General features: G+C 59.1%; 101 protein-coding genes and 1 pseudogene (1 of these 102 cut by a window edge). 59 read left to right on the top strand and 43 right to left on the bottom strand.

Annotated elements, in window-relative coordinates; genetic code table 11:
- Window positions 1-832, top strand: partial view of an NADPH:quinone reductase gene (locus tag E3W21_RS16980; RefSeq protein ID WP_134421108.1) — the 3' portion only. 146 nt of this gene lie to the left of the window's left edge; only the last 832 of its 978 coding nucleotides appear in the window; the start codon falls outside the window, past its left edge; its stop codon occupies window positions 830-832.
- A gap of 40 nt (window positions 833-872) precedes the next feature.
- On the opposite strand, the gene E3W21_RS16975 is transcribed toward E3W21_RS16980, so the two are convergent.
- From E3W21_RS16975 to E3W21_RS16965, 3 genes are all read right to left on the bottom strand, one after another.
- The gene (locus tag E3W21_RS16975) at window positions 873-1,430 is read right to left on the bottom strand and encodes an L-threonylcarbamoyladenylate synthase (protein ID WP_129439724.1); all 558 of its coding nucleotides are present in this window, start codon (window positions 1,428-1,430) and stop codon (window positions 873-875) included.
- Between the two features lie 54 nt (window positions 1,431-1,484).
- Window positions 1,485-2,585: a DNA-processing protein DprA gene (gene dprA / locus E3W21_RS16970; protein ID WP_134421106.1), complete on the bottom strand. Its 1,101-nt coding sequence runs from the start codon at window positions 2,583-2,585 to the stop codon at window positions 1,485-1,487.
- A gap of 79 nt (window positions 2,586-2,664) precedes the next feature.
- On the bottom strand, window positions 2,665-3,690 hold the full coding sequence (locus tag E3W21_RS16965) for a LysM peptidoglycan-binding domain-containing protein (protein ID WP_134421104.1): 1,026 nt from the start codon (window positions 3,688-3,690) through the stop codon (window positions 2,665-2,667).
- Window positions 3,691-3,862: 172 nt separating this feature from the next.
- On the opposite strand from E3W21_RS16965, the gene def reads away from it, so the two are divergent.
- From def to E3W21_RS16940, 5 genes are all read left to right on the top strand, one after another.
- Complete coding sequence (gene def, locus E3W21_RS16960) at window positions 3,863-4,369, top strand: peptide deformylase (protein ID WP_046056612.1); 507 nt, start codon at window positions 3,863-3,865, stop codon at window positions 4,367-4,369.
- Window positions 4,370-4,426: 57 nt separating this feature from the next.
- The gene (gene fmt / locus E3W21_RS16955) at window positions 4,427-5,386 is read left to right on the top strand and encodes a methionyl-tRNA formyltransferase (protein WP_134421102.1); all 960 of its coding nucleotides are present in this window, start codon (window positions 4,427-4,429) and stop codon (window positions 5,384-5,386) included.
- On the top strand, window positions 5,383-6,693 hold the full coding sequence (gene rsmB / locus E3W21_RS16950) for a 16S rRNA (cytosine(967)-C(5))-methyltransferase RsmB (protein ID WP_134421100.1): 1,311 nt from the start codon (window positions 5,383-5,385) through the stop codon (window positions 6,691-6,693). Before fmt ends, rsmB begins: the two co-directional genes overlap by 4 nt.
- A 22-nt stretch (window positions 6,694-6,715) precedes the next feature.
- Window positions 6,716-8,089, top strand: a complete 1,374-nt coding sequence (trkA, locus tag E3W21_RS16945; protein WP_134421098.1) for a Trk system potassium transporter TrkA — start codon at window positions 6,716-6,718, stop codon at window positions 8,087-8,089.
- Window positions 8,090-8,201: 112 nt separating this feature from the next.
- Window positions 8,202-8,516 (top strand): tetratricopeptide repeat protein, encoded by a 315-nt coding sequence (locus E3W21_RS16940; RefSeq protein WP_134421096.1) that lies wholly within the window; start codon window positions 8,202-8,204, stop codon window positions 8,514-8,516.
- On the opposite strand, the gene E3W21_RS16935 is transcribed toward E3W21_RS16940, so the two are convergent.
- The 3 genes from E3W21_RS16935 to E3W21_RS16925 all read right to left on the bottom strand — a co-directional run bounded on the left by E3W21_RS16935 (window position 8,517) and on the right by E3W21_RS16925 (window position 10,348).
- Complete coding sequence (locus E3W21_RS16935; protein ID WP_008155688.1) at window positions 8,517-8,756, bottom strand: PilZ domain-containing protein; 240 nt, start codon at window positions 8,754-8,756, stop codon at window positions 8,517-8,519. It lies immediately after the preceding gene.
- 106 nt (window positions 8,757-8,862) lie between these two features.
- Window positions 8,863-9,750, bottom strand: coding sequence for a lysophospholipid acyltransferase (locus E3W21_RS16930; protein WP_134421094.1), 888 nt, complete (start codon window positions 9,748-9,750; stop codon window positions 8,863-8,865).
- A gap of 40 nt (window positions 9,751-9,790) precedes the next feature.
- Window positions 9,791-10,348 carry a DNA-3-methyladenine glycosylase I gene (locus E3W21_RS16925; protein ID WP_134421092.1) on the bottom strand — a complete coding sequence of 186 codons (558 nt, stop codon included), beginning with the start codon at window positions 10,346-10,348 and terminating at the stop codon, window positions 9,791-9,793.
- 81 nt (window positions 10,349-10,429) lie between these two features.
- On the opposite strand from E3W21_RS16925, the gene glyQ reads away from it, so the two are divergent.
- The 4 genes from glyQ to E3W21_RS16905 all read left to right on the top strand — a co-directional run bounded on the left by glyQ (window position 10,430) and on the right by E3W21_RS16905 (window position 14,839).
- Complete coding sequence (glyQ, locus tag E3W21_RS16920) at window positions 10,430-11,383, top strand: glycine--tRNA ligase subunit alpha (RefSeq protein ID WP_003213601.1); 954 nt, start codon at window positions 10,430-10,432, stop codon at window positions 11,381-11,383.
- Window positions 11,380-13,434, top strand: a complete 2,055-nt coding sequence (glyS, locus tag E3W21_RS16915) for a glycine--tRNA ligase subunit beta (RefSeq protein WP_134421090.1) — start codon at window positions 11,380-11,382, stop codon at window positions 13,432-13,434. Before glyQ ends, glyS begins: the two co-directional genes overlap by 4 nt.
- Before the next feature lie 4 nt (window positions 13,435-13,438).
- A complete protein-coding gene (gene gmhB, locus E3W21_RS16910) occupies window positions 13,439-13,978 on the top strand; it encodes a D-glycero-beta-D-manno-heptose 1,7-bisphosphate 7-phosphatase (protein ID WP_165353315.1) in 540 nt (179 codons plus the stop codon).
- Window positions 13,979-14,059: 81 nt separating this feature from the next.
- Window positions 14,060-14,839: a 1-acyl-sn-glycerol-3-phosphate acyltransferase gene (locus E3W21_RS16905; RefSeq protein ID WP_134421088.1), complete on the top strand. Its 780-nt coding sequence runs from the start codon at window positions 14,060-14,062 to the stop codon at window positions 14,837-14,839.
- Window positions 14,840-15,124: 285 nt separating this feature from the next.
- Here E3W21_RS16905 and gyrB read toward each other — a convergent pair whose 3' ends face one another.
- Genes gyrB through dnaA form a run of 4 tightly spaced genes read right to left on the bottom strand, consistent with a single transcriptional unit; the run spans window position 15,125 to window position 21,341 of the window.
- Window positions 15,125-17,548, bottom strand: coding sequence for a DNA topoisomerase (ATP-hydrolyzing) subunit B (gene gyrB / locus E3W21_RS16900; RefSeq protein ID WP_129439746.1), 2,424 nt, complete (start codon window positions 17,546-17,548; stop codon window positions 15,125-15,127).
- A gap of 5 nt (window positions 17,549-17,553) precedes the next feature.
- Window positions 17,554-18,657, bottom strand: coding sequence for a DNA replication/repair protein RecF (gene recF / locus E3W21_RS16895; RefSeq protein WP_134421086.1), 1,104 nt, complete (start codon window positions 18,655-18,657; stop codon window positions 17,554-17,556).
- Between the two features lie 20 nt (window positions 18,658-18,677).
- Window positions 18,678-19,781 (bottom strand): DNA polymerase III subunit beta, encoded by a 1,104-nt coding sequence (gene dnaN, locus E3W21_RS16890; RefSeq protein ID WP_017341709.1) that lies wholly within the window; start codon window positions 19,779-19,781, stop codon window positions 18,678-18,680.
- A 39-nt stretch (window positions 19,782-19,820) separates the two neighbouring features.
- Window positions 19,821-21,341, bottom strand: a complete 1,521-nt coding sequence (gene dnaA / locus E3W21_RS16885; RefSeq protein WP_129439750.1) for a chromosomal replication initiator protein DnaA — start codon at window positions 21,339-21,341, stop codon at window positions 19,821-19,823.
- A gap of 567 nt (window positions 21,342-21,908) precedes the next feature.
- Here dnaA and rpmH point away from each other — a divergent pair.
- The 26 genes from rpmH to E3W21_RS16750 all read left to right on the top strand — a co-directional run bounded on the left by rpmH (window position 21,909) and on the right by E3W21_RS16750 (window position 49,370).
- Complete coding sequence (gene rpmH, locus E3W21_RS16880; protein ID WP_003213577.1) at window positions 21,909-22,043, top strand: 50S ribosomal protein L34; 135 nt, start codon at window positions 21,909-21,911, stop codon at window positions 22,041-22,043.
- Between the two features lie 16 nt (window positions 22,044-22,059).
- Complete coding sequence (gene rnpA, locus E3W21_RS16875; protein WP_031319201.1) at window positions 22,060-22,461, top strand: ribonuclease P protein component; 402 nt, start codon at window positions 22,060-22,062, stop codon at window positions 22,459-22,461.
- Complete coding sequence (yidD, locus tag E3W21_RS16870; RefSeq protein ID WP_074872215.1) at window positions 22,454-22,699, top strand: membrane protein insertion efficiency factor YidD; 246 nt, start codon at window positions 22,454-22,456, stop codon at window positions 22,697-22,699. The genes rnpA and yidD overlap by 8 nt, the downstream gene beginning before the upstream one ends.
- A 2-nt stretch (window positions 22,700-22,701) precedes the next feature.
- A complete protein-coding gene (gene yidC / locus E3W21_RS16865; RefSeq protein WP_129439752.1) occupies window positions 22,702-24,387 on the top strand; it encodes a membrane protein insertase YidC in 1,686 nt (561 codons plus the stop codon).
- Between the two features lie 79 nt (window positions 24,388-24,466).
- Window positions 24,467-25,837 (top strand): tRNA uridine-5-carboxymethylaminomethyl(34) synthesis GTPase MnmE, encoded by a 1,371-nt coding sequence (mnmE, locus tag E3W21_RS16860; RefSeq protein ID WP_134421084.1) that lies wholly within the window; start codon window positions 24,467-24,469, stop codon window positions 25,835-25,837.
- A 551-nt stretch (window positions 25,838-26,388) separates the two neighbouring features.
- Entirely contained in the window at window positions 26,389-28,287 is a 1,899-nt protein-coding gene (mnmG, locus tag E3W21_RS16850) for a tRNA uridine-5-carboxymethylaminomethyl(34) synthesis enzyme MnmG (RefSeq protein WP_134421082.1), read from the top strand.
- A complete protein-coding gene (rsmG, locus tag E3W21_RS16845; RefSeq protein ID WP_134421080.1) occupies window positions 28,284-28,928 on the top strand; it encodes a 16S rRNA (guanine(527)-N(7))-methyltransferase RsmG in 645 nt (214 codons plus the stop codon). Before mnmG ends, rsmG begins: the two co-directional genes overlap by 4 nt.
- Before the next feature lie 18 nt (window positions 28,929-28,946).
- A complete protein-coding gene (locus E3W21_RS16840; protein ID WP_008155709.1) occupies window positions 28,947-29,744 on the top strand; it encodes a ParA family protein in 798 nt (265 codons plus the stop codon).
- A 9-nt stretch (window positions 29,745-29,753) separates the two neighbouring features.
- Window positions 29,754-30,626: a ParB/RepB/Spo0J family partition protein gene (locus E3W21_RS16835; RefSeq protein ID WP_129439758.1), complete on the top strand. Its 873-nt coding sequence runs from the start codon at window positions 29,754-29,756 to the stop codon at window positions 30,624-30,626.
- Between the two features lie 148 nt (window positions 30,627-30,774).
- Window positions 30,775-31,182 carry a F0F1 ATP synthase subunit I gene (locus E3W21_RS16830; RefSeq protein ID WP_007948092.1) on the top strand — a complete coding sequence of 136 codons (408 nt, stop codon included), beginning with the start codon at window positions 30,775-30,777 and terminating at the stop codon, window positions 31,180-31,182.
- A gap of 16 nt (window positions 31,183-31,198) precedes the next feature.
- The gene (gene atpB, locus E3W21_RS16825) at window positions 31,199-32,068 is read left to right on the top strand and encodes a F0F1 ATP synthase subunit A (RefSeq protein ID WP_134421078.1); all 870 of its coding nucleotides are present in this window, start codon (window positions 31,199-31,201) and stop codon (window positions 32,066-32,068) included.
- Window positions 32,069-32,202: 134 nt separating this feature from the next.
- Window positions 32,203-32,460, top strand: coding sequence for a F0F1 ATP synthase subunit C (gene atpE, locus E3W21_RS16820; protein ID WP_002555987.1), 258 nt, complete (start codon window positions 32,203-32,205; stop codon window positions 32,458-32,460).
- Between the two features lie 56 nt (window positions 32,461-32,516).
- Window positions 32,517-32,987, top strand: coding sequence for a F0F1 ATP synthase subunit B (locus tag E3W21_RS16815; protein ID WP_046044927.1), 471 nt, complete (start codon window positions 32,517-32,519; stop codon window positions 32,985-32,987).
- 12 nt (window positions 32,988-32,999) lie between these two features.
- Entirely contained in the window at window positions 33,000-33,536 is a 537-nt protein-coding gene (locus E3W21_RS16810) for a F0F1 ATP synthase subunit delta (RefSeq protein ID WP_033059683.1), read from the top strand.
- A gap of 21 nt (window positions 33,537-33,557) precedes the next feature.
- On the top strand, window positions 33,558-35,102 hold the full coding sequence (gene atpA / locus E3W21_RS16805; RefSeq protein ID WP_033059681.1) for a F0F1 ATP synthase subunit alpha: 1,545 nt from the start codon (window positions 33,558-33,560) through the stop codon (window positions 35,100-35,102).
- 50 nt (window positions 35,103-35,152) lie between these two features.
- Window positions 35,153-36,013 carry a F0F1 ATP synthase subunit gamma gene (gene atpG / locus E3W21_RS16800; protein ID WP_123367463.1) on the top strand — a complete coding sequence of 287 codons (861 nt, stop codon included), beginning with the start codon at window positions 35,153-35,155 and terminating at the stop codon, window positions 36,011-36,013.
- A 27-nt stretch (window positions 36,014-36,040) separates the two neighbouring features.
- A complete protein-coding gene (gene atpD / locus E3W21_RS16795) occupies window positions 36,041-37,420 on the top strand; it encodes a F0F1 ATP synthase subunit beta (RefSeq protein ID WP_033059678.1) in 1,380 nt (459 codons plus the stop codon).
- Between the two features lie 45 nt (window positions 37,421-37,465).
- A complete protein-coding gene (locus E3W21_RS16790; RefSeq protein ID WP_033059677.1) occupies window positions 37,466-37,891 on the top strand; it encodes a F0F1 ATP synthase subunit epsilon in 426 nt (141 codons plus the stop codon).
- 116 nt (window positions 37,892-38,007) lie between these two features.
- On the top strand, window positions 38,008-39,375 hold the full coding sequence (gene glmU, locus E3W21_RS16785) for a bifunctional UDP-N-acetylglucosamine diphosphorylase/glucosamine-1-phosphate N-acetyltransferase GlmU (RefSeq protein ID WP_134421076.1): 1,368 nt from the start codon (window positions 38,008-38,010) through the stop codon (window positions 39,373-39,375).
- Between the two features lie 198 nt (window positions 39,376-39,573).
- On the top strand, window positions 39,574-40,353 hold the full coding sequence (locus E3W21_RS16780) for a DeoR/GlpR family DNA-binding transcription regulator (protein ID WP_178084143.1): 780 nt from the start codon (window positions 39,574-39,576) through the stop codon (window positions 40,351-40,353).
- Window position 40,354: 1 nt separating this feature from the next.
- Window positions 40,355-42,187, top strand: a complete 1,833-nt coding sequence (glmS, locus tag E3W21_RS16775) for a glutamine--fructose-6-phosphate transaminase (isomerizing) (protein ID WP_134421072.1) — start codon at window positions 40,355-40,357, stop codon at window positions 42,185-42,187.
- A gap of 78 nt (window positions 42,188-42,265) precedes the next feature.
- Complete coding sequence (locus tag E3W21_RS16770) at window positions 42,266-43,168, top strand: LysR family transcriptional regulator (RefSeq protein ID WP_134421070.1); 903 nt, start codon at window positions 42,266-42,268, stop codon at window positions 43,166-43,168.
- Window positions 43,169-43,298: 130 nt separating this feature from the next.
- The gene (locus E3W21_RS16765; RefSeq protein WP_134421068.1) at window positions 43,299-43,925 is read left to right on the top strand and encodes a glutathione S-transferase family protein; all 627 of its coding nucleotides are present in this window, start codon (window positions 43,299-43,301) and stop codon (window positions 43,923-43,925) included.
- 63 nt (window positions 43,926-43,988) lie between these two features.
- On the top strand, window positions 43,989-46,019 hold the full coding sequence (locus E3W21_RS16760; RefSeq protein WP_134421066.1) for a pyridoxamine 5'-phosphate oxidase family protein: 2,031 nt from the start codon (window positions 43,989-43,991) through the stop codon (window positions 46,017-46,019).
- Window positions 46,020-46,069: 50 nt separating this feature from the next.
- Window positions 46,070-47,263 (top strand): DUF3142 domain-containing protein, encoded by a 1,194-nt coding sequence (locus E3W21_RS16755; RefSeq protein ID WP_134421064.1) that lies wholly within the window; start codon window positions 46,070-46,072, stop codon window positions 47,261-47,263.
- Window positions 47,250-49,370, top strand: coding sequence for a hypothetical protein (locus E3W21_RS16750; protein ID WP_134421062.1), 2,121 nt, complete (start codon window positions 47,250-47,252; stop codon window positions 49,368-49,370). Before E3W21_RS16755 ends, E3W21_RS16750 begins: the two co-directional genes overlap by 14 nt.
- Here the strand turns inward: E3W21_RS16750 and E3W21_RS16745 are convergent, their stop codons facing one another.
- The gene (locus E3W21_RS16745; RefSeq protein ID WP_134421060.1) at window positions 49,371-50,000 is read right to left on the bottom strand and encodes a LysE family translocator; all 630 of its coding nucleotides are present in this window, start codon (window positions 49,998-50,000) and stop codon (window positions 49,371-49,373) included. It abuts the gene before it with no gap.
- Between the two features lie 145 nt (window positions 50,001-50,145).
- Here E3W21_RS16745 and E3W21_RS16740 point away from each other — a divergent pair, with 145 nt between their 5' ends.
- On the top strand, window positions 50,146-50,619 hold the full coding sequence (locus E3W21_RS16740) for an Lrp/AsnC family transcriptional regulator (RefSeq protein ID WP_046053936.1): 474 nt from the start codon (window positions 50,146-50,148) through the stop codon (window positions 50,617-50,619).
- A gap of 127 nt (window positions 50,620-50,746) precedes the next feature.
- Here E3W21_RS16740 and lpdA read toward each other — a convergent pair whose 3' ends face one another.
- Entirely contained in the window at window positions 50,747-52,147 is a 1,401-nt protein-coding gene (gene lpdA / locus E3W21_RS16735) for a dihydrolipoyl dehydrogenase (RefSeq protein ID WP_134421058.1), read from the bottom strand.
- 217 nt (window positions 52,148-52,364) lie between these two features.
- Here lpdA and hflK (E3W21_RS16730) point away from each other — a divergent pair, with 217 nt between their 5' ends.
- The 5 genes from hflK (E3W21_RS16730) (at window position 52,365) to cfaB (ending at window position 59,727) form a co-directional block, all read left to right on the top strand.
- Window positions 52,365-54,323 (top strand): protease modulator HflK, encoded by a 1,959-nt coding sequence (gene hflK / locus E3W21_RS16730; protein WP_134421251.1) that lies wholly within the window; start codon window positions 52,365-52,367, stop codon window positions 54,321-54,323.
- Window positions 54,320-55,354: a protease modulator HflC gene (hflC, locus tag E3W21_RS16725; protein WP_134421056.1), complete on the top strand. Its 1,035-nt coding sequence runs from the start codon at window positions 54,320-54,322 to the stop codon at window positions 55,352-55,354. The genes hflK (E3W21_RS16730) and hflC overlap by 4 nt, the downstream gene beginning before the upstream one ends.
- Window positions 55,351-56,409 (top strand): protease modulator HflK, encoded by a 1,059-nt coding sequence (gene hflK, locus E3W21_RS16720; protein WP_129439823.1) that lies wholly within the window; start codon window positions 55,351-55,353, stop codon window positions 56,407-56,409. Before hflC ends, hflK (E3W21_RS16720) begins: the two co-directional genes overlap by 4 nt.
- Window positions 56,406-58,316: a cation-translocating P-type ATPase gene (locus tag E3W21_RS16715; RefSeq protein ID WP_134421054.1), complete on the top strand. Its 1,911-nt coding sequence runs from the start codon at window positions 56,406-56,408 to the stop codon at window positions 58,314-58,316. The genes hflK (E3W21_RS16720) and E3W21_RS16715 overlap by 4 nt, the downstream gene beginning before the upstream one ends.
- A gap of 226 nt (window positions 58,317-58,542) precedes the next feature.
- Entirely contained in the window at window positions 58,543-59,727 is a 1,185-nt protein-coding gene (gene cfaB, locus E3W21_RS16710) for a C17 cyclopropane fatty acid synthase CfaB (RefSeq protein ID WP_129439826.1), read from the top strand.
- Here the strand turns inward: cfaB and cls are convergent.
- Window positions 59,724-61,163 carry a cardiolipin synthase gene (cls, locus tag E3W21_RS16705; RefSeq protein WP_134421052.1) on the bottom strand — a complete coding sequence of 480 codons (1,440 nt, stop codon included), beginning with the start codon at window positions 61,161-61,163 and terminating at the stop codon, window positions 59,724-59,726. The genes cfaB and cls overlap by 4 nt on opposite strands.
- A gap of 132 nt (window positions 61,164-61,295) precedes the next feature.
- On the opposite strand from cls, the gene E3W21_RS16700 reads away from it, so the two are divergent.
- Window positions 61,296-61,817, top strand: a complete 522-nt coding sequence (locus E3W21_RS16700) for a DUF3617 domain-containing protein (protein ID WP_129439830.1) — start codon at window positions 61,296-61,298, stop codon at window positions 61,815-61,817.
- A 23-nt stretch (window positions 61,818-61,840) separates the two neighbouring features.
- Here E3W21_RS16700 and E3W21_RS16695 read toward each other — a convergent pair whose 3' ends face one another.
- From E3W21_RS16695 to folE2, 7 genes are read right to left on the bottom strand one after another with little or no spacing between them, the layout of a single operon-like run.
- On the bottom strand, window positions 61,841-62,722 hold the full coding sequence (locus tag E3W21_RS16695; protein ID WP_134421050.1) for a His/Gly/Thr/Pro-type tRNA ligase C-terminal domain-containing protein: 882 nt from the start codon (window positions 62,720-62,722) through the stop codon (window positions 61,841-61,843).
- A gap of 17 nt (window positions 62,723-62,739) precedes the next feature.
- Window positions 62,740-64,077, bottom strand: a complete 1,338-nt coding sequence (locus tag E3W21_RS16690; protein ID WP_134421048.1) for a dihydroorotase — start codon at window positions 64,075-64,077, stop codon at window positions 62,740-62,742.
- Between the two features lie 2 nt (window positions 64,078-64,079).
- Window positions 64,080-64,640: a DapH/DapD/GlmU-related protein gene (locus tag E3W21_RS16685; protein ID WP_134421046.1), complete on the bottom strand. Its 561-nt coding sequence runs from the start codon at window positions 64,638-64,640 to the stop codon at window positions 64,080-64,082.
- Window positions 64,637-65,512, bottom strand: coding sequence for a metal ABC transporter substrate-binding protein (locus E3W21_RS16680; protein WP_134421044.1), 876 nt, complete (start codon window positions 65,510-65,512; stop codon window positions 64,637-64,639). The genes E3W21_RS16685 and E3W21_RS16680 overlap by 4 nt, the downstream gene beginning before the upstream one ends.
- Window positions 65,513-65,523: 11 nt before the next feature.
- A complete protein-coding gene (locus E3W21_RS16675) occupies window positions 65,524-66,390 on the bottom strand; it encodes a metal ABC transporter permease (RefSeq protein WP_134421042.1) in 867 nt (288 codons plus the stop codon).
- Window positions 66,390-67,058: a metal ABC transporter ATP-binding protein gene (locus tag E3W21_RS16670; protein ID WP_134421040.1), complete on the bottom strand. Its 669-nt coding sequence runs from the start codon at window positions 67,056-67,058 to the stop codon at window positions 66,390-66,392. Before E3W21_RS16670 ends, E3W21_RS16675 begins: the two co-directional genes overlap by 1 nt.
- Window positions 67,055-67,951, bottom strand: a complete 897-nt coding sequence (folE2, locus tag E3W21_RS16665) for a GTP cyclohydrolase FolE2 (protein WP_134421038.1) — start codon at window positions 67,949-67,951, stop codon at window positions 67,055-67,057. The genes E3W21_RS16670 and folE2 overlap by 4 nt, the downstream gene beginning before the upstream one ends.
- Before the next feature lie 86 nt (window positions 67,952-68,037).
- On the opposite strand from folE2, the gene E3W21_RS16660 reads away from it, so the two are divergent.
- The gene (locus E3W21_RS16660) at window positions 68,038-69,234 is read left to right on the top strand and encodes an N-acetylmuramoyl-L-alanine amidase (protein ID WP_134421036.1); all 1,197 of its coding nucleotides are present in this window, start codon (window positions 68,038-68,040) and stop codon (window positions 69,232-69,234) included.
- Here the strand turns inward: E3W21_RS16660 and E3W21_RS16655 are convergent.
- On the bottom strand, window positions 69,231-69,608 hold the full coding sequence (locus E3W21_RS16655; protein WP_134421034.1) for a glutamine synthetase: 378 nt from the start codon (window positions 69,606-69,608) through the stop codon (window positions 69,231-69,233). The genes E3W21_RS16660 and E3W21_RS16655 overlap by 4 nt on opposite strands.
- A 143-nt stretch (window positions 69,609-69,751) precedes the next feature.
- Here E3W21_RS16655 and zigA point away from each other — a divergent pair, with 143 nt between their 5' ends.
- On the top strand, window positions 69,752-70,960 hold the full coding sequence (gene zigA, locus E3W21_RS16650) for a zinc metallochaperone GTPase ZigA (protein ID WP_134421032.1): 1,209 nt from the start codon (window positions 69,752-69,754) through the stop codon (window positions 70,958-70,960).
- Entirely contained in the window at window positions 70,960-71,610 is a 651-nt protein-coding gene (locus E3W21_RS16645; RefSeq protein ID WP_134421030.1) for a DUF1826 domain-containing protein, read from the top strand. Before zigA ends, E3W21_RS16645 begins: the two co-directional genes overlap by 1 nt.
- A gap of 4 nt (window positions 71,611-71,614) precedes the next feature.
- On the opposite strand, the gene E3W21_RS16640 is transcribed toward E3W21_RS16645, so the two are convergent.
- Window positions 71,615-71,971, bottom strand: coding sequence for an NADH:ubiquinone oxidoreductase (locus tag E3W21_RS16640; RefSeq protein WP_129439851.1), 357 nt, complete (start codon window positions 71,969-71,971; stop codon window positions 71,615-71,617).
- Window positions 71,972-71,997: 26 nt separating this feature from the next.
- Between E3W21_RS16640 and E3W21_RS16635 the strand changes: the two genes are divergently transcribed.
- A complete protein-coding gene (locus E3W21_RS16635; RefSeq protein ID WP_129439853.1) occupies window positions 71,998-72,969 on the top strand; it encodes a GTP-binding protein in 972 nt (323 codons plus the stop codon).
- Window position 72,970: 1 nt separating this feature from the next.
- Here the strand turns inward: E3W21_RS16635 and E3W21_RS16630 are convergent, their stop codons facing one another.
- Window positions 72,971-73,384 carry a DUF3301 domain-containing protein gene (locus E3W21_RS16630; RefSeq protein WP_134421028.1) on the bottom strand — a complete coding sequence of 138 codons (414 nt, stop codon included), beginning with the start codon at window positions 73,382-73,384 and terminating at the stop codon, window positions 72,971-72,973.
- A gap of 120 nt (window positions 73,385-73,504) precedes the next feature.
- On the opposite strand from E3W21_RS16630, the gene pdxY reads away from it, so the two are divergent.
- Window positions 73,505-74,377, top strand: a complete 873-nt coding sequence (gene pdxY, locus E3W21_RS16625) for a pyridoxal kinase PdxY (protein WP_134421026.1) — start codon at window positions 73,505-73,507, stop codon at window positions 74,375-74,377.
- A gap of 143 nt (window positions 74,378-74,520) precedes the next feature.
- On the opposite strand, the gene E3W21_RS16620 is transcribed toward pdxY, so the two are convergent.
- Complete coding sequence (locus E3W21_RS16620) at window positions 74,521-75,003, bottom strand: acyl-CoA thioesterase (RefSeq protein WP_074872148.1); 483 nt, start codon at window positions 75,001-75,003, stop codon at window positions 74,521-74,523.
- A gap of 289 nt (window positions 75,004-75,292) precedes the next feature.
- Between E3W21_RS16620 and E3W21_RS16615 the strand changes: the two genes are divergently transcribed.
- On the top strand, window positions 75,293-77,056 hold the full coding sequence (locus E3W21_RS16615) for a cation:proton antiporter (protein WP_134421024.1): 1,764 nt from the start codon (window positions 75,293-75,295) through the stop codon (window positions 77,054-77,056).
- 166 nt (window positions 77,057-77,222) lie between these two features.
- Here the strand turns inward: E3W21_RS16615 and E3W21_RS16610 are convergent, their stop codons facing one another.
- The 4 genes from E3W21_RS16610 to uvrD form a co-directional block, all read right to left on the bottom strand.
- On the bottom strand, window positions 77,223-77,630 hold the full coding sequence (locus E3W21_RS16610) for an SMI1/KNR4 family protein (RefSeq protein WP_008156656.1): 408 nt from the start codon (window positions 77,628-77,630) through the stop codon (window positions 77,223-77,225).
- Window positions 77,631-77,900: 270 nt separating this feature from the next.
- A complete protein-coding gene (locus tag E3W21_RS16605) occupies window positions 77,901-78,773 on the bottom strand; it encodes a Tim44 domain-containing protein (protein WP_134421022.1) in 873 nt (290 codons plus the stop codon).
- A 178-nt stretch (window positions 78,774-78,951) separates the two neighbouring features.
- Entirely contained in the window at window positions 78,952-79,392 is a 441-nt protein-coding gene (locus E3W21_RS16600; protein WP_046053914.1) for an EamA family transporter, read from the bottom strand.
- 161 nt (window positions 79,393-79,553) lie between these two features.
- Entirely contained in the window at window positions 79,554-81,737 is a 2,184-nt protein-coding gene (gene uvrD / locus E3W21_RS16595; RefSeq protein WP_056738578.1) for a DNA helicase II, read from the bottom strand.
- 258 nt (window positions 81,738-81,995) lie between these two features.
- Here uvrD and E3W21_RS16590 point away from each other — a divergent pair, with 258 nt between their 5' ends.
- From E3W21_RS16590 to E3W21_RS16580, 3 genes are all read left to right on the top strand, one after another.
- A complete protein-coding gene (locus E3W21_RS16590) occupies window positions 81,996-84,869 on the top strand; it encodes an EAL domain-containing protein (RefSeq protein ID WP_134421020.1) in 2,874 nt (957 codons plus the stop codon).
- Window positions 84,870-85,004: 135 nt separating this feature from the next.
- Window positions 85,005-85,871 carry a transcriptional regulator HexR gene (gene hexR, locus E3W21_RS16585; RefSeq protein ID WP_008156648.1) on the top strand — a complete coding sequence of 289 codons (867 nt, stop codon included), beginning with the start codon at window positions 85,005-85,007 and terminating at the stop codon, window positions 85,869-85,871.
- Window positions 85,872-86,065: 194 nt separating this feature from the next.
- Window positions 86,066-86,275, top strand: a complete 210-nt coding sequence (locus tag E3W21_RS16580) for a PA3496 family putative envelope integrity protein (RefSeq protein WP_046044971.1) — start codon at window positions 86,066-86,068, stop codon at window positions 86,273-86,275.
- On the opposite strand, the gene E3W21_RS16575 is transcribed toward E3W21_RS16580, so the two are convergent.
- Window positions 86,217-87,179 carry a LysR family transcriptional regulator gene (locus tag E3W21_RS16575; protein ID WP_046053911.1) on the bottom strand — a complete coding sequence of 321 codons (963 nt, stop codon included), beginning with the start codon at window positions 87,177-87,179 and terminating at the stop codon, window positions 86,217-86,219. The genes E3W21_RS16580 and E3W21_RS16575 overlap by 59 nt on opposite strands.
- A gap of 190 nt (window positions 87,180-87,369) precedes the next feature.
- On the opposite strand from E3W21_RS16575, the gene E3W21_RS16570 reads away from it, so the two are divergent.
- Entirely contained in the window at window positions 87,370-88,785 is a 1,416-nt protein-coding gene (locus E3W21_RS16570; RefSeq protein WP_008156643.1) for an acetyl-CoA carboxylase biotin carboxylase subunit, read from the top strand.
- A gap of 11 nt (window positions 88,786-88,796) precedes the next feature.
- Window positions 88,797-90,605, top strand: coding sequence for a sodium-extruding oxaloacetate decarboxylase subunit alpha (gene oadA / locus E3W21_RS16565; protein WP_134421018.1), 1,809 nt, complete (start codon window positions 88,797-88,799; stop codon window positions 90,603-90,605).
- Between the two features lie 147 nt (window positions 90,606-90,752).
- Here oadA and E3W21_RS16560 read toward each other — a convergent pair.
- The 3 genes and pseudogenes from E3W21_RS16560 to E3W21_RS16550 form a co-directional block, all read right to left on the bottom strand.
- A pseudogene (locus E3W21_RS16560) lies at window positions 90,753-92,589 on the bottom strand (autotransporter domain-containing protein).
- A 640-nt stretch (window positions 92,590-93,229) separates the two neighbouring features.
- A complete protein-coding gene (locus E3W21_RS16555; protein ID WP_134421016.1) occupies window positions 93,230-94,066 on the bottom strand; it encodes an amino acid ABC transporter permease in 837 nt (278 codons plus the stop codon).
- Window positions 94,063-94,884 carry an ABC transporter substrate-binding protein gene (locus tag E3W21_RS16550; protein ID WP_134421014.1) on the bottom strand — a complete coding sequence of 274 codons (822 nt, stop codon included), beginning with the start codon at window positions 94,882-94,884 and terminating at the stop codon, window positions 94,063-94,065. The genes E3W21_RS16555 and E3W21_RS16550 overlap by 4 nt, the downstream gene beginning before the upstream one ends.
- Before the next feature lie 112 nt (window positions 94,885-94,996).
- On the opposite strand from E3W21_RS16550, the gene E3W21_RS16545 reads away from it, so the two are divergent.
- The gene (locus E3W21_RS16545) at window positions 94,997-95,896 is read left to right on the top strand and encodes a homocysteine S-methyltransferase family protein (RefSeq protein ID WP_129439866.1); all 900 of its coding nucleotides are present in this window, start codon (window positions 94,997-94,999) and stop codon (window positions 95,894-95,896) included.
- 95 nt (window positions 95,897-95,991) lie between these two features.
- On the opposite strand, the gene E3W21_RS16540 is transcribed toward E3W21_RS16545, so the two are convergent.
- Genes E3W21_RS16540 through E3W21_RS16530 form a run of 3 tightly spaced genes read right to left on the bottom strand, consistent with a single transcriptional unit; the run spans window position 95,992 to window position 97,760 of the window.
- Window positions 95,992-96,663, bottom strand: coding sequence for a GNAT family N-acetyltransferase (locus tag E3W21_RS16540; RefSeq protein ID WP_134421012.1), 672 nt, complete (start codon window positions 96,661-96,663; stop codon window positions 95,992-95,994).
- A 17-nt stretch (window positions 96,664-96,680) separates the two neighbouring features.
- Window positions 96,681-97,127, bottom strand: coding sequence for a GNAT family N-acetyltransferase (locus E3W21_RS16535; protein ID WP_134421010.1), 447 nt, complete (start codon window positions 97,125-97,127; stop codon window positions 96,681-96,683).
- A gap of 9 nt (window positions 97,128-97,136) precedes the next feature.
- Window positions 97,137-97,760 (bottom strand): FMN-binding negative transcriptional regulator, encoded by a 624-nt coding sequence (locus E3W21_RS16530; RefSeq protein ID WP_134421008.1) that lies wholly within the window; start codon window positions 97,758-97,760, stop codon window positions 97,137-97,139.
- Window positions 97,761-97,850: 90 nt separating this feature from the next.
- Here E3W21_RS16530 and E3W21_RS16525 point away from each other — a divergent pair, with 90 nt between their 5' ends.
- A complete protein-coding gene (locus E3W21_RS16525; RefSeq protein ID WP_134421006.1) occupies window positions 97,851-99,401 on the top strand; it encodes a PLP-dependent aminotransferase family protein in 1,551 nt (516 codons plus the stop codon).
- Window positions 99,402-99,496: 95 nt separating this feature from the next.
- On the opposite strand, the gene E3W21_RS16520 is transcribed toward E3W21_RS16525, so the two are convergent.
- The 8 genes from E3W21_RS16520 to aspA form a co-directional block, all read right to left on the bottom strand.
- Window positions 99,497-104,191, bottom strand: coding sequence for a dermonecrotic toxin domain-containing protein (locus E3W21_RS16520; protein WP_134421004.1), 4,695 nt, complete (start codon window positions 104,189-104,191; stop codon window positions 99,497-99,499).
- A 158-nt stretch (window positions 104,192-104,349) separates the two neighbouring features.
- Window positions 104,350-105,465: a polyamine ABC transporter substrate-binding protein gene (locus tag E3W21_RS16515; protein ID WP_134421002.1), complete on the bottom strand. Its 1,116-nt coding sequence runs from the start codon at window positions 105,463-105,465 to the stop codon at window positions 104,350-104,352.
- A 12-nt stretch (window positions 105,466-105,477) separates the two neighbouring features.
- A complete protein-coding gene (locus E3W21_RS16510; protein WP_129439877.1) occupies window positions 105,478-106,509 on the bottom strand; it encodes a histone deacetylase family protein in 1,032 nt (343 codons plus the stop codon).
- Window positions 106,503-106,724, bottom strand: coding sequence for a hypothetical protein (locus E3W21_RS16505; protein ID WP_134421000.1), 222 nt, complete (start codon window positions 106,722-106,724; stop codon window positions 106,503-106,505). The genes E3W21_RS16510 and E3W21_RS16505 overlap by 7 nt, the downstream gene beginning before the upstream one ends.
- Window positions 106,725-106,776: 52 nt before the next feature.
- A complete protein-coding gene (locus tag E3W21_RS16500) occupies window positions 106,777-107,769 on the bottom strand; it encodes an AraC family transcriptional regulator (protein ID WP_129439879.1) in 993 nt (330 codons plus the stop codon).
- A gap of 163 nt (window positions 107,770-107,932) precedes the next feature.
- Window positions 107,933-108,937, bottom strand: coding sequence for an asparaginase (locus E3W21_RS16495; protein ID WP_134420998.1), 1,005 nt, complete (start codon window positions 108,935-108,937; stop codon window positions 107,933-107,935).
- A gap of 141 nt (window positions 108,938-109,078) precedes the next feature.
- Window positions 109,079-110,530 (bottom strand): sodium:alanine symporter family protein, encoded by a 1,452-nt coding sequence (locus tag E3W21_RS16490; RefSeq protein ID WP_134420996.1) that lies wholly within the window; start codon window positions 110,528-110,530, stop codon window positions 109,079-109,081.
- A 503-nt stretch (window positions 110,531-111,033) separates the two neighbouring features.
- Window positions 111,034-112,458, bottom strand: a complete 1,425-nt coding sequence (aspA, locus tag E3W21_RS16485) for an aspartate ammonia-lyase (RefSeq protein ID WP_134420994.1) — start codon at window positions 112,456-112,458, stop codon at window positions 111,034-111,036.
- Window positions 112,459-112,638: 180 nt separating this feature from the next.
- Here aspA and E3W21_RS16480 point away from each other — a divergent pair, with 180 nt between their 5' ends.
- The 3 genes from E3W21_RS16480 to E3W21_RS16470 all read left to right on the top strand — a co-directional run.
- Window positions 112,639-113,547: a LysR substrate-binding domain-containing protein gene (locus E3W21_RS16480; protein WP_129439884.1), complete on the top strand. Its 909-nt coding sequence runs from the start codon at window positions 112,639-112,641 to the stop codon at window positions 113,545-113,547.
- A 329-nt stretch (window positions 113,548-113,876) separates the two neighbouring features.
- Window positions 113,877-114,368 (top strand): 5-(carboxyamino)imidazole ribonucleotide mutase, encoded by a 492-nt coding sequence (gene purE, locus E3W21_RS16475; RefSeq protein ID WP_008150032.1) that lies wholly within the window; start codon window positions 113,877-113,879, stop codon window positions 114,366-114,368.
- A gap of 11 nt (window positions 114,369-114,379) precedes the next feature.
- A partial coding sequence (locus tag E3W21_RS16470) for a 5-(carboxyamino)imidazole ribonucleotide synthase (protein WP_134421250.1) occupies window positions 114,380-115,343 on the top strand: 964 nt, incomplete at its 3' end.

Raw genomic sequence — 115,343 nt, 5'->3', positions numbered from 1 at the left:
CGGTCTCTATGCACCGCCAGCCCTGCCATCGGGCCTGGGCTCGGAAGGCGCGGGCGTGGTCGAGGCGGTGGGCAGTGAAGTCACCCGGTTCAAGGTCGGTGATCGCGTGGCGTATGGCAGCGGTCCATTGGGCGCCTACAGCGACGTTCACGTGTTGCCGGAGGCCAATCTGGTGCATCTGCCGGACGCGATCAGCTTCGAACAGGCCGCCGGCGTAATGCTCAAGGGCCTGACCGTGCAGTACCTGTTGCGTCAGACGTATGAACTCAAGGGTGGCGAAACCATCCTGTTCCACGCTGCCGCGGGTGGCGTCGGTTCCCTGGCCTGCCAGTGGGCCAAGGCCTTGGATGTGAAGTTGATCGGCACGGTCAGCTCACCGGAGAAAGCCGCGCTGGCAAAGGCCAACGGCGCTTGGGCGACCATCGATTACAGTCATGAAAACGTCGCACAGCGCGTACTGGAATTGACCGACGGCAAAAAAGTCCCGGTGGTGTACGACGGCGTGGGCAAGGACACTTGGCTGACTTCGCTTGATAGCGCGGCGCCTCGCGGTCTGGTGGTGAGCTTCGGCAATGCGTCGGGTGCGGTAGACGGGGTGAACCTGGGAATTCTGTCGGCGAAGGGTTCGTTGTACGTGACCCGGCCTACCCTCGCGACTTACGCCAACAATGCTGCAAACCTGCAGTGTATGGCGGATGAGCTGTTTGAGATGATCATCAGTGGCAAGTTGAAGGTGGACATCAGCCAGAAGTATCCATTGGCTGAAGCGGCGAAGGCGCAGACTGAGTTGTCAGCACGGCGTACGACTGGTTCGACTGTTTTATTGCCTTGAGGGCCTCTTCGCGAGCAAGTCGAATGCGGTCACCTCGGTCTCAATCCGGGCGCACGACATGCCCGGTTGCCAGGTCTCGGATCACGCTCGGGTTCTTGCGCCCACCCAGATTCCCGCCCAACACCAAATCCAACTGCCCACGGAAATACTGCTCCACGCGAATCCGTGTGCGCGCCGCCGGCCGGCCCTGTGGATTGGCCGAGGTCGACACCAGCGGCCCGACCAACGCACACAAATCCCGCACCAGCGGATGATCGCTGACCCGCAGCGCCACCGTTTCATGCACGCCGGTAATCCACTGGGGCAACATATTCTGATGCGGCACCAGCCAGGTGTTCGGTCCCGGCCAGGTGCTGGCCATGCGGTCCATCCACAGCTCCGGGAAGTCTTCGAAGAGGAAGTCGAACTGCCGGATGTTGTCGGCGACCAGAATCAGCCCCTTACCCACAGACCGGCCCTTGAGCATCAACAGACGCTCAACCGCCTCTTCGTCCCATGGGTCGCAACCCAGCCCCCAGACCGCTTCGGTTGGATAGGCAATCACCGCACCTGCGCGAATGGCTTGCGCGGCTTGTTGCACACGCCAACTGTTAACCATGAAAAACTCTCCGGAATAAGGCTCTGCGCAGTTTACCCATCTTCCTTATAAAACCTAGCTCACCCGCGCAAACCAACGCCCGCTTTCGCAGACAGCACGGCCGTCCATTTCCAGCTCCGTCAGCGCTGCCAGCACTTTTGGCAAGGCCCAACCGCTGGTGACGGACAACGCTTCACTGGTGTGGGGCGCCGCGTGAAGCAGCATAAGCAACGGATGTGTCACCGCTGGTGTCGCTGTGGATAACGGCAACTGCTGCCAGCCGCGCAACGCTTCGAGGATATGCTCGATGGTTTCCACCAGCACCGCACCGTCGCGGATCAGCTGATGACAACCCTTTGCGCCCGGGTGATGAATCGACCCGGGAATCGCATACACCTCGCGCCCTTGTTCCGCCGCCAGCCTCGCGGTGATCAGTGAACCGCTGGCGACACTCGCCTCGACCACCAGCACACCCAGGGATAAACCGCTGATGATCCGATTGCGCCGGGGGAAGTTGCTGGCGGTCGGTCCGGCGTCCAGCGGGAACTCCGAAAGCACTGCGCTGCCCGAGGCGATCATCGCGTCTGCCAGCCTTCGATTGCGCTGTGGATAAAACTTTTCAAGTCCCGTGCCAAGTACACCGACCGTTCGCCCGCCCACATCCAAAGCGGCTTGATGCGCGGCGGCATCAATACCCAGTGCCAGACCGCTGGTAATGACAAAACCGGCGCCGGCCAAACTTCGGGAAAAGGCGGCGGCGGTGTCCATGCCCGGCCGCGAAGCGCGACGGCTGCCGACCATCGCCAGCTGCGGTTTTTCCAGAATGCCAGGATTGCCCGCCACGAATAACAATGGCGGCGCATCACTGATTTCCGCCAGCAGTGCCGGGTAGTCAGATTGGTCCCACATCAGTAAATGCTGGCCCGGACGCTCTAACCAGGCCAATGCATGGCTCGCGCCATCACGGATTTCACTGGAGCGCCTGGCCTCCGCGCAAGCGAGTGGCAAACCCAGTGAACGCCAGGCACTGGCCGGCGCGCTGATAGCCTTGGACGCCGAGCCGAAGGCCTCAAGCAATTTCTTGAAACGCGCAGGACCGAGTTCCGGCAGGCGATGCAAACGTAAACGAGCTTCCAGTTCCGCAGGGGAAACCGGTGCAAAAGCAGACAGCGACATGGATCATCCTTGATCGTTATGAGCCCCGTTCAAACGGGAATAAGCTGTGGATAACTCTGTTGGTAACTTGTAGAGCCTGTTAAGGATTTCGCACCTTGTCCAGCACCGCCAGGGAGCGTGATGCGTTGAGCACCAGCCCGTAGCTGAGCTTGTCATAGGTGCGGAAAACCATCAGCAGACCGGCGCGTTCATCCGGGATTTTCAGTGGCTGACCGGTGATCCGGTCACGCACGGTCTCGCCGGTTTTCATCACCACCAACACGTTGCCTTCGGCCAAGCCATCGCGATGGCCCTTGTTCAGCGTGACCACATCCAGCGCGCCAATTTGGGTAACCCCGCGCGGCACGTCGATAATCAACCCGTTGATCTCGGTTTTTGGCGCACTGGGCATGAAGGTCGAGTTGATCGATCGCTCTTGACCGCTGAACAAGCGGTCGCCGAGGCGAACTTCCTGGGTCGTGCGTTGCAGCGCCAGGGTGGCGACGTCGCCTTCGGTGGCCACAATCTCGCCACCGCCGATGTCGTCGGCATTGATCCCCAAAAATTCTTTACTGACAGGATCGGTGTAGACCTTGCCCTGACGGAAGATGCCGTAAACCGGCTGAGCCGGATCGAAGTGGCCGCGAGCGAAGATTCGATCACCGGTGCCACTGAGCACGCGTTCGGCATCGCCGGCGACGATATAAGGCGCCTTGTCGAAGTCCTCGACCGTGTCGACGATGCGGTTGCTCAGCAGAAAGCTGTTGATCGACTGCAGCGGAATGCTTGGGATCGCATCGGCAACCGGGCTGCTGCGGATGCGTGGCGAAAGCTTGATGGTGCCCCGGGAAGCGCCGCGATTGAGGGTCAGGCGTGGTTGCCCGTTGACGTAGACCAGCGACAGCGAGTCGCCGGGGTAGATGAGATTGGGGTTTTCGATCTGTGGATTGGCCTGCCAGAGCTCCGGCCATTTCCACGGTTCACGAAGGAATTTCCCCGAGATGTCCCAGAGTGTGTCACCCGATACCACAGTGTATTGCTGTGGAAAACCTTCCTTGAGTTGCACTTGCCCGTGCGCCAAACCGGCCGAGGCCAGAAGGAGCAAGGCGAGTAGTGATTTCCTCATGCGGTGAATCCCTTTATTATGTGCATTCGCGTAGAACGCCAGAGCCCTCGTGGCTCGCTCCCGACTCTTTACCAAAAAGAGAAGGAAGCTACGTTTTACAACGGTAGCCTGCATCTTCGGACCCGCCAGGCCATCGACCCGACATTACCTCAAACGTGCAGCAATTAAGCTTATGGCCATTTTAGACATCCTCGAATTCCCCGATTCGCGCCTGCGCACTATCGCCAAACCTGTGGCCGTAGTGGACGACGAAGTGCGTCAGTTGGTCGATGACATGTTTGAAACAATGTATGAAGCGCCAGGCATCGGCCTCGCCGCGACCCAGGTCAACGTGCACAAACGTATCGTCGTGATGGACCTCTCCGAAGACCGCAGCGAACCACGGGTGTTCATCAACCCCGAGTTCGAAACCCTGACCGACGAGATGGAGCAATATCAGGAAGGCTGCCTCTCGGTGCCGGGCTTCTACGAAAACGTCGATCGCCCACAGAAGGTCAAAATCAAGGCCCTGGACCGCGACGGCCAGCCTTACGAACTGATCGCCGAAGGCCTGCTCGCGGTATGCATCCAGCATGAATGCGACCACCTGAACGGCAAATTGTTCGTCGACTACCTGTCCAATCTCAAACGCGACCGAATCAAGAAGAAACTGGAAAAGCTCCATCGCCAGAACGCTTGATGCCCTCCTTTCAAAGGCTTGCTGCGGCAAGCCTTTTTCTTTTGCGAGACCTTTTGAATGACTGAGCCACTGCGCATCGTCTTTGCCGGCACCCCGGAATTCGCCGCCGAACACCTAAAGGCCCTGCTCGACAGCCCTTACGAGATCGTCGCGGTCTACACCCAACCGGACCGTCCGGCGGGCCGTGGGCAAAAGTTGATGCCAAGCCCGGTCAAGCAGTTGGCTCTCGAGAACAACATCACGGTGCTGCAACCGCCAACCCTGCGCAACGAAGACGCTCAGGCTGAACTGGCCGCGCTCAAACCTGACTTGCTGGTGGTGGTCGCCTACGGCCTGATCCTGCCGCAAGTGGTGCTGGATATTCCGCGCCTGGGTTGCATCAACAGCCACGCCTCGCTGTTGCCACGCTGGCGCGGTGCTGCACCGATCCAGCGCGCCGTTGAAGCGGGCGACAGCGAAAGCGGTGTGACCGTGATGCGCATGGAACTGGGCCTCGACACCGGGCCGATGCTCCTGAAAGTCACTACGCCGATCACCGGTGAAGACACTGGTGGCAGCCTCCACGACCGTCTGGCCGAAATGGGCCCGCCAGCGGTGATTCAGGCGATTGCCGGCCTCGCTGCGGGCACTTTGGAAGGCGACGTGCAGGACGACAGCCTCGCCACCTACGCGCAAAAATTGAACAAAGATGAAGCGCGCATCGACTGGAGCCGTCCGGCGGTTGAGCTGGAACGTCTGGTCCGCGCCTTCAACCCATGGCCGATCTGCCACAGCACGCTGAATGGCGAAGCATTGAAGGTGCTGGCTGCGAGCCTCGCCGAAGGGCAGGGCGCTCCAGGTGAAATCCTCAGCGCCAGCAAGGACGGTTTGATCGTCGCCTGCGGTGAGCAGGCCCTGTGTCTGACCCGTCTGCAATTGCCCGGCGGCAAGGCACTGAACTTCAGCGACTTGTTCAACAGCCGTCGTGAGAAATTCGCCGTCGGCACCGTCCTCGGTCAAGCGGCGGACGCTCAATGAATCCACGTCTGGCCGCCGCCAAGGCACTCGCTGCTGTTCTTAACGGAAAAGCCTCACTCAACAGCTCCCTGCCAACACAAATGGACAAGGTCGAAGACCGCGACCGCGGCTTCACTCAGGACCTGGCGTTCGGCACCGCTCGCTGGCAGCCGCGTTTGTCGGCGTTGGCGGCCAAGTTGCTGCAGAAGCCGTTCAAGGCAGCCGACGCCGATGTCGAAGCGCTGTTGCTGGTTGGGCTCTACCAGTTGCTCTACACCCGGGTTCCGGCCCATGCCGCCATCGGCGAAACCGTGGGTTGCGCCGACAAGCTGAAAAAGCCCTGGGCCAAGGCCTTGCTCAACGCCGTGTTGCGCCGCGCCCAGCGTGAAAGCGAAGCGCTGCTGGCCGAGCTGGAACACGATCCTGTGGTGCGCACTGCCCACCCGCGCTGGCTGCAAAAATCCCTGAAGGCTTTCTGGCCCGAGCAGTGGGAAGCCATTTGTGCGGCGAACAACGCGCATCCGCCGATGATCTTGCGGGTCAACCGTCGTCATCACAGTCGCGATGCTTATCTCGGGTTGCTGACCGACGCCGGCATCGCCGCCACGCCGTGTGTTTACAGTCAGGACGGCATCATTCTCGACGCCGCTGCCGACGTGCGCAGCTTGCCGGGTTTCGCAGAAGGCTGGATCAGCGTGCAGGACGAAGCCGCGCAACTGGCCGCCGATCTGCTCGACCTGGCTCCGGGCCAACGGGTGCTGGACGCCTGCTGTGCCCCGGGCGGCAAGACCTGCCACATCCTTGAAGCCGAGCCGGCACTTGCCGGCGTGGTAGCGGTGGACCTGGAAGCCAAGCGTCTGGTGCGAGTGCGGGAAAACCTCGCACGCCTGGGCCTGAGCGCCGAACTGATCGCCGCCGACGGCCGCGACACCGCCACCTGGTGGGACGGCAAGCCGTTCCAGCGCATTCTGCTGGACGCGCCGTGCTCGGCCACCGGCGTGATTCGTCGTCACCCGGACATCAAGCTGACTCGCCAACCCGACGACATCGCCGCACTCGCGGTTCTCCAGGGCGAACTGCTCGATGCCATGTGGATAACTTTGGAGGTCGGCGGCATCCTGCTTTACGCCACCTGCTCCACGCTGCCGACCGAGAACACCGAAGTCATCGAAGCCTTCCTCGCTCGCACGCCGGGTGCCCGTGAACTGGACCTCGCGACTCAAGCCGGTATCAAGCAACCTCACGGCCGCCAATTGCTGGCTCAGGAAGGCGGCCACGACGGGTTCTACTACGCCAAGCTGATCAAGATCGCCGCCGCGCGCGGTTAATGGGTTTTAAGGGAGTGACTGGATGAAAATCATCATCCTCGGCGCAGGGCAGGTCGGCGGTTCGCTGGCGGAACACTTGGCCAGCGAGGCCAATGACATCACCGTGGTCGACACTGATGGCGAACGTCTGCGCGACCTCGGTGATCGGTTGGACATCCGCACTGTGCAAGGCCGCGGCTCGCTGCCGACCGTGCTGCGTCAGGCCGGCGCCGACGATGCCGACATGCTGGTGGCGGTGACCAACAGCGACGAAACCAACATGATTGCCTGCCAGGTTGCCCACTCCCTGTTTCACACCCCGACCAAAATTGCCCGGGTTCGCGAAGCTGCCTACCTGACTCGCTCCGAGTTGTTCGACAACGAAGCGATTCCGGTGGACGTGCTGATCAGCCCGGAGCAAGTGGTCACCCATTACATCAAGCGCCTGATCCAGCATCCGGGCGCCTTGCAGGTGATCGACTTCGCCGAAGGCAAAGCCCTATTGGTGGCGGTCAAGGCGTATTACGGCGGCCCGCTGGTGGGTCAGCAACTGCGTCAGTTGCGTGAGCACATGCCGAATGTCGAAACCCGGGTGGCGGCGATTTTTCGTCGTGATCGGCCGATCCTGCCGCAGGGCGATACGGTGATCGAGGCAGACGACGAAGTCTTTTTCATCGCCGCCAAGGCGAATATTCGCGCCGTGATGAGCGAAATGCGCCGCCTCGATGAGAGCTACAAACGCATCGTCATCGCGGGCGGCGGGCAGATCGGTGAGCGTCTGGCCGAGGCCATCGAAAGCCGTTACCAAGTGAAGATCATCGAGATGAACCCGGCCCGCTGCCGTCATCTCTCGGACACCCTTGACAGCACCGTGGTACTGCAGGGCAGCGCTTCGGATCGGGATCTACTGCTGGAAGAGAACATCGCCGACGCTGACCTTTTCCTGGCCCTGACCAACGACGACGAAGCCAACATCATGTCCTCGCTGCTGGCCAAGCGCCTGGGTGCGAAGAAGGTGATGACCATCATCAACAACCCGGCCTACGTCGACCTGATCCAGGGCGGCGACATCGACATCGCCATCAGCCCGCAATTGGCGACCATCGGCACCTTACTGGCCCACGTGCGCCGTGGCGATATCGTCAGCGTGCACTCATTGCGCCGGGGCGCGGCGGAAGCCATCGAGGCGATTGCCCACGGTGATGAGAAGTCGAGTAAGGTCATTGGCAAGTCTATTGAGAACATAGGTCTGCCGCCGGGAACCACCATCGGCGCAATCATCCGCGACGAAGAGGTGATCATTGCCCACGATGACACGGTGATTGCGGCGGGTGACCATGTGATTCTGTTCCTTGTGGATAAGAAGCATATTCGGGATGTGGAAAAGCTGTTCCATGTGGGGTTGAGCTTTTTCTAATTCAAAATCGCCAAGATCGCAGCCTTCGGCAGCTCCTACGCCGATCTCAGTAGGAGCTGCCGGAGGCTGCGATCTTTTGATCTTCGCTTCAGCACGCCAAAGGAATCCACCCATGCTCGAATCCCTGGAAAAAATGCTCGCCAAGGGTGTGGATAACTCATTGCTGCGCTTCGGGCTGGGCAAGGGTTATCTGGATCTTGGGGAAAACGCCAAGGCCGCTGAGCATTTCCAGCGTTGCGTCGAATTCGATCCGAAGTATTCAGCAGCCTGGAAGCTTTTGGGCAAGGCCCATCTGGGGCTGAAGGATTTCGCGGCGGCACGTCAGGCGTGGGAACTGGGCCTGGAAGCCGCTCGCGCCCATGGCGACAAGCAGGCCGAAAAGGAAATGACCGTGTTTCTGAAGAAGCTTGAGCGTCAGGCTCACTGATCAGAGGTATCGCAGGCCAATGCCCTCTGCATCCACCAGCACCACTTCCATGCGCACGCGCGGCGCGCCTGTGGGTAAGTCCTGCACCTGTCCGTAAACCACCGCGCCCTTGGGTAACGCCGACAAGCCCGGATGCTTGACGTAGACGCCTGTCGTCGACAGGTTACGTGTCTGGCCCAGGCATTCGCCGAAGCTGTGGTGACTGATCTTGATGCGAAAGGATTTGCGGTGTTCGGACATCTGTTGCGCCCTTATTGAACGTGTTGTGGATAAGCCGATGAGCAAGATCAAAAGATCGCAGCCTGCGGCAGCTCCTACGGGTTATCCACAGATCGTGCCAGCCTTATCAGTACCAGCGTTCTTCGCCGGGTGGACGCTTCTTGAAGCGCTTCATGCTCCACATGTACTGGCTCGGATACGCCCGCACATAGCGCTCGACCACTTGGCTCATGGCTGCGCAGGACGTTTCGGTATCGGTGCTGTACATGGCCTCTGGCGCGGCTTCGAGGATCACTTTGTAACCCGAACCGTCCGGCAGCCGTAGCGCATGCAGAAACACGCCGACCGCTTTGCCGCCGGCGAGCATGTTCGGTACGAACTTGCTGGTCAGGGCCTGGGTGGCGAAGAACGGCACGAAGATCCCGGCGGATTCGGCCGGTTCCGGGTCAGCGGGAATGCCCACTGCACCACCTTTGCGCACTTCCTTGATGACGCTGAGGATGCCTTCCTTGGTGGAAGCGGCCACCCGATTGCCCAATTGCACCCGCTGCTTGCGCAGCAAATCATCCACCGCCTTCAACTTCGGCGGACGATAAAAAATGATCGGTTTGCACTGGCTGCAATAGAAGTGGTTCAACACTTCCCAGTTGCCCAGGTGGCTGGTGATGCCAACGACCCCTTTGCCGGAGGCGAGGGCGTCCTTCAATACGTCGAGACCTTCGACTTCACGCACCAGGTCGATGGAGCGCTGGGCCGGCCAGATCCAGGCGCAGGCGCTTTCGGTCAGGGATTTGCCGATGTCTTTCAGGCTTTGGCCTACCAGTCGCTCCCGTTCAGCCGCGTCCATGTCCGGGAAACACTTGGCGAGATTGATCCGCACCACATCGCGGGAACGGTTGGGGGTTTTCCACATGACCCAGCCGATGGCCGAGCCCACGGCCTGCACTGCCCGCCACGGGAGCAGGGCAAACAGCCGCAGAGCGCCTACCAGCAAGGCGCCTTTAAACTTATCCACAGGTCACTCCTGATCTTGTGCTGTGCGCGAGGCGGCTATTCTAACCGCCGTTCGCCAGCGCCGCGTAGCGATCACAATCCTGAGTGTGGTCCATGACCATGCCCGAGGCCTGCATCAGCGCGTAACAAATAGTCGGGCCGACGAACGTGAAACCGGCCTTTTTCAGGCCTTTGCTCATCTCCACGGCGGTCGGTGTCACGGCCGGCACTTCGCTGCGATCCTTGAAATGGTTGATCACAGGCTTGCCGTCGACGAAGGACCAGAGAAACGCCACCGGATCCTCCAGAGCCAGCCAGGCCTGGGCATTGCGCCGGGCCGCATTGAGTTTGAGGCGATTGCGAATGATGCCCGGATCGAGCATCAATTCATCGATTTCGGCGTCGCTCATCTGCGCCACGCGCTGTACGTCGAAGCCGAACATTACCTGACGATAGTGCTCACGTTTGCGCAGCACGGTGATCCAGGAAAGGCCGGCCTGGAACCCTTCGAGCAAAAGCAACTCGAACAATCCCTGCGCATCGCGTAGCGGCGTACCCCACTCCTGATCGTGATAAGCCATGTACAGCGGATCTTCGGAACACCAAAAGCAGCGTGGCATAAGGCTCCAGGGGGCGTGCGCAGGACCGAATCGGGTATACTCCCGCTCTTTAAATCGCAGCCCAAGAAACAGGTGAATTTCGTGAGCCAGCCTACGCCAGCCGTGCGTACCTTCCAAGACTTGATCCTCGCCCTCCAGCAATACTGGGCCGAGCAAGGTTGTGTGGTACTTCAGCCCTACGATATGGAAGTAGGCGCCGGGACTTTCCACACTGCCACGTTCCTGCGCGCCATTGGCCCGGAAACCTGGAACGCCGCTTATGTGCAGCCCAGTCGTCGCCCGACTGACGGCCGCTACGGCGAAAACCCGAACCGTCTGCAGCACTACTACCAGTTCCAGGTCGTGCTGAAGCCGAACCCGGACAACTTCCAGGAACTGTACCTGGGCTCCCTCAAGCATGTCGGCCTGGACCCACTGGTCCACGACATTCGCTTCGTTGAAGACAACTGGGAATCGCCGACCCTCGGCGCCTGGGGCCTGGGCTGGGAAGTCTGGCTCAATGGCATGGAAGTGACACAGTTCACTTACTTCCAGCAAGCGGGCGGCATCGAGTGCTACCCGGTGACCGGCGAGATCACTTACGGTCTCGAGCGTCTGGCCATGTACCTGCAAGGCGTGGATTCGGTCTACGACCTGGTCTGGGCTGACGGTCCGTTCGGCAAGGTGACCTACGGCGACGTGTTCCACCAGAACGAAGTGGAGCAGTCGACCTACAACTTCGAACACGCCAACGTCGAGAAGCTGTTCGAGCTGTTCGACTTCTACGAAAGCGAAGCCAAGCGCCTGATCGAACTCGACCAGCCGCTGCCGTTGCCGAGCTACGAAATGGTGTTGAAGGCCTCCCACACCTTCAACCTGCTGGATGCGCGCCGGGCAATCTCGGTGACCGCGCGTCAGCAATACATTCTGCGTGTCCGCACCCTGGCGCGTTCCGTTGCGCAAGCCTACCTGCTGGCTCGCGCCAAGCTGGGCTTCCCGATGGCGACCCCGGATCTGCGTGACGAAGTGTTGGCTAAGCTGGAGGCTGCACAATGAGTGCTCAAGATTTTCTGGTTGAACTGGGCACCGAAGAACTGCCACCCAAAGCCCTGAACACCCTGGCCGACGCGTTCCTGGCCGGTATCGACAAGGGCCTGCAAGCCGCTGGCCTGAACTACGAGACCAAAACCGTCTACGCCGCGCCACGTCGTCTGGCTGTGCTGATCACCTCGCTGGCTACCCATCAGCCGGATCGCAGCATCAACCTCGACGGCCCGCCACGTCAGGCCGCGTTCGATGCCGAAGGCAACCCGACTCAAGCAGCCTTGGGCTTCGCCAAGAAGTGCGGCGTCGACCTGAGCGAAATCGATCAGAGCGGCCCGAAACTGCGCTACAGCCAAAGCATTGCCGGCAAGCCAACCGCGAGCCTGCTGCCGACCATCGTCGAAGATTCCCTGAACGACCTGCCTATTCCCAAGCGCATGCGCTGGGGTGCTCGCAAGGAAGAATTCGTTCGTCCGACTCAGTGGCTGGTGATGCTGCTCGGTGACCAGGTCATCGATTGCACGATCCTTGCCCAGAAGTCCGGCCGCGATTCCCGTGGTCACCGCTTCCATCACCCGGAAAGCGTGCGCATCACCTCGCCGGCCAACTACCTGACCGACCTGCGTGCCGCTTATGTATTGGCCGATGCCAACGAGCGTCGCGAGCTGATCAGCAAGCGCGTCGAAGAGCTGGCGACGATGCAGGAAGGGACGGCGATCGTTCCGCCAGCGTTGCTCGACGAAGTGACCGCGCTGGTTGAATGGCCGGTGCCGCTGGTGTGCTCGTTCGAAGAGCGTTTCCTCGACGTGCCGCAAGAAGCCCTGATCACCACCATGCAGGACAACCAGAAGTACTTCTGCCTGCTGGATGCCGACGGCAAGTTGCTGCCACGTTTCATTACCGTGGCCAACATCGAAAGCAAAGACCCGCAGCAGATCATCGCCGGTAACGAGAAAGTGGTTCGCCCACGCCTGACCGACGCCGAGTTCTTCTTCAAGCAAGACAAGAAGCAAAAACTCGAAGATTTCAATCTGCGTCTGCAGAACGTGGTGTTCCAGGAAAAACTTGGCAGCGTCTACGACAAGGCCGAGCGCGTTTCCAAACTCGCTGCGTTTATTGCTCAACGCATTGGCGGTAACGCCGCATGGGCTTCCCGGGCCGGCCTGCTGTCCAAGTGCGACCTGGCGACCGAGATGGTCGGTGAGTTCCCGGAGATGCAAGGTGTCGCCGGTTACTACTACGCCCTCAACGACGGCGAGCCGGAAGAAGTTGCACTGGCACTGAACGAGCAATACATGCCGCGCGGTGCCGGTGCGGAACTGCCGACCACCCTGACCGGTGCGGCCGTGGCCATCGCGGACAAGCTCGACACGCTGGTGGGCATTTTCGGCATCGGCATGCTGCCAACCGGCAGCAAAGACCCGTATGCCCTGCGTCGTGCTGCACTGGGCGTGTTGCGCATCCTGATCGACAAGAAGCTCGACCTCGACCTGAACGACGCCGTGGCTTTCGCCGTGAATGCGTTCGGTACCAAGGTCAAGGTTGCCGGCCTCAACGACTCGGTGCTGGAGTTCATCTTCGACCGTCTGCGTGCCCGTTACGAAGACGAAGGCGTGGATGTCGGGACGTACCTGTCGGTGCGTGCCCTGAAGCCGGGTTCGGCGCTGGACTTCGATCAACGCGTACAAGCGGTAGAAGCCTTCCGCAAATTGCCGGAAGCCGCTGCCCTGGCCGCGGTGAACAAGCGCGTTTCGAACTTGCTGAGCAAGGTCGAAGGCTCTGTTCCTTCGGTCGTGGAAGCCAAGTACTTCGACAACGCCAACGAGTTCTCCTTGTACTCGGCGATCCAGCAGGCTGACCAGGCTGTCCAGCCGATGGCTGCGGCGCGTCAGTACAGCGAATCGCTGGCACGTCTGGCTGCCTTGCGCGAGCCAGTGGATGCGTTCTTCGAAGCCGTAATGGTCAACGCTGAAGATGCCAAGGTCCGAGCCAACCGTTATGCGTTGCTGTCGCGCCTGCGTGGGCTGTTCCTCGGCGTCGCCGACATTTCGCTGCTGGGTTGAGGGGCTGCTGTTGAAACTGCTGATTCTCGATCGGGACGGGGTGATCAATTACGACTCCGACGCTTACATCAAGTCGGTGGAGGAGTGGATTCCGCTCCCGGGTTCGATCGAAGCCATCGCGCAGTTGAGCAAGGCTGGCTGGACGGTAGCGGTGGCTACCAACCAGTCGGGCATCGCTCGCGGCTATTACGACATCGCCACCCTGGACGCCATGCACGAGCGCTTGCGCGAGCGGGTGGCGGAGCAGGGCGGTGAAGTCGGGCTGATCGTCTATTGCCCGCACGGGCCGGACGATGGCTGCGATTGCCGCAAACCAAAACCCGGGATGTTGAAAACCATTGCCGCGCATTACAACGTATCGCTGACCAATCTTTGGTTCGTCGGCGATACCCTTGGTGACCTGGAGGCCGCCAAAGCCGTCGATTCTCAGCCAGTTTTGGTAAAGACCGGGAAAGGCGAAAAGACTTTGGGCAAGACCCTACCGGTAGGCACCTTGATTTTTGACGATCTGGCGGCGATTGCCGCAGAACTTATCCACAACTAAGGCTCTTCTGACATCCTGGCCAAGGACTGATCGGGAGTGCGCTTGAATAGGCGGGCAGTGCCCGCAACGGTAAATGTCGCCATGTCGATACTGCAGGCCATCAGAACCTTCCTCTTTTACCTGCTGCTGGGCACCAGCTCCTTGCTCTGGTGCAGCCTGAGCTTTTTTATCGCGCCTTTTCTGCCGTTCAAGGCGCGCTATCGCTTCATCAATGTGTACTGGTGCCGCTGCGCCTTGTGGCTGAGCAAGGTTTTCCTGGGCATCAGCTACGAAGTGAAGGGCGCCGAGAACGTGCCTGACCAGCCCTGCGTGATTCAGTCGAACCACCAGAGCACGTGGGAGACATTCTTTCTATCCGCCTACTTTGAGCCATTGAGCCAAGTGCTCAAGCGCTCATTACTGTTTGTGCCGTTCTTCGGCTGGGCCATGGCCATGCTGCGACCAATCGCCATCGACCGCGACAATCCGAAAGCCGCGCTCAAGCATGTGGCGAAGAAGGGCGATGAACTGCTGAAGGATGGCGTCTGGGTGCTGATCTTCCCAGAGGGAACGCGCGTTCCTTACGGCACCATCGGAAAATTCTCTCGCGGTGGTACCGCTTTAGCCGTCAACGCCGCACTTCCAGTGCTGCCGATTGCGCACAATGCTGGCAAGTTCTGGCCGAAAACCGGTTGGGCGAAGAAGCAGGGCGTCATCACCGTGATCATCGGTGAGCCGATGTACGCCGTGGGCAGTGGGCCGCGCGCCATTGCCGATCTGAATGACCGGGTGCAGAGCTGGAATGAGCAGATGCAACGGGAAATGGGCTCGCTGCCAGCAGCCCCTGCGGCCCCCTCCGCCAACGATCAGGTTGCTGTCTGAGATTCTGTGGATAACCTGTGTACCGTTTTGTCGAAAAGTAGCGTTTTTTGTTTTTAAGCTTATGATTTATATACATATTTCCTAAACACATAAAACGCCGGAAATGGTGCATAAGTTTTTTTCGGGCGCAAAAAAACCGGCTGATATAGCCGGTTTTTTTATGCCTGCGATTTGCTGGATTTCAGGCTTCGAACAAACGGCACGTGGGGCCTGCTTTCACGGAATCGCAGAAATAAAAAAGCCAACGCTGAGCGTTGGCCTTTTTCGTTTGGCAGGTTTGCTGGATCAGAAGTCCAGGTTGGAAACCGCCAGGGCGTTGCTTTCGATGAAGTCACGACGAGGCTCGACCGCATCACCCATTAGGGTGTTGAAGATCTGGTCCGCGCCAATGGCGTCTTCGATGGTCACTTTGAGCATCCGGCGCTGTGCTGGGTCCATGGTGGTTTCCCACAGCTGATCCGGGTTCATCTCACCCAGACCTTTGTATCGCTGGATGGTGTGACGCTTGGTGCTTTCGGCCATCAGCCATTCAAGGGCTTCCTTGAACTCGGTGACCGGCTTCTTGCGCTCGCCACGCTGGATATACGCGCCGTCGTCCAGCAAGGTGCTCAATTGAGCGCCCAGCGATACAACGGTCTTGTAGTCGTTACTGCCGAAGAAGTCGCGGTTGAAGGTGACGTAGTTCGACAAGCCGTGGGAGATCAGTTCGACCTCTGGCAGCCAGACGTTACGTTCACGGTCTTCACGCAGGCTGGCTTTGTAGACCAGGCCGGACTTCTCGACGGTGCGCAGGCGAACTTCGTACTGGGCCATCCAATCCTGCATCGCAGCGTGATCGGACAATTGCTCCAGGCTAACGGCAGGCAGGTAGATGAAGTGCTCGGTCAGCTCCTGTGGGTACAGGCGCGACAGACGCTTGAGGGTCTTCATCACCAGACGGAAGTCATTCACCAGACGCTCGAGGGCTGGTCCGGAAATACCCGGGGCTTCCTCGTTCAGGTGCAGGCTCGCATCTTCCAGGGCCGACTGCGTCATGTACTCTTCCATGGCGTCGTCGTCTTTGATGTATTGCTCTTGCTTGCCTTTCTTGACCTTGTACAGCGGTGGCTGGGCGATGTAGATGTAGCCGCGCTCGATCAGCTCCGGCAACTGACGGAAGAAGAAGGTCAGCAGCAGGGTACGGATGTGCGAACCGTCGACGTCAGCATCGGTCATGATGATGATGTTGTGGTAACGCAGCTTCGCGATGTTGTACTCATCGCGGCCAATGCCACAGCCCAGCGCGGTGATCAAGGTGCCCACTTCTTGCGAAGAGATCATCTTGTCGAAGCGCGCCTTCTCGACGTTCAGGATCTTGCCCTTGAGAGGCAGGATGGCTTGGGTCCGGCGGTTACGTCCCTGCTTGGCGGAGCCGCCAGCAGAGTCACCTTCCACGAGGTACAGTTCGGAAAGAGCAGGGTCTTTTTCCTGGCAGTCAGCCAGTTTGCCCGGCAGGCCGGCGATATCCAGCGCGCCTTTACGGCGGGTCATCTCACGGGCTTTACGCGCCGCTTCACGAGCGCGAGCCGCATCGATCATCTTGCCGACGACCAGTTTGGCTTCGTTCGGGTTTTCCAGCAGGAAGTCGGAGAAGTACTTGCCCATTTCCTGTTCGACTGCGGTCTTCACTTCGGAAGAAACCAGCTTGTCTTTGGTCTGAGAGCTGAACTTCGGATCCGGCACTTTAACCGAAATGATCGCGGTCAGGCCTTCACGGGCATCGTCACCGGTGGTCGCGACTTTGTGCTTCTTCGCCAGACCTTCGGCTTCGATGTAGGTGTTCAGGTTACGCGTCAGAGCGGAACGGAAACCCACCAGGTGAGTACCGCCATCGCGCTGTGGAATGTTGTTGGTGAAGCACAACAGGTTCTCGTTGAAGCTATCGTTCCACTGCAAGGCGATTTCCACGCCGATGCCGTCTTCGCGCTGGATGTTGAAGTGGAACACCTGGTTGACCGGGGTCTTGTTGGTGTTCAGGTATTCAACGAACGCACGCAGGCCACCCTCGTACTTGAACAGCTCTTCCTTGCCGCTGCGCTCATCCTTGAGGACGATGCCGACACCGGAGTTGAGGAAGGACAGTTCACGAATCCGCTTGGCCAGGATGTCCCAGCTGAAGTGGATGTTCTTGAACGTCAGGTCGGACGGCTTGAAGTGAATCTGGGTGCCGGTGCTTTCACTCTCACCGACGATTTTCATCGGTTCTTTTGGAACACCGTGAATGTAGGTCTGTTCCCAGATTTTGCCGCTGCGGCGAACGGTCAAGACCAGCTCTTCGGACAGGGCGTTCACCACCGACACACCTACACCGTGCAGGCCGCCGGATACTTTGTAGGAGTTGTCGTCGAATTTACCACCAGCGTGCAGCACGGTCATGATGACCTCGGCTGCCGAGACGCCTTCTTCTTTGTGCACGTCTACCGGGATACCACGACCGTTGTCGCGAACGGTGATGGATTCGTCCGGGTGGATGATAATGCTAATGTCGTCGCAGTGGCCAGCGAGCGCTTCATCGATGGAGTTGTCGACTACCTCGAAGACCATGTGGTGCAGACCGCTACCATCGTCGGTGTCACCAATGTACATACCGGGACGTTTGCGTACGGCATCCAGGCCTTTCAGCACTTTAATGCTCGTTGAGTCGTAGGTATTCGTATTTTCTTCGCTCAATGCCTTCACTCCCGATGGTCGTGGGTCTGGGTGATACGGCCCTGTTCCACGTGGAACAGAGCGACTGGCGTATCCGTCTGCCAGCCTTCCCTCAATAATTCGTGATCTACACAGGTGATAAACACCTGGCAGCGTAAGTCTTCCAGCAAGCGGCAAAGCGCGCGGCGGTGGTGCTCGTCCAGTTCGGACGGCAGGTCATCCACCAGATAAATACACTGGCCTCGTCGGGCCTGGCTGACCAAGTGCCCTTGGGCAATCCGCAATGCACAGATCACCAGCTTCTGCTGACCGCGAGACAAGATGTCCGCGGCGTTATGTGCGCCCAATCTAAGACGCAAATCAGCACGCTGTGGTCCGGCTTGGGTATGACCCATTTGCTGGTCCCGCTGAAGGGACCCGGCGAGCACTGCACTCAACTCGCGGTCTTTGTCCCAACCTCGGTAATAGCTGAGCGTTAAGCCCTCGAGCTCAACCAGTTCGCTCAAGGTCTGTTCAAAGACTGGTTTCAAGGCTTTGATATAAGCGCGGCGGTATTCATCAATTTCAGCGCTGGCCTGGCACAGTTCCCTGTCCCAAACCGCTTGCGAAACGGCGTCAAGTGTACCATGCCGCAGCCAAGAGTTTCTCTGGCGCAGGGCCTTCTGCAAGCGCTGCCAGGTGGACATGAATCGTGGTTCCACGTGGAACACGCCCCAGTCGAGAAACTGCCGACGAATCTTCGGTGCGCCTTCCAGCAATCGAAAACTGTCAGGGTTGATCAACTGCAGCGGCAGGATTTCCGCCAGTTGCGCCGCGCTGCGAGCATTCTGCCCGTCGATGCGAATCTGGAACTCCCCTTGACGGTCTCGGGAGATCCCCAAGGCGCTGTGCCCACCCTCGGCCATCTCCACCTGACCAAACACCGTACAGGCGAGCTGCTCGTACTGGATGACCGGTAACAGGCGGGTGCTACGAAACGAACGGGCAAGCCCCAGCAGATGAATGGCTTCCAGAACACTGGTTTTGCCGCTGCCGTTGGCGCCGTAAAGAATGTTGATTCGGGGGGAGGGGGAGAAGGTCACCGGGTGCAGATTGCGCACCGCGGTGACAGAGACACGACTTAAGGACATCTAGCTTCTGCTGAGCATGATTACAGACGCATCGGCATGACAACGTAGGCCGAGTCGTCGTTGTCGGACTCTTGCACCAGCGCACTGCTGTTGGAGTCGGACAGGATCAGACGAACCTGCTCAGTGGTCATGACGCCCAACACGTCGAGCAGGTAGCTCACGTTGAAGCCGATTTCCAGATTTCCGCCGTTGTACTCGACGCCCACTTCTTCTTCCGCTTCTTCCTGTTCCGGGTTGTTCGCCTGGATCTTCAGTTGACCATTGGCCAGTTGCAGACGGATGCCGCGGTACTTCTCGTTGGACAGAATCGCGGTACGGCTGAACGCTTCACGCAGGGCCTGACGATCGCCGAGTACCAGCTTGTCGCCGCCCTTAGGCAGAACACGCTCGTAGTCCGGGAATTTGCCGTCGACCAGTTTCGACGTGAAGGTGAACTCGCCAGTGGTCGCACGAATGTGGTGCTGACCCAGTACGATACTGACGATGCCGTCCGGCTCAGTCAGCAGGCGCGCCAGCTCAAGGATACCTTTACGTGGCACGATGACCTGATGGCGATCCGGCTGACCGATATCAGCCTGCATCGAGCACATGGCCAGACGGTGACCGTCGGTGGCCACGGCGCGGATGATGCCAGCCGAGACTTCCAGCAGCATGCCGTTGAGGTAGTAACGCACGTCCTGCTGGGCCATCGCGAAGCTGGTGCGCTCGATCAGACGACGCAGTTTGCTTTGCTCAAGGCTGCACGTCAGCGAGCCGGGGCCTTCTTCCACAGTCGGGAAGTCATTGGCCGGCAGGGTCGACAGGGTGAAGCGGCTACGGCCGGCCTTCACCACGAGCTTCTGCTCGTCGACCTTGATGTCGATCAGCGCATCGTTCGGCAAGCTTTTGCAGATATCCATCAGCTTGCGCGCAGGCACAGTGATGGAACCTGGATCGGCAGGCTCTTCGAGTTGTACACGACCGACCAACTCGACTTCCAGGTCGGTACCGGTCAGCGACAATTGCTGGCCTTCGACAACCAGCAGCACGTTGGAGAGCACCGGCAAGGTCTGTCGGCGCTCGACGACGCCTGCGACCAGTTGCAGGGGTTTCAACAGGGCTTCGCGTTGAATGGTGAAATGCATGGTCTAGTCCCTTGCCTTAATAAGCTGCGCTGGTGTTCATCAAGTGGTCAGTGTACGCAGCAGGTTCTTGTAGTCCTCGCGGATGTCCGCGTCGGATTCCTTAAGTTCGTTGATCTTGCGGCAGGCGTGCAAAACAGTCGTGTGGTCCCGGCCGCCAAACACGTCGCCGATTTCCGGCAAGCTGTGGTTGGTCAGTTCTTTGGACAACGCCATGGCGACCTGACGCGGACGAGCTACCGAACGCGAACGACGTTTGGACAACAAGTCGGAGATCTTGATCTTGTAGTACTCGGCGACCGTGCGCTGAATGTTATCCACAGAGACCAGTTTGTCTTGCAGTGCCAACAGATCTTTCAGGGATTCGCGAATCAACTCGATGGTGATATCGCGGCCCATGAAGTGCGAGTGGGCGATCACGCGTTTGAGCGCGCCTTCCAGCTCACGGACGTTGGAACGAATACGCTGGGCAATGAAGAACGCGGCGTCATGGGGCAGATCGACTTTGGCCTGATCGGCCTTTTTCATTAGGATCGCCACACGGGTTTCCAGTTCCGGCGGCTCGACGGCTACCGTCAGGCCCCAGCCGAAGCGGGATTTTAGGCGCTCTTCAAGGCCTTCAATTTCTTTCGGGTAGCGGTCACTGGTGAGAATGACCTGCTGGCCACCTTCAAGCAGGGCGTTGAAGGTGTGGAAAAACTCTTCCTGGGAACGTTCTTTGCGAGCGAAGAACTGAATGTCATCGATCAGCAATGCATCCACCGAACGGTAGAAGCGCTTGAACTCGTTGATGGCGTTCAGCTGCAGGGCCTTGACCATGTCGGCCACGAACCGCTCGGAATGCAGGTACACAACCTTGGCATTCGGATTCTTCTTTAACAGGTGGTTACCCACAGCGTGCATCAAGTGGGTTTTACCCAAACCGACGCCACCATAAAGGAAGAGCGGGTTGTAACCGTGCTTGGGATTGTCCGCCACTTGCCAGGCCGCAGCCCGAGCCAATTGGTTGGACTTGCCCTCGACGAAGTTTTCGAAGGTGAAGGTGCGGTTCAGGTAGCTGGTGTGCTTGAGCGCGCCTTCGACCTGCACCGTACGCTGTTCGGCGCGAATCGGAGCTTGTTGCGAACTGGCCCCGGCCATCGGGTCGAAGCTGTCGCGCGATGGCTCTTCATTAACCTCGGCAACTTTTTGCGTCGCACGCTTGGTCGGAGCGGCTAACTGGGCTGGCGCCGGGGCGCTGACAGGTGCTTGAGCGGCCTGAGCCTGTGAAGCAGCGGCGGCCAACGGAGCATTCGGGGCGGCACGCGGTGCCGAACTGCGTTTGCTGCCTATTAATAAGGACAGCGCCGGCGCCATGCCATTGCCATGCTCATCCAGCAGTTCAAGGACGCGGCCCAGGTACTTTTCGTTGACCCAGTCGAGAACAAAACGATTCGGTGCGTAGACACGCAACTCGTCGCCTTCGGCTTCGACCTGTAGTGGACGGATCCAAGTGTTGAATTGTTGGGCAGGCAGCTCATCGCGCAAAAGCTCCACGCACTGCTGCCAAAGTTCCACTGACACGGATATCCCCTAAGTTGAAAGCCGGTGAGGCAAAAACAAGCCGCCATTGTAGCCGACCAAGCCCCGACTTATCCACACGAAGGTTGTGCAACTCCCATGAAGAATCAGTGATTTATACGAAAAAAAGACGACCAGCGGTCTGTGCATAAGCTCTGTGGATAACCGGGCCTAAGGTCGTTGTACAAGTGGGGGCGAAACCCGGTGGATAACCACGCTGTGGATAAGTACCTCTTTCACACACAGCTTATCCGACAGCGCAGCACAGGGTTACCACCGTTTTCCACCGTAGTTGTCATTCTCTGTACATCACGACTTTAAAGGGCTGATGGCAGTTATCCACAGATGATCGTGTCCCTAGCTTTTATAAGCTTTACAGAAAAGCTTTAAATACTTTCCTTCTTAATTTCTATATCTAGCCAAGGAGCTCGGCAGGAAAAACGTCTGGAGATCTATTTATAAGGAATCGCTGGTTGGAAATTGACCTAGAGGCTTGCTTTCTCTAGAATCCCCGGTCTCTTAAAACGGGGGCCATTCCGGCCCGTTGTGGACGAACCAGGTAACACGACAATGAAACGTACTTTCCAACCAAGCACTATCAAACGCGCTCGTACCCACGGTTTCCGTGCTCGCATGGCTACCAAAAACGGTCGTGCCGTCCTGTCGCGTCGTCGCGCCAAAGGTCGTGCGCGTCTGGCAGTTTGATAATCCGGCACTGGAGGTGAGTCAGGACTTCAGTCGGGAAAAGCGTCTGCTTACTCCCCGGCATTTCAAGGCAGTCTTTGACTCCCCTACCGGCAAGGTTCCGGGGAAAAATCTCCTGCTCCTTGCGCGCAACAACGATCTTGATCACCCCCGTCTCGGGCTGGTTATCGGGAAAAAGAGCGTAAAGCTTTCCGTCGAGCGCAATCGCCTCAAACGTCTGATGCGCGAATCGTTCCGTCTGAACCAGGACTCACTGGCCGGCTGGGACATAGTTATCGTCGCGCGCAAAGGTTTGGGTGACGTAGAAAACCCCGAATTGATTCAGCATTTCGGCAAACTCTGGAAGCGTCTGGCACGCAGCACGCCGGTACCAGCAGTCAAAACCGAAACTGTAGGGGTAGACAGTCCCGATGCGTAAACTGGCACTCGTTCCGATCCAGTTTTATCGCTATGCCATTAGTCCTCTGATGGCCAGTCACTGTCGTTTCTACCCCAGTTGTTCCTGCTACGCGTATGAAGCCATAGAAAATCATGGCCTTCTGCGCGGTGGCTGGCTGGCCTTTCGTCGTTTAGGTCGCTGTCATCCGTGGAATCCCGGTGGTTATGACCCGGTTCCATCTATCCCTACCTCCCGTTCTTCTTCGATGGCCGAGTAATCATGGATATCAAACGCACGATCCTGATCGTCGCCCTGGCAATCGTGTCCTACGTTATGGTTCTTAAATGGAACCAGGACTATGGCCAGGCTGCCCTGCCGACTCAGAATGTTGCTTCCAGTACTACCGCACCGGGCCTACCGGATACGGCGACTGGCAATAATGCTTCTGTCAGTGACGACATTCCACGCGCCGCAAGCGATACCAGTGCAACTGCACCTGCTGAAACTCCAGTAGCTGCAAGCAAAGACCTCATCCAGATCAAAACGGATGTGCTCAACCTGGCAATCGATCCACAAGGTGGTGATGTTGCGCAGTTGACGCTGCCGCTGTATCCACGTCGCCAGGACCATCCGGAAATTCCATTCCAGTTGTTCGATAACGGCAACGAGCGGACTTATCTGGCCCAGAGCGGTCTGATCGGCACCAACGGTCCGGACGCAAGTCCTGCCGGCCGTCCGGTTTACTCCTCGGAGAAGAAGATTTACCAACTGGCTGACGGTCAGGACCAATTGGTCGCAGACCTGAAGTTCAGCAAGGACGGCGTCAACTACATCAAGCGTTTCACCCTGAAACGTGGCCTGTACGACGTAACCGTTTCCTACCTGATCGATAACCAGAGTGCCCAGCCCTGGTCCGGTGCAATGTTCGCGCAATTGAAGCGTGACGCCAGCTCCGATCCTTCTTCCAGCACCGCCACCGGCACCGCGACTTACCTGGGCGCCGCCCTGTGGACAAGTAACGAGCCGTACAAGAAAGTGTCCATGAAGGACATGGACAAGGCTCAGCTCAAAGAAACCGTTAACGGTGGTTGGGTTGCATGGTTGCAGCACTACTTCGTGACCGCGTGGATTCCGGCGAAAGGCGAGAACAACCTCGTCCAGACCCGTAAAGACAGCAAAGGCAACTACATCATCGGCTACACCGCACCGGCAATGACTGTCGCACCAGGTGCAAAAGCCGAGACCAGCGCTGTTCTGTACGCAGGTCCGAAAAGTCAGGCCGTGCTGAAAGAGTTGTCCCCAGGTCTGGAACTGACCGTCGACTACGGCATCCTGTGGTTCATTGCCCAGCCAATTTTCTGGCTGCTGCAACACATCCACGCGCTGGTCGGTAACTGGGGCTGGTCGATCATCTTCCTGACCATGCTGATCAAAGGGATCTTCTTTCCTCTGTCGGCTGCCAGCTACAAATCCATGGCGCGCATGCGTGCAGTGGCACCGAAACTGGCGGCGCTGAAAGAGCAACATGGCGACGACCGGCAGAAGATGTCGCAATCCATGATGGAGCTGTACAAGAAAGAGAAGATCAATCCGCTGGGTGGTTGCTTGCCAATCCTCGTGCAGATGCCGGTTTTCCTTTCGTTGTACTGGGTTCTGCTGGAAAGCGTTGAAATGCGCCAAGCGCCGTTCATGCTGTGGATTACTGACCTGTCGATCAAGGATCCGTTCTTCATTCTGCCGATCATCATGGGTGCAACCATGTTCATCCAGCAGCAGCTGAACCCGACTCCTCCGGATCCGATGCAGGCCAAGGTGATGAAGCTGATGCCCATCATCTTCACCTTCTTCTTCCTGTGGTTCCCGGCTGGTCTGGTGCTGTACTGGGTAGTGAACAACTGCCTGTCGATCGCCCAACAGTGGTACATCACTCGTAAGATCGAAGCGGCTACCAAAGCAGCTGCCTGATTTACACTGTGGATAACCACTCAAAACGCCCCCTAGTGGGGCGTTTTGCTATCTGTCACTTTTGTCTGGATAACGGTTTATGAGCGTTCCTCGTGAAACCATCGCCGCCGTCGCCACCGCTCAAGGTCGCGGGGGTGTGGGCATCGTCCGTATTTCCGGGCCGCTGGCGAGTGTTGCGGCCAAGGCCTTCAGCGGTCGTGAACTCAAGCCAAGGTTTGCCCACTACGGCCCGTTCCTCAGTGAAAACGATGAGGTGCTGGATCAAGGTATCGCCCTGTATTTTCCGGGCCCGAACTCGTTCACCGGTGAAGATGTGCTGGAACTCCAGGGCCATGGCGGTCCGATAGTTCTAGATATGTTGCTCAAGCGTTGCCTGGAATTGGGCTGTCGGTTGGCCCGGCCGGGTGAATTCAGCGAGCGCGCGTTCCTCAATGACAAACTCGACCTGGCTCAGGCCGAGGCCATCGCTGACTTGATCGAGGCGAGTTCTGCACAGGCTGCACGAAATGCGCTGCGTTCCTTGCAGGGCGCATTCTCCGAGCGTGTGCATAACCTCACCGAGCAATTGATTGGCCTGCGCATCTATGTCGAAGCGGCGATCGACTTCCCTGAAGAAGAAATCGACTTCCTCGCCGATGGTCACGTACTGAGCATGCTCGACAAAGTGCGTGGCGAGTTATCCACCGTACTACGCGAAGCCGGGCAAGGTGCCTTGCTGCGTGACGGGATGACCGTGGTGATCGCGGGCCGGCCCAATGCCGGTAAATCCAGCCTGTTGAATGCACTGGCCGGTCGTGAAGCCGCGATCGTCACCGAGATCGCCGGCACCACCCGGGACATTCTTCGTGAACATATCCACATCGATGGTATGCCGCTGCACGTGGTTGACACCGCAGGTCTGCGAGATACCGACGACCAGGTAGAAAAAATCGGTGTCGAACGGGCGCTGAAAGCAATCGGCGAGGCTGATCGCGTGCTGTTGGTGGTCGATGCTACGGCTCCTGAGGCACTTGATCCGTTCGCGTTATGGCCTGAATTTCTGGAGATCCGTCCCGATCCGGCGAAAGTCACGCTGATCCGAAACAAGGCTGACCTCACTGGCGAAGCCATTGCCCTGGAAGTCAGCGAGGATGGCCACGTTACCATCAGCCTGAGCGCCAAATCTGCAGGTGAAGGGCTGGAATTGCTGCGCGACCACCTCAAGGCCTGCATGGGCTACGAACAGACCTCGGAAAGCAGCTTCAGTGCTCGCAGGCGTCACCTTGAAGCGTTGCGTCACGCCAGTGCTTCCCTTGAGCACGGCCGTGCACAGCTGACCCTGGCGGGGGCCGGTGAACTGTTGGCCGAGGATTTGCGACAAGCCCAACACGCTTTGGGTGAAATCACCGGTGCATTCAGCTCCGACGACTTGCTGGGACGGATCTTTTCTAGCTTCTGTATCGGTAAATAACACTCTCCGTTGTCCACAGACAGGCCATTCGTGCCTGTCTGTTCCCTCCTTTTCTTGAATTCTCTTCCAGTGCTGAGCAGATTCTTTCTGCTTGAGCGGATTTCCCGTGCCCTGTATTTGCTTATTCAGCAGTTTTCTGTGGATTAAGCCCTGTGAATAACTGCCTCTAAGGGCAGTTGATAACAGGGCCTCAAAACTGAAGATAACCGCCCCTGTGGATAAGCATCCCTTTAATCCACAGGCTTAAACCGGTTATCCAAGGGCCTCCTTGGCACATGACCACAGGGTTTTGAATCTCTGTACACATTGAATATAAAGGCCTGTAGAGATCTATCCACAGAAATGTGCTTCAGTAGAAATAAACATAAAAACAAAGATTTAATAAATTTCTTTCTTTTTAATTTCTATAACCGCGACTTCTCCACAGCTGGTTAAATTTTGTGCAAAGGGTTCTTTAGGAAGGGCGAAGTCCCTATACTTGCCGCCCAGGTCCAAAAACCTGAGCTCAAACTATTCCTGATTACCTAACTGAAGCAGGCACGAGGTGCGTGGTGGATTTCCCTTCCCGTTTTGAAGTGATCGTCATCGGCGGCGGTCATGCCGGTACCGAGGCAGCACTGGCCTCAGCACGCATGGGTGCAAAAACCCTGTTGCTGACGCATAACGTGGAAACCCTCGGTGCCATGAGTTGCAACCCCGCTATCGGTGGGATCGGCAAAAGCCATCTGGTCAAGGAAATCGATGCCCTCGGCGGCGCGATGGCCATGGCTACCGATAAAGGTGGTATTCAATTTCGCGTATTGAACAGCCGCAAAGGCCCGGCCGTGCGTGCAACCCGCGCTCAGGCTGATCGGGTTCTGTACAAGGCCGCTGTCCGCGAAATCCTTGAAAACCAGCCGAACCTGTGGATATTTCAACAGGCCGCCGACGACCTGATCGTCGAGCAGGAACAAGTGCGCGGTGTTGTCACCCAAATGGGCCTGCGTTTCTTCGCGGACTCCGTGGTGCTGACCACTGGCACCTTCCTCGGTGGACTTATCCACATCGGCTTGCAGAATTTTTCCGGCGGCCGTGCCGGTGATCCGCCGTCGATCGCCCTGGCGCATCGCTTGCGTGAATTGCCGCTGCGCGTTGGTCGCCTGAAAACCGGTACACCGCCGCGTATCGACGGTCGTTCTGTGGATTTCTCGGTGATGACCGAGCAAGCCGGCGATACACCGATCCCGGTGATGTCGTTCATGGGTTCCAAAGAACAGCATCCGAAACAGGTCAGCTGCTGGATTACCCACACCAACGCCCGCACCCACGAAATCATTGCCGCCAACCTGGATCGGTCGCCGATGTATTCCGATGCCGGGTTGATCGAAGGTATCGGCCCGCGTTACTGCCCGTCGATCGAAGACAAGATCCATCGCTTTGCCGACAAGGAAAGCCATCAGGTTTTCATCGAACCGGAAGGCCTGACGACCAACGAGCTGTACCCGAACGGGATATCCACATCCCTGCCATTCGACGTGCAACTGCAGATCGTGCAATCGATCCGCGGTATGGAAAACGCGCACATCGTTCGCCCGGGCTACGCCATCGAATACGACTACTTCGACCCGCGTGACCTGAAGTACAACCTGGAAACCAAAGTCATCGGCGGTCTGTTCTTCGCCGGGCAAATCAACGGCACCACCGGGTACGAAGAAGCCGGCGCCCAGGGTTTGCTGGCCGGGGCCAACGCCGCACTACGTGCTCAGGGCAAAGATGCCTGGTGTCCGCGTCGCGACGAGGCGTACATCGGAGTGTTGGTCGACGACCTGATTACCCTGGGTACCCAGGAACCGTATCGGATGTTTACGTCCCGCGCCGAATACCGCCTGATCCTGCGCGAAGACAACGCCGACCTGCGCTTGACCGAAAAAGGTCGCGAACTGGGTCTGGTGGATGACGCGCGTTGGGCTGCGTTCTGCACCAAACGTGAAAGCATCACGCTGGAAGAGCAACGCCTGAAAAGTACCTGGGTTCGCCCGGGCACCGAGCAAGGCGATGCGATTTCCGAGAAGTTCGGCACGCCGCTGACCCACGAATACAACTTGCTCAACCTGCTGAGCCGTCCGGAAATCGACTACGCTGGTCTGATCGCCGTGACCGGTGGTGGTGCAGAAGATCCACAAGTCGCCGAGCAGGTCGAAATCAAGACCAAATACGCCGGTTACATCGATCGTCAGCAGGATGAAATCGCTCGTCTGCGGGCCAGCGAAGACACAAAACTGCCTGTGGATATCGATTACACGAATATCTCCGGTCTCTCCAAAGAGATCCAGAGCAAGCTCGGTGCGACCCGTCCAGAAACTTTGGGCCAGGCGTCGCGTATCCCGGGTGTGACGCCGGCAGCGATTTCGCTGTTGATGATTCATTTGAAAAAACGCGGCGCGGGCCGTCAGTTGGAGCAAAGCGCTTGAGTTCGTTGGTCACCTCGCAACACGCAGAAGAGTTATCCACAGGTGCTCGCCAGCTCGGTGTCACGCTGACAGAAACCCAACACGCGCAGCTGCTGGGTTATCTGGCCCTGTTGATAAAATGGAACAAGGCTTACAACCTGACTGCCGTACGCGATCCGGATGAAATGGTTTCCCGTCACTTGCTCGATAGTTTGAGCGTGATGTCGTTCGTCGAAAACGGTCGATGGCTGGACGTCGGCAGCGGTGGTGGCATGCCGGGTATTCCGTTGGCCATCCTGTTTCCAGAGTCCCAAGTGACCTGCCTGGACAGCAACGGCAAGAAAACCCGCTTCCTGACCCAGGTCAAACTCGAACTCAAACTGGATAACCTGCAAGTTATCCACAGTCGCGTCGAAGCTTTTCAGCCTGATCAGCCATTCAACGGGATCATCTCCCGGGCGTTCAGCAGCATGGAGAACTTCAGCAACTGGACTCGCCACCTCGGCGACAACGATACGCGTTGGCTGGCAATGAAGGGCGTTCATCCCGCCGATGAGCTGGTAGCATTGCCGGCAGACTTCCACCTCGATAGCGAACACGCCCTGGCCGTACCCGGTTGCCAAGGCCAACGCCATCTGCTGATACTGCGCCGCACGGCATGATTGGGAACACAAGCAAGAATGGCTAAGGTATTCGCGATAGCGAACCAAAAGGGTGGTGTGGGCAAGACCACCACCTGTATCAACCTCGCAGCTTCCCTGGTCGCTACCAAGCGCCGGGTGCTGTTGATCGATCTCGATCCACAAGGCAACGCCACCATGGGTAGCGGTGTGGATAAACACGGCCTGGAGAACTCGGTCTACGACCTGCTGATCGGCGAATGCGATCTGGCCCAGGCCATGCACTATTCCGAGCACGGTGGTTACCAACTGCTGCCGGCCAACCGCGACCTGACCGCGGCCGAAGTGGTTCTGCTGGAAATGCAGATGAAGGAAAGCCGCCTGCGCAGTGCGTTGGCGCCGATCCGTGAAAACTACGATTACATTTTGATCGACTGTCCGCCGTCGTTGTCGATGCTCACGCTTAACGCACTGGTTGCGGCTGACGGGGTGATTATCCCCATGCAGTGCGAGTACTTCGCGCTCGAAGGCTTGAGCGACCTTGTGGATAACATCAAGCGCATCGCTGAGTTGCTGAACCCTAACCTGAAAGTCGAAGGCCTGTTGCGGACGATGTATGACCCGCGCCTGAGCCTGATGAACGATGTTTCGGCGCAGCTCAAGGAACACTTCGGCGAGCAGCTCTACGACACGGTGATTCCGCGCAACATCCGCCTGGCTGAAGCACCAAGCTATGGCATGCCGGCGCTGGCGTACGACAAATCATCGCGGGGCGCCATTGCCTATCTGGCATTGGCGGGCGAGATGGTTCGTCGTCAACGCAAAAACTCACGCACTGCCGCTGCTCAGGCAACTTAAGGAATCCCCATGGCCGTCAAGAAACGAGGTCTCGGACGTGGACTGGATGCACTGCTGAGTGGTCCGACTGTCAGCTCGCTGGAAGAACAAGCGGTGCAGGCTGATCAGCGTGAGCTGCAGCACCTGCCCCTGGACCTGATCCAGCGCGGCAAGTACCAGCCGCGGCGGGACATGGATCCTCAGGCGCTGGAAGAGTTGGCGCAGTCGATCAAGGCTCAGGGTGTGATGCAGCCGATCGTGGTTCGTCCGATTGGCAGCGGTCGCTTCGAAATCATCGCCGGTGAACGCCGCTGGCGCGCCAGCCAGCAGGCTGGCCAGGAAACCATCCCGGCGATGGTTCGCGATGTGCCGGATGAAACCGCAATCGCCATGGCGCTAATCGAGAACATCCAGCGCGAAGACCTCAATCCGATCGAAGAAGCGGTGGCTTTGCAGCGTTTGCAGCAGGAATTCCAGCTGACGCAGCAACAAGTGGCCGAAGCGGTGGGCAAATCCCGCGTGACCGTGGCCAACCTGCTACGCTTGATCGCGTTGCCGGAAGTCATCAAAACCATGCTGTCTCACGGCGACCTGGAAATGGGTCATGCCCGTGCTTTGCTCGGTTTACCGGAAAATCAACAGGTTGAAGGGGCGCGACACGTTGTCGCACGGGGGCTGACTGTACGCCAGACTGAAGCACTGGTTCGCCAGTGGTTGAGTGGTAAACACGAACCTGCTGAACCGGTAAAGCAGGACCCGGATATTGCACGACTCGAACAGCGTCTGGCTGAGCGCCTAGGCTCTGCGGTGCAGATTCGCCACGGGAAAAAGGGGAAGGGGCAGTTGGTGATCGGTTACAACTCCCTGGATGAGCTTCAAGGTGTACTTGCACACATCCGCTGAAACATTTCCTCATGTAGCGTGGAGTCGGAAATCACTACCTGACAGTTGAATAGGGGCAGAACCGCCCCTATACTCTGCGCGCATTTTGTCGGCACAAATTATGCCAAGTTATTGAATTATGGCAGCCGATCATTGGGGAGCAAAAACGATGGAAAGCCGCACGCCAAACCGCTTGCCGTTCCATCGCCTGGCAGTTTTTCCGGTCTTACTGGCTCAATTTGTCGTTTTGGTACTGGCCGCTTTGGCGCTCTGGTACTGGCATGGAGTCGTTGCCGGGTACTCAGGACTTTGCGGAGGCCTGATAGCCTTGCTGCCCAATGTTTATTTCGCTCACAGGGCATTTCGGTTTTCCGGCGCCCGAGCAGCTCAAGCCATCGTCCGGTCTTTTTATGCTGGCGAGGCGGGCAAACTAATTTTGACGGCAGTGCTCTTTGCATTGACGTTTGCAGGTGTGAAGCCATTGGCGCCGCTAGCTGTATTCGGCGTCTTCGTGTTGACCCAACTGGTCAGCTGGTTCGCGCCCCTGCTGATGAGAACAAGACTTTCGAGACCTTAGGGCGTTTGAGGCAACCATGGCAGAGACAACCGCTTCGGGCTATATCCAGCACCACTTACAGAACCTGACCTTCGGTCAGCACCCAACCGGCGGGTGGGGTTTTGCCCACACCGCAGCAGAAGCCAAAGAAATGGGCTTCTGGGCTTTCCACGTCGATACCCTCGGCTGGTCGGTCGCGTTGGGTCTGATCTTCGTTCTTCTTTTCCGCATGGCGGCAAAGAAGGCGACTTCCGGTCAGCCTGGCGGCCTGCAGAACTTCGTAGAGGTTCTGATCGAGTTCGTCGACACCAGCGTGAAAGATACCTTTCACGGCCGTAATCCATTGATCGCGCCATTGGCTCTGACGATTTTTGTCTGGGTGTTCCTGATGAACGCCGTCGACCTGGTACCGGTTGACTGGATTCCTAAGCTGGCTGCCTTCATTACAGGCGACCCGCACCTGGTCTTCCGTGCTGTTTCTACCACTGACCCGAATGCGACCCTGGGCATGTCCCTGTCGGTATTCGCGTTGATCATTTTCTACAGCATCAAGGTCAAGGGCATCGGCGGCTTCATCGGCGAACTGACCCTGCACCCGTTCGGCAGCAAGAACATCTTCGTTCAAGCCCTGCTGATTCCGGTGAACTTCCTGCTGGAGTTCGTGACGCTGGTTGCCAAGCCAATCTCCCTGGCGCTGCGTCTGTTCGGCAACATGTACGCCGGCGAGCTGGTCTTCATTCTGATTGCTGTGATGTTCGGCAGCGGTCTGCTCTGGCTTAGTGGCCTGGGCGTAGTTCTGCAGTGGGCGTGGGCTGTGTTCCACATCCTGATCATCACCCTGCAGGCGTTTATCTTCATGATGCTGTCCATCGTTTACCTGTCGATGGCGCACGAAGAGAACCATTAAGACCAGTCTCAGACTAGTCTGATGTCCCACTCGGTCAAACGAGTGGGTGCCCGAACAGGGCTATGAAACGATTTGTTTTACCGCTTTAAAATCTAAAAAACCTAAACCATACGACGTAAAAGTCGGGAGGAAAGATGGAAACTGTAGTTGGTCTAACCGCTATCGCTGTTGCACTGTTGATCGGCCTGGGCGCACTGGGTACCGCAATTGGTTTCGGCCTGTTGGGTGGCAAGTTCCTGGAAGGCGCAGCGCGTCAGCCAGAGATGGTTCCAATGCTGCAAGTCAAAATGTTCATCGTTGCCGGTCTGCTCGACGCCGTAACCATGATCGGTGTTGGTATCGCTCTGTTCTTCACCTTCGCGAACCCATTCGTTGGTCAACTCGCTGGCTAATTACTCGAACCTTCGAGTAATTGGTGTGATGTGCAACGAACGAGCGAGGTGTTGGCGTGAACATTAATGCAACCCTGATTGGCCAGTCCGTTGCGTTCTTCATTTTTGTACTGTTTTGCATGAAGTTCGTGTGGCCTCCGGTCATCGCGGCTTTGCACGAACGTCAGAAGAAGATCGCGGATGGACTGGATGCTGCCAGCCGAGCAGCTCGCGACCTGGAGTTGGCCCAAGAGAAAGCGGGTCATCAACTGCGCGAAGCAAAAGCTCAGGCAGCTGAAATCATTGAGCAAGCCAAGAAACGCGGTAACCAGATCGTCGATGAGGCCGTTGAAAAAGCCCGTATCGACGCTGACCGTGTGAAGGTTCAGGCTCAGGCCGAGATCGAGCAGGAACTGAACAGTGTCAAAGACGCGCTGCGTGCCCAATTGGGTGCTCTGGCCGTTGGCGGCGCCGAGAAGATCCTGGGTGCCACAATCGATCAAAACGCGCACGCGGAGCTGGTAAACAAACTGGCTGCTGAAATTTAAGCGAGGGCGATCATGGCAGAATTGACCACGTTGGCCCGACCTTACGCTAAGGCAGCCTTCGAGCACGCCCAGGCCCACCAGCAACTGGCCTCTTGGTCAGCCATGCTCGGCCTGGCTGCGGCAGTGTCGCAAGACGACACCATGCAGCGCGTGCTCAAGGCCCCGCGACTGACGAGCGCAAACAAGGCCACCACGTTTATTGACGTGTGTGGCGACAAGTTCGATGCCAAGGCACAGAATTTCATTCACGTCGTTGCCGAAAACGACCGTCTCCCGCTTTTGCCGGAGATCGCCGCTCTGTTTGACCTGTACAAGGCTGAACAAGAGAAATCGGTAGACGTGGACGTAACCAGTGCTTTTGCATTGAACCAAGAACAGCAAGACAAACTCGCCAAGGTTCTCAGTGCACGGCTCGGCCGGGAAGTGCGACTGCACGCTGCGGAGGATGCCACCCTTATTGGTGGTGTCATCATCCGCGCCGGCGACCTGGTAATCGATGGCTCGATTCGCGGCAAACTCGCGAACCTTGCCGAAGCATTGAAATCTTGAGTTTGAAGGGGCAGCAGAGCAATGCAGCAACTCAATCCTTCCGAAATAAGTGAAATTATCAAGGGCCGCATCGACAAGCTCGATGTGACCTCCCAAGCCCGTAACGAAGGCACTGTCGTCAGCGTATCTGACGGTATCGTGCGGATTCACGGTCTGGCCGACGTAATGTACGGCGAGATGATCGAGTTTCCGGGCGGCGTCTTCGGTATGGCTCTCAACCTGGAGCAAGACTCTGTAGGTGCCGTTGTATTGGGCTCTTACCAGTCTCTGGCTGAAGGCATGAGCGCCAAGTGCACTGGCCGCATCCTCGAAGTTCCGGTTGGTAAGGAACTGCTGGGTCGCGTAGTCGACGCACTGGGTAACCCAGTTGACGGCAAAGGTCCGCTGAACAACACCGAGACCGATGCGGTCGAGAAAGTTGCTCCAGGCGTGATCTGGCGTAAGTCGGTAGACCAGCCTGTACAGACTGGCTACAAGGCTGTCGATGCCATGATTCCTGTCGGCCGTGGCCAGCGTGAGCTGATCATCGGTGACCGTCAGATCGGTAAAACCGCTCTGGCGATCGACGCGATCATCAACCAGAAAAACAGCGGTATTTTCTGCGTCTACGTAGCTATCGGTCAGAAACAATCGACCATCGCTAACGTGGTTCGCAAGCTGGAAGAAAACGGCGCACTGGCTAACACCATCGTCGTTGCCGCGAGCGCTTCGGAATCTGCAGCACTGCAGTTCCTGGCACCGTACTCCGGTTGCACCATGGGTGAGTTCTTCCGCGACCGCGGTGAAGACGCGCTGATCGTTTATGACGATCTGTCCAAGCAAGCAGTGGCTTACCGCCAGATTTCCCTGCTGCTGCGCCGTCCACCAGGCCGTGAAGCTTACCCAGGCGACGTGTTCTATCTCCACTCCCGTCTGCTGGAGCGCGCATCCCGCGTTTCGGAAGAGTACGTAGAGAAGTTCACCAATGGCGCAGTGACCGGCAAAACCGGTTCCCTGACCGCACTGCCGATCATCGAAACCCAGGCTGGCGACGTTTCCGCGTTCGTTCCGACCAACGTGATTTCCATCACCGACGGTCAGATCTTCCTGGAATCGGCCATGTTCAACTCCGGGATCCGTCCTGCTGTGAACGCCGGTGTTTCGGTATCCCGTGTGGGTGGTGCCGCTCAGACCAAGATCATCAAGAAGCTCTCCGGTGGTATCCGTACCGCTCTGGCTCAGTACCGTGAACTGGCGGCATTCGCCCAGTTCGCTTCTGACCTGGACGAAGCGACCCGGAAGCAACTTGAGCATGGTCAGCGCGTTACCGAGCTGATGAAGCAGAAGCAATACGCACCAATGTCGATCGCTGACATGGCGCTGTCGCTGTATGCCGCTGAGCGTGGGTTCCTGACTGACGTTGAAATCGCCAAGATCGGCAGCTTCGAACAAGCGCTGATTGCTTTCTTCAACCGCGATCACGCCGAATTGATGGCGAAGATCAACGTGAAGGGTGACTTCAATGACGAAATCGACGCTGGCATGAAAGCCGGTATCGAGAAGTTCAAGGCCACCCAAACCTGGTAAGCCGCAGCGGGAGCCGCAAGGCTCCCGCTTGCTAACCTGATAGGTGTTACATGGCAGGCGCAAAAGAGATTCGCAGTAAGATTGCGAGCATCAAAAGCACGCAAAAGATTACCAGCGCCATGGAAAAAGTGGCGGTCAGCAAAATGCGCAAGGCACAAATGCGTATGTCTGCTAGCCGTCCTTACGCGGAGCGCATCCGCCAGGTTATTGGTCATTTGGCCAACGCTAACCCGGAATATCGCCACCCCTTCATGATCGAGCGTGAAATCAAGCGCGTCGGTTATGTCGTAGTGAGCAGTGACCGTGGTCTGTGTGGTGGCTTGAACACCAACCTGTTCAAGGCCCTGGTCAAGGACATGGCGGTAAACCGCGAAAACGGCGTCGAGATCGATCTGTGTGTTGTTGGTAGCAAGGGTGCGGCTTTCTTCCGCAACTTCGGCGGTAACGTCGTTGCAGCTATCAGCCACCTGGGTGAAGAGCCGTCGATCAATGATCTGATTGGCAGCGTCAAGGTGATGCTGGATGCCTACCTGGACGGCCGTATTGATCGCCTGTCCGTGGTGTCCAACAAGTTCATCAACACCATGACGCAACAGCCTACTGTGGAGCAGTTGATTCCACTGGAGGCGACCCCGGATCAATCGCTCAAGCACCACTGGGACTATCTCTACGAACCGGATGCCAAAGAGCTGCTTGACGGCTTGATGGTCCGTTACGTCGAGTCGCAGGTCTACCAGGCGGTGGTCGAGAACAACGCGGCTGAACAAGCTGCGCGGATGATCGCGATGAAGAACGCTACCGACAACGCCGGTGATTTGATCAGCGATTTGCAGCTGGTCTACAACAAGGCGCGTCAGGCTGCGATCACCCAAGAGATCTCGGAAATCGTCGGCGGCGCTGCCGCGGTTTAACGGTTCAAATATTCAGAGGATCCAGCTATGAGTAGCGGACGTATCGTTCAAATCATCGGCGCCGTTATCGACGTGGAATTTCCACGCGACAGCGTACCGAGCATCTATAACGCGCTGTTGGTACAAAGCGCGGCAGGGACCACTCTGGAAGTTCAGCAACAGCTGGGCGACGGCGTGGTTCGTACCATTGCGATGGGTTCCACCGAAGGCTTGAAGCGCGGTCTGGAAGTCAAAGACTCCGGCGCAGCCATCTCCGTACCGGTCGGTAAAGCGACCCTGGGCCGGATCATGGACGTACTGGGCAACCCGATCGACGAAGCTGGCCCGATCGACACCGAAGAGCGCTGGGGCATTCACCGTCCTGCGCCAACCTTCGCTGAACAAGCTGGCGGCAACGACCTGCTGGAAACCGGCATCAAGGTTATCGACCTGGTTTGCCCGTTCGCCAAGGGCGGTAAAGTCGGTCTGTTCGGTGGTGCCGGTGTAGGCAAAACCGTAAACATGATGGAACTGATCCGTAACATCGCCATCGAGCACAGCGGTTATTCCGTGTTCGCCGGTGTGGGTGAGCGTACTCGTGAGGGTAACGACTTCTACCACGAGATGAAGGATTCCAACGTTCTGGACAAAGTGGCACTGGTTTACGGTCAGATGAACGAGCCGCCGGGTAACCGTCTGCGCGTAGCACTGACCGGCCTGACCATGGCCGAGAAGTTCCGTGACGAAGGTAACGACGTTCTGCTGTTCGTCGACAACATCTATCGTTACACCCTGGCCGGTACTGAAGTATCCGCACTGCTGGGCCGTATGCCTTCCGCAGTAGGTTACCAGCCGACCCTGGCCGAAGAGATGGGTACTCTGCAAGAGCGTATCACTTCGACCAAAAACGGTTCGATCACTTCGATCCAAGCGGTATACGTACCTGCGGATGACTTGACTGACCCGTCGCCAGCGACCACTTTCGCCCACTTGGACGCCACCGTCGTTCTGTCCCGTGACATCGCTTCCTTGGGTATCTACCCAGCGGTCGATCCACTCGACTCGACTTCGCGCCAGCTGGACCCGAACGTAATCGGCCAGGACCACTACGACACCGCTCGCGGCGTACAGTATGTTCTGCAACGTTACAAAGAACTGAAGGACATCATTGCGATCCTGGGTATGGACGAGCTGTCGGAAGCCGACAAGCAGTTGGTAAACCGTGCTCGTAAGATCCAGCGTTTCTTGTCGCAGCCGTTCTTCGTGGCTGAAGTCTTCACCGGTGCCTCGGGTAAATACGTTTCCCTGAAAGACACCATTGCTGGCTTCAAAGGAATCCTCAACGGTGACTACGACCACCTGCCAGAACAAGCGTTCTACATGGTCGGCGGCATCGAAGAAGCGATCGAGAAAGCCAAGAAACTGTAATCCCGGCGCCCGGCAACGGGCGCTAATTTAGGTTGAGGCAATCAGATGGCTATGACAGTCCATTGCGATATCGTCAGCGCGGAAGGGGAAATCTTCTCCGGCCTGGTCGAGATGGTGGTTGCGCACGGTGCACTGGGTGATCTTGGTATCGCCCTGGGTCACGCGCCGCTGATCACTAATCTCAAGCCGGGCCCGATCCGCCTGATCAAGCAGGGCGGGGAAGAGGAGGTGTATTACATCTCCGGCGGTTTCCTCGAGGTTCAGCCGAACATGGTCAAGGTACTTGCCGACACTGTGCAACGTGCTGCCGACCTGGACGAAGCCTCCGCTCAGGAAGCCGTTAAGGCTGCCGAGAAGGCCTTGCATGACCGTGGTGCAGAATTCGATTACGGTTCTGCTGCTGCACGTCTGGCCGAGGCTACAGCTCAGCTGCGCACCGTCCAGCAGATCCGCAAGAAGTTCGGCCACTAATAGGCCACCGCTTGTTGTGCGATTGATTAAAAAGGGTAGCTTCGGCTACCCTTTTTTCTTTTTAGATATTCATAACCTGGTCGCAGCCGCTGACCTCCCAGGATTGGTAGCCAGTCATGTCTTTAGAAATCGTTATCCTCGCTGCTGGTCAGGGCACTCGCATGCGTTCGGCACTGCCGAAGGTTCTGCATCCGATTGCCGGCAACTCGATGCTCGGCCATGTTATCCACAGCGCCCGGCAACTTGATCCACAGCGCATCCACGTCGTCATCGGCCATGGCGCCGATGCAGTGCGCGAGCGCCTGGCGGCTGATGATCTTAATTTCGTCCTGCAGGACAAACAGCTTGGGACTGGCCACGCGGTAGCTCAAGCGGTGCCTTTTATTGAGTCCGACACCGTCCTGATTCTTTATGGTGACGTGCCATTGATCGAAGTCGAGACCCTGCAGCGTCTGCTCAAGCAAGTAGCGCCGCAGCAACTGGGCTTGTTGACAGTAGAACTGGACGACCCGACCGGCTATGGCCGCATCGTCCGCGACGCCGACGGCAAAGTGACAGCCATCGTCGAGCAGAAGGACGCCAACGAAGCCGAACGAGCGATCACTGAAGGCAACACCGGCATTCTGGCGCTGCCGTTCGCGCAATTGGCTGGCTGGATGAGCCGTCTATCGAACAATAACGCCCAGGGCGAGTACTACCTGACCGACGTGATCGCCATGGCAGTCAGCGACGGTCTGGTGGTGGCAACCGAGCAACCCCACGACGCCATGGAAGTGCAGGGCGCCAACGACCGCAAGCAGCTTTCCGAGCTTGAGCGTCACTATCAGCTGCGCGCTGGTCGTCGGTTGATGGCTCAGGGCGTGACCCTGCGTGACCCGGCTCGTTTTGATGTGCGCGGTGAAATCACCGTCGGCCGCGACGTGCTGATCGACATCAACGTGATCCTCGAAGGCAAGGTCGTTATCGAGGACGATGTGGTGATCGGCCCGAACTGCGTGATCAAGGACAGCACCCTGCGCAAAGGTGTGGTGATCAAGGCCAACAGCCACATCGAAGGCGCGGTTCTCGGCGAAGGCAGCGATGCCGGCCCGTTCGCTCGTTTGCGTCCAGGTACTGTGCTGGAAGCACGCGCCCATGTGGGTAACTTTGTTGAGTTGAAAAACGCTCACTTGGGCGAAGGCGCCAAGGCCGGTCATCTGACCTATCTGGGTGATGCCGAGATCGGCGCGCGTACCAACATCGGCGCGGGCACCATCACCTGCAACTACGACGGTGCCAATAAGTGGAAAACCGTGCTGGGTGAAGATGTGTTCATCGGTTCCAACAACTCGTTGGTTGCGCCTGTGGATATCTCTTCGGGTGCGACCACGGCGGCGGGTTCGACCATTACGCAGAATGTGGATAACGCGCAGTTGGCCGTGGGTCGTGCGCGGCAGAAGAATATCGATGGCTGGAAGCGGCCTGAGAAAATCAAGAAGGGCTGAGTTATCCACAGATTGAAAGATCAAAAGATCGCAGCCTTCGGCAGCTCCTACAGAGTGACACGAATTCCCTGTAGGAGCTGCCGAAGGCTGCGATCTTTTTATGGGTTATCCACAGGTCTTTTTATCGCCCCACGCTTGACGAAGTTTCGCCAATAGGTTCTGATTGCTTCCGTTATCTTTCGAATCGAAACTTACCAGATCATGTCGAAACGCAATACACCTCAACGCCGTCACAACATCCTCGCCTTGCTCAATGAGCAGGGCGAAGTCAGTGTGGATGAGCTGGCCAAGCGCTTCGAAACGTCGGAAGTTACGATCCGCAAGGATCTCGCGGCGCTTGAGACTAATGGTTTGCTGCTGCGCCGTTATGGCGGAGCGATTACCCTGCCTCAAGAGCTGGTGGCCGACCTTGGTCAACCGGTGTCCAAATACAAGCAGGCCATCGCCCGCGCTGCCGTCACACGAATTCGTGAGCATGCGCGGATCATCATCGACAGCGGCAGCACCACGGCGGCGATGATTCCGGAACTCGGCCAGCAGCCGGGCCTGGTCGTGATGACCAACTCCCTGCATGTCGCCAATGCCTTGAGTGAACTTGAGCATGAGCCGGTACTGTTGATGACCGGCGGCACCTGGGACCCGCATTCCGAGTCCTTTCAGGGACAGGTGGCGGAGCAGGTCCTACGCTCTTACGATTTCGACCAGTTGTTCATCGGTGCCGATGGCATCGACCTGGTTCGTGGTACCACCACCTTCAACGAACTGCTGGGACTGAGCCGGGTCATGGCTGAAGTCGCCCGGGAAGTGGTTGTCATGGTGGAGGCCGACAAGATCGGCCGCAAGATTCCCAACCTGGAGCTGCCCTGGAGCAGCGTCCATACCCTTATTACCGATGATCGCCTGCCGCTTGAGGCACGGGATCAGATTCAGGCCCGCGGAATCAACTTGATCCTCGCGGCTGTCAATCAGGAGAAATAGCATGTGTGGAATTGTCGGCGCAGTTGCAGAACGTAATATCACCGCCATCCTGCTCGAAGGCCTGAAGCGCCTTGAATACCGTGGCTATGACAGTGCCGGTGTAGCGGTCTACACCCATGACCAAAAGCTTGAGCGCCTGCGGCGCCCGGGCAAGGTCAGTGAATTGGAACTGGCGCTGGCCGAAGAACCGCTGGCCGGCCGCCTGGGTATCGCCCACACCCGCTGGGCCACTCACGGTGCGCCGTGCGAGCGCAACGCTCACCCGCATTTCTCCGGTGATCTGGCGGTGGTGCACAACGGCATCATCGAGAACCACGAAGCCCTGCGCGAGCAACTGAAAGCCTTGGGTTACGTGTTCACCTCGGACACCGACACCGAAGTCATTGCTCACCTGTTGAACCATAAACTCAAGGATCTGCCGGATCTGACCGTGGCCCTGAAGGCTACTGTCAAAGAGCTGCACGGTGCTTACGGTTTGGCGGTCATCAGCGCTCAGCAGCCGGATCGTCTGGTCGCCGCCCGCAGCGGCAGCCCGCTGGTCATCGGTCTGGGTATGGGTGAAAACTTCCTGGCTTCCGATCAGTTGGCCCTGCGCCAGGTCACTGACCGCTTCATGTACCTGGAAGAAGGCGATATCGCCGAAATTCGCCGCGACAGCGTGCAGATCTGGGACGTGAGCGGCCAAGTGGTCGAACGTGAATCGGTGCAGTACCGCGATGGCGCCGAAGCCGCCGACAAGGGCGAATTCCGCCACTTCATGCTCAAGGAAATTCACGAGCAACCGGCCGTGGTGCAGCGCACTCTGGAAGGTCGCATTAGCCAGAATCAAGTGCTTGTGCAAGCGTTCGGTCCACAGGCTGCCGAGCTGTTCGCCAAAGTGCGCAACGTGCAGATCGTCGCGTGCGGCACCAGTTACCACGCGGGCATGGTTGCCCGGTACTGGCTCGAAGAACTGGCCGGCGTCCCGTGCCAGGTCGAAGTCGCCAGCGAGTTCCGCTACCGCAAGGTGGTGGTGCAGGCCGACACCCTGTTCGTGACCATCTCCCAGTCCGGCGAAACCGCCGACACCCTGGCCGCTCTGCGTAACGCCAAAGAGTTGGGTTACCTCGCCAGCCTGGCGATTTGCAACGTCGGCATCAGCTCACTGGTGCGTGAATCCGATCTGACTCTGCTGACCCAGGCCGGTCGCGAAATTGGCGTGGCCTCGACCAAAGCCTTTACCACTCAGTTGGTCGGTCTGCTGTTGCTGACCTTGTCCCTGGGTCAGGTTCACGGCACGTTGGCCAAAGGCGTCGAAGCCACATTGGTTGAAGAACTGCGTCGCCTGCCAACCCGCCTCGGCGAAGCCCTGGCCATGGACGGCACCGTCGAAAAAATCGCCGAGCTGTTCGCCGAGAAAAACCACACCCTGTTCCTCGGTCGTGGCGCGCAATTCCCGGTGGCAATGGAAGGGGCGCTCAAGCTTAAGGAAATCTCCTACATCCACGCTGAAGCCTATCCGGCCGGCGAGCTGAAACACGGCCCGTTGGCGCTTGTGGATAACGACATGCCGGTGGTCACCGTGGCACCGAACAACGAGCTGCTGGAGAAGTTGAAATCCAACCTCCAGGAAGTCCGCGCCCGTGGCGGCGAGCTGATCGTCTTCGCAGACGAACAAGCTGGCATGACCAATGGCGAAGGCACTCATGTTGTGCAAATGCCGCACATCCACGACATCCTGTCGCCGATCCTCTACACGATTCCGCTGCAGTTGCTCTCGTATTACGTTGCCGTGTTGAAGGGCACCGACGTTGATCAGCCGCGTAACCTGGCGAAGTCGGTGACGGTGGAATAAGTTATCCACAGGTGATGGAAACATTAAAAATCGCAGCCTACGGTTGCGATTTTTTTTATCTGAATTGAGGACACGCCCATGGACCGATTCCAGGAAATGCAGGTCTTCGCTGCCGTCGCCCAAGATCAAGGCTTCTCGGCGGCGGCGCGGCGTCTGGGCCTGTCGGCAGCGAGCGTGACTCGCGCGGTGGCGGCGCTGGAGAAACGCATCGGCACGTTGCTGCTGACGCGCACCACCCGCAGCGTGCATTTGAGCGAGGCGGGTCAGCGTTACCTGGAAGACTGTCGGAGGATTCTCGCCGAGGTGCAGGAAGCTGAGGATTCGGCGGCGGGTAGTCACGCTCAACCGCGTGGGCAACTGACAATCACCGCACCGGTGTTGTTTGGTGAGCTGTTTGTCACGCCAGTGATGGTGAATTATCTGACGCAATTTCCTGAGGTCGGCATCAATGGCTTGCTGGTCGATCGAGTGGTCAGCATGGTCGAGGAGGGAATTGATGTCGCCGTGCGTATCGGTGAGTTGCCCGACAGCAATCAGCACGCGATTCGCGTCGGTGAAGTGCGGCGGGTGATCTGCGGTTCTCCGCAATTCCTGTCGGCCCATGGCAGGCCTTTACATCCTCAAGACCTGGCTGGGGCGCCGGTTATTGCGACGTCCGCTATCGGTCAGTTGAGAAGCTGGCCATTCCTCGAAGCTGGGGAGCCGCTGAGTGTTCGACCTGAACCGCGATTGGTGGTGACGGCGAATCAAGCGGCTATTACCGCCGCGTGCCTGGGTCTGGGATTCACCCGGGTCCTGTCTTATCAAGTAGCGAGTAAAGTGGCGACCGGTGAGCTGGAAATCGTATTGGCGGACTTCGAACTGCCGGCATTGCCGATCCATGTGGTGTACCAAGGTGGGCGCAATGCCCCGGCGCGAATCCGCAGTTTTGTGGACTTTACGGTCAAAGCGCTACGGGAACACCCGGCCTTGCAGGGCTGACGGTTTATTGCGCCACATGAAACAATCGATTGCGTTTGCTGGTTATTCTGTTGTTTTGGTTGCGGGTGGAAGATAGCTCCCATCGGCGCTGATCTCACCTGAACGGCGCCACCACCCAGCGGAGTCGACCATGCAAGCGATCAAACTCTACAACTTCCCGCGTTCCGGCCATGCTCACCGTGTGGAGCTGATGCTGTCCCTGTTGAAACTGCCGACCGAGTTGATCTTTGTCGATCTGGCCAAGGGCGCGCAGAAACAGCCGGAGTTCCTGGCGGTTAACCCGTTCGGGCAGGTTCCGGCCATTGATGATCAAGGCGTGGTGCTGGCCGATTCCAACGCGATCCTGGTTTATCTGGCGCAAAAGTACGGCAACGGCCGCTGGCTGCCAGCCGACCCGGTCGGTGCGGCTAAGGTTCAGCGTTGGTTGTCAGTGGCGGCCGGGCCGATTGCCTTTGGTCCGGGTAGGGCAAGGCTGATCACTGTGTTTGGCGCACCTTACAACGCTGAAGAGGTGATCGCTTATTCCCACGTCTGGCTCAAATTGATCGATCAGGAACTGGCAAATACGGCTTATCTGGCAGGCAGCGAACCCACCATCGCCGACGTCGCGGTCTACAGCTACATCGCCCATGCCCCTGAAGGCAATGTGTCGCTTGAGGACTACGCCAACGTGCGAGCCTGGCTGGCGCGCATCGAAGCCTTGCCGGGTTTTGTCGGCATGCCGCGCACCGTCGCCGGCCTGCAAAAAACTGTCTGATGCTTGCAGCCCGGCATTGTCGGGCCGTTCACACTGCGCCCATGGCGCAGGGGAGACGCCGTTATGGACCGTTCACCGTGGCACGCTGGCGAGAAACAGTTGCAGACACACGTAGGTGTTGCTGAGCGAATGGAGGCGTTTGGTCGTAGGGTGATTCGCACAGAAATGCCGGACCAGCACCGCACGTTCTATCAGCAACTGCCGTTCATGCTGTACGGCGCGGTGGATGTCGATGGCAACCCATGGGCCAGTATTATTGAAGGGCCGCCGGGCTTCGCTCACTCGCCCGAGCCCGGTGTGTTGCAATTCAACAGCCTGCCGGGTGCCGATGATCCCGCGCAGTTAACGGATGGCGCAGCGATCGGTCTGTTGGGCATCGAACTGCACACCCGGCGTCGCAACCGCATCAATGGTCGCGTCGGCGCAATGACGGCCAACGGCTTCGGTGTGACGGTGGAACAGTCCTTCGGCAACTGCCCGCAATACATTCAGTTGCGGCAGTTTCGCTCGGTACCGCTGGCGGATCCGTCGACCCGCATCGCGCAGCACTTCGATGGGCTGGATGACACCGCCAGGGCCATGATCAGTGGAGCCGATACATTTTTTGTCGCCAGTTATGTGGACGTCGATGGTGAGCGTTCGGTGGATGTTTCTCACCGCGGTGGCCAGGTCGGTTTCGTACAGGTGGAAGGTAATCGCCTGACCATTCCGGATTTCGCCGGCAACCTGCACTTCAATACCTTGGGCAACCTGCTGCTCAATCCCCGGGCCGGTTTGCTGTTTATCGATTTCAATTCGGGAGACTTGCTGCACCTCAGCGGTCGCACCGAAGTCATTCTTGAAGGCCCACAGGTCGAGGCGTTTCAAGGGGCCGAGCGCTTGTGGACGGTCGAGGTGGAAAGCGTCGTGCGTAGGCCCGCCGCGCTTGCTCTGCGGTGGCGCTTCGACGGCGTGTCACCGACCAGTTTGCTGACCGGCACGTGGGAGCAGGCCAACGCTCGACTGCAAGCCCAAGCCTTGGGGGATCGTTGGCGACCGCTGCGGGTGGTGCGCATCAAAGAGGAAAGCCACAACATCCGCTCGATTTATCTGGAGCCAGCCGATGGCGCGGGGTTGCCAGTGTTTCAGGCCGGGCAGCATTTGCCCCTGCGCTTTAACATTGCCGGCGAGGTGCATATCCGTACTTACAGCCTGTCGAGCGCGCCGTCCGATGATTTTTTCCGCATCAGCGTGAAGCGTGAAGGCTTGGTGTCTTCGCACTTGCATGAACAGGTGCGCGTCGGTGATCTGTTGGAGGCCCGTGCGCCTCAGGGGCATTTCACCGTGGCACCTAATGAACGTCGGCCACTGGTGCTGCTGGCTGCCGGTGTCGGCATCACGCCGCTGCTGTCGATGCTGCGCGAAGTGGTTTATCAAGGCCTGCGCACCCGCCGCATTCGGCCGACCTGGTTTTTCCAGAGTTCGCGCACGTTGGCCGATCAAGCGTTTCGTCCTGAGCTGGATCGCTTGCTAGATGGCGCGGGCGACGCGGTCAGAGTGCTGCGTCTGGTGAGTCAGCCCGAAGCCGGGGCCTTGGAGGGTGAGGACTTCGACCTGACGGGGCGGATCGACACCGCGCTGCTCAAGACCCTCGTTGAAGTGGAGGACTACGATCAGCTGGATTTTGTCCTCTGTGGTCCGGGCAGTTTTACCCAAGGGCTGTACGACGGCCTGCGAGAACTGGACATCCGTGATGCAAGGATTCACGCCGAAACGTTCGGCCCCTCGACCTTGCGCCGGGTGCCGGACCCCGATGCAGTGGTCATTGAGCAACCGCCCGCTGCTACGACTTCGGTGCCGGTGGTGTTTCAGCGCTCGGCTAAAGAGGCCCGCTGGCAACCCGACGGGGGCAGTTTGCTGGAGTTGGCGGAAAGCCGTGGATTGCGCCCGGAATTCAGTTGCCGCGGCGGTTCCTGCGGGACCTGCAAGACCCGGCTGATCAGCGGCCAGGTGAATTATCCACAGCCGCCGGCGGAAGTGCCGGATGACGGACAAGTGCTGATTTGTTGTGCGATTCCGGCGCAGGGGTCGCAGCCTTTGGTCCTCGACCTGTAGCATCTGCCGAACGCAGCTTCTAGCCGCTGCGATAAGGGATCAGATTCGGTATGTATTTTTTCGCTCGTCTGTCAGCGTTGATTGTCGCGGTGGCGTTGCTCAACGGTTGCGAACGACAGGACGCGCCAGCGCTCGATCAGCAACTCTACGTCTGGCAACGGCAATGGACACCGGCCCACGAAGCGGCGCTGAGGGACAGTCGCGCTGACTTTTCCACCCTGCGGGTGCTGGCCTTGCAGGCATTCCCCGAGGCGGGTTGGAGCCGGGCGCGGATTGATCCGGCGCTGCTCAAGCGTGATGGTCGGCCGCTGATCGCGGTGATTCGTCTCGATGGACAACTCAAGTCGCTGGATCGGGATGCAGTCACCGCGCAGATCCAGCAGGTGCTCGGCGATTGGCAAGGGCAGGGGCTGAATCTCTCCGGTGTGGAAATCGACCACGATGCCGGTAATGCTCGGCTACCGACCTACCGCGAATTTCTTACGCACCTGCGCGCAGTTCTGCCGGCCTCTATTGCGCTGAGCATCACAGCATTGCCCGCCTGGCTCGACAGTCCCGAATTGTCGGCATTGTTATCCACAGTCGACAGCAGCGTGTTGCAGGTGCACGCGGTGAGCGATCCGCGTCTTGGCTTGTTTGACCCGGATCAGGCCCGTCAATGGACCAAGGCCTGGAGTCGCATCACTTCCAAACCTTTCTATCTGGCGCTGCCGGCCTACGGTGTGGCGTTGTTGCCGGGCGGCGGTGCGCCGGTAGTGGAAAGCGAAGTGCCGATCGAACAGGGCGGCAAACGCCGGGAATTGCTCGCCGATCCGCAGCAATTGAGCCGACTCGGGAGCGAGTTGCGCAACGATCCACCGGCGCATCTGGCGGGTCTGATCTGGTTTCGTCTGCCGCTGGCCAGCGACCGCCGTGCCTGGAGTCTGACGACCTTGGGCGCCGTGGCGCGTGGCGATGCACTCGACAGTCGACTGGCGCTGAAACTATCGGCGCAGAACGACCTCTATGACATCAGCCTCAGCAATCAGGGCAACCTCGACAGCGCCTGGCCCGAACGCCTGACACTTGTGGTGCAGGGCTGTGACGGTGCCGATGCGCTGGCCGGTTATGTATTGCAACAGCGTCCGGATCTGCTTACCTTCACCCGCCTGCGCGACGGTCGAATACCGGCCGGCGGGCAGCGCGCCGTGGGTTGGGCTCGTTGCGCACATATTGATCAAGGAGGTTCGAATGTTTACCCGTAACTGGCCCCGCCATCTTCTTTGCCTGAGCCTCAGCCTGCCGCTGGGTTCGGCGCTGGCCTGTGGGCCGGATTTCCCGATGCGTCTGCTGGACAACCGCGGCCAGTCGCTGGCGGAGCTGCCGGAAGGCAACTTCAGATTTGAAATCAGTCGCCTCGGGCATGCGGTCGCCGGGCTGAAGAACGTCACCGAAACCGCCTATGGCATGGATGCGCCCGACTACGCAGAACAGCGGGATAAGGCTGAACAATCCGGTTTGACGGCTGAGCAGCAAACGCTGGTGAAACAGTTACGCAGCCTGACCGATGTGCATCAGGTCGAGAGTCAGGGCGCGAGCCTGCCGGCTGAGCTCAAGCTCTATCTGGCCGGCGCGGTGGCATTCAATGCCGGTGATCATGGACTGGCCGCCGAGTACTTCCAAAAATTGCTGGCATTGCCAGCGGATCAACGGGCGTTGCGCAGCACCTGGGCGGCTTACTCGCTGGGTCGGGCGCTGTTTGCCATGAGCTCCGAAGCGGGCGCTGGCCCTGACTTGTTGGCTCAGTCTCGAAAGGCTTTCGAGCAGACTCGCCAGCTGAGCATCGACGGCTTCAATGACCCTCTGGAACTGGGTGTCGCCAGCCTCGGAGAGGAGGCCCGCGTGGCCCGCACGGCCGGCGACTGGAACAGCGCCATCGAACTCTACGCCACGCAAAACCTTCAGGGTTCGGCGGTGGGCTACACCTCGCTGAAACTGTTGGTGGCCGACCTCGCGGCGGTGCCTGACGATCAACTCGCCGTGTTGCTCAAGGGCAAACCGGTGCAGCAACTGGTCACGGCGTCCTTGATCAGTCGATTGGGCTGGTCATTCGGTGATCAACCGCCGAACGAATTGAAACTGATCAAACTGCTGCAAAACAGCACCCGTGGTAGCCTCGATAACGCTGATCGCCTGGCAGCGGTGAATTATCAACAGGGTGATTACGCCAGTGCCAAGGCGTTCCTCGAACACGCCGGTGATGGCGGACTGGCGTGGTGGCTGCTGGCCAAACTGGCCGTGCGCGATGGCGATAAAAACGCGGCTGCCGCAGCGTATGCCAAGGCTGCCCAGGCCTTCCCGCAGAATGAGTCGTGGGGGGAGTGGAGGACGCCGGATTGGGACTTCGAAACGCTTCAACCCAAGTGCCGGGTCGAGGGTGAAAGCGCGATCCTGGCGTTGCAACGCGGAGACTATCTGCAAGCGTTCGATCAGCTTTATCGCAGTAAAGATGTCTACTGGTTCGACGCCGCCACGGTCGCCGAGCGGGTGTTGACCGTCGATGAGCTCAAGCAATACGTCGACACTCAAGTGCCGGCACCGCCCCCTCTGACTCAGGAGGATCGCGATAACTATGTGCAGTTACCGGTGGCGGCGAAACTGCGCAATTTGCTCGGGCGGCGCTTGCTGCGCGAAGAGCGGTATGACGAAGCGCCGGCGTACTTCGACAACGTCGAGTTGCAGGCCAAGGCCAAGGAGTATGGGCGGTTGCGCCACGACGCCGAATCAAAATGGTGGCCGACCAAACGGGCATTCGCTTACTACCATGCCGCGACACTGGCCCGTTTCGACGGAATGGAGTTGTTGGGCTACGAGATGTCCCCGGATTACGCGACCTTTGGAGGCAACTACAGCCTCGAAAGCAGCGAACTCAAGGTCGGTTCATTAGTGGCTGAAGGTGAAGTCAAACGTCAGCAGGCAAGCGCAGCCCAACCCTATCAGCGCTACCACTACCGTTTTGTCGCCACCGCATTAGCCAGTCGCGCAGCGGACAATTTGCCGCATACCAGTGCAGCCTTTGCGGCAGTGCTGTGTGCGGCGGCGGGGTGGAACAGCAGCCTTGAAGAAGAAAGCGCCTTCTACCAACGCTATGTCAAAGAAGGACCGTACGTGTTTTGGATGGTGAACTTCGGTCGCCAATGTCCTTATCCTGATTTCCCGAACGCTGACAAACGTTACGTAACCCAGGCATTGGACCCTGTTCGCTCGGCCTTGCGACCTTACAAAAAATGGCTGCAAGCGGGCGGCGTTGTTGTGTTTACAGCGGTAGCGCTGGTGCTGATCAATCGCCGCAAGCGCAAGGCGCTGGCGTAATCATGCCTGTTGCACAAAGGTCAGCCGAACGGCGAAGCCGATCAACAGGCTGCCGAACAGCCACTGCTGCAGGCGTTGGGCCGAAGGACTGCGTTGCAGCCAACGGCCCAGCGCTGCGCCGGTCAGTGCGTAAGCGCTGTCGAACAACAACCCAACGCCAACTAACACTACGCCCAGTGTCGCGAATTGCGTGAGCACCGGCCCGGCGTGTGGATCGATGAACTGCGGCAGCAGCACCGAGCAGAACAGCAACGCTTTGGGGTTGAGCAGGTTGGTCAGCAAACCGCGCTGGATCGCTGCACGCCAGCGAGGTTTTTCGGCGGTGGCGTCTGCTCCGTTCAAACTCGGCAGCATTGTGGTTCGCAGGCATTGAATGCCGATCCACAGTAGATAGGCGGCCCCGGCCAGGCGTACCACGTCGAAGGCCCAGGGCGCAGCTTTGAACAGTGCCGCCAACCCCAACGCTGCCAACGCTACATGGCATCCCCGGGCCACACCCAGACCCACCGCAGTCGCCAGCGCCGCGCCTTTGCCCTGACGGGCACCGGTTTGCAACAACAGGATCATGTCCGGGCCCGGCAACAGATAGACCACCGCCAGCGCCATGAAAAACACCCAGAGTCCTGCCACGTTGCACCCCATTCGTTGTCGATTCGGTACGGCCAGTCTAGGGCTGAAGGGCAGGGCAGGTGGTTGCGTAGTTCGCTTCTAAACTGCTTCGAGTTGGCATAACCTGCCACTCCATTGCAGGTAAACCATCAGGATCTGCCAAGCCATGAAACTCGACGCCTATGACCGCAAGATTCTCGCCGCCCTGCAACGGGACGGTCGCCTGAGCAATGTGCAACTGGCTGACGAGATCGGCCTGTCCGCCTCGCCTTGTTTGCGCCGGGTACGGATGCTCGAAGAAGCCGGGGTGATACGCGGTTACCAGGCCAATCTGGATCGCGACGAAGTAGGGCTTGGGCTGACGGTGTTTGTCGGGGTCAAGGTCGAGCGGCATAACGATGAACAGGCCGAAGCCTTTCGCTTGGCCGTGACGGCGTTACCCGAAGTGATTTCGGCCTTTCTGGTGTCAGGGGAATCGGATTTTCTGCTGCAAGTAGTGGTGCCGGACCTGCGTGCCTATGACCGTTTTCTCACGGGGCGGTTGCTGAAATTGCCGGGTGTAAGTGACATCCGCAGTAACTTTGCGATTCATACGGTGAAGACCCCGGGGGCGTTGCCGTTGGGGCATTTACCGGCCTGAGACCCAATCGTCGGAATGCCGCCCAGACCAAGCTCGCTCCCACATTTGATCTGTGGCGTTCACAAAACCAATGTGGGAGCGAGCCTGCTCGCGAAGGCGATAGACCCGCCACCGCCAACCTCCAGGCTTACATCTGAGTCGCCATCCCCTCCACATTCATCGCCGCCTGACGCAAGGCCTCGGAGCGGGTCGGGTGTGGATGACAGGTCAGGGCAATGTCCTCGGCGGAGGCGCTGAACTCCATGGCCACGCAATATTCGCCAATCATTTCACTGACGCTTGGACCCACAAGGTGCACGCCGAGAATCTCGTCGGTGCGCTCATCGGCCAGCACTTTGGCGAAGCCTTCGGTTTCGTGATTGATCTTTGCCCGGCTGTTGGCGGTGAAGGGAAACTTGCCGACCTTGTAGGCGCGACCTTCGGCCTTGAGCTGCTCTTCGGTCTTGCCGACGCTGGCCAGTTCCGGCTTGGTGTAGATCACGTTGGGGATCAGGTCGTAGTTGACCTCGGCAGCCTTGCCGATAATCTGCTCGATGCAGGCCATGGCCTCGTCTTCGGCCTTGTGGGCGAGCATCGGCCCGGACGTGACGTCGCCGATGACCAAAATGCCAGCGGCTTCGGTGCGATGGCCCTTGTTGGCGAGCATGCCGCGCTTGTCCGTGGCGAGGCCGACGTTTTCCAGCCCCAGGCCTTGGGTGTAGGGCCGGCGTCCGATGGATACCAACACGTAATCCGCTTCAAGCAGTTCGGCGGTGCCGCCAGCCGCGGGCTCGACGCTGAGCTGAACGCCGGTCGCTGATGTTGTGGCGCTGGTGACTTTGGAACTCAATTTGAAGTTGAGGCCCTGTTTACTCAACGACCGTTGCAGGGTTTTGCCGGCTTCACCATCCACACCGGGGCAGATCCGGTCGAGAAACTCGATCACCGTCACCTGAGCGCCCAAACGCCGCCACACCGAACCCAGCTCCAGGCCGATCACCCCGGCGCCGATCACCACTAGATGTTTCGGCACTTCAGTCAGTGACAGTGCGCCCGTCGAATCGAGGATGCGTTTGTTGTCGATGTCCACACCGGGCAGGGGAGTGGGCTCTGAGCCGGTGGCGATGATGATGTTCTTGGTGTTCAGTTCGGTCTTGCCGCCCTGGCTGTCGGTCACCGTCACTTTGCCGGGCCCGTCGATGTGACCCCAGCCCTTGACCCAATGGACTTTGTTTTTGCGAAACAGAAACTCGATGCCCTTGGTCAACCCGGCAACGCTTTCATCCTTTTGCTTCATCATCTGCGCGAGGTTGAGTGTGGGTTTGACTTCAATCCCCAGGTTGGCGAATTCTGCGCCCATGGCGGCGTCGTAGAGTTCGGAGGCGTGCAGCAGCGCTTTTGATGGCATGCAACCGACGTTCAGGCAGGTGCCGCCGAGGGTGGCGCGTCCTTCTACGCAAACCGCTCGCAGGCCCAACTGACCGGCGCGGATCGCTGCGTTATAACCACCGGGGCCTCCGCCCAGAATCACGACGTCATAGATGCTCATGGTTGTACTCCTGGAGTGAACGGGGATCGGAATGGGTAAACGTAGTCCTTGGGTAAAATTACGAACGTAATATGAGCATTCCGCAGCATTTCGGTCAAGGCTTCAGCCAAGCGACAGGTTGAGCGTTTTTAGATAGAGCATTTAAGAACGGAAATTTCACGGCTTTCGTTATACCGTAACGTATTGCGATATGAGCAACGATAAACACTGGGGTGGTATGCAAGTCGATCTCGATGTCGATGGGACGCAAGTAGCCGGGCTGCCGCGTTTCCAGCAGGCGGTTTTTCAAGGGCGACGATTGCGTCAGTTCGCAATTGGTCTGGGCGCTCTTGCGGCGGCAGGTTGGTTGCTGGCGTTTTTTGTCGGGCTGTTTGCGCCGCAGTCGCTCTGGCCCGCGTTGCTGGTCAATCAGAGCGCCGGTTTGCTGGTGCTGGTCGCCGGTTTGCAATCGGCCTGGTGGGTGACGCGGTGGCGCGCGCGGGCGTTGAACCCGGTCGTGCAGGTCGTCGTTGCTGACGAAGTCGTTGCCCCGGTGGGCTGGTACGAGCGGCTGCTGGATCGGCTCAGCCAGCGATGGCTGCGAATGCTGGTGCAGATCGGCGCCCCGACGCTGTGGCTCGCGGGTTGGTCGCTGGTGACGTTGTTGAGCATCGAACAAGTCTGGAACCTTGCACTGCCGCCGACCGCACTGGGAGTGTCAGCCAGTGTCGGTGCGGCGCTGTCCTTGTTGCTGGCTTTCGGTTTGTTGGTGCTGGAGCGTCAACTGGCGCAGGAAAACGTCGCGCAATGGCCCGAAGCAGCGTCGTTGGCGCAACTGACACGGGTGGTGATCATTGGTCTGGTGCTCAGTGCTTTGTGCCTGCTGTTCGGCAGCGAAACCTCAGTCTGGCCGGTGCGTCTGGCGGTGCTGATTGGTTTGCTGCCAGGGTTGGTCGCCGCTGAGCTGCTGTTGCGCGCCCTGCTGTCATTGTTCAGTCCGCAGCGTGAACAACTCGAACCTGCCTTGCTGGCGCGCAGCTTCGTCGCCGACATGCTGCGCTGGCCGCCGCAACCCTTGTTGGCGTTGCAGCACGAATTGCACAACCGCTTCGGCATCGACCTGCGACAGATCTGGGCCTTTACCTACATGCGTCGGGCATTTTTGCCGGTGCTGGCCGTGGTCTCGATTGTGGGTTGGTCACTGACCGGCATTCACGAAATCCCAATGCAAGGGCGGGGCATCTACGAGCGATTCGGCAAACCGGTGGAGGTGTTCGGTCCCGGTTTGCACGCGGGTTTGCCCTGGCCTCTGGGCCGAGTGTTGAGCGTCGAGAACGGTGTGGTTCACGAGTTGGCCACCAGTGTTGGCGACACACCGGCGCCGGTCATGGCCGAACCCGCCGAAGGCCCGGCGCCCGCGATTGCCAATCGCTTGTGGGACGCCAGCCATGTGAACGACAAATCCCAAGTCATTGCCAGCAGTAGAGCCGACAAGCAGAGCTTCCAGATCGTCAACATGGACGTGCGTTTCGTCTACCGCATCGGCCTGAGTGATCAAGCGGCATTGGCCGCGACCTATAACAGCGCCGACGTCCCGACGCTGATCCGCAGCACCGCCAGCCGGATTCTTGTCCACGATTTCGCCTCGCGAACCCTCGACGGTTTGCTCGGTGAAGACAGGGTAGGGCTCGCCGAAGAGATTGGTCGCGCGGTACAGGCCGACTTGCAGAAACTCGACAGCGGCGTGGAAATTCTCGCCACCGTGGTCGAGGCGATTCATCCGCCGGCCGGTGCCGCCAATGCCTATCACGGCGTTCAGGCAGCGCAGATTGGCGCCCAGGCATTGATTTCCCGCGAGCGCGGTGCGGCGGCGGAGGCCACCAACCAGGCGCAATTGCAGGCCAGCATCGCTCGCGATCAAGCGACGGCCAGCGCTCGTGAAATCAACGCCACCGCCCAAGCGGCAGATCTGAGATTCGGCGCCGAGCAGAAGGCCTACGCCAGCGCCGGCCAGGCCTTCGTGCTGGAGCAGTACTTCAGCCAACTGTCCCAGGGCTTGGCCAATGCCAGGTTGCTGGTGCTCGATCATCGTCTGGGCGGCAGCACTAACGCGCCGACCATCGACCTTCGTACATTCACGCTGCCGGCTGACCCTGCGCCGGCGCGTAAAACCGCTCAGCCAGGAGCTGCCAATTGAGCCAGTCACACACTCACGATCACGATGACCACACTGGCCACGATCACGGCCATGGCGGGCATCACCACGGACATCACCACCACGGTGATCCGCAAGAAGCTGGCCCGTTCCCATGGCGGCGAATGGGCTGGGCAGCGTTACTGGTAGCGTTCGCCATCGCGGCAGCGAGCCTGGTGCAGGTGCGTTCGGGGGAGGCCACGGTGATCGCGCGTTTCGGCAATCCGTCACGGGTATTGCTGGAACCAGGTCTTGGCTGGCGTTGGCCTGCTCCTTTTGAAGCGGCGATTCCTGTCGATCTGCGACTGCGCACGACCTCGAGTGGTTTACAGGATGTGGGTACGCGGGACGGTTTGCGCATCATCGTTCAGGCTTACGTGGCCTGGCAGGTTCAGGGTGATCCGGACAACGTGCAACGTTTCATGCGCGCCGTACAGAATCAGCCGGACGAAGCAGCGCGGCAGATTCGTACGTTTGTGGGTTCGGCTCTGGAAACCACGGCCAGCAGTTTTGATCTGGCTAACCTGGTGAACACCGACGCCAACAAAGTACACATCGCTGATTTTGAAGCGCAACTGCGTCAGCAAATCGATCAGCAGCTGCTCACCACTTATGGCGTGCGGGTGCTGCAAGTCGGCATCGAGCGACTGACCCTGCCGTCGGTAACCCTCACCGCTACGGTCGATCGCATGCGTGCCGAGCGTGAAACAATCGCCACCGAACGCACGGCAATCGGTAAGCGCGAAGCGGCGCAAATCCGTTCCGCTGCCGAGCGTGATGCGCGCATCGTGCAGGCCGATGCGACGGTGAAAGCTGCCGATATCGAAGCTCAATCGCGCGTCGAAGCCGCGCAGATTTACGGTCGCGCCTACGCCGGGTCGCCACAGCTGTACAACCTGCTGCGCTCCCTCGACACACTAGGCACGATCGTCACGCCCGGGACAAAACTGATTCTGCGCACCGATGCCGCGCCGTTTCGGGTGTTGGTTGACGGTCCGCCGACCCTTGATAACAAGTCCGGGTCGCAGCCATGAAATTAGTTCCACGTGGAACAAATGAGTTAAGCAGTCCCTGGATTCAAGCGGGGCGCTTGGCTTTTTTGGCCCTTTACGCCGTGACAGTGCTGGCTGCTTTGGCTTGGGCGTTCTCCAATGTACGGCAGATCGATCCGCAAAATCGCGCGGTGGTTTTGCACTTCGGCGCGCTGGATCGCATCCAGAATGCTGGCCTGCTGTTGGCTTGGCCCCGCCCGTTTGAGCAGGTGATTTTGTTGCCCGCGGCAGATCGGGTGATTGAGCGTCGGGTGGAAAACCTGCTGCGCACAGATGCTGCGTTGCAGGCAGACCGAGTCGCGAGTTTCGCTACACCGATCAGCGATGCACTCGCCGGCTCCGGTTATTTGCTCACCGGTGACGCGGGCGTGGTGCAACTGGATGTGCGTGTTTTCTACAAAGTCACCGAGCCGTATGCCTTCGTCCTTCAAGACGAACATGTGTTGCCGGCACTCGATCGACTCGTCACCCGCAGCGCCGTGGCGCTCACGGCGGCACGAGATCTGGACACTATTCTGGTCGCTCGACCGGAGCTGATCGGCGCCGATAGTCAGGCTGCCGAACGCCGCGAACGCCTGCGCGGTGATCTGGTGCAAGCCATCAATCAGCGCCTGGCTGACTTGACCGCGACCGGGCTGGGGTTAGGCATTGAAGTGACGCGGGTCGACGTGCAATCGAGTCTGCCTGGCCCAGCGGTCAACGCTTTCAACGCGGTTCTGACCGCCAGTCAGCAAGCCGATAAAGCCGTGGCCAATGCTCGTACTGAAGCCGAGAAACTGACTCAGACCGCCAACGAACAAGCCGATCGCACGCTGCAAGTCGCTCACGCCCAAGGGAGCGAACGGCTGGCCAAAGCCTCGGCGGACACGGCCACGGTATTGAGCCTGGCCAAGGCGCAACAACAAGGGACCGACCCGCAAATGCTGCTGCGCATCTACCGCGAGCGGATGCCGAAGATTCTCGGTCAAGCCGGTTCGGTAACCACGGTCAATCCGAAAGACGATTCCCGCCTGATCATTCAGGGAGCTGCACAATGACCACCCAAACTGCCGCCGCACCGAGCATGTTGTCCTCGGCTGAACAACGCAGCGCTGCCCGCCAATTGACCTTGGCCATGCTCGCATTGGGCCTGCTCGCGCTCGGCCTAACCTGGCGCTGGTTGTCGCCGGAGCAGACGGGCGTCAGTCAGTTGCTGCTGGGCTTTGCTTCGTTATTGGTGGCCGTGCCCGTGATGCGTTCAGCCTGGTACAGCCTGCGTTATCCGAGCCTGCACGGGATCACTGATCAATTGATCGCCCTGGCCATGCTCGGGGCGTGGGCCACGGGTGATCTGCTGACTGCGGCGTTGCTGCCAATCATCATGATCTTCGGCCACGTGCTGGAAGAGCGCAGCGTGATCGGTTCCCAGGAAGCGATTCGCGCCCTCGGCAAACTGACGCGCAGCCACGCGCGCAAAGTTCAGGCCGATGGCTCCATCGTCGAAGTCGATAACGGCACACTCAAGGCCGGCGACCTCGTCGAGGTGCGCGCGGGTGATCGGGTGCCGGCGGATGGTCGGGTGTTGTCCGGTCAGGCGAGCCTGGACACCGCTTCGATTACTGGTGAATCGGTGCCGATGGAGGCGGGCGTCGGCATGCAAGTCTTCGGCGGCGCGATCAACCTCGACGGTCTGCTGCGCATCGAAGTGACTCGCACCGGCAATGAGTCGACCCTCGGCAAAGTCATCGCGCTGATGCAAAGTGCCGAGCGTTCCAAACCCCCGATCACGCGTTTGCTGGAACGCTACGCCGGCAGCTACATGGTGCTGGTGTTGCTGCTGGCCGCCGTGACCTGGTTCGTCACTAACGATGCTCAGGCAATGCTCGCGGTGTTGGTGGCGGCCTGTCCTTGTGCGCTGGTGTTGTCGGCACCGGCCACTGCGATTGCCGGGGTGGCGGTGGCGGCTCGGCACGGGATTCTGATTCGCAGCTCCGCGTTCCTCGAAGAGTTGGCAGACCTGACTTCACTGGTGGTCGACAAGACCGGAACCCTGACCTTCGGCACCTTGCGTTTGCAATCCATCGACAGCCCAATCGAGGATCGTAGCCACGTACTAAAACTCGCTGCCAGCCTCGGTTCTGCCAGCAGTCATCCGGTCAGCCGCGCGCTCGCCGGGTTGGTCACCCAGGAACATTTTCTGCTGCTCTCCGACATCCACGAGCGCCAGGGGCTGGGCGTGGTGGCGATGACGGAGCAGGGCGAGGCGGCGCTCGGTCGTCCGGAGCTGTTCGCGCAATTGGGCATCGCCACTTCAAGTGTTCCCGACCACGATGGCCCGATTGCCGGGCTGGCGCTCAACGGTGAATTCCTCGCCTGGCTGTTGCTGGCCGACAGCGTCAAACCCGAGGCTCGATTCGCTTTGAGCGAGCTGCGTGAATTGGGGTTGGGAAGGCAGTTACTGCTGACAGGTGATCGGCAAAGCGTCGCGCACACATTGGCGCGAGATGTCGGGATCAGCGACGTTGAAGCGCAAGCGTTGCCCGAGGACAAACTCAATCGCGTGTTGAAAGAAATCGGCAGCGGCTTCCGGCCGATGGTCGTGGGAGATGGGATCAACGATTCGCTGGCGCTCAAAGCCGGTGTAGTCGGCGTGGCGATGGGCGCGGGCGGGGCGGACATCGCGCTGGCTTCGGCCGACATCGTCCTGATTGGCAGCGACCTGCGTCGACTCGGCACATGTGTGCGCTTGAGTCGCCAATGTCGGCAGACGTTGCAGGTTAACGTGATCATCGGTCTGGGCTGGACGCTGGCGATTGTAGCCTTCGCCGCCTTCGGCTGGCTCGGTGCTGCGGGCGCGATGATTGCCGCACTGTTGCACAACTTCAGCACCTTGCTGGTGTTGGGGAACGCCGGGCGTTTACTGCGTTTTCAGGAACCCTTGCTCAAGCTTAAGGATGAGGATTGAGCACGCTTGGTGAATGCTCTAATCAGCGCGATCACGGTCGATTTCAAGTTTTCAGAACTGTACGACGAATTCGTAGTCATCTAGGTGAGGGCAATCACTTTTGTGAATTCGTGACGGTGGGTTCGAGCGTTACGAATCATAGAAAAGGGCATTAATTCGATAGCCAGCTATTTTTCAAGGATGGTCTACCCTCACATCAGACGTCTGAAACAAAGAGGGACTATCCATGCTCGCGCACCTTCCTCCGGCCTTACAGAATCTGCAGATACCGCTACGCCTGCGACTCTGGGACGGCCATGAATTCAACCTGGGGCCGACGCCCAGCGTCACGATTGTGGTCAAGGACCCACAAATGGTTACCCAGTTCACTCATCCAAGCCTGGACGCGCTCGGAGCGGCGTTTGTCGAAGGCAAACTTGAGCTGGAAGGTTCCATCAGTGAGGTGATTCGCGTCTGTGATGAATGGAGCCAGGCGTTGCTTGGAGACCAGGATAGTCAGCCAGTGCGCACCGCTCACGACAAGGAGACCGACGCCAAGGCGATTTCCTACCACTACGACCTTTCCAATGCGTTTTATCAGCTGTGGCTCGACAGTGACATGGCGTATTCCTGCGCCTATTTCGAGACCGGCAGTGAAACCCTGGAGCAAGCCCAACAAGCCAAATTCCGCCACCTGTGCCGCAAGCTACGGCTGCAACCAGGGGAATACTTGCTGGATGTCGGTTGCGGTTGGGGCGGACTGGCACGGTATGCGGCTCGGGAGTTTGGCGCGAAGGTGTTCGGAATCACACTCAGTAAAGAGCAACTGGCACTTGCCCGTGAACGGGTGACTGCCGAAGGCCTGGACGATCTGGTCGAACTGCAACTGCTCGACTACCGCGACCTGCCTCAGGACGGTCGTTTCGACAAAGTGGTCAGTGTCGGCATGTTCGAACACGTAGGCCACGCCAATTTGGCCGAGTACTGTAAGACCTTGTTCGGTGCGGTGAAAGAGGGCGGCCTGGTGATGAACCACGGGATCACCGCCAAGCACATCGATGGCCGTCCGGTGGGGCGCGGTGTTGGCGAATTCATCGAGAAGTATGTGTTCCCCAATGGCGAGCTGCCGCATCTGTCGATGATCTCTGCCGAGATCAGTGAAGCAGGGCTGGAGATCGTCGACGTCGAGAGTCTGCGCCTGCACTACGCGCGTACCCTGGACCACTGGAGCGAGCGCCTGGAAGACAATCTGGAAGCGGCTTCCCGGCTGGTGCCAGAGCAGGCTTTACGGATCTGGCGGTTGTACCTGGCGGGATGCGCTTACGCGTTCGCCAAGGGCTGGATCAATCTGCACCAGATTCTCGCGGTGAAAGCCCACCCCGATGGCAGCCATGAACTGCCATGGACTCGCGACGATATCTATACACCTTAAAGAATCGGTGAAATAAGCCGGGCGATCCGCATGCCGACCTGTTGCAGGCGGCGGGTCTCCCGGCTTTCTTCTTTGGCGATCTCGTGCGCCAGGGCGAAGTCATCATTGAGCATCTGTTCTACTTCGGCGGCAAACGCGCCGTCGACCGTCAACAACATCACTTCAAAATTCAGCCGGAACGAGCGGTTGTCCAGATTGGCACTGCCAATGGCGCTGATTTCGCTGTCGATCAACACCACTTTCTGATGCAGGAATCCGGGCTCGTAGCGAAACACCCGCACGCCGGCGCGCACGGCTTCGAAGGCATATAGGCTGGAGGCGGCGTAGACGATTCGGTGATCCGGTTGCGAGGGCAGCAGCAGCCGCACATCCACGCCTCGTAGAACCGCCAGTCTTAATGCAGCGAATACGGCTTCGTCGGGGATGAAATAAGGGCTGGTGATCCACACCCGCTCGGTGGCGGCATGGATGGCTTCGACGAAGAATAACGAACAGGTTTCGTAGGAATCCGCCGGACCGCTGGCGAGCAATTGGCAGAGCACGCCGTCGTCCGGGTAAACGTCCGGCAGGATCAGCGGGGGTAACGACCGCGCTGCCCAGAACCAGTCTTCGGCGAAAGACTCTTGCATGCAGGCCACCACTGGCCCGCGTACTTGCACATGGGTATCGCGCCACGGCGCCAGGGGTGGTTTCTCGCCCATGTATTCATCGCCGACGTTGTGTCCACCGACGAAGCCCAGTACTCCATCAACCACCACAATCTTGCGGTGGTTGCGGAAGTTGATCTGGAAGCGGTTGAGCCAGCCGCTACGGGACGCAAAGGCTTTGACCTCGACGCCGGCATCGCGCAACGGCTGCACGTAACTGTGAGGCAGGGAGTGGCTGCCGATGCGGTCGTACAACAAATAAACCGCCACGCCTTCGGCGGCTTTCTGCAGTAGCAAGGTTTGCAGGCGTTGACCGAGGCGATCGTCGTGGATGATGAAAAACTGAATCAACACTGCTTCCTTCGCGTTGCTGATGGCGTCAAAAATGGCGTTGAAGGTGGCCTGGCCATCGATCAGCAAATGCACTTCGTTATTCGCCAGGCACGGCATGCGCCCCAGTTTCGGCATGGCCCTCAAGGACGCGTAAGCATTTGAGGCGCGAGCGGTCAGCGCCTCTTCTACCCAAGGGCGCCAGTTGAGCTCGGAGATAGCCTTGCGCATTTCTTCGTTGGCCTGGCGCCGAGCCTTGATGTAGCCATCGAAGGTACTGCGGCCGAAGACTAGATAGGGGATGAGCGTGAGGTAGGGAATAAACAGCAACGACAGGGCCCAGGCGATCGATCCCTGGGCGGTCCGGACGGTGAGCACGGCGTGGATGGCAGCAATCAGGCCCAACGTGTGAAGCAGTGCAATCATGTAGCCGAAAATAGGCGGTCCAAAGTAATCCATGGGGGCAGCCTTGCTCCTGAAGATTCAATGCTTAACAGACCATGTTCCGTGCAGAATGTCGCTATTTAATTGGCCCATGAACCGAAGCCACTGGCTGACGTCTAACGGCCACAACTGATCAGGAGTTACTCGATGAACGTTCGTCTGCTGGGTTTGGCCATGGCTATTGGTTTGTCACTTCCTGTGGCCGCTCAGGCGCAGATGCTGCAGCCCGGCTTGTGGGAATTGACCACAAGCAACATGAAGGTCGATGACCAGAATCTCCCGGATTTGCAGCTGATCCTTGGCCAGTTGCAGGGCCAGATGACCCCGGCACAGCGTGCGCAGCTGGAGAAGCAGGGCATCACCATGGGTGGCAAGGGGATTCGGGCTTGCCTGACGCCGGAACAGGTGAAGAGCGACGACATTCCGCTGACCGATCCACAATCGGGCTGCAAGCAGGAAATCACTGATCGCAGCGGGAATCAGTGGAAATTCCGCTTCAGCTGTCCGAAAGCGCAGGGCACCGGTGTCGCCACTTTCCTCAATGATCGTGAGTTCACCACCAAGGTTAATGGCACGTTCAACGCCACCGGCATTCAGCAGAAGGGCAGCCTCGATAGCCGCGCCGTGTGGTTGGGGCAGGATTGCGGGACCGTCAAGCCAAGAGCTTAAAAGTCCGTCAGCAGGCCCGCGCCCTACATGACTATGTGGGAGCGGGCCTGATTCAACCACTCACACACCATATCAACACCCATCCTCCCGAAGTCTTCCCCTGTGCGGCTGCGCACACTGACAAACCCGCCTGCTTTTTCTTTCTCCCCGATCACCACCAGATACGGCACGTGCTGACTGTGCTCGCGAATCTTTTGGCGGACTTTCTCGTGACGCAGATCCGCACGGGCGCGCACGCCGCTTCGACGCAATGCCTCGGTTACCGACTGCGCGTAATCCGCCTGACGTTGGTCCATGCTGACGATCATGACGTGTGGCGGTGTCCGCCAGTTATCAAGCTCCTGTTGGCAGGACCAGCACGTACCGTATATCCGTTGCGGCAACGTACTGCTGATGTGGTCGAGGGTGAACGCTTGCAGCACTCTGGTCGCGGGGACATGCGGGCCAGCGGTCGTAGATTCGACGTTCCCCAGGCGGTACAGCGGCGTCTTTCCTTGACGGCGAATCGAGTGATTGGTCGCCGCCAGAGCCTGCATGCGGGCTTCGATCAGTGGCAGGTCTGCGGGCGTTAAGGATCGCTCGACAGAAAACTCATGAAAGAACCCGTCGCCCAGCGCCGTTCCTGCGTGCAGTTGCACCTGTGGATGAAGTTGTTTAAGGGCCATGGCCAGCATCAGTGCACAGGAGCGTCGCAGGATCTCCAGCCCATCGGGCTCTTGAGGCGTGACGATGCTGACCCGGGCATCGGCCTCGATCATGAACTCACAGTCCACCAAGATGCCGTCCACTCGGCCGGCCACCGCCGCTTTTGCCAGCCCGGGTCCGATACTCGCGGCGAGCTCGTACACCGACAGTGGCTGGTCGTATTCACGCAATGAACCATCGCTCAGGGTGATGTGAATCATGTCGGTGCTCTCGAGTGCTAGCGCATAAAACGTAGTGGTAAACCCTGACAGTTGTCATTAAGACGTTTGTCGTGCCAGGCAATTTGCCCCGACACGATCGTGGTGCTGACGCTGTGGCGAAAACGCTGCCGGGCAAAAGGCGTCCAGCCGCATTGAGACAGAATCGGCTGCCGGGAAACGGCGACGCCGCCGGGTTCGGGTTTGACCAGAACGAGGTCGGCCCAATAGCCTTCGCGCAGATAACCGCGGTCTGGAATGGCGAACAGATCGGCGACCCGGTGACTGGTCTTGGCCACGAGTGTCGTGATCGGCAACACTTCATCCGCGACCAGTTCCAGCAACGCGGGTAGGGCGTGTTGCACCAATGGCAAACCGGAAGGCGCCTGACTATACGGCCGCTGTTTTTCAGCCCAGGTGTGAGGCGCGTGATCGCTGCCGATCACGTCGAGCCGATGGCTCAGCAATGCTTCGCGCAAGGCATCGCGGTCGGCCTGGGTTTTGATCGCCGGGTTGCACTTGATCAGGTTGCCGAGGCTCGGGTAATCCCGATCATCGAACAGCAAGTGGTGCAGGCAGACTTCGGCGGTGATGCGTTTCTGGGCCAGCGGCTTGTCTTCGAACAACGCCAGTTCGCGGGCGGTGGTCAGGTGCAGAACATGCAGTCGGGTGCCGTGACGCCTGGCCAGCTCTACGGCCATCGAAGAGGAGCGAAAGCACGCCTCGGCGTTGCGGATCAGCGGGTGGGTCGCAGCTGGAAGGTGTTCGCCGAACAAGTCACGCAGGTTCGCGGCATTGGCGTCGATGCTGGGCGTGTGTTCGCAGTGGGCCAATAAAATGGTCGGCACCTCGGCGAATAGCCGCTCCAGAAGCTGTGGGTCATCGACCAGCATGTTGCCGGTCGAAGCGCCCATGAACACTTTGACGCCGGCGACTTCACAGGGGTTGAGCCTGGCGACGGTATCGAGATTGTCGTTGCTCACGCCGAAATGAAAACCGTAATTGGCGACGGAGTTAATCGCCGCTCGGCGCTTTTTGTCGGCCAGTGCACTGAGGGTCAGGGTCGCCGGATTGGTGTTGGGCATGTCCATGAAGCTGGTGATGCCACCGGCCACCGCAGCCCGCGATTCGGTGTAGACGCTGCCTTTGTCTGGCGAGCCTGGATCGCGGAAGTGCACTTGGTCGTCGATCATTCCGGGCAGCAGCCATTGCCCTTGTGCATCGATTTCCACGTCGGCATTTTCACCGTGGATGCTGCTGGCGATCTTCACGATTCGCCCGTTGCTCACCAACAGATCACCGTCAAACTCCCGACCTTCGTTCACCAGCCGGGCATTGCGAATCAGCACGCTGCTCATGGTCAGAACTCGTTCTGCAGGGCATTGTAGCCACGCACCAGGTCGACGTTGGTACGCGCCACGTCCTCGGAAAACTCCGAGGCGCTGACGCTCACCGGCGGGAACTGCGACAGATCTGTCTTCGGGCCGATACGAGTGGTGGAGGGCACGTAGAAGTCTTCGGGCAGGTCGCGACCATCGACCACCGAGTTGTGCCGCACCACACAACCGTCACCGACTACGCAGTTGAACAGCACGCTGTTGAAGCCGATAAACACCCGGTCGCCAACCTTGCACGGACCATGAACGATCGAGCGGTGGGCGATCGAACTGAACTCGCCGATGGTCACCGCCGCCCCGGACTTGGAGTGGATCACCACGCCATCTTGGATGTTCGAGTTGGCGCCGATGGTGATCGGCTCCATCTTGCCTGAGGCATCCACTTCGTCGGCACGAATCACCGCGTAAGGACCGACGAAGACGTTCTCGCCGATCACCACTTTGCCGCAGATGATGGCGGTTTTATCCACGTACGCTGACTCGGCAATCAGAGGCAAATCACCCGAAGGATTCTTGCGGATCATGGCTTGCTCAACGCGTTGTAGAGGGTGTTGAGGTTGTACTCGAACAACCCGACGAAGGTGCTGGCCGGGCCGGTAGCCGCGAGCGCATCGGAGTACAACGTGCCACCGATGTGCGCGCCGCTTTCATCGGCAATCTGCTTGAGCAGACGTGCATCCTTGATGTTTTCCATGAACACCGCTTTGACCTTGGCCTGGCGTATCTGGGTGATCAGTGCAGCGACTTCGGCGGATGACGGTTCGCGCTCAGTGGACAGGCCTTGAGGGGCCATGAAGTCGATGCCGTAAGCCTGACCGAGATAACCGAACGCATCATGGGACGTCACGATTTTACGATTGCCCGGGGGCAGTGAACCGAGTTTGGTCTTGGCTTCGGCGAGCAGCGCGTAGATCTGTTTCAGGTAGACCTGACTGTTGCGTTCGTAGTCGACTTTGTTAACCGGGTCGGCGGCGATCAGTGCCTTGGTGATGTTGCTGACGTACAGCTCAGCGTTCGCCAGATTGTGCCAAGCGTGCGGGTCGGGAATCGTCTCGCCATCTTCATCCAGGGAGCGCGGGATGACGCCGTGGCTCGCACTAATCACTGGCGCTTTGGTCTCGGTGCTGGTCACCAGACGGTCCAGCCATGGCTCGAAACCCAAGCCGTTTTTGATGATGAGTTTGGCTTTGAGCAACGCCTTGGCGTCGTCCGGCGTCGGCTCGTACGTGTGAGCATCGGCATCCGCGCCGACCATGTTGGTGATTTGAATATGGTCGCCGCCGACTTGGTGGGTCATGTCGGCGAGGATGCTGAAACTGGTGACTACCTGAAGTTTTTCCGCAGCAGACAGCGACATCGACAGCATCAAACTGAACAGCACGAGTAAAACGCGCATCGGGTAACACCTCATTGGGATGTGAGCAAAGGCGGGCGGCGCAGCAAACCATGCACCGGCCCGAACACCACGGACAGCAGATAAAAACCGCCAGCCACCAGCACGATCGCCGGGCCACTGGGGAGCGAGTAGTAGAACGACAGCAACAGTCCGAGCCACACCGAGAGGCAGCCGAGCAGGGCGGCGATGGCCATCAACACGGGCAAGCGACGACTCCAGAAGCGCGACGCGGCGGCGGGCAACATCATCAAACCGACCACCATCAGCGCGCCGATGGCTTGAAAACCGATCACCAGATTTAGCACCACGAGGGTTAGAAATACGCCGTGTGCCAGGGGGCCGAGTCGGCTGACGGTTTGCAGAAAGAGTGGGTCGAGGGTGTCCAGCAACAGCGGTTTGTAGATGAACACCATGGCGATCAGGCTGAAGCCGGAGACCCAGAGCATGCCTGTCAACGTCGGGCCATCGACCGCCAGCGCCGAGCCAAACAACAGGTGCAACAGGTCCAGGCGTTTGCCGGCGATGCCGAGGATTAGCACACCGCAGGCAAGGGAGATCGGGTAGATCGCAGCGAGGCTGGCGTCTTCCCGCAGGCCGGTGCGACGGGTGATCCAGGCGGCGAGTCCGGCCATGCCGAGACCGGCACCGAGGCCGCCGACGGTCAGCGCCGGCAGACTCAATCCGGCAAACCAGAAGCCTAATGCGGCCCCCGGCAGAATGCCGTGAGCCACCGCGTCGCCGATCAGACTCATGCGGCGCAGGATCAGAAACACGCCCAATGGTGCGGTGCTGCATGCCAGAACCAACCCGCCAAGAAGCGCTCGGCGCATGAACACGAACTCGTGGAACGGTTGCCAAAGATGAGCGGCAGCGAGCATCAGGCCGCCCGCGCTTGCGGCTGTTGATGGATCAGATCAACGCTCGACCCGAGGACGCAGCCGGTGCTTTTGATCAGCAACGTTTGAGGAATGTGTTGGCGAACGGCGGCCAGGTCGTGGCACACGATCAGCTGGGTTCGGCCTTCGGCATGCCAGGCGTGAATGTGTTTCCAGAGCAGTGCCTGACCGAGCTCGTCGAGGGCGGCGTGGGGTTCGTCGAGCAATAGCAATGGTGCGTCGGCGAGGCTCAAACGGGCGAGCAGGGAACGCTGTAATTCGCCGCCGGACAAAGCCATCAATGGGCGCTGTTCCAGTCCGCTCAGACACCAGTTTTCCAGCACGGCTTTCAGGCGTTGTCTGCGTATCTCGGGAGACTGCGTGCTACCCCAGAAACCGGCGGCCACTAACTCTTGCAGGCTGATGGGGAATTGGCGATCCAGGTGTTGTTGCTGTGGAAGGAACGAGAGGCTGCCCTTGCGTGGAACATCCAAGATGACTTTGCCGGTCAGCGGTTTTTGCAAACCAGCGATGACTTTCAGCAGGCTGCTTTTACCCGAACCGTTCGCACCGATTACGGCGGTGAGACTTCCTTGGGCCAGTTCGAAATCCACGGGTGGAGTCAGTGGTTGGCCGGGTGCACCCCATCGCAAGGCTTGGCAACGGATCATGCGGCCTCCCAATTCCAGCGGCTTTCGGCGACGGCATCGTGGGCGTGGAGGCTTTCCGCATGGACGACTCGTAGGTGGAAGGCGTTGATGCCGGGGGCGCGTTTCAGGGCCAGGTTCAAACGTCGGGCGGCGTCTTCGCAGAACATCAGGTTTTGACCGTTGGCCAACGCGAAGGCTTGTTCGTCGGCGCGTTTTACGGCGGTTTGTACGGCGGTGCCGAGGGCTGCTTCGGCGTCGTTGATGATCGCGATCAGCGGTAAGTCATCCAGATAGTCGTCCAGTCGAAGCCGCATTTTTGCATTGCTCCGTTGGCTGTGAGGCGTTGCGACGATGCCTTTTGTGGAGCCGAGCCAAGTCAACACATCGGCGTGTTGCAGCGGTTTGTTGGCGAAGTCATCGACGAATTGCTGCTGAATCAGCTGTCGGGAAAGTGCGGCCGAACACGGACAGGTCGAGGAATAAGGCACGTCGATTTTTAGTTCCACGTGGAACATCGCGTTTTTCAAATGTGCTTCGATGCTCACTGGATAGGTTTTCCAGCCGGCCAATGGACTGACCAGCGCCGGTCTTTTTAGCAGTAAATCGGTGTGAATTTTTAAGTACGCGCTGTTGGACAGACCTTCATGAGTCTCGAGAAAACTTTGCAAAACTTTCCGCAACAAGGCGGGTGTCAGATTTTCTTGCTCGAGCATTTCCAGCGCCAAGTACAGCCGCGACATATGAATCCCGCGCGCCTCTCCATCATCGAGGCTAACGCCGGCGTCGGCTTTTGCACTCAGTCGTTGACCATCGAACAAAACAGGAAGAGCAATGCCGCACATGCCCACCCAGTCGAGTGGCAGGGCTTGGCGTGAGGCCTGCGCGGCGATATCGGGCAGAGTCAGCGCATTCATGAGCAGGTCCATCGTGGGAGTCGATTCTGTATGTTATGTTATTACATTAAAATCAACCATGCCTTTTTCATGAACAGGCTTTCATCATGCACAGACGTCACTTGCTCAACCTGATCCTGGCCAGCGCGGCCTTTGCTTTACCCTTTGGCGTTTCGGCCACGCAGATTCGCAATGCGCGGCTCTGGCGTTCGGATGACAAGCTGCGTTTGGTGTTCGATCTGAGTGGGCCGGTGCAATACAAGACGTTTTCCCTGAGCGCTCCCGAACGGCTGATCATCGATCTGAGAGGCGCCAACCTCAGTGGCGACTTTAGTCAGTTGGCGCTCAGCAACACTGTGATTCGCTCGATACGCTCCGGGCCCTTCGGCCGGGGCGATACGCGAATCGTCCTCGACCTCAGCGGCCCGGTGCAGCTCGCCAGTTTTTTGTTGCCGCCACAGGACGGTCAGGGCCATCGACTGGTACTCGATCTGAGGACGGCTGCGCCGTTACAAATGGCGGCCGCGCCCGAGGCGGTCATCGACAAGGCACACCCCAAGCGCGACATCATCGTCGTGGTCGACCCAGGTCACGGCGGCAAAGACCCCGGTGCGGTCGGCGCCAAAGGTGAGCGTGAGAAAGACGTGGTGCTGTCCATCGCCCAGCTATTGGCCAAACGGCTGAAACGCGAGAAGGGCTTCGACGTGAAACTGGTGCGCAACGACGACTTCTTCGTCCCGTTGCGCAAGCGTGTGGAGATCGCTCGCAAGCACAACGCCGACATGTTCATCTCGGTGCATGCCGATGCCGCACCGCGTCTCACCGCGTCAGGCGCTTCGGTCTACTGCCTGTCCGAGGGTGGAGCAACCTCGGCGACGGCGCGCTTCATGGCGCAACGTGAGAACGGCGCAGACCTGCTGGGCGCTACCAGCCTGCTCAACCTCAAGGATAAGGACCCGATGCTCGCCGGGGTGATTCTCGACATGTCGATGAACGCGACCATCGCCGCCAGTTTGCAGTTGGGCAGCACGGTGCTCGGCAGTCTGGCGGGCATCACCACATTGCATCAGAAGCGCGTGGAACAAGCGGGATTTGCCGTGCTGAAATCGCCGGATGTGCCGTCGATCCTGGTGGAAACCGGCTTCATCTCGAACGCACGCGACAGCCAGCGACTGGTGACTGCGCGGCATCAACAGGCCGTAGCCGATGGCTTGTTCGAAGGATTACAGCGCTACTTCCAGAAAAATCCGCCGGTAAACAGTTACATCGCTTGGCAGCAAGAGCAGAAGAAATCCCAGGCCTAACATCCTGTAATTCGGCTACAGGTGAACTTGCCACTGCTGCCACCGGAACTGGAAAACCGATTGATCGTGGTCCAGCCGACGCGACGGTTGTAGCCGACCCAGGCCTCGCCATCGGAAGCGAGCCCAGTGAAGAACGTGAGTTGTCCGTAGCGACTGTTGGTCTGCGCCCAATGGCGTTTTCCGGCCGCTTCGAAGCCCCGCAGATAGATCGTGCTTCCGACGGTGTTGACGCTATAGGCGTTGCCGTCGCCATCCACGCAGGCCAGCAGATTGGCGCTTCGGGTGCATTTGGCCAGGCTCGGGATTTGCGCCCAGGCGTCGACAGCTATCAGCAACGAAAAGCTCATCAGCGTTATTTTCAGGGCGACACGCATAGGATTTCTCACGAACCGAACGGGCTCGAGCATCGCGCTCTTTGTCATCGTGGGCAAGAGGAGAGTGGCTTGATTGTGTTGTTATACTATAACATCAGGTTAAGCCCGACACTGCGACCGGGCATCTCTGTGAGGAATACCTGATGCCCAATCGTCTCCCCGTAACCGTCCTGTCGGGCTTTCTCGGCGCTGGCAAAAGTACGCTGCTCAACTACGTGCTGCGCAATCGCGACAACCTGCGCGTCGCCGTGATCGTCAATGATATGAGCGAAATCAACATCGATGGCGGTGAAGTTCAGCGCGATGTCACCCTGAATCGCGCGGAAGAAAAACTGGTGGAGATGAGCAATGGCTGCATCTGCTGCACCTTGCGCGAAGACTTGTTGGAAGAGGTGAGCAAACTCGCCAAGGAGGGTCGCTTTGATTATTTATTGATCGAATCCACCGGCATTTCCGAGCCGCTGCCTGTGGCGGAAACCTTCACCTTCCGCGATGAAGAAGGGCAGAGCCTGGCCGACATCGCCCGGCTCGACACCATGGTCACCGTGGTCGATGGCATGAACTTCCTGCTCGACTATCAGGCCGCCGAAAGCCTCGCATCCCGTGGTGAAACGTTGGGCGAGGAAGACGAACGCTCGATCACCGACCTGTTGATCGAGCAGATCGAATTCGCCGACGTGATTCTGATCAGCAAGATCGACTTGATCAGCAGCAGCGAGCGCCAGGAGCTGATCGCGATCCTTGAGCGGCTTAACGCCCAAGCGGAAATCATCCCGATGTTCATGGGCGAAATTCCCTTGGAGAAGATCCTGAATACCGGTCGTTTCGACTTCGAGAAGGCCGCTCAGGCGCCGGGCTGGCTACAGGAATTGCGTGGCGAACACGTGCCCGAAACCGAGGAATACGGCATCGCCTCGACAGCTTACCGAGCACGCCGACCGTTTCATCCACAGCGCTTTTTCAGCTTCATCGACCGCCCGTGGGTGAATGGCAAACTGCTGCGCTCCAAGGGCTTCTTCTGGCTGGCCAGCAAGCACATGGACGCCGGTAGCTGGTCCCAGGCCGGCGGATTGATGCGGCATGGTTTCGCCGGGCGCTGGTGGCGTTTCGTGCCGAAAACCCAGTGGCCGCAGGACGAAGAAAGCACCGCCGGGATCATGGAAAACTGGACCGCAACCACTGGCGATTGCCGCCAGGAACTGGTGTTCATCGGGCAGAACATCGACTTCGCGCAACTCACCAACGAACTCGACAATTGCCTGCTGACCGACGATGAAATGGCGTTAGGCGTCGAGGGCTGGCGACTACTGCCAGATCCATTTGGCCCATGGCATGAAGAGGCGGCAGCCTGATGTTGGCACCCAGTCTGAAACTGCGGCCGATCATTTATCAGGTTCAAGGTGAGACGCCGCAAGCGCTGACCCGAATACTGGATGACGGCATAAACCTCGCCGTTTGGCAGCGCCAACTGCTGGCGCACATCGCCGATTTCGGGAGTTTGTTGCTGTCCCTGAACGAGCCGTTGGCCGAGTCGCTGGTCCTGGAACTGCCTAGCGATGACACCGAACCCAATCTTCACGGATTAGCCTCAGGTTTCAGCGATCTCGAAGGTTACGAAGGTTTCATCGCCGACGTCTCTTGGCTGGTCAGTGCTTTCGCCTGTTTGCTGGGCGCCAGGCGTGTCGGGCTGCGCTTGCGGGTCCTGGACAAGGCCATGTGCCCGCGTTTCCACGTCGATCACGTGCCGGTACGGCTGATCACCACGTATTGCGGGATCGGCAGCCAGTGGCTGAAGGAAGGGGCGATGGATCGCCGGCAATTGGGAAAACCCGAAGCCGAGCCCCAGGACGACTCGCTGATTGAGCAGATCGCCAGCGGCGAAGTCGCGCTGCTCAAAGGCGAGAAATGGCATGGCAACGAAGGCTTCGGCCTTATTCACCGGTCGCCACAGCTTGCGTCCGGTGAGCGGCGGCTGATCCTGACGCTCGATTGGCTAAGCTAGCGGCTCACGGCTTGAGCCAGGTTCCCTGGCTTTGGGCTTCACAAAACGGCTTCAAATACGCCGCATCCGTGGCTACGCCGTAATAGTGAATATCCTGCCGGTAAGGCATATTGGCGACTTGGGCGTTGCTGCACACGCCGAACGCCCCGGTGGGGCATTGGTCGACGTACTGCACCTCGACTTTCTGGCCAGGAAGGTTCGGCTGGCAGAAACCATCGGCGAACAGTTTTTCCGGGATGTTGCGGTTCTGCTGGCAGACTTTCACGTCGAGTCGCGCAGCCGTGCTATGTACCACACAGGCTTGAGCCAGCGCCTCACCCGAAGTGAGCGCCAGGACCAACGACAATCCCATCAACCGCATCCTTACCTCCTCAGAAAACTTCGACCATGTTGCAGAATATTCCCACGCACGTCATTGCTGGCCCCTTGGGTGCCGGCAAGACCAGTCTGATCAAGCACCTGTTGGCGCAGCGGCCGGCGAATGAGCGTTGGGCGGTGCTGATCAACGAGTTCGGCCAGATCGGCCTCGATGCTGCGTTGCTGACCCGGGACGCCGATGGTATCGCACTGGGTGAAGTGGCCGGGGGCTGTTTGTGTTGCGTGAATGGTGCGCCGTTTCAGATCGGCCTCGGGCGTTTACTGCGCAAGGCGCGGCCGGATCGGTTGTTTATCGAACCCTCCGGGCTTGGACATCCGGCGCAATTGCTCAGGCAATTGAGTGAGGCGCCGTGGCAAGGCGTGTTGGCTGTTCAACCCTGCGTCCTGGTGCTGGATGCCCAGGCACTTGCTGCCGGCAAACCGCTGCCGGTGGCGCAACAGGAAGCGCTCAAGAGCGCTGGGTTGTTGCTGATGAATAAAGCCGAAAATATCGACGACGCTGATCGCCAGCGAATCGCCGCACAGTTGCCGGCGCGTCCGTTGTACTGGACGCAGCAAGCCGCATTGCCATTGAGTGAGTTACCAGGGCTTGGGGTTCAGGCTGTAGCGGGTGTGGATAACTTCGTTGCGCCCAAAGGATTGGCACAGCTGCCAGCCATCTGGACCGATCCTGCGCTGCCAATTTGCTTGAGCCAGGAACAGGAGGGCGGCTGGAGTGTTGGGTGGCGGTGGCATCCAAGTCAGACTTTCGACGCGACGCTCGTTGGTCGTTGGCTTGAAAGCCTTGCCTGGCGGCGGGCGAAGCTGGTTATCCACAGCGCCGATGGTTGGGTTTCGGCGAATGCGCTGGAAAACCCGGTGCTGGACTGGCAGCCCAGCGAATGGCGGCGTGATTCGCGCATCGAGCTGATTTTCAGTGAGCCGCAGGATGTTGATTCATTGCAAAGAGATCTAGCCGGCTGCCGGTCGAGTCCGACTTGAATCAAGGACGCCATTTAGTGTGTTCTTGCCGCCACTGGCTCATCTCGATCACCTCAGCGCGCGGTTTCACTACATCGGTCACCGCAGGCGTGTCGTCGAACGGCATCGGGTAGGGCGCCAGCTCAATCTGCGCACTGTGGGCGCCGAACTGGGTGATGGTGCCGTTGTGACGGCTTTCACCGGTCACGGTGAATTCGAAGTTATACACACGGGCGAGGCGCCGCCGGCCGTTGGCGTCTTTAATGAACGCAATCTTCTTCAAGGCCACGTTGCCGTCCAGCAGCTCGATTCCGAGCTTTGTGCAATGCAGCTTGACCCGCTCCAGCGCGCGCTCGCGCAAGCCATGGTTGTGCCATAACCACGCGCCACCGGTGGCAAGCAGCATCAGGACGAAGATATTTCCAAGGGTCAGCATCAACACGTTGCTCCAACTAGATAGTGTCAGCTTAACTGCGTCGCCGGTCTGTCGTACAGGCTGCGTTTAGTCGCATACTGCGCGGCTTGAATTTCAATCGTTTGACGGAAAACCCACCGCATGAAACGTACGCCCCATCTGCTCGCCATCCAGTCCCACGTGGTGTTCGGCCACGCTGGCAACAGCGCCGCGGTTTTCCCGATGCAGCGGGTCGGGGTGAATGTCTGGCCACTCAATACGGTGCAGTTCTCCAACCACACCCAGTACGGCCAATGGGCCGGTGAAGTGCTGGCGCCGCATCAGATTCCCGACCTGGTCGAAGGCATCGCGGCGATTGGCGAGCTGGGCAACTGCGACGCCGTGTTGTCTGGCTATCTCGGCAGTGCTGCCCAGGGTCGGGCGATCCTGACGGGGGTGGCGCGGATCAAGTCGATGAATCCCAAGGCACTGTATCTGTGTGACCCGGTGATGGGCCATCCGGAGAAGGGTTGCAGCGTGCCCGCGGAAGTCAGCGATTTCCTGCTGGAGGAGGCGGCTGCCGTGGCGGACTTCATGTGCCCGAACCAGCTGGAGCTGGACAGCTTTTCGGGGCGCAAGCCGCAATCGTTGTTCGATTGCCTGGCCATGGCGCGAGCGTTGCTGGCGCGTGGTCCAAAGGCTGTGCTGGTCAAGCATCTGAACTATCCCGGTAAACCGGGGGATGTTTTCGAGATGTTGCTGGTGACGGCCGAAGACAGCTGGCATTTGCGCCGTCCGCTGCTGGCGTTCCCGCGTCAGCCGGTGGGCGTCGGCGACCTGACCTCTGGACTGTTTCTGGCTCGCGTGCTGTTGGGTGATAGCCTGGTGGCAGCTTTCGAATTCGCCGCGTCGGCGGTGCATGAAGTGCTGCTGGAAACCCAGGCTTGCTCCAGCTATGAGCTGGAACTGGTGCGGGCTCAGGACCGGATTGCCCATCCACGGGTGCGGTTCGAAGCGACACCTCTCAGCCTCTGAGCGGCGTAGACCCCATCGCGAGCAAGCTCGCTCCCACACAGATCTTCAGTGGACACAGAAATTGTGTCCGTCGTAGATCACTTGTGGGAGCGAGCTTGCTCGCGATGACTCACTCAAGAACCACATCAAACTGACTGAACAGTTCAGGCGTCGCCCTTGATGTCCTGATAGCGCTTTTCCAGCTCCTGACGAATCTGCCGACGTTGCTGGGCCTGCATGAAGCGGCGTTTGTCTTCGCTGTTCTGCGGTTGCAGTGGCGGGACAGCAGCCGGTTTGCGGTCGTCATCCACTGCGACCATGGTGAAGAAGCAGCTGTTGGTGTGGCGCACCGAGCGCTCGCGGATGTTTTCGGTCACCACCTTGATGCCCACCTCCATGGAGGTGTTGCCGGTGTAATTGACCGAGGCCAGAAAGGTCACCAGTTCGCCGACATGAATCGGCTCGCGGAAAATCACCTGGTCCACCGACAGGGTCACCACGTAGCGGCCGGCATAACGGCTGGCGCACGCGTAGGCCACTTCGTCGAGGTATTTGAGCAAGGTACCGCCGTGGACATTGCCAGAGAAGTTGGCCATGTCGGGGGTCATCAATACCGTCATCGACAGTTGTGCGTTTCCGGGTTCCATAGCGTTCTCACGGTTCAAGGCAGAATTTCGGGAGGGCGGCACCTCTGCGGGTGCCTCGTCAGCTTTTTCAAACCAACAGTTATCGGGACGCCGGGCGGGTGGCTGCCGTCACGCCCGAATCGATCTGTTTCCATATATTGCACCGCCTTTCTGCCGGAAGTCGCGGTGTTACCCTTCAAAAGCCCCCTCTCAGGGGTAATTCCCACGCGGAAAGTGGACTTTTTACCTTGTTCGAACAGACCTTTCCCACATCTGTCGATTGAGCAATGTCACCCAAGGAGCCCACGCCATGCACGCCATCAGCTTCATTCAAGATCTGGCAGTGATCATGTTGATCGCGGGTGTGGTGACCGTGCTGTTTCATCGCTTCAAACAACCTGTGGTACTCGGCTACATCGTCGCCGGCTTCATCATCGGCCCGCACACCCCGCCGTTCAGCCTGATTCACGATGAAGAAACCATCAAGACCCTCGCCGAACTCGGGGTGATTTTCCTGATGTTCTGCCTGGGCCTGGAGTTCAGCCTGCGCAAGCTGTTCAAGGTCGGTGCCACGGCGTTCATCGCGGCGTTTATGGAAATCGTGCTGATGATCTGGATCGGCTACGAGATCGGTCGCTGGTTCGACTGGAACACCATGGACTCGCTGTTCCTCGGCGCGATCCTGGCGATTTCCTCGACCACGATCATCGTTAAGGCGCTCAACGATCTGAAGATGAAGAACGAGCGCTTCGCGCAGCTGATTTTCGGCGTGCTGATCGTTGAAGACATCCTTGGCATCGGCATCATCGCCTTGCTGTCGAGCATCGCGGTCAGCGGCACGGTCAGTTCCGGCGAAGTGTTTTCCACGGTCGGCAAGCTCTCGCTGTTCATGATTGTCGCACTGGTCATCGGCATCCTGTTGGTGCCGCGATTGCTGGCTTACGTGGCGAAGTTCGAAAGCAATGAAATGCTGCTGATCACGGTGTTAGGCCTGTGTTTCGGCTTCTGTTTGCTGGTGGTCAAACTTGAGTACAGCATGGTGCTCGGTGCCTTCCTGATTGGCGCGATCATGGCTGAATCCCGGCAATTGCTGAAAATCGAGCGCTTGATCGAACCGGTTCGCGACCTGTTCAGTGCGATCTTCTTTGTCGCCATCGGGCTGATGCTCGATCCGATGATCCTGCTGCAATATGCATGGCCGATTGCGGTGATCACCGTGGCCGTGGTGCTGGGCAAAATGTTCTCTTGCGGCCTTGGCGCCTTTATCGCTGGCAATGATGGACGCACCTCACTTCGCGTCGGGATGGGGCTTTCGCAGATTGGCGAATTTTCTTTCATCATCGCGGCGCTGGGCATGACGTTGCAGGTCACCAGCAACTTCCTTTACCCGGTCGCTGTAGCCGTCTCGGTGATCACCACGTTGCTGACGCCCTACCTGATCCGCGCGGCTGATCCGCTGTCGGTCAAGCTTGCCGCGGTGATGCCGAAGCGACTGGGCAGGGTATTGGGGATGTACGGCGAATGGCTGCGCAGCATCCAGCCTCAGGGCGAGGGCGCGCTGTTGGCGTCGATGATTCGGCGGATTCTGTTGCAGGTGGGCGTCAATCTGGCGCTGGTGATTGCGATCTTCTTCTCGGGTGCTTTTTTCGCTGAGCGCATGTCCGCTTACCTGCAAGACTGGATCAGCGACCCGAGCTGGCAGAAAGCGTTGATTTGGGGCGGGGCGTTGCTGTTGTCGCTACCGTTCCTGATCGCCGCCTATCGCAAGCTCAAGGCGCTCTCGATGCTGTTAGCGGAGATGGGCGTGAAGCCGGGGATGGCCGGCCGCCACACGCAGCGAGTGCGTCGGGTGATCGCCGAAGTGATCCCGCTCCTCTCGCTGCTGGTGATTTTTCTGCTGCTGGCAGCCTTGTCGGCCAGTATTCTGCCGACCAACAAGTTGCTGGTGCTGATCGTCGTCGTCGCGGCCGCTATAGCGGCGCTGCTCTGGCGCTGGTTCATCCGCGTGCACACGCGGATGCAGGTGGCGTTGCTCGAAACACTGGACAACCACAAGGACTCCTCAAGCCACTGAGACCTCTGTAGCAGCTGCCGAAGGCTGCGTTCGACTCGGGCCGCGTTCGGACGCAGCAGTCGTAAACCCGGATGACTCGGTTTTCCTGAAACACCTCGTTGCCTGATATTGCGGCCGCTTCGCAGCCGAACGCAGGCTGCGCCAGCTGCTACAAAGTTGAGGCGTCTCAGCTTTCCAGCCAGACGTCCCGCGCCCAGTGCCACACCGATTCCCAGGTTTCCTCGGCGATCAGCTCTTCTTCGGCCAACCACAGCACCACGGTGCCGTCTTCTTCGACCAGGTAGTAGTTGTCACCGTCCTGGCAGATCGGAATCATGCTGCGATCAACACCCGCATCCCAGGCGTTGGCGGCAACGTCCGGCAGGTAGGTGTGGGATTGCGGGTCGGTAACGGTTACCGGCTCCAGGCTGCCGTAGACGACGTCGCTGACGGTCAGCAAAAACTCTCTGAAGACAAATGGAATGTCGATGAACAGCTGTTCTTCGATTTCCACCAATTGATCTTCGTCGGGCAACTCCAAGGGGACCGGTACCGGTTCGTTGGCTTCACGCAGTTGTTCGATGATTTCTTCCACGTCCGGGATCCTCTTGCTTGATGGCGCGGTTTAGTTGGGGCGGTTTATACAGTAGCTCGCTATAGATGCAACCGCGAAATAGAAAACCCCAGCCAAGGCTGGGGTTTTCATTACAGCATGCTAGGTTCTGTCTGGAACGTGCCTGCGCGTCGATCATACTGCGTTAAAAACAGGCTCGGATGCTCATTGACTAAAGTCAACTCCGCGTCCTCGCCTGTTTTTGCCTTGTCTGATCTTAGCTCGGCACCTTCCAGACAGAACCGGGAAGTATCAGCCGTTCTGGCGGATACCGGCGACCAGCCAAGGCTGGTTCTCGCCCTGCGGACGTTCCATGTTCCAGCTTTCGCTGAACACTTCGCCCTGGTCGAAACGAGAGGTCTTCGACACACCGGTGAAGGTCAGGGTGGCGATGGTCTTGTCGGCACGATCATCCACGCCGTCCAGTTGAACATTGAGGTTATCAATGTAGGTGGACTGGAAACCGTCGCCCAGATCGGCACGTTCGCGCTTGAGGAACTCCAGCAGTTGCGGGGTCACGAACTCGGCGATCTTGTCCATTTCGTTGGCGTCCCAGTGTTGCTGCAGGGACTGGAAGTGGTTGCGGGCTGCTTCAATGAAGTTCTTTTCATTGAACCAGGCCGGAGCGTTGATCACCGGACGAGCGGCAACCGGTGCTGCCGAACCGCCGAAGATCGAACCGCCAGCAGGCTTCTGCTCGAACACTTCACGCTGCATCGGTGCGCCAGCTGGAGCCATGTGCTCCTGCTGCTTGCGACGACGAGCGGCGATGAAACGGAAGATCAGAAAGGCGATGACCGCCATGATCAGGATGTCGAAGATCTGCATGCCCTGGAAGCCGCCGCCCATGAACATGGAGGCCAACAGGCCACCGGCAGCGATACCGGCCAGAGGGCCGAGCCAGCGCGAAGCACCACCGGCCTTGGCAGCAGCGCCCGCGGCACCGGCCGCACCGGCAGTGGCAGCAGCACCGCCTACGCCAGGAGAAGAAGGAGCCATTTGGCTGGTCTGGTGAGTCGGCGCAGCGCCGGAGCTCTTACCGCCACCAAAGCGCTTGGCGTTGGCGTCGAGGCTCATCGTCAGGCCGATGCACAACGCCATGGCGATGCTAAGAAAACGTTTCATAAAGGGAATTCCCATTTGTGGATGGCACGCGCGCCATGTTGCACAGCTGAAGTGTTACTGGCTAGCGGCAGAGTGTTTCGGGCTTTTGCCTGACAGGTTGCGTTCAGCTTCAGTCAGCGCAATAAGGCCTGTTAACTTTGGTCCGTAGGATCGGTGGATAAGTTCTGTAGGAAGGGGCCTAGCGGCGCAGCGCCAGCATGACCACACCGGCTGTAATCAGGCCGATTCCACCCCATTGGCGCAGGTCGAGTTTTTCGCCCAGCAGGATCACGCCGAGCACCGCCACCAGTACCACGCTGAGCTTGTCCACCGGAGCGACCAGTGAGGCCGGCCCCAGTTTCAGTGCGCGGAAGTAGCAGATCCACGAGGCACCGGTGGCAAGTCCCGACAGCAGCAGGAACAGGTAGCTCCTGGCAGAGATCGATCCTAATGACTGATATTGGCCCGTGGCGTACAAAATCAAGGCCAGGCTGACCAAAACCACCACGGTACGCAGTAGGGTGGCGAAGTCGGAGTTGACGTTTTCGATACCGATTTTCGCGAAAATGGCGGTCATGGCGGCAAAGGCTGCCGACAACAGGGCCCAGAATGTCCAGGAAGAAAAGAAGCCTGAGCCCATGTTGTCGCGCCTTATAAGATCAACCTGCTGAGGTCCGGATCGACACAAAAACCTGTGGGAGCGAGCTTGCTCGTGATGAACGATAACGCGGTGTTTCAGACGCACCGCAGCGATCCCAATCGCGAGCAAGCTCGCTCCCACAGAAAAGCTATTAGATAGCCCTAAATCGCTTCCAGCTTCGCGTAACCCAGCATCAGCCACTTGCTGCCTTCGCTGAAGTTCACTTGCACCCGAGCCTGAGCCCCGGCACCTTCGAAGTTCAGGATCACACCGTCGCCAAACACCGAATGCCGTACGGCCTGGCCGAGGCTGAACCCGGTATCCGGGATCTCGCTACCGCCAAACAGGCTGCTGGAGCTCTGCTGCTGGCCACCGCCGAACGGGCGGCTGACACTGTTGGACAGCCGCACTTCCTGGATCAGGCCTTTCGGTACTTCACGTACGAAACGCGACACCTTGTTGTAGGTCTCGCTGCCGTATAGGCGTCGAGTTTCAGCATAGGTCATCACCAGGTTCTGCATCGCCCGAGTGATACCGACGTAGGCCAAACGGCGCTCCTCTTCAAGACGACCCGGTTCTTCGAGGCTCATCTTGTGCGGGAACAGACCTTCTTCCATGCCCACCAGGAACACATAAGGGAATTCCAGACCCTTGGCGCTGTGCAAAGTCATCAACTGAATGCTGTCTTCGTGCTCGTCGGCCTGAGTATCCCCGGCCTCCAGCGACGCGTGACCGAGGAACGCCGCCAATGGCGTCAGGTCTTCATCTTCTTCAGCGTTTTCGAAGTTACGCGCGGCGCTGACCAGTTCCTCAAGGTTTTCTACCCGGGCCTGGCCTTTCTCACCTTTTTCCGCTTCGTGATAGGCGATCAGCCCGGACTGCTCGATGACGGTCTGGGTCATCAGATGCAGTGGCATTTCCATGCACTTGGCGGCGAGGTTCTCGATCAGCTCAATAAATGCGCCCAGCGCGCCGGCGGCACGACCGGTCAGGCCTTTATTAGCCACCAGCAGGCGCATGGCTTCCCACATCGACACATCGCTGTGACGGGCATGGTCGCGGATTGCTTCGACGGTTTTCTCACCGATACCACGGGCCGGGACGTTGATCACCCGCTCCAGCGCTGCATCGTTGCCGCGGCCTTCGAGCAAGCGCAGGTAGGCCATGGCGTTTTTGATTTCTGCCCGTTCGAAGAAGCGCTGACCGCCATAGATGCGGTACGGAATGCGCTCGCGCAGCAAGGCTTCCTCCAAAACGCGCGATTGGGCGTTGGAGCGGTACAAAATCGCAATATCACTGCGGGCCAAGCCGGTTTTTAGCGCGCTTTCAATGGTTTCCACCACGTAGCGTGCTTCATCGTGTTCGTTGAACGCGGCGTACAGATTGATCGCTTCGCCTTCGCCGCCGTCGGTCCACAGCTCTTTGCCCATGCGTCCCGTGTTGTTGGCGATCAGGGCGTTGGCTGCCTTGAGGATGCCGGCGGTGGAGCGGTAGTTCTGCTCCAGACGAATGGTCTCGGCATCCGGAAAGTCGTCGGAATACTGATAAATGTTCTCGATTTTCGCGCCGCGCCAGCCGTAGATCGACTGATCGTCGTCGCCGACCACCATCAGGCTGTCGCCGCCCTTGGCCAGCAGTCGCAACCAGGCGTACTGCACGGCGTTGGTGTCCTGGAACTCGTCCACCAAAATGTGCCGGAAGCGCTTCTGATAGTGTGCCAGCAGGCCCGGATGATCGCGCCACAGATCGAGGGCGCGCAGCAGCAATTCGGAGAAGTCGATCACGCCAGCGCGCAGGCACGCAGCCTCATAGGCTTCATAAATGCTGCGCATGGTCGCCAGGAACAGATCGCCGCTGGCTTGAATGTGTTGCGGACGCAGACCTTCGTCTTTTTGCCCGTTGATGAACCATTGGGCCTGACGGGCCGGCCAGCGTTGCTCGTCCAGGCCCAGCTCGCGGATCACCCGCTTGACCAGTCGTTGCTGGTCGTCGCTGTCGAGAATCTGGAAAGTCTGGCTCAGGCCGGCTTCCTGCCAGTGCGCCCGCAACAAACGGTGCGCCAGGCCGTGGAAGGTGCCGACCCACATGCCGGCCGGGTTGATACCCATCAACTGCTCGATGCGATGGCGCATCTCGGCAGCGGCCTTATTGGTGAAGGTCACCGACAGGATGGAGTGGGGCGAGGCGTTTTCGACCTGGATCAACCAGGCGATACGGTGCACCAGCACTCGGGTTTTACCGGAACCAGCACCGGCCAGGACCAACTGACGACCCACGCGGGCAGCTACGGCCTGGCGTTGGGCATCGTTGAGGGAGTTCAGCAGAAGGGAGAGATCATCGCGCATCGGGGCATTCTAGGGTGCGCCGTCACACCGGGCAAACCGAGCTTTGCATTAGCCGATGAAAGAAGCACGGATGACGACCGGTCGGTCACTGGCTGCAGGCGTTGGCGGGGCTCGCTCCGAGGCTTTTCAGCGGGTATGGGGGGCTGCAGTTTTTGTCGATTTTATGATCTGGAGCAGTTTGGTCCGGGCATTTGCTTGTGTATGCTCCGTCGACGTTTCGGGCTCATGCTCACCATTATAAGAACAAGAACATTGCCTATGACCCTCAGCACCGACCTGTCGGGCCCCGTTGTGGAGCCTCGGGTTATTCGCAAACAGTACGCCATGGAAATGGCGGTCGAACGCACGCGTCTGCTTTATCAGGGCTCGTTGCTGCCCACGTTATTCATGTTGATCAACGGTCTGGTCTGCGCTGGCTTGCTTTGGAGTCCGCAGCGTTACTTCCTGGTCAGCGTCTGGCTGGTGTGGCTGTTGTCGCTGGTGGCGTTGCGGGTGATTCAAGTCGCGGCCTTCGATTCGGCGATACCCAATCGTCAGGCCCATCCGATCTGGCGCCGCATGTTTTTGCTGGGTTCGGCCATGACCGGCCTGACCCTGGCTGGCGCCGGCATTGCCCTGGTACCCGCCGATAACTTCATTCAACAAGCCTGGGTGTTCGGCCTGATCGGCGCCGCAGCTCTTTCGGCCAGTGTTGCCTACGCGGTCAGCCTGCCGGGGTTCCTGTCCTTTACCTTGCCCTGTTTGTTGCCGGCCATCGGTTATCTGTTCTGGGGCGGCGATGAACAAGATCAGGGCTGGGGCTGGTTCGGCCTGATTTTACTGGGCGCGTTGAGTGTGGTCGCCTGGCAGGTCAATCGGCTCATCGATAGCGGACTGTTGCGGCGCTTTCAGAATCAGGCACTGATCGAACACTTGCAGCAGGCTCAAAGCTGCAGCGACCAGCTCAATCAAAAGCTGGCCAAGGAAATCGACCAGCGCCGTCGTGCCGAAGACGAGCTGCGGCAAATTCAGATCGAGCTGGAAAGCCGAGTTGCCCAGCGCAGCCTAGAGCTGGACGCTGCCAATCAGGCCCTGAGCAAGAGTGAAGCGCGTCTGGCGCTGGCGTTGAAGGCCAGTGAGCTCGGCTTGTGGGACTGGAACCTGCAAACCGACGAAGTCCATCACACCCACGTTCAGGAGCTGTTCGGCCTGGAGCCGGAATTCGTGACGGCGATGCTCCGCCACCTCAAGCCGCGCCTGCACCCCGATGACTTGCCATCGCTCAAGCGCGCGCTGGTCGAGCATTTGAAGGGCCGCAGCGAGGATTACCAAATCGAGTACCGCGTGCGCCACGGCGATGGCCATTGGGTCTGGATCGAGGACCGAGGACGAGCCGTTGAGCGCGGCGAAAATGGCCGAGTGATCCGCATGGTCGGCACCCGTCGCGACATCAGCGTCAGCAAAGGTCTGGAAGAACAGCGGCAATTGGCCGCGACGGTGTTCGAGGCCGCCAGCGAAGGCATTGTGATTTTCGATCCGAATTACGCGCTGATCGCGGTCAATCAGGCCTTCAGTCGAGTCACCGGCTACGACATTGAAGACATGATCGGACGCAACGTGGTCGAGTTGCCATGCAGCCGCGATGCCCGCCGGCACTACGCGGCGATTCATCAGGCGCTGGAGCAGCACGGCAGTTGGCAGGGTGAGCTGGTAGAAACCCGCAAGAATGGCGAGTTGTATCCGCAATGGTTGCAACTGAACGCTGTGCGCGATTCTCGGGGAAATGTGAGCCATATTGTAGGCTTCTTCGCCGATCTATCGGCTCGGCGTGAATCTGAAGAGCGCATGCGTTACCTGACGCATTACGACGAATTGACGGGCCTGGCTAACCGTTCTCTGTTCCGCGAACGGCTAAGCGAGGCCCATCAGCGGGTTCGTCAGGGCGCCTATCGCAGTCTGGCGTTGCTGCACATCAATCTGGATCGTTTCAAGCTGCTCAATGACAGCCTTGGCCATGAAATCGCCGACCAGCTCTTGCAGAAGATGGCCCGGCGGCTGGTCAATGCGTTGCCTGAAGCAGACACCATCGCTCGCTTATCCGGCGATGAGTTTGCCGTGTTGTTCAATGCCTACGGCAACCTGTCGAGCCTGGCGCGGGTGGCGACCCGACTGTCGACCAAGCTGCGCTTGCCGATCACTGTCGAGGGCCATGAACTGGTGGTTAGCGCATCCATGGGCATCAGTATGTTGCCGGACAATGCGCGAGAAATTTCCGCGCTGGTCCATCAGTCAAATATGGCCATGCAGCACGCCAAGCACTTGGGCGGAAATAACTTCCAGTTCTACACCGATAGCCTGCAAGCCAGCACGCTGGAGCGCTTGCAGCTGGAAAATCAGCTGCGAAAAGCCATCGAAGAGAAGCAGCTGAAGGTGTTTTACCAACCGAAGCTGTGCCTCGCCACGGGTCGGTTGAATGCCGCCGAGGCGCTGGTGCGCTGGGATCACCCGACCATGGGCCGTGTGCCGCCGGGGGACTTTATCGGCTTGGCCGAGGAAACAGGGTTGATCGGCCCGATCGGCGAGTTCGTGTTGCGTCAGGCCTGCTGGCAAGCCTGTGAGTGGCAGCGTCAGGGGCTTGAACCAATACGGGTGTCGGTCAATCTGTCGGTGCATCAATTGCGTCAGGGCAAACTGGTCAGCCTGGTGCGTCAGGTGCTGGAAGAAACCGGTCTGGCGCCGCACTACCTCGAGCTGGAACTCACCGAAAGTCAGTTGCTGGACAGCGTCGAGCACATCATCGCGACCTTCCAGCAATTGCGCGATCTGGGCGTGAAACTGGCGATCGATGATTTCGGCACGGGTTATTCATCCCTGAGCTACCTCAAGCGCATCCCCGTGGATTACGTGAAGATCGATCAGGCGTTTATCCGCGGGCTGGGGGAGGGCAGCGAGGATGCGGCGATCACCCGGGCAATCATTGCCATGGCGCACGGCCTGTCGCTCAAAGTGGTGGCTGAGGGTGTGGAGCGGGCAGAGCAGTTGGAGTTTTTGAAAGTCGAGCACTGCGATGAAGTGCAGGGTTATTTGATTAGCCGCCCGGTCGAGGCCGATGGCCTGGCGGCGCTGTTGCGTGCGGACGCGAAACCCTTGTAGGGGCTACATGGAGCGCATGTGGCGTGAAATGGGGACATCGAGTTACGCATTGAGCAGGCAAAAAGCCGATTCATGTAGTATAACTACAAGCGTGCTACATCCCCGGCACCTGCCAATAACAAAGAGTCCAGCCCTTTGAATCTGCTGCAACACATCGCCCAGTCACGCCACCTCTTACGCAAGTCGGAGCTCAAGGTCGCCGACCACGTGCTGCTTGATCCTGCGGCGGTGATGCACAGCTCCATGGCCGACCTGGCCCACAACGTAGGCATCAGCGAACCGACCATCGTGCGGTTCTGTCGCGCCATCGGTTGCTCCGGTTTCCAGGACTTGAAGCTGAAGCTGGCACAGAGCCTGGCTGCCGGCGCGAGCTTCGGGCAGTTTGCGATTCATGAAGACGACTCGGTCGCTGACTACAGCCTGAAAATCTTCGACACCACCCTGCACACGCTGATGGAGGTTCGCGAGAAGCTTGATCCGGTGGAGTTGCAGCGTGCTGTGTCGCTCATGTCGCAGGCCCAGCGGGTCGAGTTCTATGGCTTTGGCGCTTCGGGTGCAGTGGCGGCCGATGCCCAGCACAAGTTCTTCCGTTTGTTGCTGACGGCGGCGGCGTATTCCGACCCGCACATGCAGGCGATGTCCGCGGTCACGCTGAAACCGACCGACGTGGCGATCTGTATTTCCCAGTCCGGGCGTTCCAAGGACCTGTTGATCACCGCCAATCTGGTGCGCGAAAGCGGCGCTTCGCTGATTACCTTGTGCCCGAGCCAGACACCTCTGGCCGAACTGTCGACCGTCAACCTGGCGATCGATGTGCACGAAGACACTGAGATCTATACGCCGCTGACCTCGCGCATCGCCCACCTGGTGGTGATCGATGTGTTGGCGATGGGCGTGGCCATGGCGCGCGGGCCGAGCCTGGTCAATCACCTCAAGAGCGTCAAGCGCAGCCTGCGTAGCTTGCGGTTGTCGCCTAAATCGGTAAAAGCGCTGGACGATTAAAGTCAAAAGATCGCAGCCTTCGGCAACTCCTACATGGGAATGTGTACATCTGTAGGAGCTGCCGAAGGCTGCGATCTTTGCTTTTTGGGTTCACATCACTCGGCAAGGTTCATCTCCCTGTAACCCGTCCGCCGCCAAACCGTCATCCCTCGCGCCTATCTTGAAACTCCCGTAATCGCCTTGGGAGACTCGAAATGGCCCAGCCCTACGAAGAACGCAACAGCGCCGCCAGAACCCGTCGTCAGCAGGAAGACCAGCGCCGCATGGAATTTCGCCGCGCTATCGAAGATCGCTGCGAACGTCGCCAACTGCTGGCCGAGATCGGTGATTTCCCTGAGCTGGAGCTCAACTACTGGCAGGCGGCACCGGCAACTTCGCGTCGAAACGCTCAACCAGCGCGCTGATCTGCACCCGCTCGCTGCGAATAAACGCAAGGAACGCGTGCGCCACCGGTGACAGCCGTTTCGCTTTGGCCTGCACCAGGCACCAACTGCGGTACAACGGCAGCTCTTCGACCGGCAGCTCTATGAGAGCGCCGGTCGCCAACTCAAGGTTCAGGGCGTGGCGCGTCAATAGCGCCAGGCCCAGACCCGCCCGTACGCATTCACGCTGGGCTTCGGCCGACGCCACCTCCTGGGTTTGCGTAAAGTGCACGCGCTTCTCCTTGAAATACTCCTCGCAAGCCAGTCGCGTGCCGGAACCCGGCTCACGCAACAGCAGCGTATAGGGCTCCAGATCCTGCAAGCGCAGAGGTCCCATATGGGACAGCGGATGATCCGGCGGCGCCACGGCCACAATTGGATTGTTGAGAAACGGCAGAAACTCCAACCCCATGTCTTGCGGCACCATCGACATGATCACCAAATCATCGCGGTTGTCCGACAGGCGTCGAATCACTTGTCCGCGGTTAACCACCGTCAGGTGCAGGTTTACTTCAGGATGCTGGCGCTTGAACGCTGCAAACAGGTGCGGCACGAAATACTTGGCGCTGGATTCCACCGCCAGTTTCAGCTGCCCTTGTAGTGAGCCCTGCATGTCAGAAAGCTGCATGTCGAGGTTTTCCAGGCGCCCGAAAATGTCGCGGCTGGCGCGTTGAAGAGCTTCGGCGGCCTCGGTCATGTAGAGCTTTTTGCCGACGTAATCGAACAAAGGCTGACCAATCAGCTCTTCAAGTTGACGAATCTGTAGGCTCACGGCAGGTTGTGTGAGAGACATTTCATCGGCTGCGCGGCTGTAGGACCGCAAATCACAGACCTCATTGAAGATCTGTAATTGACGCAATGTCATACGCATCAGGGACTTACGCATTTTATGGGCGCTCTCACCGCAGGCTGATGCGTCAACTATAAGTCTTTACTTATGGCTGACCCAATAATTAATCATTTTTGTTAATCCCTTGTGGGGGCTAGTGTGGGGCTGCGACTGAATTGAAACATTTGGTCACGCGTCGACCTGGTCTAACAGGTCGTGGGTACCACCGGCTCAAGGGAACCTCCAAGTGATAAAAAAGATCCTGATCGCCAACCGTGGTGAGATTGCCGTACGAATCGTACGTGCCTGCGCCGAGATGGGCATTCGCTCGGTCGCGATCTATTCCGACGCCGACCGCCATGCGTTGCATGTGAAGCGCGCGGACGAGGCCCACAGCATCGGTGCCGAGCCACTGGCCGGTTACCTGAATGCGCGCAAGCTGGTGAATCTGGCGGTAGAAACCGGTTGCGATGCGCTGCACCCCGGCTACGGTTTCCTCTCGGAAAATGCTGAACTGGCAGATATCTGCGCAGAGCGCGGCATCAAGTTCATCGGTCCATCGGCTGAAGTGATTCGCCGCATGGGCGACAAGACCGAAGCCCGTCGCAGCATGATCAAGGCTGGCGTACCCGTCACCCCGGGGACCGAAGGCAACGTCGCGGATATTGCGGAAGCCTTGATCGAAGGCGACCGCATCGGTTATCCGGTGATGCTCAAGGCGACTTCCGGTGGTGGTGGCCGTGGTATCCGTCGCTGCGACAGCCGGGAAGAACTTGAACAAGCATTCCCTCGTGTCATTTCCGAAGCCACCAAGGCCTTCGGTTCGGCGGAAGTGTTCCTGGAAAAATGCATCGTCAATCCGAAACACATCGAAGCGCAGATCCTCGGCGACAGTTTTGGCAATGTGGTGCACCTGTTCGAGCGTGACTGCTCGATCCAGCGTCGCAACCAGAAGCTCATCGAGATCGCCCCAAGCCCGCAACTGACCCCGGAACAGCGCGCCTACATCGGCGATCTGTCGGTGCGCGCAGCCAAAGCCGTGGGTTACGAGAACGCCGGCACCGTGGAGTTCCTGCTCGCCGAGGGCGAGGTGTACTTCATGGAGATGAACACCCGGGTGCAGGTGGAACACACCATCACCGAAGAAATCACCGGCATCGACATCGTTCGTGAGCAGATCCGCATTGCCTCCGGTCTGCCGCTTTCGGTGAAACAGGAAGACATCCAGCACCGCGGTTTCGCGCTGCAATTCCGGATCAACGCCGAAGACCCGAAAAACAATTTCCTGCCGAGCTTTGGCAAGATCACCCGTTATTACGCGCCCGGCGGTCCCGGCGTGCGTACCGACACGGCGATCTACACCGGCTACACCATTCCGCCGTTCTACGACTCCATGTGCCTGAAACTGGTGGTCTGGGCGCTGACCTGGGAAGAGGCGATGGACCGTGGCTTGCGCGCCCTCGACGACATGCGTCTGCAAGGGGTCAAGACCACCGCCGCGTACTACCAGGAAATCCTGCGTAACCCGGAATTCCGTAGCGGCCAGTTCAACACCAGCTTCGTTGAAAGCCACCCTGAACTGACCAACTACTCGATCAAGCGCAAACCCGAAGAGCTGGCCCTGGCCATCGCCGCCGCCATCGCCGCCCACGCAGGCCTGTGAGGAATATTCCAATGACTAAGAAAATCCACGTTACCGACACAATCCTGCGCGACGCCCACCAATCGCTGCTCGCGACTCGCATGCGCACCGAAGACATGCTGCCGATCTGCGACAAGCTCGACAAAGTCGGCTACTGGTCGCTGGAATGCTGGGGCGGCGCGACCTTCGACGCCTGCGTACGTTTCCTCAAAGAAGACCCGTGGGAGCGCCTGCGCCAACTGCGCGCGGCGCTGCCTAACACTCGCCTGCAAATGCTTCTGCGTGGTCAGAACCTGCTGGGCTACCGCCACTACAGCGACGATGTGGTCAAAGCCTTCGTCGCCAAGGCCGCGGTCAACGGCATCGACGTGTTCCGCATCTTCGACGCGATGAACGACGTGCGTAACCTGCGAGTCGCCATCGAAGCGGTGAAAGCTGCTGGCAAACACGCTCAAGGCACCATCGCTTACACCACCAGCCCGGTGCACACCATCGAGGCGTTCGTGGCGCAAGCCAAGCAGATGGAAGCCATGGGTTGCGACTCGGTGGCGATCAAGGACATGGCCGGCCTGCTGACGCCGTACGCCACTGGCGAGTTGGTCAAAGCGTTGAAATCCGAGCAATCGCTGCCCGTGTTCATTCACTCGCACGATACCGCTGGCATGGCAACGATGTGCCAACTGAAGGCCATCGAGAACGGCGCCGATCACATCGACACCGCGATCTCCAGCTTTGCCTCCGGCACCAGCCATCCGGGCACCGAATCGATGGTCGCCGCCCTTAAAGGCAGCGAGTTCGACACCGGCCTGAACCTGGAACTGCTGCAAGAGATTGGCTTGTACTTCTACGCCGTGCGCAAGAAGTACCACCAGTTCGAAAGCGAGTTCACCGCCGTCGATACCCGCGTTCAAGTCAACCAGGTCCCGGGCGGGATGATTTCCAACCTGGCCAACCAGTTGAAAGAGCAGGGCGCTCTGAACCGCATGGCCGAAGTGCTGGCCGAAATCCCGCGCGTTCGTGAAGACCTCGGCTTCCCTCCGCTGGTGACCCCGACCTCGCAGATCGTTGGCACCCAGGCGTTCTTCAACGTGCTGGCCGGAGAGCGCTACAAGACCATCACCAACGAAGTGAAGCTTTACCTGCAAGGCGGCTATGGCAAAGCGCCGGGCACCGTGAACGAAAAACTGCGTCGCCAGGCCATTGGCAGCGAAGAAGTGATCGACGTGCGTCCGGCCGACCTGCTCAAGCCGGAGATGACCAAACTGCGTGCCGAAATCGGCACCGTGGCCAAGTCTGAAGAAGACGTGCTGACCTACGCCATGTTCCCGGACATCGGTCGCAAGTTCCTCAAAGAACGCGCTGCCGGCACCCTGACTCCAGAAGTGCTGCTACCGATTCCTGAAGCCGGCGGCGTGACCTCGGCTGGTGGCGAAGGCGTGCCGACCGAGTTCGTCATCGACGTTCACGGCGAAACCTACCGCGTCGACATCACCGGTGTCGGCGTCAAGGCCGAAGGCAAGCGTCACTTCTACCTGTCTATCGACGGCATGCCGGAAGAAGTGGTGTTCGAGCCGCTCAACGAATTCGTCAGCGGCGGCAGCAGCAAGCGCAAGCAAGCCACTGCACCGGGCCACGTCAGCACCACCATGCCGGGCAACATCGTCGACGTACTGGTCAAGGAAGGCGATACCGTGAAAGCCGGCCAGGCCGTGCTGATCACCGAAGCGATGAAGATGGAAACCGAAGTCCAGGCGGCCATCGCCGGCAAAGTCACCGCCATCCACGTGGTCAAGGGCGACCGGGTGAACCCGGGCGAAATCCTGATCGAGATCGAAGGCTGAGTTAACAGCCTCGATATACCGCTTTAAACCTCGGGGGGGCATGTGCTCCCCTTTTTTTTCGCCCGGAATTCAGGGTGAAACGCTTCCCTGAAAACGCCTCCGCTCCCACAGGTATCGAGTCGAGTCAGTGAGATTGGCGTGGGTTCATCAGAACGCCATCCGCCACTGACCCGTCACGCCGTGGTTTCGGCTGTCGGTGCCGATCTCGCCAGTGAGACCGACGCCCAGGGTGTGTTTTGCTGACAATCCAAGGTCCAGCCCTGCATCGACCAGCAGACTGTCACGATCCAGCGGCGCACCGGAAACGGTGAAGTTTTTTCCGCCCGTCACCAATCGTTGGCGGGTATCGCTGTAGACGTCCCCGTAAGTGTGTTTCCAGCCGGCACTGAACCGTGGCGTCAGTTGCATGCCGTTATCCAGAGTGTTGAGCTTCGCCAGCCGCAGGCCGAATGTGCTGTTCATGTTGTTCTGGGTTTGACCGTGTACCTTCAGCGCCGCTGCGCCGCCTTTTTCCGTGTAAGTGTCGCGCTGATAGCGCTGGTAGCCCAGGCTGGCAAACGGTTCGATGCTGACATTCGCCTGGCCCAGGTTGTAACCCAATTCCGCAAAGGCCTGCTGGGTGTTGGCATCGTAACGGCCTTCGGGGCGGTCGCTGAAACCTTTGAAGGCAACCCGGCGTTTAGTGCTGCCGTCGTGGCTGCTATAGGTCGCGCCCAGGCGCAGTGACATTGGTCCGTTTTGACGTAGGGCATAAGCTCCCAAATGCCAGCTGTCGAGATCGCCGTCGAGTCCGCGGCTGTCCAGGCGCGTTTCGGATTTGCCGCTCATCACCCCCGATGCGCCATTCCTCATCGATGCCCCAATCAGCTCCCAGTACCAGGCCGTGGGTTGTGTGTTTCAGAGCGTCGTAGTCGCGATCCAGCGTCCCACCGTGACCCAGCGCTTGCAGCCAGACTCGGCCATTGTCTTCGCTGCCGGTGGCCAGGCGTGGTGCATTGTTTCGTCTGCCAGTCTTGCCGTAGGCATTGGCACTATCCAGCTGCCGCATGGCCGAGAGCAGGGTTGCGCTCACCGGACTGTCACTGCTCAGGGTCGCCTTGGCGAGGTTGGCGTTCTGGCTGCCGTCCAACTGGTCGATGGCCAGGGAGGCTGTTTCGGTGGTGGAGGCGAGCAGGGCCGTGACAGCGGCGTTCGCGGTATTGGGAGGTGTCTGCGCCGTCGGACTGGCTTTGGGCTCTTCAATACTGCGGGCGAGTTCCCGACCGTTTTCGTTGGTCGCGAGATTTTCGAAAGGCACTTCGTTGCGAGCGTAGGTCAGGCTGACGGCCTTTTCGTCGCTGTAGTCCGGGGTGGCCTTCATGAACGCCAGAGTGCTGTCGACTCGACTGAATGTTCCTTCGACCCGCTCTGCGGAAATTACCGTGTGATTAAGGGTTTGTGCGTAGTCGCCTGGCAGAGCGGTAACCAGTAAAGACGCGCCACCAAGCTTGGCGATTCCCTCGACGTAAATAGTCTGTGAAGTATCAGCCTTATCCGTTACTTCGTAGGCGAGTGTGGCGCTTTCGCTAAGCGTAAGATCTCCTCTAATGGAAGGAGCCCCCAAATTTTCACTGACCAGTAACTGACCGTCCACGTGCAAGCCACCTACTTTACCGTAGCCGCCGTAGGTGCCTCCGTGATCAACGTACACAGTGCCTTTTATAGCGCCTAGGTTAAATAGCGCAGCGTCTTTCCTTACTTCGGCACCTTTATGGAAGTCGTTGCTGCCGGTAAATGTCCATGCGCCTTTCGCCACCCGCAGGGCAGCAAAATTGGTTGTGTCTCCTACTATGCCCCCGTCCACGGAATTAAGGAGCAGCCCGTTGACTCCGTTGCCGCCATCAAGTTCTCCATCCCATCGGGCGCCTCTGTTGATGACCAGGAGGTCATCCGCGTCGCCCAATACCAGCGAGACGCCGTCGATATTTTGGAGTGGCTCTGAGATGAGGGTGTGTTGAGTGGTGTAGTCGTTCTGGAAATGAGCGAACGGGTCTACCTCCGCAGGAGCGGATGCTACTTCGGAAGCGGTGGGCTCGGGAAAGTCAAGAGACTCATAGAAGGCGTCATCGAAGTCGACTGCAACGGTGGCAAGCTGTTCAGTTGTTACTGGCCGAACTGTCTGCCCTTCACCCGACCCGTTTGTGGCCCGGGCAGCATTTTCACGTGGACCGATGAACTCCTTGATCGCGAAAAGATCATCGAAGCGCTCATTGGGCTTGGCGGTTTTTTTACGAGGTTTGGTGGTCGGCGCGTCGGAATTGACTTGAGGCTCCGGTTGCTGCGCCATGGAGACTTCTATGCAACCCACTGCAAGCGCAACGGCCAGCGCCAGATGTTTTGGTCGGTATTTGTGTTGAACGGGCATCGAGTACGGCCTCTCTTGAAGGGAGGCCAACTCTAAGAGAGAGACTATAGGTACCGATGTCAGCTGCTTCCGACGGGCTTGCGGGGGTTGTCAGAAGGTTGTGTAGAAAATTGCCAGCCTCCTGAGGAAGGTTGTTTTTACCCGTTCGGACAGACGCTTTTTCTTACAACAAATCGAGACATGGTCGGCTATCGCAACTCGGAAACGCATCTGCCTTTCGCTAACTACGGCTCAAATACGCCTTCCCATAATGCCGCTCCATCCGCGCCTGAATCAGCTCCAACCCAATCGACATCACCCAATAAATCACCGCCGCCGTCGTGAGCATTTCGATGTAGCGATAGCTCGAGCGCCCATACGATTGCGCCAGAAACATCACCTCCCAAACCCCCATCACCGAGATCAGCGACGAGTCTTTGAGCATCGAGATGAATTGGTTGGTGGTCGGCGGGATGATGGTGCGCATTGCCTGGGGCAGGGTGACGCGCCAGAAGATCACGGTTTCGCGCATGCCCAGGGCCAGGGATGCTTCGCGTTGGCCGTGGGGGACGCCGAGGATGCCGGCGCGGAAGATTTCGCTGAGGTAAGCGCCGTAGTTGAGCGACAGGGCGATGATGCCGGCGGCGATTGCGCCCGGGACGATGCCGAGTTGTGGCAGGCCGAGGTAGATCAGCAGGATCTGGATCAGTAGCGGTGTGCCACGAAAGATCGAGGCATAGAAGCTCGCGATGCCGAAGGCCACGGCGCTTTTCGACAGCCGCGCCAGGGCGGTGATGAAGCCCAGCAGCGAGGAGGTCACGATCGAGCACAGGCACAAAAACAACGTCAGCGCCGCGCCCTGCAAAAAGCCGTTGGGCGCCAGGTGCAGGCCGATCAGGTTCGGCAGTTTGTCGAGGATGATCGAGAACTTCAGGTCGAAGCTCAGGAAGAAGCTGGCGAACAACCCGAGCATCGCTGCCCAGGTCAGGTACAGCCGCGTGCGGAAACCGAAGATCCGTTGCAACAGCGACTCAGCCACCGGTTGCGGCGGCTGGGGAGGTTTTGGGAAAGAAGTCATTTGCTGATGTCGGCGCCGATCCATTTTTGCGAAAGCTTGCTCAGGGTGCCGTCCTGTTTCAGCTGAGCGAAGACGTCACGCACTTTGGCGTCCCACTGGGCGTCGCCTTTTTCAATGGCCACCGAGTTTGGCTCCGAGTACAGCGGCTCGCCGGCGAGCTTGAAGCGTTTGTCTTCGGTCAGGCGCGGTTGGGCGGTGACAAGGTTGGTGAGGATCGCATCCAGTCGAACGCCAGCGCCCAGGCCGAGGTCCTGGAAGGCGACATTGTCGGTGTCATACGGCGCGATCTGCACATCTTCGAACGGGTACTGCAATTGAGTGTCTTCGGCGCCTTCGATCACCAGGTTCTTGTTCAGGTAGCTTTCGTAGCTGGAGGCGCTGGTGAGGCCGACTTTTTTGCCGCTCAGGTCTTTGGCGCTGTGGATGCTGTCGTCCTTGGCGTTGACTACGATCACCGCTGGCGAGGCGTAGTACTCGACCGGGAAGTCGAAGACCTCGGCGCGGGCCTTGCTCGGGGTCATGGAGCAGATGCAGATGTCATAGCGCCCACTCCAGCGGCCGGCCGCGATCACGTCCCAGGACGGGGTTTCGAGGCGCAGTTTGACGCCCAGTTTGTTCCCCACGGCCTTGGCCACGTCGACGTCGAATCCATCGAGCTGGTTCTGATCATTGAGGAACGAGAAGGGTGGATAGCTTTCCATCAACACGCCCACCAATTCTTTCTTTTTTTCGACGCGATCCAGCGTGGCGCCGCCAAAGGCTTGGGTGGAGGCAGCCAGAATCGTCAGGCCCAGGGCCAGTAGCGGTTGGAATTTCACAGTCGATCCCTGATAAAAAAGAGGTTGTTATTAACCGGATGGTGCGTATTAAATAGTTATAAGAGCGACTCTGATAGTGAGTTATTTTCATAAGCTTATGAGTGAAAAGCATATGGGCGCAGCAAGCACAGTAATTTTGGATGGCGGCATGGGTCGTGAGTTGCAGCGTCGAGGCGCGCCGTTCAGACAGCCCGAGTGGTCGGCGCTGGCCTTGAGCGAAGCGCCGCAAGCGGTAGAGGCGGTGCACTCGGCTTATATCGAAAGCGGTGCCAACGTGATTACCTGCAACAGTTACGCGGTGGTGCCGTTTCACATTGGCGAAGAACGTTTTGCCGCAGAAGGGCAGGCGCTCGCGGCGTTGGCCGGTGAGCTGGCTCGGCGCGCTGTAGAGGCTTCGGGCAAAGCGGTGCGTGTGGCCGGCTCATTGCCGCCGCTGTTTGGGTCCTATCGTCCGGACCTTTTCGATGCTGCTCGGGCGACTGAGTTGTTGGCGCCGCTGGTGAAGGGTCTGGCACCTCATGTCGATCTATGGCTGGCGGAAACCCAGAGTTCGATCGTTGAAGCGCGAGCGATCCATGCCGGTCTGCCAACAGACGGCAAGCCGTTCTGGCTGTCGTTTACCCTGAAGGATGAGGACACGGACGAAGTGCCGCGCTTGCGTTCGGGTGAGTCGGTGGCTGAAGCCGCAGCCGTGGCGGCTGAGCTGGGCGTCGAGACGTTGCTGTTCAACTGCAGCCAGCCGGAAGTGATCGGTGCTGCGATTGATGCCGCGCGGGAAACCTTTGAGCGTTTGGGGGTGAAGATTCACATCGGCGCGTACGCCAATGCCTTCCCGCCGCAACCGAAAGAGGCCACGGCCAACGACGGTCTGGACCCGTTGCGTGACGATCTCGATCCGCCGGGTTACTTGCAGTGGGCGGCGGATTGGAAAGAACGCGGCGCCAGTCATTTGGGCGGTTGCTGCGGGATCGGGCCGGAGCACATTGCAGTGTTGACGCAAAAGTTGGCGTAGAAAGATCAAAAGATCGCAGCCTTCGGCAGCTCCTACATGGGATCGCCTTCCAAAGTAGGAGCTGCCGAAGGCTGCGATCTTTTGCTGCTGGAACTTTACCCGCGGCACTCGGCCAACGTTTTCACCTGCCCCGAATCCGTCTGGTTCTCATCGGACAGCCAGCGCTCAAACCCCGCCCCAATCGCCGGCCATTCCGAATCCAGAATCGAATACCACGCCGTATCCCGGTTCTGCCCCTTCACCACCATGTGCTGGCGAAAAACCCCTTCAAAACTGAACCCCAGACGCTCGGCCGCGTATTTGGAGCGGGCGTTTCCGTTGTTGCACTTCCACTCCAGGCGTCGGTAACCCAAGGCAAACGACTCTTTGGCGAGCAGATAAACCGCCTCTGTACTTTTCGGCGAGCGCTGCATCGGCGCGCCAAACGTGACATGGCCGATCTCGATCCGGCCTTGTGAAGGAACAATCGACATCAAACTGAGGATGCCTTGCACATCGCCGCTGGCACGGTCGATCACGCTGAAGAAATACGGGTCGCTATTGGCCGCATGGTTGTTCAGCCAATCGTTGAACGCGCTGCGCTCCGGGAAAGGACCGTATGGCAAATAGTCCCAGAGTTTTGGGTCGGCACCCGGTCCTTGCAGAGCCTCCCACAAACCGTCGGCGTGACGCGCCGGGTCGAGTTTTTCCAGGCGGATGAAACGCCCTTCGAGGGTTTGAACCGACGGTGCCGGAACGCCTTTCCAGTCGGCGAGTGAAATCGACATGCTGCTCTCCTTGAACCTTAAATGGCTTTGCGAAACTGGATGAAACCGGGGCGTTCGGCAATGCGCTCATAGAGCTGAATCGCAGTGGCATTGGTTTCGTGGGTCAGCCAGTGGACCTTGCAGCAACCGTCCTCTTTGGCTGTCGCGTAAACGAATTCGATCAACTGTCGGCCGACGCCAGTGCCGCGGGTTTCAGGCGTTACCAACAGGTCTTGCAGGTAGCAGGAGTTTTCGATGCTCCAGTTCGAACGATGGTAGATGAAGTGCACCATGCCCACCGCTTTGTCATCGGCCCAGGCCAGCGCGGCATGGGTCGGTTCGCTCGGGTCGAGCATTCGCTGCCACGTGCTTTGGGTGACGGCCTCAGGCAGTTCGGTGTTGTAGAAACGCAGGTACGCTTGCCACAAGGGCAACCAGGCGGCGTGGTCGTCGGTGGTGACCTGGCGGATGTCGATCTGACTCATGTTCATTCCTTAACGCATCAAGTGGGCGAGGGCCTGATCGTGCACATCAGGGCTGGCGGCAAGCCCCTCGCGCACACCGGTGATGTCTGCAGCGTTGCGGTTCTGGCTGAGCTTGCGTTTGCCTTCCAGGCGCTGGATCGGCAAGGCAAAACCGACGATGGCCTTGAGCATCCCATCAATGTAGTCGGCGGGGGCATCGGCGACTTTCCATGGACTGGCACGACCCGCTTCATGACGATCAGTCAGCGCGCTGACCAGAGTGCGCAGGCGATCGGCGTCGGTGAATACTTCGGCCGTGCCGTAGGCATGCACGGCGACGTAGTTCCAGGTCGGCACGACTTTGCCGTGCTCGGCTTTGCTCGGGTAAAACCCCGGGCTGACATAAGCGTCGGCACCGGCAAAAATCACCAGGGCTTCGGCGCCGTTCTGCAATTCCCGCCATTGCGGATTGGCCTTGGCGAAGTGTCCATAAAGGGTGCCATTCGGGCCTTGGTCTGAACTCAACAGCAGCGGCAAATGGCTGGCTTGCAGACCTTGCTCCCCGTGTGTGACCAACACAGCGAGGCGGGTGCCGAGTATCTGCTGGTGCAGTTCATGCAAATCATCTATGGCAAAGCTGCTTGGCGTGTACATGGAGATTTTCCTTGGCGAATGCCTGCATCCTAGGCAGGCTATTGGTCTGTTGTAAGAGCCATTAGCGACCAATTTCATAGGTCCATTGCCATGACCAGCGAGCCACTGTCCTTGTCATTCAACCCGGCGGGTATCGAACTCGATCGCCGTCAGGGTTTGAGTCGTCAACTCTATCAAGCCTTGCGAGTGCGAGTGCTCGACGGTCGGCTGGCCAGCGGTACGCGATTACCGGCCAGTCGCGATCTGGCGGCGGCGTTGTCAATTTCCCGAAACAGCGTGGTCCGGGCCTACGATCAGCTCTACGCCGAGGGCTTTATTGAAGGGCGTGTGGGTGACGGGACGTATGTCGCGCAACTGCCTCAATCAGTGTTGCCGGTGAAAAAACTATCCACAAAAGTATCCACAGGGTTGTCAACAGGGTTACCCACAGCCTTATCCACAAATTGGCTGGATTTACCTGTGGTTTCATCCAGCAAAGTTATCCACAGCGGTGCGCTGGGACGCGTGGAAAAGAACCATTTGGCCTTGCCACCGAGTGGTCCGCCCCGCGCCTTTCGTGTGGGAGTTCCGGCTTTTGATCTGTTCCCTTTCGAGGTCTGGGCCAAGCTGAATGCGGCTTTCTGGCGTAAACCGGATCTCCAGCAGTTGTGTTACGGCGATCCTGCGGGCGATGCACGATTACGCGGTTTGATTGCCGCATATTTGCGCAGCTCCCGGGGGATGCAATGCACGGCTGAGCAAATAGTGATCACCAGTGGCGCACAGCAGGGGATTAGCCTTTGTGCACAGCTGCTGGTAGAGCCCGGCGATGGCGTGGCGATCGAGAATCCGGGGTATCGGGCGGCGGGTCATGCGTTCGCCGTAGCCGGTGCGCGATTGCACGGGGTGGCGGTGGACAGCGAGGGCATCGACTGCAGCGAATTGAATGGGCTCAACGATTGTCGACTGGCCTATGTCACGCCGTCGCATCAGTACCCGACCGGGGTGGTGATGAGTCTGGCGCGGCGGCTGGAGTTGTTGGCCTGGGCCGAGCGAACCGAGGGGTGGATCGTCGAAGACGATTACGACGGCGAATATCGTTACAGCGGCGCGCCACTGGCACCGCTGGCAGCGTTGGACCGGCAGAGCCGGGTGATCTATGTCGGGACCTTCGGCAAAGTCGCGTTTCCGGCCTTGCGCATGGGTTATCTGGTGTTGCCCAGAGAGCTGGTGGAAGCCTTCGCCCAGCGCCGGGCGGTGGACGTTCGACACTCCGAGGTCAGCACCCAGGTGGTGATGGCCGAGTTCATGGCCACCGGGCATTTTCAGCGGCATATCCGCCGTATGCGTCGCGCAGCCCTGAGCCGACGCAATACATTGCTGGCCGGCTGGCCGGCGGATATCCCGGGGGTGGGCAGCCTGCCGAATGTGGCGGCAGGACTGCATTTGACCGTGTCGGTCGAGAGTCTGGCGCGTGAACGTGAGTTGATCGAAAAAGCGGCCAGCGTCGAAGTCGAGATCGCGGGTTTGAGCAGTTACTGGCTGCCGGACTCCAGCACCCCGCCGGACCAGCGTGCCGGGTTGGTGCTGGGTTTTTCGGCGGTGCCCGAAGGTGCGATCGAGTCAGCGCTTGCGCGTTTGCGCACGGCCTGGCGTTGGTAAAAGGGCTGGCCGGTAACCAGCCCTTTTACCGATCACTGGGGCTCCAGTGTCACCAGATATTTGCCAGATACTTTCAGGTTGGTCTGTAGTGACAGTCAGGTGGATGCGGGTGCCTTAGAGAAGAACAGCGACCGGGCCAACTGAGGGCTGATCTCGCTGCGATAGATCTCGATCGCTTCCTGGTTGCCGGTGCTCGACCCTAGATCGATACGACCAAGTAGCCGTTGCTCGCGGGTTTTCAGGTGAGCGGCGGTAAAGGAGTGGACGCCATCCTTGAGTTGGGCGTAGTGAAAGTGGGCGTACCACAGCACCCTGGCGGTGGTGGCCTCACGCACTTCGTATTCCTGCAGATAATCGTGGCGCGGCCCTTTGAGCCGACGTCGGTCTCCCACACGTACGATGTCGATTGCACCTTTGCTGTGCAGCCATTCGATTCGAGCAGCAGTGGGTGGTTGCCGTTTGGTCATCTCCAGCCGCAGGCGATGGCCTTCGGCGTAGAGCCGGGTGGTTTGTTTGGCCAGTTGTGCCAACACCTGTCGTGCGTCGCTCACATGGTTTTGAGTGACATTGCTCTGGAGGAGCGCTGCGTTGATCGCCTTGGTGGCGGCTTCAAGGCGGGAGGCCTGATGGTGGAACGCTTCTTCTATTTCCACCGGAATCTGCCTGGACTGTTTTGAGTCGGCCTCGGCGCGTCGAGTAAAGGAGGGCAGAGTATCCAGCAGGGCTTTTCCTGCCGTTATGCGTGCTCCCGGGTCAGGCAGGCGCTCTTTGGGCGTCTGCGGTTTCTTCGTCAACCGCTTCCGCTCGACCCAGACGCCGGGTGTCTTTTCGTGGAAGGTGGCGATCACCTTGCCGGTCACTGGCGCGGTGACGTCCACGAGGACCGGGTGACCGGGCGCGGTCTTGCGTATTTGGCCGATCACGGTGCCTTTGAATTGCGTTTTGATGACTCTCTTTTTCGATGCCAATGAGGCGTGTGAAGGCCCCGGCCTGGGCTCCAGGCGTCGCTGCTCGCGCAGCAAGTCCGCCAGATGCACGACGGTCTGCTGATTGAATTCACCAACGCGACCCTGCAGCCGCTCAAGCTGCGCTTTGACAATCTGTTCAGGGTACGTACCCGCGAAACTCTGCAAACGCTGTTCGATAGCGGCGAACTGGTCGACCAGGTTGTTCAAGGCTTCGATCCGCTCACCGATGTTCAGTATCTGTTCATCGTGCATCAACTCCATCGCACCATTCACCGCCAGGTCGGCGTCTTCGACGATCTGCTCAATGGATGCTTTGGCGTCGGACAGTTCGGGCGTCTCGCCCGGTTTTAGGCATAGTTCACGGGCGAGGGTGACCTGAAGGGACTTGAGGTCCGAAATGTCGAATTTTGGTAGTTTTTTTTGATATTCAAGGGTCAACTGCTCGGCGTTTTTGCCCAGACGCGTCAACTCCTGGAAGCGGGACTGAGCGAATTCGACCTTCTGGATAATGCCCTGGGTCAGGTCTGACATGGTTTCAAATGTGCCGGAGGACGGGCGGGGACCGCTGCTTTCTTCTGTATCGAGATGATCCATTGTCAAGCGCAAGGCGTCGGTGAATTCCGGGTATTTTTCATCGATCCAGGTCTGATTGAAAAACAGCTGGGTTCCCAGTACTTCGATCATCGCTTCACGGTAATTGGGTACTTCCTCGACCAGATTGAGCGATTTGGTGTGTTCGATCATGACGTCATATTCGTCGTTTCGGGCGTCCAGCTTTTCGAGAAATGTTTGTCGGGCGACGTCGATGGCCTCTGCGGGGGCATTTTTCATGGCGTTGTAGGCATCGGTAATGGCTTTTCTTTTGGACTCCATCTGCGCATCAAAAATGGCCAGGTGAGTCTTGCTGTTGGCGATTTTGGTTGCGTTCGCTCGTTGTAGTGCCGCGAGCCTGCTTTTCTTTCCGCCGCCACGCAGTCGCAGTCGGACATCGACAAACCATTCGCCTTTCGCGTTGTTGATCAACAACGGGCCGGTGACCCACGGGGTTTGGCGGGTATTGATGATCTGGACGATTTCATCATCATTCACGAAGACCTCAAACCATCGTTCGCCAACCGGGGCATACCATTTGGACTGATATTCATAGAGGTGCTTGTGCAAACCTTCGGTACTGGCTGCCCCCAATCCTTGCGGTTTGGGGACCTTGTACCGGTCCAGGGTGGGTCCCAGCCCCCGGCTGCTGTTATTGAGTACGGTCGTGGGATGAAGCGAGGTCTGGTGTTCGTTTGGCAGGTAATCGGTGGTCACATCTGGTAACTGCACGCTGGTCGTCGTGTGTGCAGGCTTGTCGATAACGATGGGTGTTTCGGTTTCGGTTTCGGTCTTGGTTATCGGTATACGGTCCCGCGCGGGTTGGCGTCGCTCGACCGCGTGGTGAGCCAGCACCATGCCGAGGGTAAGGAACAAATCGGTCAGGGCGGACCATTGTGCCTTCGCATCCTGGTTTTCCCGGGCGTCGATGGCTTCTTGCAGGTCGTCCAGAATCTGCCAGATCCACGCTGCCGTGCCAGCGGTGCGCCCGAGAAACGGCAATGCGGCGCTGAATATCATCCAGGCGTGTTGTTTGAAGCTGGCCCAGCGGTTTTCGGCATTGGACACCGAGTCTCGCTCACCCTTCATGATCATCGCGTTGGCGTTGGCCTTGAATAGCGTCGCCAGTCGGTCGTGCTCGATCACGTGTTGTCCGAGCAATACCGGCCCGCTCATTTGCAAGGAAATCAAGGGGTCGCTCAACAGTTGCGACACCGTCCAGACCGAAGGCAGTTTCCCCGGGAAGACATACTGCGAGTAGTTGAACCGAACGTTGTCCGGCAACCACGCCAGGGTTGATTCGCGCAGCGCTTTGGAGTGTTTGATCGCATACAGCAGGTTGGCGGCTGTGGGGTACTGCGCCAACGGTTGCTCAAGCAGTGGGCGATAGAGAATGCAAGGGCCCTTGTCCATGTCTCGCGCCCCGATCACATACATGTTGGTGACTTTGTCAGGGGTTTTGTTATCCCGTTGGCTGGGGATGAACGCCAGCGGGCGAATGACGATCTCTTGTCCGTCCACCCACCGATCAGCTTTCAGCGTATTCATGACGGCCACAACGTAGCGATAGCCACGTTCGTCGAGGCCGTGTTCGCCACGGATTTTGCTTTGCAACGCTTGCAGCGCAAGCTGGATGCGCAGGTTACTGGCGTAAAGGTTTTGACGCCGCAGCGATTCTTGTGGGTCGTCCAGCAGCTTGCCCTTGACCCACGCCGGGTAGGCCGCGCCAATGTCGACGGCGCTGATCGCTGACTTCAGGTAGTCGGGTGTCATCCATTCCGGAACCGCTGTGCCGTCCTTGTACTGAACCGACTGGTTGCCTAGCGGGAGGGCGATGAGGTTTTCGAGTGCCAGTTCGGCGAGGCCCAGGCGCGTGGTTTCGTTCATGCCGGGGGCCGTAAATGTTCCCCACACCACTTGACTGACAATAACGATCTCGACGTTCTCAAGCGTCATTTGGGCAACGTCACTATGGCTTTTGAGCATGTGGGCTCGAAGTGCGTCCAGCGCGAATGTCTTGATCGGAGCAATATCGTCGTCGAAGGATTTGCCGCCGTTGTGTATTTGTAGCAGTGCCAGATCGAACAGGTGCCGGCTGTAGCAACTCAGATCGAATGGCGAAGCGTTTTCCAGCCATTGAGGTATCAGACGCTGCACCTGTTCGAGGTACAACACCTTTTGGGCCTGAGTCGTGCCGGTCGCCTCTTCTTCGACACGGGTATAGGCGATGGTCGGTTTGTCGGGCCTTTTTGCATTTGCCAGGTTGGCAATCGTGTCAGCCTGGAGAGCAATCAGGGCGATGGCCTGATGATCGAAGAAATCCCCGGAAGGTTCGAACAGACGCCATTGAAGCGTGACCCCGGGAGGCAGCTTTTCAACGTACTTGGGCAGGGCCTCGCCCAGTTCCTCCAGCGATTCATAGGCCAGAAAGCTGGTGGCGATGGAATGGGTCAGAATGATCGTGCGGGTCCCGACGGTGCCGATCACGACCGTCAAATCCGTACGATTGAGGTGGTTGGACACTGTGCCATCGAACTGGTCGAAGTCGATCAGGCAGACCCGGGTCTTGTAGGTGTCGTGGGGCGCGCGCAACGTTGCATCGGGATAATCGAAGACCTGGCGTGCAATGGCCAGTTGGTGCACATCCCAGCCCTCAACCTCTTCATTGAAGACGTTGCGTGCAATGGTCGGCTGGCGAGTATCCGAACCCTCAACCTTTTTTACGTTCCAGACTTGACGCAATGATTGCGACAACGCCTGCCAACGCAGGGTCGTGCCGTGGGTGGGTTGGTCCCAGTATTCGAGTTGTTGTTCCTGATAAGCAACCAACAGGAGGGGGGACAGCTGATTGATCAGGCGCCCGATGGCGTCGATTTTGACCGGAAGATGGAGGGGAGTGATCGCGTCGGGATTCAGGCTCAGGAAGTGTTCACCGTCGAGGTAGGTCACTGACGTGCCTGAGGCCATGTGCCGAATCAGCGTGTCCGTCAGAGATTCGTATTCCAATGGTCCGGGCTGGACCTTCCCGTCGAGGGTTTTCCAGCTCGGTGTAACGACTATCGCCATTCCGGGATCAATGCCCAGTTGTGGGTAGAGTTGCTTCAGGTCGTATTGCAGAATACGGGTGGCCACTTCCCTGATCGAGGGACCGGTGACCAGTTGGGTAAGCAAATCGCTTGGGTTGCTGGACGCCGGATCGGCTTCGACAGCATTCGTTTCGGTAGAGGGCATGTGCATTCCTTTCTGAGGGACTGGAACGTGCGCGCAAACGCGCCGGTCAGGTTCGGAAAGTAGCGGGGTGCGGGATCGGTCGGGCGGTAACTAAATATCGTCAGGTTAAAAAAACCCGCACGGGGCGGGTCTTCAATGGTGCGTAAACGATGGGTTGTTCAGGTCCCGGACTTGATCTTGGTCCAGGCTCGGGTCCGCGCTCGTTCGGCATCACGGGGCAGCGGTTGCAGGGTGTAGAGCGTACTCATCGCTGTTTCGGTCGGGTACAGATTCGGGTTGTTGCGGATCGCCGGGTCGACCATTTCGGTGGCGTCCTTGTTCGGGTTCGGGTAGCCGACGAAGTCGCTGACCGGTGCAATCACCTGCGGCTGCAACAAGTAGTTGATGAAGGTGTAGGCGTCTTCCGGGTTCTTCGCGCCTTTGGGGATCGAGAGCATGTCGAACCAGATCGGCGCGCCTTCTTTCGGCAGGCGCATGTCGACGATCACGCCGTTCTTGGCTTCCTTGGCGCGGTTCGCTGCCTGGGAGAAGCTGCCGGAGTAACCGACTGCGACACAGATGTCACCGTTGGCGATGTCGGCCATGTACTTCGAAGAATGGAAGTAGGTGACATACGGACGGATCTTCATCAACAGCGCTTCAGCCTTTTCGTAGTCCGCCGGTTTTTTGCTGTTGGGGTCCAGGCCGAGGTGTTGCAAGGCCAGTGGCAGGATCTCCGACGGCGAGTCGAGTAGCGCGACACCGCACTGCTTGAGCTTGCTGATGTTCTCTTCCTTGAAGATCAGGTCCCAGCTGTCCACCGGTGCGTTGTCACCCAATGCAGCCTTGATCTTGTCTGGGTTGAAGCCGATCAGGATGGTGCCATACATGTACGGCACGGCAAATTTGTTACCCGGATCGTTGGCTTCGATCAGCTTCATCAGCTTGGGATCGAGGTGGTTCCAGTTCGGCAGTTTGCTGCGGTCCAGTGGCTGGAAAACGCCGGCCTCGATCTGTTTGGCAAGGAATACGTTGGACGGCACGACCACGTCATAGCCGGAGTTGCCGGTCAGCAGCTTGGCCTCCAGCGCTTCGTTGGTGTCGAAGATGTCGTAGACCAGTTTGGTCTGGGTGTTCTGGGCCTTGAAGTCTTCCAGGGCTTTGGGGGTGATGTAGTCGAACCAGTTGTAGACGCGCAACGTTCGCTCTTCAGCGTGAGCGGCACCACTGAGTACTGTGGCGCACAGCACTGTGGGGAAGAGTGCTGGCGCGATAAAACGCTTGAGACTTTTCATTGTTCTAATTCCTCATTGGGCGCTTTCAAAACCTTCGAGAACGTTCACGGCATTGATGCCGATTTCTTCTACCGCGTAGCCGCCTTCCATCACGAACAGCGTCGGCTTGCCGAGGCCGGCGATGCGCGCGCCCATGGCCAGGTAATCCGGGCTGTCGAGCTTGAATTGGGAAATCGGATCGTCCTTGAACGTATCGACGCCCAGGGATACGACGACGATATCGGCGCCGTACTTTTCGATCTCTTTGCAGGCTTGTTCCAGCGCGGCGCTCCAACTGTCCCAACCGCTGCCGGCCGGCAAAGGGTAGTTGAAGTTGAAACCTTCGCCGGCCCCTTCACCCAGCTCATCTTCATAGCCGAGGAAGAACGGGAACTCGGCTTCCGGATGACCATGGATCGAGGTGAACAGCACGTCGCTGCGCTCATAGAAAATCGATTGAGTGCCGTTGCCGTGGTGGTAGTCGACGTCGAGGATCGCCACCTTTTTATGGCCCTGATCGAGAAAGGCCTGCGCGGCGATGGCGGCGTTGTTGAGGTAGCAATAACCGCCCATCAAATCGCTGGCGGCGTGGTGTCCCGGTGGACGGCATAAGGCGAAGGCACTGCGGGCGCCGCGCTGAATGACGGCTTGCGCGGTCAACGCGACTTGCGCCGCACTGTATGCCGCTTGCCAGGTACCGGCGGTAATCGGTGCGCCACCGTCGAAGCTGTAATAGCCGAGCTGGCCGTGCAGGCTGGTGGGCATGATCCGGCGCAGGGTGCGGGCTGGCCAGGTGTAGGGCAGCAAGTCGCCGTCGGTGCCGAATTCGGTCCAGCGCGTCCAGGCACCTTTGAAGAAGTCGAGGTAGTCGCGGCTGTGGACGCGCGCGATCGGGTCGAGGCCGAAATCCTGGGGCGCCTCCACAGGGCCGAGATCGCGGCACTGCACGCGTTGCAGAACATGGTCGGCCCGCGAGGGCATTTCGAAGCAGGGCATCAGTTGCCCGTCCATCAATTCACAACGACCGTGGTGCAGGTGGTGATCGTCCGAGTAGATCGTCAGCATTTTCTTGTTCTCCGCAGGCTGATTCGGTTGAACACAGTCTTGCGGGGCGCGGCGTTTGAGAGAACGGCAGGAAAGGCCAAAAGGGGATCGATATGGCCAAAAAAATTGACCGAATTTCGCCCCTTGTTGGCGCGGGTGTGCCCCAGCGTTGGGCGCCAGACCTCGTAGGAGCAAAGCTTGCTCGCGATGGCATCACCGCGTTTTTGCAGATACACCGCGTTGTCCGTATCGCGAGCAAGCTTTGCTCCTCCAGGTGAGGTGTCGTACTCAGGGTCTGAACTGACTCGGCGCCACGCCGCTCCAGCGCACAAAGGCATGGCGGAAACTCGCGGTCTCGCTGAACCCCAGCGCTTCTGCAATCCGATAGATCGGCAGTTCGTCCTCGCAGAGCATGCGTTTGGCCTGCTCGAACCGCAGTTCATCGAGCAACTCTTGATAGCTGCACCCCAGCTCCTTGAGATGTCGGCGCAAGGTGCGCGCCGAGCAGTTCAGCTGTTCGGCCAAACCTTCGAGGCCGGGCGCCGCATTCAACTGCGCACTGAGTAGCTGGCGGATTCGTCCCAGCCACACTTGGCGACCCGTGAACTCGGTGTTCTGTTTGCGGCAGCGTTCTGCCATGGCCTGATGGGTGATGGCGTCGGCCAGAGGCAGGGGGTGCTCCAGCCAGGCTTTGTCGAAGGCAAAGGCGTTGGACGCAGCGTCGAACTGCAAGGGGCAATCGAAACGTTCGGTGTAGCGTGCCTGATAGTCCGGTGCCGGGTAATCGAAGCGGGCGCCAAGCAGCGGCAACGGTTGGCCGAGCAGGTCTTCGCAAGTGACCTTCATCGAAACCAGGCAAAACTCGACATTGAATGGCGCCAGCGCAGGGTTTTCCCGATAGTCGCCAGCGGTGAGCCAGATGCGCTCGTTATCTTCTTCCAGGCTCAACTCGAACAGTGTTCCCAATAGCGCCGGATAGTGCAGTGCCAGCCGCAAGGCGTCACCTAAAGTGGCGCTGGTGAGTAAGGCGTACCCGAGCATGCCGTAGGACGAAACGTGCATCCTCCGGCCCAGTTCCAGGCCGATGTCACGCTTGAGCGCGACGGCGTTGGCGCAGACCTGCATCTCCTGATTGGTGGTGATGCGCGTGTCCGCCCGGCTCAGATCCGCCGTGGTGATGCCGCTGCCGGCCAGCAGCGCTTCGCTGGACAAGCCCTCGGCCTTGAAGGTGTTGAGCACCAGGGAGACAGCGTTGAGGGTGGTGAGGTGGGAGTGGAGCATGGGGGGTTCCAGCCTTGGGATGGCTGGAGGACAGCAAGTTGTATGCCGAGTGATGAACCTGTGGGAGCGGGCTTGCTCGCGAATGCGGTGTAGCAGTCACATAGATGTTGGATGTGCCGCCGCCTTCGCGAGCAAGCCCGCTCCCACAAGGTTTTGGGGTGTGTCAGCTCAGTTCGCCGCAGAGGTCGAGTTCTACAAGGCGCCGCACTTCAGCGGTGTCCAGTCCGGCACCGAGCAATCCATGCAACTTGCCAAACGCCGCTTCACGGGTCATGCCACCACCGGACAACACGCCGACACCACGCAGACGACTGCCGGCCTCGTAAACATCCAGCTCGACGCCACCTTCATGGCACTGCGTAACCGCCACCACCACAACACCCTTGTCCCGCGCCCGTTCCAGGCTGGCGAGAAACTCCGGGTTGTCACTCGGTCCGGTGCCGCTGCCGTAGCACTCCAGCACCAGGCCCTGAATGCCGCTGTCGAGCAGGCCGTCCAGTATCTCGGCGCCGATGCCGGGGAACAGTGGTAGCACAGCGACTTTCGCCAATTGCTTGGGCTGGTTGTAGGTCAGCGATGCCGGTATTGAAGAAGCCTTCTCACCGCCACCCTGACGCTCAAGACGCTTGAACGGATGGCGACCGAAACTGCGCACCTTCGCGCAACGGGTCGGGTCCAGCAGTTCGCCGTGGAAGTACAGATGAACGCCCGGCGCAAGGCCGTGACCCAAAGCAACCAGCGCGCCACTGAGGTTTTCCCAGGCATCACTGTCGGTCACGCCGGCCGGCAGCATGGAGCCGGTGAACACCACACGGGCATGCAGGCCGAGCAATTGAAAACTCATGGCCGCCGCGCTGTAGGCGAGGGTATCGGTGCCATGCAGGATCAGCACGCTGTCGCAGCCCTGGACATCGACGGCGTCGACCACCGCTTCACGCAGTTGCTGCCAGTAATCAGGAGTCATGTTGGCGCTGTCGATCAGCGGCGACATCTCGCGAAAGCGCCACTGCGGTACGACAAGGTCAGGCTGGCTGTGCAGATACCCGCGCATCCGTGCTTCGAAACCGGACGCCGGGGCCAGGCCGTGAGCGCTGGCTTGCATACCGATGGTGCCACCGGTGTAAAGCACCATGACGTGCTGGGCGGCAGGGTAGGTCGAGGAATTCATGGAGACGCTCCGAGAACAATGAGTTCCATTGTGGGAGCGGGCTTGCTCGCGAATGCGGTTGGTCATTCAACACTGATGTCGATTGACACACCGCTTTCGCGAGCAAGCCCGCTCCCACAGGGGATTTCGCACTTTAACCGATCAGCGTTGCGCTGCGGGTACGCCTTGCGGCTCAGCTTCAGCCTTGGTGGCGGCCGCTGGCGGATTGGCGGGCCAGGCTTTCAAGTCCAGGTCCAGATCCGGGAACTTGCTCGAATCGAACACTGGCGTCTTGATACCGGCCGCGCGCTGGTCATCGTAGTCACGCAGGATGCGCATGCCGACTTTGAACAGCAGGAATAGCGCGATCAGGTTCACAAACGCCAGCAGGGTCATGGTGATGTCAGCGAAGGCGAACACCGTGCCGAGGTTTTCGATAGCGCCCCAGAAGATCAACACCAATACCAGCGCGCGGTAACCGATCAGCGCCTTGCGGTTTTCACCGATCAGGAAACGCAGGTTGCTCTCGCCCAGGTAGTAGTTGTAGAGGATCGAGGTGAACACGAACAACGACAGGGCCACGGAAATGAAACTCCGGCCCCAGTCACCGACCACGGCGGCCAGGGAGTTCTGGGTCAGGGCAATGCCGTCGCCTTCGAAGCCCGGGGTGTAGAAGCCCGAGAGCAGAATCAGCAACGCGGTGCAGGTGCAGATCACGAAGGTGTCGAGGAACACGCTGAACGCCTGAACCACACCTTGTGCCACCGGGTGCTCGACCGACGCGACCGCAGCCACGTTTGGCGCACTGCCCAGGCCCGCTTCGTTGGCGAACACGCCACGCTTCACGCCCATGACGATGGCGGTGCCGATCAGGCCACCGAAGGCTTGATCCAGACCGAAGGCGCTTTTGACGATGGTCATCAGCATCGCCGGAACGTGGTCGAATTGCAGCACGATCACATAGATGGTCACACCGATGTACACCAGGGTTTTCACCGGCACCAATAGGTCAGCGACCTTGGCGATGCGCTTGATACCACCGATGAACACCAGACCCAGCAACACCGCCAGGGCCAGGCCCGTGTAAGTGGGGTCGAGGTCGAAAGCGTTTTTCAGCGAGTGGGTCACGGCGTGGGATTGCAGGCCGTTGAAGGCGAAGCCGAAGGTGATCAGTAGCAGGAACGCCATGATCATGCCCAGCCAGCGTTTCTGCAGGCCGTGCTGGATGTAATAGGACGGGCCGCCACGGTACGTGCCGTCGGAGTCGCAGCGCTTGTAGAGCTGGCCGAGGGAGCATTCGAAGAAGCTGCTGGACATGCCGACCAGCGCGGTCACCCACATCCAGAACACCGCACCCGGACCACCCAGGGTCACGGCGATACCGACACCGGCGATGTTGCCCGCACCGACACGACCGGCGAGGCTGAGCATCAGGGCCTGGAACGAGCTGAGTTGACCGGCGCTGCTTTTCAGGCTGTCGCGGAACACCGCGAACATATGGAAGAAGTGGCGCAGTTGAACGAAACGCGAGCGGATCGTGAAGTAGCTACCGAGCCCGACAATGAGCACGATCAGTACTTTCCCGGAGAGGAAGTCGTTAATGACTTCGAGCATGGATTATTCCTCGCTGTTTTTTGTTTAGGCAAATGCTGGGCGGGCCGAAACATCGCGTTACACCAGATTGCGCGCGGCAAAACAGGCAAGGCGAAGGTTCGTCCCGATTTCATATTGCGGGTTTGTTATTAGTTCGGGTTTCGCATGGGTTTGGGCCTCGTTACCGACGACCGCTCACGCGAAGAGGGGCGGCACTATACCTAGGAGAGTGCCGTCCGTCTTCACGGATGTGGTGCAAGCATCGAAACGAGGTGCTGCCAAGATCAAAAGGTCGCAGCCTTCGGCAGCTCCTACAGGGTGTACGTCAAATCCTGTAGGAGCTGCCGAAGGCTGCGATCTTTGCGGTGTCAGACATATTCGCTATCCGCAAAAGAGTTAAAAAAAAGGGCTTGGGGAATAAATCCCCAAGCCCTCAAAAGGTGAGAGGTGTCTAGTCCCTCGACCTGGTGAGCGTGGCGCTTCGTGCTCTTCGTTAAAAGAGCAAGCGCCGGCGTTGCGTTCGGTTAAGCTTTCAGAGGCACCAGACGCGGAGCAATCATGTTTTCCGGGCGCAGGATATCGGCGAGCATTTCGTCGTCGAGCAAGCCTTCTTCGCGCACCAGTTCCAGCACGCCGCGGCCGCTTTCTAGGGCGATACGGGCGATGCGGGTGGCGTTTTCATAGCCGATGTACGGGTTCAGCGCGGTGACCAGACCGATCGAGTGCTCGACCAGTTCACGGCAACGCTCTTCGTTGGCGGTGATGCCGACGATGCAGTGCTCGCGCAGCATGTCCATGGCGCGTTGCAGCAGGCGGATCGAGTCGAAGATCTTGAACGCGATCAGCGGCTCCATCACGTTCAATTGCAACTGGCCGCCTTCGGCCGCAATGGTCAGGGCCAGGTCGTTGCCGATGATCTGGAACGCCACCTGGTTGACCGCTTCCGGGATAACCGGGTTGACCTTGCCGGGCATGATCGAGCTGCCTGGCTGACGCGCTGGCAGGTTGATTTCGTTGATGCCGGTGCGTGGGCCGCTGGACAGCAGGCGCAGGTCGTTGCAGATTTTCGACAGCTTGACCGCGGTGCGCTTGAGCATGCCGGAGAACAGCACGAAGGCACCCATGTCGGAGGTGGCTTCGATCAGGTCGGCGGCTGGAACCAGCGGTTGACCGCTGATCAGCGCCAGACGCTGAACGGCCAGGAGTTGGTAGCGCGGGTCGGCGTTGATGCCGGTGCCAATCGCGGTGCCGCCCAGGTTCACTTCGGTCAGCAGCTCGGGTGCCAGCGTTTTCAGGCGCGCCAGGTCTTCGCTCAGGGTCGTGGAGAAGGCGCGGAATTCCTGGCCGAGGGTCATCGGCACGGCATCTTGCAGCTGGGTACGGCCCATCTTCAGGACGTGGCTGAACTCAACACCCTTGGCAGCGAACGCCTGGATCAGGCTGTCGAGGCTGGCCAACAGCGCATCGTGACCCAGCAGCAGACCCAGACGGATCGCGGTCGGGTAGGCGTCGTTGGTCGACTGCGCCATGTTCACGTCGTTGTTCGGGTGCAGGTATTGGTATTCGCCCTTATGGTGACCCATGGCCTCCAGCGCGATGTTGGCGATGACTTCGTTGGCATTCATGTTGGTTGAAGTGCCAGCGCCGCCTTGAATCATGTCCACCACGAACTCTTCGTGGAAATCGCCGCGGATCAAACGTGCGCAGGCTTCGCTGATGGCAGCGTGCTTGGCTTCGCTCAGGTGACCCAGCTCGCGGTTGGCGTCAGCGGCGGCCTGTTTGACCATTGCCAGGCCGACAACCAGCTTCGGGTAATGCGAAATCGGAACGCCGGAGAGACGGAAGTTGTTCACCGCTCGCAGGGTCTGGATGCCGTAATACGCTTGAGCGGGTACTTCGAGTACGCCAAGCAGGTCTTTTTCTGTGCGGAAAGATGCAGCGGAGGACATGATAGAAATCATCTCGATAAGGACCCGGTCTGTGCCGGAACACTGCAAATGCTAGGCTTGTGGAGAATTTTGGGCCAATGCTGATAAACACTAGCCTATGCGCATTCGGCATAATGCCCGTGTGACGCCGTGTCTGCGGCGAGCGTGTGACCTAAATTGGTGCGTGTCCGGGAGGGCGTGATGAACCTTGAAAGTAAATGGCTTGAGGACTTTAGTGCTCTGGCCGCCACCCGCAGCTTCTCCCAGGCTGCCGAACGACGCTTCGTGACTCAGCCGGCGTTCAGTCGACGGATCCGCAGCCTTGAAGCCGCGCTGGGGCTGACCCTGGTCAATCGCTCGCGCACGCCGATCGAACTGACGGCGGCGGGGCAGCTGTTTCTGGTCACCGCGCGAACGGTGGTCGAGCAGCTCGGTGAGGTGTTGCGTCACCTTCATCACCTGGAAGGCGGGCAGGGCGAGGTGATGCAGGTCGCCGCCGCTCACTCCCTGGCGCTGGGTTTCTTCCCGCGCTGGATCGCGCAGTTGCGTAATGAAGGCCTGAACATTGCGACGCGCCTGGTGGCAACCAACGTCGGTGATGCCGTGCATGCACTGCGCGAAGGCGGTTGCGATCTGATGTTGGCGTTCTATGACCCGGATGCCGCGATGCAGATGGACCCGGAAATCTTCCCGTCGCTGCACCTTGGCGACACCGAAATGCTCCCGGTCTGCGCGGCGGACGCCGAGGGCAAACCGCTGTTCGATCTGGAAGGCGAAGGCAGTGTGCCGCTGCTCGCTTACAGCGCTGGTGCGTTTCTTGGGCGTTCGGTGAACATGCTGCTGCGCCAGCGTGCGTTACGCTTCAGCACCATTTACGAAACCGCCATGGCCGACAGTCTTAAAAGCATGGCGCTGGAAGGACTGGGCATTGCCTGGGTTCCACGGCTCAGCGTGCGCGCCGAACTGGCTCGTGGGGAACTGGTGGTTTGCGGCGGCCCGCAATGGCATGTGCCGCTGGAGATTCGCTTGTACCGCTGCGCGCTGGTGCGCAAGGCGAATGTGCGGTTGTTGTGGCGCAAGCTCGAGGGCGGCGCCGCGCAAGGTACTTGAGCACATCGACTAACCCTGTGGGAGCGAGCTTGCTCGCGATGGCGGACTAACATTCAACATCAATAGTGACTGTCCCGACGCTATCGCGAGCAAGCTCGCTCCCATAGGGATTGGTGTTGTATTTGACTGACTCTTAAGTCAATAAAACCGGCACTTTGCGCCGAATGACAGATGGTCGTATCGGGGGCTGTTTATCTGCTTCATTGAGGTATACTGCGCGGCCTTCGGCCGGTTCGTCCGGCCATAATTCGTACAATCAAGCCACGCATTTTGCGTGGCTTGTTGTTTTTTGACGCGCCTGCGGGCGCCCAGAGAGAAGAGGCACGACGATGAGTGCACTGGTTGGCGTGATCATGGGCTCCAAGTCCGATTGGTCCACCCTTAGCCACACCGCCGATATGCTGGAAAAGCTCGGCATTCCTTACGAGGTGAAAGTGGTCTCTGCCCACCGCACCCCGGACCTGCTCTTCCAGTACGCCGAAGAGGCTGAGGCGCGTGGCATCGAGGTGATCATCGCCGGTGCCGGCGGTGCGGCCCACTTGCCAGGCATGTGTGCGGCCAAGACCCACCTGCCGGTGCTGGGCGTGCCGGTGCAGTCGTCGATGCTGTCGGGCGTCGATTCGCTGCTGTCCATCGTGCAGATGCCCGCGGGCATTCCGGTCGCCACCCTGGCCATCGGCAAGGCCGGCGCGATCAACGCAGCGTTGCTCTCGGCGAGTATCCTCGGTGCCAAGCACCCGCAGTTCCACGCGGTGCTGAAAAAATTCCGCGCTGAGCAGACAGACAGCGTCCTGGAAAATCCAGACCCACGCATCGCCTGAGGTTGTTGACGATGAAGATCGGTGTAATCGGTGGCGGCCAATTGGGTCGCATGTTGGCGCTGGCGGGCACCCCGCTGGGCATGAACTTCGCTTTCCTGGACCCCGCGCCGGATGCTTGCGCAGCCGCATTGGGCGAGCACCTGCGGGCCGATTACGGCGACCAGGATCACCTGCGTCAGCTGGCCGATGAAGTCGATCTGGTGACCTTCGAGTTCGAAAGCGTCCCGGCCGAAACCGTGGCCTTCCTGTCGCAATTCGTCCCGGTCTACCCGAGCGCCGAAGCCCTGCGCATCGCCCGTGATCGCTGGTTCGAGAAGAGCATGTTCAAGGACCTGGGGATTCCTACCCCGGCGTTCGCCGACATTCAATCGCAAGCCGATCTGGACGCTGCCGTGGCTTCCATCGGTCTGCCGGCCGTGCTGAAAACCCGCACCCTGGGTTACGACGGCAAGGGCCAGAAGGTTCTGCGCAAGCCTGAAGACGTGGCCGGCACGTTCGCCGAGCTGGGCAGCGTGGCCTGCCTGTTGGAAGGCTTCGTCCCGTTTACCGGTGAAGTCTCGTTGATCGCTGTGCGCGCTCGCGATGGCGAAACCAGGTTCTATCCGCTGGTTCACAACACCCACGACAGCGGCATCCTCAAACTGTCCGTGGCCAGCACCGATCACCCGCTGCAAGCCTTGGCGGAAGACTATTCCAGCCGTGTACTCAAGCAGCTGAACTACGTTGGCGTGATGGCGTTCGAGTTCTTTGAAGTCGACGGTGGCCTCAAGGCCAACGAAATCGCCCCACGGGTGCACAACTCAGGTCACTGGACCACTGAAGGTGCCGAGTGCAGCCAGTTCGAAAACCACCTGCGGGCCGTTGCCGGTCTGCCGTTGGGTTCGACGGCCAAGGTCGGCGAGAGCGCGATGCTCAACTTCATCGGTAAAGTGCCCGAGACCGAGAAAGTCATGGCCATTGCCGATTGCCATCTGC

This window comes from Pseudomonas sp. F01002, assembly GCF_004402115.1.
Classification (GTDB): Bacteria; Pseudomonadota; Gammaproteobacteria; order Pseudomonadales; family Pseudomonadaceae; genus Aquipseudomonas; species Aquipseudomonas frigoris.
The sequence above is the reverse complement of the archived record's forward strand: the minus strand, read 5'-3'. Positions and strand labels throughout refer to the sequence as shown.

What these genes read in the sequence shown, in the direction of transcription:
- E3W21_RS16975 (WP_129439724.1), bottom strand. Translation starts at nt 1,430, where the DNA reads ATGGTTAACAGTTGGCGTGTGCAACAAGCCGCGCAAGCCATTCGCGCA.
- dprA (WP_134421106.1), bottom strand. Translation starts at nt 2,585, where the DNA reads ATGTCGCTGTCTGCTTTTGCACCGGTTTCCCCTGCGGAACTGGAAGCT.
- E3W21_RS16965 (WP_134421104.1), bottom strand. Translation starts at nt 3,690, where the DNA reads ATGAGGAAATCACTACTCGCCTTGCTCCTTCTGGCCTCGGCCGGTTTG.
- def (WP_046056612.1), top strand. Translation starts at nt 3,863, where the DNA reads ATGGCCATTTTAGACATCCTCGAATTCCCCGATTCGCGCCTGCGCACT.
- fmt (WP_134421102.1), top strand. Translation starts at nt 4,427, where the DNA reads ATGACTGAGCCACTGCGCATCGTCTTTGCCGGCACCCCGGAATTCGCC.
- rsmB (WP_134421100.1), top strand. Translation starts at nt 5,383, where the DNA reads ATGAATCCACGTCTGGCCGCCGCCAAGGCACTCGCTGCTGTTCTTAAC.
- trkA (WP_134421098.1), top strand. Translation starts at nt 6,716, where the DNA reads ATGAAAATCATCATCCTCGGCGCAGGGCAGGTCGGCGGTTCGCTGGCG.
- E3W21_RS16940 (WP_134421096.1), top strand. Translation starts at nt 8,202, where the DNA reads ATGCTCGAATCCCTGGAAAAAATGCTCGCCAAGGGTGTGGATAACTCA.
- E3W21_RS16935 (WP_008155688.1), bottom strand. Translation starts at nt 8,756, where the DNA reads ATGTCCGAACACCGCAAATCCTTTCGCATCAAGATCAGTCACCACAGC.
- E3W21_RS16925 (WP_134421092.1), bottom strand. Translation starts at nt 10,348, where the DNA reads ATGCCACGCTGCTTTTGGTGTTCCGAAGATCCGCTGTACATGGCTTAT.
- glyS (WP_134421090.1), top strand. Translation starts at nt 11,380, where the DNA reads ATGAGTGCTCAAGATTTTCTGGTTGAACTGGGCACCGAAGAACTGCCA.
- E3W21_RS16905 (WP_134421088.1), top strand. Translation starts at nt 14,060, where the DNA reads ATGTCGATACTGCAGGCCATCAGAACCTTCCTCTTTTACCTGCTGCTG.
- recF (WP_134421086.1), bottom strand. Translation starts at nt 18,657, where the DNA reads ATGTCCTTAAGTCGTGTCTCTGTCACCGCGGTGCGCAATCTGCACCCG.
- dnaN (WP_017341709.1), bottom strand. Translation starts at nt 19,781, where the DNA reads ATGCATTTCACCATTCAACGCGAAGCCCTGTTGAAACCCCTGCAACTG.
- rpmH (WP_003213577.1), top strand. Translation starts at nt 21,909, where the DNA reads ATGAAACGTACTTTCCAACCAAGCACTATCAAACGCGCTCGTACCCAC.
- yidD (WP_074872215.1), top strand. Translation starts at nt 22,454, where the DNA reads ATGCGTAAACTGGCACTCGTTCCGATCCAGTTTTATCGCTATGCCATT.
- yidC (WP_129439752.1), top strand. Translation starts at nt 22,702, where the DNA reads ATGGATATCAAACGCACGATCCTGATCGTCGCCCTGGCAATCGTGTCC.
- mnmE (WP_134421084.1), top strand. Translation starts at nt 24,467, where the DNA reads ATGAGCGTTCCTCGTGAAACCATCGCCGCCGTCGCCACCGCTCAAGGT.
- E3W21_RS16840 (WP_008155709.1), top strand. Translation starts at nt 28,947, where the DNA reads ATGGCTAAGGTATTCGCGATAGCGAACCAAAAGGGTGGTGTGGGCAAG.
- E3W21_RS16835 (WP_129439758.1), top strand. Translation starts at nt 29,754, where the DNA reads ATGGCCGTCAAGAAACGAGGTCTCGGACGTGGACTGGATGCACTGCTG.
- E3W21_RS16830 (WP_007948092.1), top strand. Translation starts at nt 30,775, where the DNA reads ATGGAAAGCCGCACGCCAAACCGCTTGCCGTTCCATCGCCTGGCAGTT.
- atpB (WP_134421078.1), top strand. Translation starts at nt 31,199, where the DNA reads ATGGCAGAGACAACCGCTTCGGGCTATATCCAGCACCACTTACAGAAC.
- atpE (WP_002555987.1), top strand. Translation starts at nt 32,203, where the DNA reads ATGGAAACTGTAGTTGGTCTAACCGCTATCGCTGTTGCACTGTTGATC.
- E3W21_RS16810 (WP_033059683.1), top strand. Translation starts at nt 33,000, where the DNA reads ATGGCAGAATTGACCACGTTGGCCCGACCTTACGCTAAGGCAGCCTTC.
- atpA (WP_033059681.1), top strand. Translation starts at nt 33,558, where the DNA reads ATGCAGCAACTCAATCCTTCCGAAATAAGTGAAATTATCAAGGGCCGC.
- atpG (WP_123367463.1), top strand. Translation starts at nt 35,153, where the DNA reads ATGGCAGGCGCAAAAGAGATTCGCAGTAAGATTGCGAGCATCAAAAGC.
- atpD (WP_033059678.1), top strand. Translation starts at nt 36,041, where the DNA reads ATGAGTAGCGGACGTATCGTTCAAATCATCGGCGCCGTTATCGACGTG.
- E3W21_RS16790 (WP_033059677.1), top strand. Translation starts at nt 37,466, where the DNA reads ATGGCTATGACAGTCCATTGCGATATCGTCAGCGCGGAAGGGGAAATC.
- glmU (WP_134421076.1), top strand. Translation starts at nt 38,008, where the DNA reads ATGTCTTTAGAAATCGTTATCCTCGCTGCTGGTCAGGGCACTCGCATG.
- glmS (WP_134421072.1), top strand. Translation starts at nt 40,355, where the DNA reads ATGTGTGGAATTGTCGGCGCAGTTGCAGAACGTAATATCACCGCCATC.
- E3W21_RS16770 (WP_134421070.1), top strand. Translation starts at nt 42,266, where the DNA reads ATGGACCGATTCCAGGAAATGCAGGTCTTCGCTGCCGTCGCCCAAGAT.
- E3W21_RS16765 (WP_134421068.1), top strand. Translation starts at nt 43,299, where the DNA reads ATGCAAGCGATCAAACTCTACAACTTCCCGCGTTCCGGCCATGCTCAC.
- E3W21_RS16760 (WP_134421066.1), top strand. Translation starts at nt 43,989, where the DNA reads ATGGACCGTTCACCGTGGCACGCTGGCGAGAAACAGTTGCAGACACAC.
- E3W21_RS16755 (WP_134421064.1), top strand. Translation starts at nt 46,070, where the DNA reads ATGTATTTTTTCGCTCGTCTGTCAGCGTTGATTGTCGCGGTGGCGTTG.
- E3W21_RS16750 (WP_134421062.1), top strand. Translation starts at nt 47,250, where the DNA reads ATGTTTACCCGTAACTGGCCCCGCCATCTTCTTTGCCTGAGCCTCAGC.
- E3W21_RS16740 (WP_046053936.1), top strand. Translation starts at nt 50,146, where the DNA reads ATGAAACTCGACGCCTATGACCGCAAGATTCTCGCCGCCCTGCAACGG.
- lpdA (WP_134421058.1), bottom strand. Translation starts at nt 52,147, where the DNA reads ATGAGCATCTATGACGTCGTGATTCTGGGCGGAGGCCCCGGTGGTTAT.
- hflK (WP_134421251.1), top strand. Translation starts at nt 52,365, where the DNA reads ATGCAAGTCGATCTCGATGTCGATGGGACGCAAGTAGCCGGGCTGCCG.
- hflK (WP_129439823.1), top strand. Translation starts at nt 55,351, where the DNA reads ATGAAATTAGTTCCACGTGGAACAAATGAGTTAAGCAGTCCCTGGATT.
- E3W21_RS16715 (WP_134421054.1), top strand. Translation starts at nt 56,406, where the DNA reads ATGACCACCCAAACTGCCGCCGCACCGAGCATGTTGTCCTCGGCTGAA.
- cfaB (WP_129439826.1), top strand. Translation starts at nt 58,543, where the DNA reads ATGCTCGCGCACCTTCCTCCGGCCTTACAGAATCTGCAGATACCGCTA.
- cls (WP_134421052.1), bottom strand. Translation starts at nt 61,163, where the DNA reads ATGGATTACTTTGGACCGCCTATTTTCGGCTACATGATTGCACTGCTT.
- E3W21_RS16700 (WP_129439830.1), top strand. Translation starts at nt 61,296, where the DNA reads ATGAACGTTCGTCTGCTGGGTTTGGCCATGGCTATTGGTTTGTCACTT.
- E3W21_RS16695 (WP_134421050.1), bottom strand. Translation starts at nt 62,722, where the DNA reads ATGATTCACATCACCCTGAGCGATGGTTCATTGCGTGAATACGACCAG.
- E3W21_RS16690 (WP_134421048.1), bottom strand. Translation starts at nt 64,077, where the DNA reads ATGAGCAGCGTGCTGATTCGCAATGCCCGGCTGGTGAACGAAGGTCGG.
- E3W21_RS16685 (WP_134421046.1), bottom strand. Translation starts at nt 64,640, where the DNA reads ATGATCCGCAAGAATCCTTCGGGTGATTTGCCTCTGATTGCCGAGTCA.
- E3W21_RS16680 (WP_134421044.1), bottom strand. Translation starts at nt 65,512, where the DNA reads ATGCGCGTTTTACTCGTGCTGTTCAGTTTGATGCTGTCGATGTCGCTG.
- E3W21_RS16675 (WP_134421042.1), bottom strand. Translation starts at nt 66,390, where the DNA reads ATGCTCGCTGCCGCTCATCTTTGGCAACCGTTCCACGAGTTCGTGTTC.
- E3W21_RS16670 (WP_134421040.1), bottom strand. Translation starts at nt 67,058, where the DNA reads ATGATCCGTTGCCAAGCCTTGCGATGGGGTGCACCCGGCCAACCACTG.
- folE2 (WP_134421038.1), bottom strand. Translation starts at nt 67,951, where the DNA reads ATGAATGCGCTGACTCTGCCCGATATCGCCGCGCAGGCCTCACGCCAA.
- E3W21_RS16660 (WP_134421036.1), top strand. Translation starts at nt 68,038, where the DNA reads ATGCACAGACGTCACTTGCTCAACCTGATCCTGGCCAGCGCGGCCTTT.
- E3W21_RS16655 (WP_134421034.1), bottom strand. Translation starts at nt 69,608, where the DNA reads ATGCGTGTCGCCCTGAAAATAACGCTGATGAGCTTTTCGTTGCTGATA.
- zigA (WP_134421032.1), top strand. Translation starts at nt 69,752, where the DNA reads ATGCCCAATCGTCTCCCCGTAACCGTCCTGTCGGGCTTTCTCGGCGCT.
- E3W21_RS16645 (WP_134421030.1), top strand. Translation starts at nt 70,960, where the DNA reads ATGTTGGCACCCAGTCTGAAACTGCGGCCGATCATTTATCAGGTTCAA.
- E3W21_RS16640 (WP_129439851.1), bottom strand. Translation starts at nt 71,971, where the DNA reads ATGCGGTTGATGGGATTGTCGTTGGTCCTGGCGCTCACTTCGGGTGAG.
- E3W21_RS16635 (WP_129439853.1), top strand. Translation starts at nt 71,998, where the DNA reads ATGTTGCAGAATATTCCCACGCACGTCATTGCTGGCCCCTTGGGTGCC.
- E3W21_RS16630 (WP_134421028.1), bottom strand. Translation starts at nt 73,384, where the DNA reads ATGCTGACCCTTGGAAATATCTTCGTCCTGATGCTGCTTGCCACCGGT.
- pdxY (WP_134421026.1), top strand. Translation starts at nt 73,505, where the DNA reads ATGAAACGTACGCCCCATCTGCTCGCCATCCAGTCCCACGTGGTGTTC.
- E3W21_RS16620 (WP_074872148.1), bottom strand. Translation starts at nt 75,003, where the DNA reads ATGGAACCCGGAAACGCACAACTGTCGATGACGGTATTGATGACCCCC.
- E3W21_RS16615 (WP_134421024.1), top strand. Translation starts at nt 75,293, where the DNA reads ATGCACGCCATCAGCTTCATTCAAGATCTGGCAGTGATCATGTTGATC.
- E3W21_RS16605 (WP_134421022.1), bottom strand. Translation starts at nt 78,773, where the DNA reads ATGAAACGTTTTCTTAGCATCGCCATGGCGTTGTGCATCGGCCTGACG.
- E3W21_RS16600 (WP_046053914.1), bottom strand. Translation starts at nt 79,392, where the DNA reads ATGGGCTCAGGCTTCTTTTCTTCCTGGACATTCTGGGCCCTGTTGTCG.
- uvrD (WP_056738578.1), bottom strand. Translation starts at nt 81,737, where the DNA reads ATGCGCGATGATCTCTCCCTTCTGCTGAACTCCCTCAACGATGCCCAA.
- E3W21_RS16590 (WP_134421020.1), top strand. Translation starts at nt 81,996, where the DNA reads ATGACCCTCAGCACCGACCTGTCGGGCCCCGTTGTGGAGCCTCGGGTT.
- E3W21_RS16580 (WP_046044971.1), top strand. Translation starts at nt 86,066, where the DNA reads ATGGCCCAGCCCTACGAAGAACGCAACAGCGCCGCCAGAACCCGTCGT.
- E3W21_RS16575 (WP_046053911.1), bottom strand. Translation starts at nt 87,179, where the DNA reads ATGCGTAAGTCCCTGATGCGTATGACATTGCGTCAATTACAGATCTTC.
- oadA (WP_134421018.1), top strand. Translation starts at nt 88,797, where the DNA reads ATGACTAAGAAAATCCACGTTACCGACACAATCCTGCGCGACGCCCAC.
- E3W21_RS16555 (WP_134421016.1), bottom strand. Translation starts at nt 94,066, where the DNA reads ATGACTTCTTTCCCAAAACCTCCCCAGCCGCCGCAACCGGTGGCTGAG.
- E3W21_RS16545 (WP_129439866.1), top strand. Translation starts at nt 94,997, where the DNA reads ATGGGCGCAGCAAGCACAGTAATTTTGGATGGCGGCATGGGTCGTGAG.
- E3W21_RS16540 (WP_134421012.1), bottom strand. Translation starts at nt 96,663, where the DNA reads ATGTCGATTTCACTCGCCGACTGGAAAGGCGTTCCGGCACCGTCGGTT.
- E3W21_RS16535 (WP_134421010.1), bottom strand. Translation starts at nt 97,127, where the DNA reads ATGAGTCAGATCGACATCCGCCAGGTCACCACCGACGACCACGCCGCC.
- E3W21_RS16530 (WP_134421008.1), bottom strand. Translation starts at nt 97,760, where the DNA reads ATGTACACGCCAAGCAGCTTTGCCATAGATGATTTGCATGAACTGCAC.
- E3W21_RS16525 (WP_134421006.1), top strand. Translation starts at nt 97,851, where the DNA reads ATGACCAGCGAGCCACTGTCCTTGTCATTCAACCCGGCGGGTATCGAA.
- E3W21_RS16520 (WP_134421004.1), bottom strand. Translation starts at nt 104,191, where the DNA reads ATGCCCTCTACCGAAACGAATGCTGTCGAAGCCGATCCGGCGTCCAGC.
- E3W21_RS16515 (WP_134421002.1), bottom strand. Translation starts at nt 105,465, where the DNA reads ATGAAAAGTCTCAAGCGTTTTATCGCGCCAGCACTCTTCCCCACAGTG.
- E3W21_RS16510 (WP_129439877.1), bottom strand. Translation starts at nt 106,509, where the DNA reads ATGCTGACGATCTACTCGGACGATCACCACCTGCACCACGGTCGTTGT.
- E3W21_RS16500 (WP_129439879.1), bottom strand. Translation starts at nt 107,769, where the DNA reads ATGCTCCACTCCCACCTCACCACCCTCAACGCTGTCTCCCTGGTGCTC.
- E3W21_RS16495 (WP_134420998.1), bottom strand. Translation starts at nt 108,937, where the DNA reads ATGAATTCCTCGACCTACCCTGCCGCCCAGCACGTCATGGTGCTTTAC.
- E3W21_RS16490 (WP_134420996.1), bottom strand. Translation starts at nt 110,530, where the DNA reads ATGCTCGAAGTCATTAACGACTTCCTCTCCGGGAAAGTACTGATCGTG.
- aspA (WP_134420994.1), bottom strand. Translation starts at nt 112,458, where the DNA reads ATGTCCTCCGCTGCATCTTTCCGCACAGAAAAAGACCTGCTTGGCGTA.
- E3W21_RS16480 (WP_129439884.1), top strand. Translation starts at nt 112,639, where the DNA reads ATGAACCTTGAAAGTAAATGGCTTGAGGACTTTAGTGCTCTGGCCGCC.
- purE (WP_008150032.1), top strand. Translation starts at nt 113,877, where the DNA reads ATGAGTGCACTGGTTGGCGTGATCATGGGCTCCAAGTCCGATTGGTCC.